Consider the following 112,172-nt stretch of genomic DNA (forward strand, 5'->3'; position numbering starts at 1 on the left):
GTGCCGGCCCCGCGTGTTCGCGGCGCCGGGTGAGATGGAAGAGCCTGTGGGCCAGGATCACAAACCCCAGCCAGGCCAGGCCGAGCAGCCAGGCGAACATGACGTCTGTCATCCAGTGATGGCCTAGGAACACCCTGCTCATCCCCATGGCCCCGGCGAAAAGGATGCCTGCCACGATCGCCGAAAAGCGGATCCACACGTGGGCAACCTGGAGCCAGAGCAGATACACCAGGACGCCGATCACCACAGTGGTATTCAAGGTGTGGCCGCTGGGAAAGGACGGCGAAGACTCATACGGTGGCACGGCATCGACGTGGTCCGGCCGGATGCGCCCGAACATCCCTTTACCCACATTGGTGGCAGTCATCGAGACGGCGGCAGCGCCGGAGACGAGGATGATGGGCCGCCAGGTCCTGCTGTGATAAGTCAGCCAGGCGGTCAGGATTGTCGCAAGGATTGGCATCCCGATGCTTCCGCCGATATTGGTAAAGCCCGTCACGGCCGCATTCAGTTCAGGAGTCCGCAGCTGCTGTGCCCAGGCGAGAGTGGGTTTATCCAGGCCGGCAACCCCGCTTTCGTCCACGACGTCCGCATATACTTCTGCCCCCAGGAGCGCCAGCATAACGATCACGGCGCCGCCGATCAGGAGGGTAAGCCACAGGGCGGCATATGGAGCCACCCAGAGCCCGAATCGATCAACCACTGTTTTCAGAACTCGGTCAATAAAGGGCTTCATGATGCCTCCCCGTCTCCTCCGCTTACAAGGCTGCCTATCATCGAAACTATCATTGAGCAATGACTTCCCCGGAGCCCCGCCATGCCGAATGGATGGGCCTTGCCCTGACTGAGGCCCGGCTGGCACTGGCCACTGAGGACGTGCCGATCGGCGCCGTCGTGATCGGACCGGATGGGACTGTACTGGGGTCGGGCCGGAACGAACGCGAGGCCCTCGGCGACCCGACTGCGCATGCCGAAATCGTGGCCATCAGGGAAGCAGCAGCCCGACTTCGAACGCGGCCGTCCCGGGATGGCGGTGCGGATAATGGCTGGCGTTTGGAGGACTGCACCCTTGTGGTGACGCTTGAGCCGTGCGCCATGTGTGCCGGCGCGATTGTGCTGGCCCGCATTCCCCGCGTGGTGTTCGGGGCCTGGGACGAAAAAGCCGGAGCTGCCGGTTCGGTGTTCGATGTCCTCCGCGAGCGCCGCCTCAATCATTGGGTGGAGGTCTACGCGGGCGTCCGGGAGCAGGAGTGTGCCGCACTGCTCCGTGGATTTTTCGCTCAGCACCGGGGCATCTGACTTTTCGCAGCCTGGCGCTTTCATCGCCCGGCTTTCATCGCTGGCTGCTCATCGTCTGCCACTGCACGGCGTTTCCATCCAGAGTCGCCAGTACCGTCCGCGCGGTGTCCTCCCAACCGGGAAGCCGCTCCCTTGCGGCCAGCGCTGCCTTCCGCCACTGTGCGCGAAGCCCTGGATCCGTCAACCAGCTCCGGAGAACCCCCGCCAGCGGCGTGGGATCGGTGTCGAGCCCGACGGCGGTGCCAGGGAAGGTCCCGCGCTCTCCTTCGCCCCAGGATTCCTCGTCATTCCCTTGGTTTGACCCGGCGTGCAGCGCCTCCACTGCTCCCGTCCCGGCCCGGACTATGACGGGGAGCCCGTGGGCGAGGGATTCAGGGACCACCAGTCCATAGGCTTCCGAACGGGACACCAGGAAGCTCAAGTCTGCCGCCTTCCATTCGGCGTCGAACTCCTCGCCGCCCAACTCCCCCGCCAGCCGGACGCGTGAACCAAGGCCAAGGCGTTCGACGGCGGCACGCACCTCGTGCCCGTACTCTTCGTCCGCCGAATCCGAGCCGATCAGTGAGGCTGTCCACGGCAGGTCCACCAGCTGGGCAAGGGCGCCCAGCAGGATCAGCTGGTCCTTGTTGGGCAGCAAGGCAGCAACGGCAATGAGATGGGGCGGGTTGGAACCCACGGCAAGCGGCGCGGGCTTCGTGCCGGGCAGGGCAGCGGTCACGCCGTCGATCCCATGCCGTTCCTTGACCAGGGCAGCCACAGAAGAACTTGTGGTCATCACTCCGGCTGCGGCCGCAAGGGCGCGGCGTTCCAAGGCGGGACCTTCCACTTCCGGCGTCTCCAGCGGCATGTGAAGCAGTACCCAGACGGGCCGCCCGTCAGCTGCTGCACGCTCCATTTCCTCCGGCGCTCCGGAGGCAACCAGTCCATCCACGATGGTCACCGCCGTAGGATCCTCTGCCGCGAGTTCCGACAGCAGCGAGCCGAACCGCCGTCGGTCCTCCTCGCTGCCGATTGGCCACTCACCGTCGACCCGGTAAGTGTCCACCTCTGCCCCGCGGGCGATCAGCCTCTCGGTGAGCGCTGCGTTGTAGACGTTGCCGCCCGAGTTGTGGAGGACGTTTCCGGGCACCACCAGCTGGATCCGTCTCCTGGGCTTGGGAGAGGCCGCGGGCTGGGACGCAGGCACGGAACTACTCCGCCTCGAAGTCCAGAGAGTAGCCGGCCCAGGCATCAGGCGTTTCGCGCAGGGTCACCTCGATACCTGCAAGTTCCCGCCCGTCCGCACCGTCCCGGATTTTGGCGGCCACGGCGTCGGCTATGTACTGTGCCAGGGCCTCGGTGGTGCTCAATTCACCGGCAAAGTCAGGGTGCTCGTCGAGGTTGCGGTAGTTGAGCCCCTCCAGAACTCCACTGAGGACGTCGCCCGCCTCACCGATGTCCAGGACAATCGCGTTTTCATTGAGCTTCCGACGGCGGAACGTCACCTCTGCGACGAACGTTGCCCCGTGTAGCCCCTGGGCAGGACCGAAAACCTCTCCCGGAAGGCTGTGGGCGATCATGAAATGATTCCGGACGGTCAGGCTGAACACGGTTACCTCTTGCTTTCGGTGGAGTTGCTTCCGGTGGAGTTGCTTCCGGTGGAGTAGTCGAGGACGTGGCACAGGGCGTCCAGGGTTCCTTCTGAAAGCCTGTCCACCACCCCGGGAAGGTCCTCGAAGTTGGACGTTCCGGTCAGGAAATGGTCAAAAACGGGATCGCTCAGCAGCGAGACGGCCAGATCCAACCGGTCCGAGGTACTGCGTCGGTGGCGGCGCGAGCGGGCCACGACTCCTACCTGGCTGGCGCGGATGGACAGGCGCCGGGCGTGGAAGTCTTCGCCCAGGGGAACGGAAACTTTTCGGTCGGCGTACCAGGACATCTCGATGATTTCGCCCTCGTCCCCTGCCAGTTTCAGGCAACGCTCCAGTCCTTCCTGGGAGGCGGAGCAGTGGAACACGATGTCGCAGTCGGCCAAGGCGTCGTCGGGATGGCTGAAATCTATGCCCAGTGCTGCGGCGAAGCCGCGCTTGGAGGGGTCGACGTCGATGAGCTGCAGCCGCTGAAGCGGAAAGTTCCGCAGGAGTGTGGCTACCATGCCTCCCACGAGTCCCGCCCCGACGACGGCGATCCGGTCTCCCAGCCTCGGCCCCGCCTCCCACAAGGCGTTGACTGCTGTTTCTACGGTGCCCGTCAGCACTGCCCGCCTCGCTGGGACATTGTCCGGGACGATGGTGAGCTCATGGGCAGGGACAACGTAGCGGTCCTGGTGCGGGTAGAGGCAAAAAACGGTCTTGCCTTCCAGCTCTGCGGGGCCCTGTTCCACCATCCCGACGGACAGGTAGCCGAATTTCACGGGGGACGGAAAATGGCCTTCCTGATGCGGAGCGGCCATCCGGTCCTCGATGGATTCCGGTACTCTCGCTGAATGCACCACCATTTCGGTGCCCTTGCTGATGCCGGAATAGAGGGACCGCACCAGCGCCTCCCCCTCTGCCGGTTGCGGAAGGTCCTCTGTCCGGAGTTCCCCCTTGCACGGGCCGACGGTCCAATAGGCGGTGGCTTTTTGCGGCGTCTCTGAAATGATCATCTTGCTTATGAATGTAGTCTCGCTGGCTCACTCGGGGAAGCACCCTGGCCCTGCGCGTGCCGCCGTTTTGGGGATGGGCGCCCTGCTCCGGTAACCTGTATGGGTTGGTGACGTGTCCGAGCGGCCGAAGGTGCAACACTCGAAATGTTGTTTGGTGTCAAAGCCAACGTGGGTTCAAATCCCACCGTCACCGCCAAATAGCGAGGCCCCTGCTTCCCTTTGTTTACAAGGAAAGCAGGGGCCTTTTGCTTTGCCTGAATTATGGGTTTGCCCACATTTTTGCCCACATTCGACAGTGAAACGGCGTCATCTAGGGCGTCCGAAACGGCGTCCAGATCCCCGTCAAAGAGATCCGCGTAAGTGTCCAGCGTCATTGCCGCAGAGCTGTGGCCCAGCATCTTCTGGACCACCTTCACGTTAGCGCCGGCCGGTACTGCATAGCTGGCTGCCGAGTGCCGCAAGTTGTGGGGAGTGATTCGAGGGACGTCCGCCCGCTTGATCGCGTAAGCAAACCAGCTCATGTTGTCCTCGTGCACCCGCGCAGCCTGCAGGTAATGCCCGTGCTCATCCGGAAATACCCCGAGCAGGATTGCTCAGTGTCCGCCTGTTGCTCACGGCGTCGTCCAGGATCGCGGCCAGTATCCCGTAGGACCGGATAACCAAAGTAGCCCCTGCCCTGATTCGTCTCGTAAGGCTCAATCCTGGACATTGGGGGCCGCGCTTCCTGGTGCCCCGCTCCAGGGCGCCCCGCAGAGCCTCGAAGGACTCTTGCGCCTCCTGGCGCGCCTTCTCGGATCCACGTTTGTCGCTATCTCGGACCACTGGCGAATTTCTTCACTGAACTCTTGTCGCCGCCATTCTGGCCAAGCGTCACCGAAGAAGGCGTACCGCTTCATTCCATCCCGGCTGGCCACAAGGGGAGTCTCGGCACGCATCCATTCCCATACGTGCCGGGCGGGGAGTTTTAAGGTCCATGTTGCGCTGCAGTCCGTTGACCGTGCCGTGAAGTGCGCCGAGGCATTGTCGGAGCGGACCACCGCAAGCAGGTCACCCTTGTCCGTGAAGATGATGTTCGGTTCCTGATGACGTCTCTACCGCGGACATTCTGCTGGTTGATTCCATCGTGCCGGAGGATCGGACAGCGCCCGGACTGTGACCTGCCGCGAAGGGCACCGTCTACATCGCCGCATCCGCCGCCGTGCAGGTCCAGGGCAGGGTACTGAAGAACGGCGTTGCCGTGGGCATCCCCGGGCCGAGAGACAAGAAGAACCCCGTCTCAGGACAGGACTCACTCGTCACCGTCACGAGCGCGCTCTCACTCAACGCCGGGTTCCCCTTGTTGGCGCCCCTGCCTGATCGCAATTAATGACCGGGCTGTCAGCTGCCCGGCCCTTCGATGGCGACGTTAGATAGTGCATCACGGATGGCTGCGACGGTGGGGTCGGTGGATGGGTGGACGAGGATTGATGCGGGCCTCCCATCTATGTGACCTTCTACTAGGTACATATCTCCGCTACGGGTGACTGTTGCTGACTCGTTCACCCAGCCGGCACCGGAACTGACACCGAACAATGCAGGTTTCACCATATCCGCTACCCCCTGTTAGGGGACCAACATTAATTGCCCCTACCTCCTGTAGCAAGGGGTGGAGGCAATTCTTCCGCCCGGATTTTTGCCGGAATAAGAAGTAGGCTTATTATTTCCTCAAGCCTCTCCTCGAAGGCACCGAAGGGAACCAAACAAAATGCCAGACCCGATCCGCTTCACCTACCAGTGTGGCGAATGCGGCAAAGACATTAAAGACCGCGAAGGATACTTGTGGATCAGCGTCACTGATGCCTACCGGGTGAAGGACGAGCGGAGGAACTGGCAGGCAAATCATCCTCCCGCTGACGACAACCAGAATCCTGGCCCCTCATTAGGTGGTGACATGAGGGATCCGGACGAGGTGCACTGGGCTCCTCTCCACAGCGCATGTGATCCCCGCAGCGGTGACGTTGTGGAGTACACGGTGGGCGTCGAGGAAGTCCGAACCTCACTAGATCTACTCAATTGGGCACTCGCCCTTTTGGATAAGGACTGGTTCGAGTACACGAACTGGAACACATTGGTCCATGAAAGGATCGACGCTGCCGTGGGTCGATCATCGGTTACGTCGACAACTCGGGGGCAGCTCGTGAGTAAAGGAGTGCTAGATCTGGATCCAGACAGTTGGGATCTGTCTTCTAAACCTCGTCCGGAAGTGGACTAAAGGCGCCGAATCGAGCCTCTTTGCGGTCCGGCGTAACCCTAGGGCGGAACATTGCGGATTAAGTGCCCCCAGCTACAAAACCACGGCTGGGGGCACAACCCAGAGCCCCTGCTATGACTCAGGCGGCGGCTCGCCACCCCCCCAACGGACTGAACGAGCCGCCTACCACCAACACCCCAACCGTGTCAGTGGTACTAAGTCCTTACCCGCAGACAGAGAGCAGTAAACGACTAGTCAGACCTCGTCGGATACTTCGCCCGGCTGCTATCCGTTCAGCAGTCACCCGGTACGCCTGGTTCGTGCGTCCGCTCTTCGAGGAACTCCTGCAGCGCGGCTGCGCGTTTCGCTTGGGCCCGTCAGCACGAGTGGCCGGCAGGGATGACGGGCTATCTTGCCTTCTTTCGGGAGACAAGGGCCGTGTACCTCCAAGCACTGACCCCCAGGCGCATGCCCCGATCCGAAATGGCGGCGCCCGAAGGCCTTCAACTCGCTACTGCTTATTGCGCTGCCACTGCACTGCATGCCAGAAAAGCAGTCCGATGATTGCCAGCGTGCCGCTCAATACCGCGTAGGGCGTGAAGTTCATCAGTACATATGTCATGGGCATTTCGGTAACCGGACCATAGACGCCATCAGGGCCGAAGGGGCCATCGGGAGGCGACGTGACATCCATATGGACCCACACGCCGCCAACTACCAGGAAACAGGCAAGCGCCCAGAGGACGACGATGAACGGATTAACGAAAACCCTTTTGGGTTCCCTCCCCTCCGTGCCGGATGAGTCCATGCCCGAGGTTGCTGTTTCCTGATCCAGCGGATTCCCATTCTGGTCCAGTTCACGGAACGAAATCTGGTTACCCTTGGCCTGCTCCACGTTTCCCCCTGCCGGTTCGCACTGCTACCCCTGCCACTACTCAGACCTTAGTCTCCTAGCCAGGCTTGTCCGGGTAAGCGGGGAATTTTCTCTAGTGGCTACCAAAAGCCGGGCATAAACTGGGAATTGGCTACGTAATGAACACGGCTTACGTGTTTGATGTGCCCCTTGGAACGGAGAGCAATTATGCTCAAGACCCTGATGTGCAAGCTGAATTTACGTCATGCCTGGCACATAGAAAGCAATGAAGATGGCGGCCGTTACAGGCGATGCAGCCGCTGCGGTAAGTTCGACACGCGGGGTGGTGGGTCTGGCGATTGGGCCGCTCCGATTGGGATGTGATGACCCCTGCGCGGCCGGGCCCGCTGCAAGTCAGTCCACGCTGACATTTTCGCCGGTCTTGTCCCGGCGTTCCTCCGTACCCCGCTCGCGGGTTTCACGTGGCGTTTCCCCGATCACTTTCTTGTAGCTCCGCGAAAAGTGCGAGGTAGTCCGAGTGAACGCAGCGTGACGTTTACCCGCTCCGCGAGTTCAGAAGACGGAGGATACTGTCGTCATCCTCGAGGCGGTCAGCGGGAGGCACACAACGAACTGCCCATGCCGTCCTGGATTTCGGGTCAGGACTCCTGACGCTGAGTGATCCACTTGAGGAGTACGGGCTGGTGGCGCCCGACGGCGATGCCGGGCACTCGTTTTCGCTTGCGGTTTATGTGCCCATACAGACAAGACCCTGGCTGCAGCGGACGCCGCCCAAGCCACTGTTGGTGAGCCGGCCATGACTTTCGTCAGTGGTGACAGGTTCGCCTCCATCGTTGACCAGCTGGTTGCCCTTGCTGTCCGTGACGGGCGAAAAGCGCATGAAGTTCCTTCGAAAGGAGTGACTAACGATCATCTCAGTGCGTACTCCACAGCCCCGGCAGGGCACCGCGTAGTTGGTTCTTGGAGAAGCAAGTACAGGGGTGCCACCCCGCGCTAAGGGGAGGTCAAAGTCGAGTACGTCTTACTCGTGTGGCACTGAGGACTCCGGAGTTCACTGGGAGTGGAAGCCAGCACCGCTGGCTTCCACCAGGATTAGTGAGAGAGCCACTTTCGCACCTGGTGCTACTCCGGGGGGAGTGCGGAAATGAGTAAAGCCGAGAAAGAGAAGCTACGTTACTGCGATTACTACTGGTGCATGTCGCTCAAGGACTTCACCGAATGGGTAGAGGCTGAAGACGGCCCCGAACCTGGATTGTCGTATTCAGACAACGGCTGATGCGAGCGAAGGACCGGAAAGCTCAGTTTTCGGTCTTGATCAGGAGCAGTTCGTAGCCCTCGGGCACTTTAGCCTCGAGTTCTTCCCGACCTTCATGAATGGAGTCAGCCTCCACCTCGATGGTGCTGGTTTCTTTGGAACGGATCACGCCAATTAGTTTCACCGCAACACTTTATACGTTCGGAGGCTCGGCGTCCGGCCTCTGGTCTCCCTTATGGCCGCGCAGGTTTTCCTGGACCTTGCCGAACAGATCCTTGATGGTGGATTCAGTATTCGTCAGCATGTCAGGCTGCAGGTAGACATTTTGCGACGGCGGCAGGCTGTAGTGGGACGGTAGTCCCCCGGCGCCGTCGACCCCCTCCAAAGCAATAGTCACCCCACCTTCCTTACGGGCGATCGCTCCGATACGGCCGAAAACCACCGTGAACTCGTCTGGTTGGAAACTGACAGTTTGGCCAATATGCATGCGGTTCAACTCCGCGGCAGGAAGGGCCCTTTCATTGCCGGTCCCGAGATAGTCCATGTTTTTCTCCTAGAGCTAGGTAGCGGCTTATGCGTGCAGTCTAGTAAAAGGGCATGGATGGGAGATAGGGCTGGAGGACTCCACGATCCACTCCCTGAATCGACGACCAGAAGGGCGCGATGATTGCGATGCCTGGCAATGACTACGATTTTTTCACCGTGTGGCGCGTCCCCGGAACCGTGGACGAAGTCCTCGCGATCCTGACCGATGCCGGATCCTTGCCGTTCTGGTGGCCCTCCGTCTACCTCAGCGTCGTTCCCGAGCCTTCCACTGGAGGCGATTCTGCAGAAGGAGACCCAGGGCAAGACGGCGACGGCGATCCCACCGGCGCCGGGCAGAGATACCATCTGCACACCAAGGGATGGCTCCCCTATACCCTCCGCTGGACAATGACCCCTGAAGGACCTGCAACCCGGGAAGGTTTTGCCCTCAGCGCCACCGGTGACCTGACAGGAACCGGCCGATGGTCCTTTAGCCAGGACGGGCCCGAAACTGTTGTCACATACCGTTGGCAGGTCAGCGCCGAAAAGCCACTGCTTCGGCGGCTGGGCTGGCTGTTAAAACCTGTCTTCAGCGCGAACCACCGGTGGGCCATGGCACGTGGCGAGGAAAGCCTGACCCTGGAATTGCGGCGCCGCCGCCACGCCGAGGCAGGTACCTTGGATGATGTTCCCCCTCCCCCGGCAGCAACTTTCCGCTTCTCGAAATCCGGCTAGAATCGAAATCACGTGTCCAGCCAATGAGCCGTGAGGAGGTTTCCGTGGCACCCGTGTCCGCCCGGATCCCCTTCCATCTGCTGCGCTCTACCACCGTCGCTGCCACCATGGTGCTGCTCGCCGCCCTTGCCCACATCCTCGGCGGCGGTTCCCTTCCCGGAGCCGGAATCATGGGGGCAATCCTGGCCATGACCGGCCTGGCCTCAACGCTGGCCACCAGGCGGCAACTCAGGCTACCGGCCATGACAGCAGTCCTTGGTACAGGGCAATTGGCCCTCCATGAGGTCTTCACCGCACTCAGCGTTCCGCCATCAGGGGCGGCTTCGGTGGTTAGGGAAAGTCATCACGCCCGAGGCCAGGCGGGCTTTGCTAATGAGGCCGGGTTCTCGTTGACGGAGGCTGCTGCCCAGAGCGCCGGGCATGCGCACCAGGTTGATTCCCCCTTAGCGGCGCTGATGCTGACAGGCCACGTGGTGGCCACCCTCGTCTGCGCCACGTTACTTGCCCGGGGCGAGGCAGCGCTGTGGTTCCTGGCAACCTGGCTCCGCCCGCTCGTTCAGTTACCGTCTCCGCTGACGCTCGACGGCGGGACGCTACCCGCCGTCGTCAGTCCCGATAGGGACTTCACTCCCCTTCCCTGGCGGAACCTCAGGCAAGACTGCCGACGCGGACCGCCCGCCGCCGTCGTACTTTCCTGACTCAACCCGGCACTGCCGACTCCCGCGCTCCTTTCCATCGCCCGCGTCAAGTGACGGGTTCCTTCCCTCACTTCAGTGCGCCCCGAATGGGCGCGCACCCCGAAAGGCATTTCCATGAACAAGTCCATCCTTCCCCGCGCCATCTCAGTGACCGGTGCCATTGCCGGAACAGCGGCCCTGATGATGGCGGGTTCCGCGGGGGCGTCTGCCCATGTGGGTATCAGCCCGGACAAGACCACCGCCAATTCGTACGCCCTCCTCACGTTCGGCATCCCGCACGGCTGCGACACCTCAGGAACCACCAAGGTGACCATCACCCTGCCTCAGGAACTCAACGACGCCCAGCCCACCGTGAATCCCAACTGGACAATTGAAAAGGTTGAAGAGGAGCTGGCCTCGCCGAAGAAAACTGCCGATGGGGCCACCATCACCAAGCGCACCAGCAAAATCGTTTACACCGCCAAGGCACCTCTGGACGCGAAACTGCGGGACGCCTTGGTGTTGTCCGTCAAGCTTCCTGACGCTGCCGGCACAACTCTCTACTTTCCGACGCTTCAGAACTGTCAGGTGGGCCAGACGGACTGGGCTGAAATCCCCAAGGACGGCCAGGACCCGCATTCACTTGAGGCACCCGCTCCCTCGGTGACCATTTCGGATGGCTCCCCGCAAGCAGCGGGATCCCATGCCAGCGAACAGCATTCCGGCACCTCCGCCGCCGCCGTTGACTCCGCCACCGATCAGGGTGCGGAAGCGAGGAGCTGGGCCGGCCTGGCCGCCGGCGTGGGAGGACTTGCCTTGGGCGGCGTAGCCTTCATACGCAGCCGGGGCACCAAGAAAGATTCTCTCCAGTCTGCAGATCCTTCGAGCTAGCAGTATCAGTTCGATGCCTGGAATTACAATCCGGGCGTCAATCCCCCGCTGTCGTCGTGGCATCGTTGACTCGCAGGGCCTCTACCGTAAAGGTGTAGCCATGAGGTCTCAGAGAATCAGCATTGTGTCTGCAGTCATGACGGCGGCGGGGGCCGCTCTACTTCTGACGGCGTGCGGTCCCAGCCAACCGCAGTCGCAGCAAACAACCCCGGCGGCTTCCCCCTCCAGCGCCTCCTCATCGGCTGTTCCGAGCGAAACGTCCACTCCCAGCAGCAGTCCCCCGGCGCCGTCGACGCTCACGGCGGGGGGAACGCCGCTGTGCCAGGCCTCGAACCTCACGGCCAGCACCGATTCATCAGGCGGAGGGGCAGCCGGCAGCATCAATATGCAGCTGATGCTCACCAATTCGGGCTCATCCCCTTGCATGCTTCGGGGTTTTCCCGGCGTCTCGCTGACGGCGGACGCGGGTGGCGAGCCGATCGGGGCGCCGGCCACAAGGGACGAGTCCACGCCGGCAGCCGACGTCGTGCTGGCGCCGGGTGCAGCGGGAACGGCGCCTTTGCGCTATTCCCAGGCCGGAAATTTCCAGGACTGCACGCTCACGCCGGCAGCCGGCTACCGGATTTATCCTCCCGAAGACAAGGCCTCCCTTTTTATCCCACAGCCCACAGATGCGTGCAGCAATGCCGCGGTCACGTTGCTCAGTGTGGGAGCCTTCCGGGCCCAGTAGCACCCTCCCCTTACCGGTATTTGAGCTGGAGTTGGCCGGTTCATCAGGCGGTTGAATCGCCAGGGGAGGCGTCAGATATGGCGTCGGCGGAAGCGTCTACCGAAGCGTCTGCCGTTTTCGGCGGACTCACAGCATCGCGGGCAAAAGCCACGCCCAACCCGATCAAGCCCAGGCCGAATGCCACATGCAGCCAATTATCGGCGCTGCTGAACGGCACCACGTTGAGGGGGGAGTCATGGGGAATGATCAGCCCGAAAATCCACAACACCAGATAAGCCACTCCCGCGCCGATGAGGAAGGTACGGGCCTGCATGGCCAGCCGCGCCATAAACAATCCAACAACTCCTGTGGCAAGGTGCACCAGGTTGTGCAGCACTGAAACCTGGAAGACACCGAAGAGCAGCGCGCCGGAATGATGCCCCCAGAACGCCATCGTGTCAGTGCCGCTGGTGATCCCGGGAACGAACCCCAAGCCTCCCATCAGGACAAATAAGATACCAGCAGCCAGAGCGGATTTCTGAAGCGCAGTCCGCTTGCTTGTGCTCCGGCCGGAAACGTGGACTGCGTTCATGGTTGCGCTCCTGCTCCTTGGCGGCTGTTCCTTCACAGGTACATGGTAAGTATACTTATGAAATCTTCCGACGCCCCGCTGAAGGAAATCGGGGCACGAGCCGAGAGGCAGGCGTGAACCGATGACTTCACTGTGGCTGGACCGCCCGGACACTTTCAAAAGCGACGAGTTTCTGCCGGGAACTTCCTATGACACGGCAATTGCAGGCGCCGGACTGACCGGCCTCGTCACCGCGCTCCTTCTGGCCCGATCCGGGAAAAACGTTGTCGTCCTGGAGGCACGCACTCCGGGCGCGGTCACCACGGGAAATACGACGGCGAAAGTAACCCTCCTGCAAGGCACTGTGCTATCCCAGCTTCGGGGCCAATACTCCCAAAAGCTCGTCGATGCCTACGTAGAAGCCAACCGCGAAGGCCAGGCCTGGCTCCTGCGGTATTTGGACTCGAACAACGTGCCTTACCAGACCAGGGACGCCTACACCTATGCAGCAACCCTTGATGGGGTCGAGAAACTGCGCGAGGAATTCACAGTCGCTCTTGCTGCCGGCCTGGACGTGGACTACACCAAGGATCCCGGCCTTCCGTATCCCGTCAGGGGTGCAGTTGCTTTGGCCGATCAGGCACAGATTCACCCCATCGACGTGTTGGATACGTTGATCGCTGATGTCCGGAGGCACGGCGGAAAAATTGTCTCGGGCGTCCGGCTGACAGGGGCCCAGGGCACGGGGCCACTCGACATCGAAACCACCCGCGGAAAGATCCGGGCCGAGGAACTGGTTCTGGCCACGGGTACGCCGGTTCTGGACCGGGGGCTCTACTTCGCCAAACTCAAGCCGGGGCGCTCCTACGCAGCGGCCCTCCGGCTGCCCGGATCGATGACACCGCCCAACGGCATGTATATCTCCGTTGAGCAGCCCACACGCTCCTTGCGCGATTACCCTCTCGATGGCGAGCGGCTTCTCCTGGTCGGCGGAAACGGCCACGCTGGTGGCCGCATGCAGTCCGCCAAGGCGCACCTGGACGGACTCGTGGAGTGGGCCCAAGGCCACTATCCGGGAGCGGAAACAACGCATACCTGGTCTGCCCAGGACTATCAGCCAGTGAACCTGATGCCCTTCTTCGGCAAGATGCCCCGGGGCAGCGGCAGGATTTTCCTTGGCACAGGCTACAACAAATGGGGTATGACGAATGCTGTTGCGGCGGCCTTGGGAATATCGGCGGATATCCTTGGCGGCCAGATTCCCTGGGCCGACACCATCCACCACAGGGTTACTTCTCCCCCCGGTGCCGCATCAGCCGCGTCCCTTAATGCCGACGTCGCTGCGACTGTTTTCAAGGACTGGAGCAAAGTCGGGCTCAAACGGCTCGACGAAACCAGCCAGGTTCCAGCCGAAGGAATGGGAGTGGTGTCCCGGCAGGGCCGCAAGCCGATCGCGACCTCCACGGTGAGCGGCAGCGCGTGCAAGCTTTCTGCGGTGTGCACGCACCTGGGTGGCATTGTGCGCTGGAACGACGCCGAAAAATCTTGGGATTGCCCGCTGCACGGTTCACGTTTTACCAACGAGGGCGACGTGCTTGAAGGTCCAGCTACGCATCCTTTGGCAAAGCTTGATTGACCTGGCATTCCTGTCAGTGCCTTAAGGCATGATGGAGAAATGGAGGGTCAGGAAGCCGAGCAGGGGAATCGGGAGAACCAGGGGATCCATGGGAACAGGCGGGCCGGAACCATGGAACGGTTCAGCCAGTCCACCCGGGAGTGGTTCCTGGGTGCCTTTTCTACGCCCACTCCCGCTCAGGAGGGCGCCTGGAACGCCATTTCCTCAGGTTCCCACGCCTTGGTGGTGGCTCCCACAGGATCCGGGAAGACTCTCGCCGCGTTCCTCTGGGCCCTGGACCGGCTCCTTGCTGCTGACAGGGTCCTGACTGAGACTCCCCCGGAGGATGCTTCTGCGGTTGAAGCCGTTGCGCCCGGCGGGGAGGGCTCGCGGGGAAAAGGCAGAAGGATCAAGGCCCTGAAGCGGAAAACACGGGTCCTGTACATTTCCCCACTCAAGGCCCTTGGCGTCGACGTCGAACGCAACCTCCGTGCGCCCCTGATCGGCATCACACAGACAGCAAAAAAGCTGGGGCTGCCTGCCCCGCTGATCACGGTGGGGGTCCGCTCAGGAGACACCACGACGGCGGACCGGCGCGCATTGCTGACCAATCCTCCTGACATCCTGATCACCACGCCGGAATCGCTCTTCCTCATGCTGACGTCCCGGGCGCGGGAAACCCTGGCTGAGGTGGACACCATCATCGTCGACGAGGTCCACGCGGTGGCCGGAACCAAACGCGGAGCCCATCTTGCTGTCTCACTGGAACGCCTTGATGCACTTCTGCCCAAGCCCGCCCAGCGGATCGGGCTCTCTGCAACCGTGGAGCCCAGGGAGCTTGTGGCACAGTTCCTGGCAGGTTCGGCACCCTGCGAGATTGTGGCGCCTCCGTCGAAAAAGAACTGGGACCTCACCGTCTCCGTTCCGGTGGAGGACATGTCGGATCTGCCCGGGGCCGCAGGGGCCTTTGATTCAGGCCCGGCTTCCGGACTCCAGCCGCAGGCCTCCATCTGGCCGCACGTCGAGGAAAAGATCGTGGACCTGGTGCTGGCCAACCAGTCCACTATCGTGTTCGCCAACTCCCGGCGGCTGGCTGAACGGCTCACCGCCCGGCTTAACGAGATCCACGCTGAGCGCCAACTGTTAGCTGCCGGCGGAGGATGGGAGGGCGCGCCCACAATTTTCGATGCCCCGGCCCCGTCCTCTTCTTCATCCCCTTCCGCAGGCCCGGCCTCCCTTGCGGCGGGCGCGCCTAATTCCGCTGCTACCCCTACTTCCACCGCCACCCCGGCCCACATGATGGCCCAGGCCGGCAGCACCTCGGGTGCCGATCCTGTCCTGGCCAGGGCCCATCACGGGTCTGTATCCAAGGACCAGCGCGCCCTCATCGAAGACGACCTCAAGTCTGGACGGCTCCGCTGCGTAGTGGCTACGTCATCCCTGGAACTCGGCATCGATATGGGCGCCGTTGATCTGGTGGTGCAGGTGGAGTCTCCGCCCTCCGTGGCCAGCGGCCTCCAGCGTGTTGGCCGTGCCGGGCACCAGGTCGGTGAAATCTCCCAGGGCGTCCTGTTCCCGAAACACCGTGCCGATCTCGTCCACACAGCCATCACCGTTGAGCGGATGCTCGGGGGCAAGATCGAACGCCTTAGTGTGCCTGCCAACCCCCTGGATATCCTGGCCCAACAGACGGTTGCTGCCACTGCCCTCGGCAGCATCGACGTCGAGGAGTGGTTTTCGACCGTCCGTCGTTCCGCTCCCTTCTCGAGCCTGCCGCGGTCAGCTTTCGAGGCCACGCTGGATCTGCTGGCCGGCCGGTATCCTTCCGACGAGTTCGCTGAGCTCCGTCCGCGGATCATCTGGGACCGAAACGCCGGCACCATCGAGGGGCGCCCCGGCGCCCAGCGCCTGGCAGTGACGTCCGGCGGCACCATTCCGGACCGGGGGCTGTTTGGCGTCTACATCATCGGAACCGAAGTGGAGGGGACGGGCTCCTCCGGTTCCTCTGCCTCTTCCGCCCCAGGAAGCCCGGCGCCAGCGGGCTCAGCGGCCAAGGGCGGCCGCCGCGTGGGTGAGCTCGATGAGGAAATGGTCTATGAGTCCCGCGTTGGCGACATCTTCGCGCTCGGTGCCACCAGCTGGAAAATCGAGGACATCACGCACGACCGTGTCCTGGTTTCACCGGCTTTTGGCCAGCCCGGAAAGCTCCCCTTCTGGAAGGGCGACTCCCTGGGCCGCCCGGTTGATCTGGGCCGCGCGCTGGGCGCGTTCGTCCGTGAGCTCTCCGCGTCCGACGTCGGGCCTGCCACTGAGCGGTGCAAAGCCAGCGGGCTTGACGACTTCGCGGCCAACAATCTTCTGCAGTACCTCGCTGAGCAGCGGCAGGCCACCGAAGTGGTGCCCAGCGACACAACGCTGGTAGTGGAGCGGTTCCACGACGAACTGGGCGACTGGAGAGTCATTCTGCACAGTCCCTTCGGTATGCCCGTCCACGCCCCCTGGGCCCTGGCCGTCGGGCAGCGGCTCCAGCAACGCTACGGGCTGGACGGATCTGCCATGGCTGCTGACGACGGAATTGTGCTCCGGGTGCCCATGATGGAAGACGAGCCTCCGGGGGCCGAACTCTTCCTGTTCGATCCGGAGGAACTGGAACAGATCGTGACGGCCGAGGTAGGCGGCAGCGCCCTCTTTGCCTCGCGGTTCAGGGAATGCTCGGCTCGTGCCCTGCTGCTCCCCCGGCAGAATCCCGGAAAGAGACAGCCGCTCTGGCAGCAACGGCAAAGATCGGCCCAGCTGCTCGATGTCGCCCGGAAATACCCGTCGTTTCCGATCGTCCTGGAGACCGTCCGTGAGTGTCTCCAGGACGTCTATGACCTCCCGGCCCTCAAGGACATCGCAGCATCGGTTGAACGCCGCGAACTCAGGATCGTCGAGACCACTACCCAGCAGCCGTCACCGTTCGCCAAGTCCCTGCTTTTTGGGTACGTTGCCCAGTTCCTTTACGAGGGTGATTCCCCGCTCGCCGAACGCCGGGCAGCGGCGCTCGCGCTGGACTCCACGCTCCTCAACGAGCTCCTGGGCCGGGTGGAACTCCGGGAACTCCTGGACCCCAAGGTCATTGAGGCGACCGAGCGGGAACTCCAGCGCCTTGCATCTGATCGGCGGGTCCGGGGAATGGAGGGTGTGGCCGACCTGCTTCGGCTCCTCGGCCCTCTCACGCCTGAGGAAGTCTCCTTCCGCCTCGACTCAGCCGGCGCGCATGCCACACCAGCCGACGCAGCCGTGCACCTTGCCGCCCTGCAGCGCGCCAACCGGGCTCTCAAAGTCAACATCGGCGGCGGCGAACGCTTCGCGGCAGTGGAAGACGCCGCCAGATTGCGGGATGCTCTCGGCGTGCCACTCCCCATGGGTGTCCCCCTGGCCTTCATCGAACCCGTGGCCGACCCGTTGGGAGACCTTGTGTCCCGCTACGCCAGAACGCATGGGCCGTTCACCTCTGCCGAAGCGGCCAACCGGCTGGGACTTGGCGTCGCCGTCGTCAATTCCGCCCTAAAGCGTCTGGCGGCGGACGGGCGCGTGGTTGAAGGGGAGTTCCGTCCCCATGTTGCACCTGAGGAGAAGCCGGACGTTCCTCCCGAGGAAGCTTTTTCCGGGGCGGCCTCGGCACCCTCACCTCCGTTGGCTTCGCCTGCTTCGGTGTCCGCTGCGCTGGCCGGCACGAGTGAGTGGTGCGACGCCGAAGTCCTCCGCAAGCTCCGCCGCAGGTCCTTGGCTGCACTCCGCGCGGAAGTGGAGCCCGTCGATGGCACAGCCTACGGCAGGTTCCTTCCCGCCTGGCAGAATGTGCTGACGCCGGGTGGCAGGCGTGGCCAGTCCGTGCTGCGCGGTCTGGACGGGATCATCACTGCAGTTGATCAGCTGTCCGGTGTGCCTATCCCCGCCTCGGCCTGGGAGCCACTGGTTCTGGCAGGCCGCGTCGCCGATTACCAGCCGGCGATGCTTGACGAGCTCATGGCTGCCGGGGAAGTCCTCTGGTCCGGGGCAGGGGCGCTGCCCGGCAACGACGGCTGGGTGAGCCTCCATGTGGCAGATTCTGCGGAGCTGACACTGAATCCGAACCCTGACTACCAACCCGGCGACGCCCAGCTCCGCCTGCTCGAACACCTCCAGAACAACGGCGGCGGCTACTTCTTCCGTCAGCTGACGGACATCGCAGGCGGAATGGATTCGGTCTTAAGCGATTCCGATGTGGTCACCGCACTCTGGGATTTGGCTTGGGCGGGCCGGGTCACCGGTGATACCTTCGCTCCGGTGCGTGCTTTGATCGCCGGTGGCCATACCGCCCACAGGCAGGTAGCCCGGGCGCCACGTGCCCGCGCTCCGAGGATGAGCCGCCTGGGCCGGGCCCATGGAACCGGGCTGCTTGGATCTCCGGGGCTGACCGGCGGTAGGTATGGGTCGCTTGGCAATGCAGCGCCCACTCCCCCTCTGGCCGCCGGGCGCTGGTCGGCGCTGCCGGCACCGGAACTTGACCCCACCATTCATGCCCGGGCCAGCGCCGAGCTCCTGCTGGACAGGTACGGAGTGGTCACGCGCGGTTCGGTCATGGCCGAAAACATCTTGGGTGGCTTCGGACTGATGTATAAAGTCCTGGCGAGGCTGGAGGAGGCGGGACGTTGCCGGCGCGGCTACTTCATCGAGCACCTTGGGGCTGCCCAGTTCGCAGTCCCGGCCACAGTGGACCGGCTCCGCTCGTTCGCCGAGGACTCTCAACTGGCCAAAGCAGAACCCATTGCCTTGGCCCTTGCAGCCACCGATCCTGCCAATCCCTACGGCGCGGCTCTTCCGTGGCCGGTACTTAGTGTTGAAGCCGGCAGCGGCCACCGCCCGGGACGGAAGTCGGGAGCCCTGGTGGTGATGGTCGACGGCGCACTGGTGTTTTACGTGGAACGCGGCGGCAAGACCCTGCTCGCCTTCAGCGAGGACACCGCGATCCTGGCCTCTGCCGCAGCGGCGTTGGTGGGAGTGGTACGCCGCGGCGCCGTGGACAAGCTAGTGATGGAGAAGGTCAACGGCCACGACATTCCAGAGACCCCGGCCGCCGTTGCGCTGACCCAGGCCGGCGCCTACACCACCCCTAAGGGACTGAGGGTCCGTGCCTGAGGGGAGGATCCGTGCCCGAGGGTGATTCAGTGTGGCGGGCGGCTGCACAATTGCACTCCGCCTTGGCTGGCCAGCAACTCCTGTCCTCTGACTTCCGGGTGCCGCGCTTCGCTACGCTCAAGCTCGACGGGTGGACGGTCAGCGAGGTGGTGCCCCGTGGCAAACATTTACTCATGAGGCTTCAGGGTCCCGCGCAGGAACGGCTCACCATCCATTCCCACCTCAAGATGGAGGGCGCCTGGCAGGTGTACCCGCCAGGCGGCCGGTGGCGCAAACCGGGGTTCACGGCCAGATGCGTTCTGCGCACGGCTGCGGCAGACGCCGTCGGGTTCTCCCTGGGAATACTGGAGGTGGTCAAAACCGCGGACGAGGACTCTGTGGTGGGTCACCTGGGACCGGACCTCCTGGGCCCTGACTGGGACACTGACGAGGCCCAGCGCCGCATACTCACCCGCCCTGAGGTACCCATCGGAGTGGCGCTCCTTGACCAGCGGAACCTCGCCGGCATCGGGAACATTTACCGCTGTGAAGTCTGCTTCCTCTCGCGCATCCACCCGGCTGCGCCCGTCTCCGCAGTAGCCGACCTTCCCGCCCTCCTTGAGGACGGCAAGCAATTGCTGGAAGCCAACATCGGGTCTGCCCGCCGCACCACCGTGATGAGACCACAGGGAAAACCCGTAGGCCGCAGTGGAGGGCGTCCCGGCTACTGGGTGTACGGCCGGGAACACCGGCCCTGCCTGCGCTGCGGGGCGCCCATCCGGTACGGCGTCCTTGGGAACAGTGCCCAAGGAAGAAGCAGCGCCATCGAGGAACGGGACATCTACTTCTGCCCAGAGTGCCAGCCGGAGCCCCCAGCCTCCTGACCATGAGTACTGTGGCACTGCGGCACCGGGATCCTGCGGGACTCAGGCAGCCTGGACGGGCATCTGCTCCTCGTCGTCCACGGCATCCAGTGCCACCGCCGGAAATTCGGGAACCATGAACTTCGGCAGGAGAAGCTGCACCAGCGGCCCGATCGCCAATGCGTAAACTACCGTGCCCACGCCGATGGAACCGCCCAGCAACCACCCGGCCGCCAGCACCACAACTTCGATCCCCGTCCTTGACAGGCGAACTGACCAGCCGGTCCTGCGGGCCAGGCCTGTCATCAGCCCGTCCCTGGGCCCTGGGCCGAGGCGTGCACCGATGTAGCAGGCGGAGGCGATCCCATTCAGGAGCACCGCACCCACCAGCAGCGCGATCTGCCCGCCAAGGTGGGAGAACTCCGGGATCAGGAGTAATCCGACGTCGGCAAATACGCCCACCAGCACTGCATTGCTGAGCGTGCCGATCCCAGGCCGCTGCCGGAGCGGAATCCACAGGAGCAGTACAAGGAAGCTCACCACCACAACCACCATGCCGATGCTCCAGCCCACCTTGCCGGCAAGGCCTTGGTGGAAAACGTCCCAAGGGTCCAAGCCGAGGGCTGCCCGGATAAACATGGCCAGGGAGAATCCGTACAAGGCAAGGCCAATAAAAAGCTGAGTCAATCGTCGTGTCATCACTGAACCATGTTCTCCACAACTGGCCTTGTAATCCATAGCCAGTCTGCGATACTGGCCTTATGGCTGGCTCCTTGAATCCCAGTGCGCTGTCGCGTCTCCTCGGTGAGTGGAACCTTGGTGCCGCGCCCGCCTATCGCGAACTGGCCGACGTCGTCCGCCTCCTGATCCTGGACGGGAGGGTGCCGCTTGACGTGGCCCTTCCGAGTGAGCGGACCCTGGCATCCACTTTGGATATCAGCAGGACTACGGTCACCGCCGCTTATGGAAGCCTGCGGGACCAGGGATTCCTCAGCAGCCGGCAAGGCAGTCGCGGCCGCACATGTATCCCGCAACGCACACTTCCGGGGGAGAATCCGGTAGGGGCCGCCGGGGCCTTAACCGCCAGCCCTGGCCTGGCGGTACCTGAGGGGCTTCTTGACCTCGCTTACGCCTCGCTGCCGGCCAGTGGCGAGGTGGTCCACCGGGCGTTCGCGGCAGCAATCACTGAATTGCCTGCGCTGCTGCCGGGGTTTGGGTATGACACCCTGGGCGTGTCGGCTCTCCGCCAGGCCATAGCAGCCCACTACAGCAGGGCAGGTGTTCCCACTGATGAAGAGCAAATCCTGGTCACATCCGGAGCCCAGCACGCCCTGAACATTGTGTTGCGCACCTTGGCAGGCCGGCAGGACCGGGTACTCGTGGAGCAGCCCACGTACCCCAACGCCCTTGACGCTATTCGTGCCGCCGGCTGCCGCCCGGTTCCCGTTCCCTTGCCTTCTGCTGGCGGTTTGGGCTGGGACCTCGATGCCCTGAGTTCCACCATGATGCAGCTGCGCCCCAAGATGGCCTACGTCGTCGCTGATTTCCACAACCCCACCGGCAGGCTCATGCCGGATTCCCAACGACGCCAACTGGTGAAGGCGGCAGCAGCGTCCGGCACCGTTCTGGTGGTGGATGAAACGCTGCGGGAACTGAATCTCGATGGCGTGGTCACCACCCCCGTGGCCAGGTTCAGCTCTGCCGTCGTTTCCATCGGATCACTCAGCAAATCCCACTGGGCCGGTTTGCGTTCAGGATGGATCCGCGCAGACAGGACCTTGATCCAGAAGTTTGCCGCCGCAAGGAGCACCCTTGACCTCGGCGGCCCGGTGGTGGAGCAGCTGGCTTCGGCGCATCTGGTCCGCGCGCTGACTGAACCCTTGTTTGGCCGGCTCTCAGCTTTGCGGAACAACCGGTCGGTGCTGCTGGAACTCCTTCAGGAGCACCTCCCGCAGTGGCAGGTGGAGCGGCCGAGTGGCGGCCTCTCCGTCTGGTGCCGGCTGCCCACCCCAGCCAGCACAGCCCTGACAGTGATCGCTCCGGACTTCGGCATCAGGCTCGCTGCCGGGCCACGGTTCGGCGTTGGTGGAGCCTTCGAGCACTACCTGCGTGTCCCCTTTACCCTCCCGCCTGCACAGCTCGAAACCGCGGTCCATGCACTGCGTTCAGCCCAGGACCGGCTCAATGCCGCCCCGCAGCTCCGGCGAACCCTGAAGGAACCCAGGCAATCGGCCATCGCCTAGGGCCGGCCCCGGACGCGCAAACTGGCCGGGACACGGATATGCCTGCTGGACACGCAAACGGACCGAGGACACCCGAATCCGGGTGTCCTCGGTCCATATCCGCGTCGCCAAACCGTATGCGCGTCCTCGTGGCCGACGCAGCTAGACGTACACCCTCTGGAGGAAGCCGCCCCACGCCGCCGCAATCTTCTCTGAGCTCGTCTTCCCACTGAAATCATGGACTGTCATCCCCACCGCGGCGCCGAACGAGTTGCGGCCGAAGAACCGGTACATGGCCTCGGATGTGCGAAGCCCCAGGAAGTGCTCATTGGAGAAGTCCACTTCGCCGGAAAGGCGCCCGACGCCGTCGAGCTCCAACTCCACGGACTGCCCCTGAACGGCGTCCCCAACTCCGAGTGATTCCTTGAGCCGAATAAATCCCTGCGACTCCTGTGAAGAGGCGGGTGCCTGGATGTCAGCGAACGCGACGGGCTTCCCATTGAAATACTTCAGGTACTGGCCGAGGGTGTGGAGGTAGAACTCGGTGTGCTTGCTCGCGCCGTCGTACTGCTGGTCCCAGTCGTCCGTGAAGATGCCGCTGTGCACATAGTGAAGCTTGGCCCGTCCGCCCTCCACCGGTTCCAGAACGTGCTCCAACTGGTTGAACCAGCCGTCCGGACCGTCCATGCGGGTGACCAGGTGGCGGGGATAGTCGTCCACTGTCCTGACGGCCGGCCACTGGTCCGTCGGGAACATCCAGGCGGGCGTGTCCTTGGTGACGGCTTCCCAGACCTGCTCCGGCGTTCCGGGCAGCTCGGTATCGACGACGATCTCGAATTCACGGTTGTTGTCAGTCATTATCCTGCTCCTTGGCTGGGGTTGTGGATGGGTTTTTCGATGGTTTGAGTGTCGGGTGGAGGGCGACGACGAGCCTGTGCTTGCGTCCCCCGGACCCTTCGGTGCCGGACCCGCCGTCGTGATATTTATCTACGAGTTGTGTCACAGCAACGCCGAGCTCCTCCGCGAAAGCGGCGCGATCTGCCGCGGTCCGGAAGGTGATCTCGCCGTCGATGGCGAACGTGGCGAGTTTCTGCCTGGCTGCAGCAGCCCCGGCAATCAGCTTCCCCATCTCCTGGACTGTGCGGCCGGCGAGCGCCAGCAGCCAGAAGGCGGAGAACCGGTCCGAGAACCGGTGAGGATCGGGAGCTACCGATGCAAGCGCCACCGGCGAAATCAGGTACGACGCCGCCGTCGCCTGAAGCACGCGCTCCGTGACGTTGCCTTTGCGCCGCTCCTCCACAAGTTGCACCAGCCCGTGCCGCTCAAGCGCCTTGAGATGGTAGTTCACCTTCTGGCGCGGGAGGCCTACCTTGGCTGCCAGTTGCGTGGCCGAGCCCGGGTCCGCCAGCTCCTGGAGGATGCGGGTGCGGATGGGGTCCAGCGACGCTTCGGCGGCGGCCGGATCCTCGATCACTTCGATGTCCAACATGCTTAAAGTATGGTTACCGACAACTTTACTTGTCAAGAACTATTTTCCTGTCGGCGCCGAGTTCGCGGGAACCAGCCGAGGTCGCCGGAAGGTTCCGGCGGCTGGGACGGCTTCCGGCGAATTCGCCATCCCAGGGCCCAAGTAGAATGGACCCGTGATGCAATCCCCCCTCCCCGTACGCGACGGCGTGAATGCGACCCGCCTGCGCCTGCCGGTCGAGGGCCCGTGGACAACGGCAATGGATTACATGATGCACCGTTGGGGGCACATTGATCCGCAGGGAATTGAGGACCGGTTCGACGCCGGGGAGATTGTGGGAGAAGGCGGAATCCCCCTTAACCGGACCACAAAACTCGAGGACCACACCTTCATCTGGTACTACAGGACGTTGCCGCCGGAAACGCGCATCCCCGTGGAACTGAACATCCTGCATCACGACGAGCACCTCCTCGTAGTGGACAAGCCGCATTTCCTCCCCACAACTCCTGGCGGCACCTACATCCAGGAATCGGCCCTCGTGCGGCTCCGCAACCAGCTCAACCTCCCCGACCTGATTCCCATGCACCGCCTGGACAGGATGACGGCCGGTCTTCTGCTCCTCTCTACCAATCCTGAGACCCGCGGAAAGTACCAAGTGCTGTTCGAGAAGCGCCAGCTGCAGAAGGAGTACGAGTGCGTGGCCGCAGCTGAGCCCGCCGCCGGGTACGCCGCCGTCGAGTACCCGGTCGTGGTGCGAAACCGCATGACCAAGTCCCGCAGCTACCTGCTGGCTGAAGTCATCGAGGGTGAACCGAATGCGGAAACCCGCATTGAAAGGATCACAACGTACGACGACGGCGGCCGGCATCGCGCGCTCTACCGCCTGGAACCGCATTCAGGCAAGACCCACCAGCTCCGGGTGCACATGGCCTCGCTGGGGCTCGGCATCCTTAACGACGCCTTCTACCCTGACCTGTTGGACAAAGCCCCGGACGATTACAACAGGCCCTTGCAGTTGTTGGCACGCGGCGTGCGGTTCGTGGACCCCATCACCAAGGAACCCGTGGAGTACCGCAGCAGGCTGCAACTCAGCCATGCTCCCGCTGTTGCCTAGCGTTCCGCCGACGTCGGTCCTCAGCTGTGCCCCGATGTCCCTCGCACACATCCCCCGCACACCCCTGAGCTAGCCAAAAACGCGCCGGAACGAATCCGCCGTCGAGGCGCTGAAGAGCACGAACTCAACGAGCTCAAGTGAGCTTGCAGGCGTCTCCCCGGCGAAATTATCCAAGGCTGCCGACGCGGCTTTCGCAACCTCCCCCGCATCCCAGCCGTAAACTCCCGCACTGATGGCGGGAAAGGCGATGGATTGAGCGCCCAGCGAATCCGCGGCGCGAAGGCTTTCCCGGAAACACGATCTCAGCAGTGCCGGATCCGTCTCGCCCACGTGCCGATTAGGGCCAACCGTGTGGATAACCCAGCGCGATGGGAGGCGGAATCCGGGGGTGACCACCGCTCCGCCCACTGGCAGCCCTCCAGGCAGCAGAGTTACCCGGATCTCACGGCATGCCTCCAATAAATCGGGACCGGCCGCACGGTGAATGGCGCCGTCGACTCCTCCTCCCCCGAGCAATGACGAGTTGGCTGCGTTGACTATGGCCTCCACGGGGCGGGTGGTGATGTCGCCTTCAAGGATCTCGATGCGCATGGCTTAAGTCTGGCACTTACGTCCAACGGAAGGCAGGCAGGCCCTGCCGGAGAGCCGCGAGCAGGCATAGAATTGCCTTCGAGGTGGCGGTCCTACGCCGCTTGGGTCTCATGAGGTGAAAGGACCCATCATGGACCTCCCAAGGGAAATTCCCGGTGATCGGATGGCGGCCAAATATGCCTCCGCTGCCGCAGGACTTGGCGTCGTCGGCGTTACGACTCTCGGGCTGATGTTCGCCATAGAAGTGCCCAAGAACGGCCCTTTCATTTTTGGCACAATGAATGATTTCACCGGTGGCCTCTTCAACCTTGTGGTCATTCCCGTCATTCTTCAAGTGCATCGCCGCCTGGACCCCTCGCTTTGGACGCAGATCGGTAAGTGGACCGTTGTGACTGCATGCGTGGCGGGCTCAGCCAGCTCCTTCCTGCTGGTTTTCGACCAGCTGGATTTCGCCACCTCAACAAGTATCTCCGTGACGGCGATTATGATTCAGGGTGCGTGGTTCTTCCTTGCCCATCGGAGGCTGCTCAGGATGAATGGGTATCCAAGCAGCCTGGCCAAGCTCGGAGTGTTCATCGGCGGAGCGATGCTGGCTGCCCTCCCGTTGTCGGCTGTCGCCTTCACGGAAGCTGCACCTGAGTGGTTGCGTTGGACTGTCGGCAGTGCAGGGATCGCCTTGGGGGCAGCCGCATGGGTTGCCTGGCCCTACTGGTATTTCCGGGCCGGCAAGCACCTGAGCCATAGCGGTGCAAAAGCTCAACTGCCCACTGCCATCCAGGAAGCGTGACGCCCGAACTCCGGACGGCACGGAACCAACCCGCGGCAAGTACGGTATTTTGTGGCCATGGACATCGGCAATGCGGACAGCTGGGGAGCCGCGATCTATTTCTGGCTCATTCCCATGGTCTTGGCCGATGCGGTATTCCCCCTCGTCCCGTCCGAGATGGTGGTGATCACCGGCGGAGCACTCTCGGCCGACGGGCGCGCCAACGTTTTCCTGGTGGGACTGGTAGCCGCCTTCTCCTCCTGGATGGGCGATGTTGTGGTCTTTCAGCTCTTCAAACGCCGGCTCAGTCATGTGCTGGACAGATGGTCGTGGGGGCGGAAGGTCCACCAGGGCATGCATGACGCCATTGCGAAGGCCGGGCGTTCCTCCACCTACGGCGCCATCATCGGCGTCAGGTTTATCCCGGGGGGCCGGCTGGCGACGTCGGCAGCCGCCGGGATTGCCGACGTCACCACGCGCTCCTTCAATCTTTGCGCCGGAATCGGCGCCGTCCTTTGGGCCGTCTGGCTCGTGGGCCTCGGCTATTTCACGGGCACCGCCACTGGTTTACCGTTTTGGGCGAGTTCACTGATCGGCGTCGCGGTTGGCCTGGTCATCGGCGCGATTGTAGGCATGATCGCCACCCGCCGCCGAGGCAGCCGCTCCCCCGTCGAGGAACCTGAAGCAGATCCCAGCCCGTCCTGACTGGCATAACCTAAATCGGCGCCCAGCGTCCTCGGTTCCGGCGAAGCACCTGCAGGGAGCCCGTCATCGCGACCCGTTCGACGGCGTCGCGCATCATCGACGCCGACAATCTCGCCTGACTGTTCTCACCGTTGTACTCCGTCGCGTCCACGAGAAAGCGGAGGTTCAGCTGCGGCACGCCACCAGCAATGTTCAGCTGGTTGGATTCGACGTGATGGTGCGTCTCCAGGGCTTCAACTGCCGCCGCCATCACCGCTTCCGGTGGGTTACCAGGCCGCAGCCCCGTGATCTTGAGTCTGGTCTGGAACGACGGCATAAACCCCACCCTAACGCTCCCTCACCTTTCGCCCCCAAAACCCCAACCCTCCCTCACCTTTCGCCCCCAAAACCCCAACCCTCCCTCACCTTTCGCCCCCAAAACCCCAACCCTCCCTCACCTTTCGCCCCCAAAACCCCAACCCTCCCTCACCTTTCGTGAGGTCGGTGGAATTGGGTGCAGGATGTGAGCGAGGGTCACCCAAAACCCGCGAAACATGAGCGAGCGTCACCCAAAAACCCGCGAAACATGAGCGAGCGTTGCTGAGAAACCTGCGAAAGGTGAGGGAGCGTCGGGGCAGGAGGAGCAGGAGGAGGGGCAGGAGGTGGAGGCAAGGGGCCTAGCCGGTGTTGCGGAGCCCTGCCGCCACACCGTTGACCGTGATGAGCATTGCCCGCTGGAGGCGCTCGTCGATCTCGGCGCCGGAAATGCCCTCTGTGGCCTCGGCCCGGATGCGGCGCAGCAGCTCCACCTGAAGGTAGCTGATGGGGTCAAGGTACTGGTCGCGGATTTCCAGGGACCGCTTCAACGTGGGCTGGGCGTCGAGCAGGACGTTTTCGCCGGTGAGGTTCTGGATCTCGGTGACCGTGAGCTCGTACTCCGCCCGGATGGTGCGGAACAGGTGGTGCAGGTCTTCAGGGACCAGGGAGGAAACGTAGTAGCCGGCGATGTCCAGATCGGTCTTGGCCAGCGTCATTTCCACGTTGGACAGGACCGAGCGGAAGAAGTGCCAGCGGTCCATCATTTCAACCAACTCGTCTGCATGGCCGGCTTCCCGCGCGGCTTTCAGCCCGGAGCCGACTCCGAACCAGCCCGGCACGATCTGCCGTGACTGGGTCCAGCCGAACACCCACGGAATGGCACGCAGGCCACCCAGCCCGGCACCGGAATCCGGGCGCTTGGACGGGCGGGAGCCGATATTCAGCGAGCCCAGCTGCTCCACCGGCGTGGATGCCAGGAAGTAGGCCGGCAGGTCAGGATCATCAATAAGCGTCCGGTACTGGTCAAATGCGGCGTCGGAAATGATCTCCATAACGTGGCCGTAGCGAACACGCTCATCATCGGACGTACGAGGGCTGCGGTGCAGAGCTGAGCCTTGCATCACCGCGGCCAGGGAAAGTTCGAGGTTCTCCCGTGCCAGTTCTGGCAGTGAGTACTTGTCCGAGATGACCTCGCCCTGCTCGGTGAACTTGATTTCGCCTTCCAGCACCCCGTTGGGCTGGGCCATGATGGCATCGTAAGTAGGCCCGCCGCCACGACCAACGGAACCTCCGCGGCCGTGGAAAAGACGCACGCGGACACCGTGCTTGGCGGCAACATCACGCAGCTTCCGCTGGGTCTTGTGGATCTCCCACTGGCTGGTCATCACGCCGGATTCCTTGTTGGAGTCCGAGTATCCCAGCATGATTTCCTGGATATCCCCGCGCAGCCGGACCAGTTCCCGGTACGACGCGTTGGAGAGCAGTTGGTCCACGATTTCGGCCGAGGCCCGGAGCTCTTCAACTGTTTCCAGAAGTGGCGCGAACCCTATCCTGGCGTACGGCGCCTCACCGAAGAGGCTAACGAGGCCGGCTTCGCGCGCAAGCACAGCCGCAGCCAGCACGTCATCGGCTCCACGGGTCATGGAAATGATGTACGTCTCGATGACATCCGGGCCGTAAGTGCGCAGGGCGCGGCGGATCTCACGGAAGACGTCGTACGTGCCGTCGGCGGCGCCGTCGAGCTTAATGGGGTGACCGGACAGCGGACGGCGGGAGGCAAGTTCAGCGCCCAGCACGTCGAAACGCTCGGGGCGGCTCAGTTCGGCGTACCGGATCCCCGGTCCCCCGAGGCGGTCCATCAGCTGACCGACGGCGTCATGGTGGTGATCGGCATGTTCGCGGATATCCAGGGTGGCGAGGTGGAGTCCGAAGGACGAGATGGCTCGGCGGACCCTCGCGAGCGCACCATCCGCGGCAAGGGATGCGGAGTGGTGCCGCAGCGAGTTTTCCAGCAGCTCGAAGTCTTCGATGAGCTCGGCTGTGGAGATGTAGTCCCTGCCGTGCTCGTGTGCTGAACCGGCCCCCACCCGCTTGACCGTGTTCAGCAGCTTCGCCTTGATGCACGTCAGCTTGAGCCGGTACGGTTCCTGCGCGTTGAGTTCCAGGACGCGCCGGTCCAGCCCGGGCAGCTTGGCGAGATCCGCCTCGATCGAGTCGAGAAGTTCCTGGTCGGCACCGGCGAGTGCTGTGGAGTTTGACAGGATGGAAATCAGCTCGTCGATCATGGTGATGCTGATCCGGACGGCGTGCTGGTTCTGGAGTTGGAGGATCTCCCGCGTCACGGAGGCCGTCACGTTGGGGTTGCCGTCGCGGTCACCGCCGATCCAGGAACCGAAACGGATGGGCGCGTTCTGAGCCGGCAGCGTCACGCCCTGTTCGGCCAGGAGCTCGGAAAGATCGGTGAGCATTTCCGGCATCGCGTCGGTGAGGATGCTGTTGAGGTAGTAGATGGCGTTCCGGGCCTCGTCGACAGGAGTGGGACGGACCTGGCGGAGCTCGTCGGTCTGCCACATCTGGTCGATAACTTCGGAGAGCTGCCGGTCCTGCCGACGGCGGGCGGACGTTCCTTCCTCCGTGGATTCGGCCAGGATGTCCGACAACCTCCGGATCTTATCCAGCACTGACCGACGGGATGCCTCGGTGGGGTGGGCCGTGAAAATGGGGCGGACGTCGAGCTCATTCACCACGGTCTGCAGGACGGCGGGACCTGCCTGGGTAGCGATGTCGGCCACGGCCTTGGCCAGCCAGCCATCCTTCTCCTGCCGAGTGCGGAGACCGCGGACCCGGTGGACCTGCTCAGCCGCGTTGGCGAGGTGGAAGTAAAAAGCGAAGGCGCGCACCAGATCTGTTGCCTGCTCAAGCGGCAAGGAGCCGAGCAGCTCGCGGACCTGGGCGACGACGTCGTGCGCGCTCCACGGGCCTGTTGCCTGGGCGCCGCCGCGGGCCGCTTCCTTCGATTCCTTTGTCAGGAGCCGGACCTGCTCAACAAGGTCCAGCAGCTCAGGGCCATGCTGGCGGACCAGGGATTCGCCCAGGAGGGTGGACACGCGCCGGACGTCCGCGCGCAGTTCGGAAGCCAGGTCGGTGCTGGCGAAATCGGTGCTGGAATTCAAGGCAGTGTCAGCCATGGAAGCTATCTTTCGGAGGTTCGGAAAGGGTTCGGACTTGGCTCGTACACTGCGCTGGATACTGTGAGCCGGGTTACTTGTTCCTAGGGGATGTTACCCGCAGCACCCTTAGTGATGGGAATTTGTCTCAGAAAATGTCAGCGCAGCGGGCAGCTTGGTGCGGGAGGATGAGGGCGTTCAAGTGCGGCTGGAACCCGACGGGTCCGGGAGGGAAATCTTTCCCGAGTACACGGTGGAGGGATCCAATCCATTCCCCGACGACGGCGCCTCGTGCTTGTGTTGTTTCATTTCCTCCCGGGCAGCACCCGGAGCGTAGGTGGGTGCGCCGGTGGACGGATCAATGACCCCCAGCGCACTGCCCAGCGTTCCAGCCGCGCCCTTGGTATTCACACCGTGTTTCAGCATTGACATGCCACCCAGGGTAAACAGCACCACCAGAGCCACGCATACCAGGACCGTGATAAACGCCTCCGCCGCCATATCCTGAGCCTACGCCTGGAAGCGGGGAATGGACCATGATGGACTGCTGTTGATGCCAACGCAGGAGCATGCAGGAGCAGACGCAGCAGCGACCGCAGAACGTGAGGAACCATGAGCACTACGCCTGATGCCCAAGTGGAGCGTTGGCAGCGCTTCCGGAAGAGCCGGAATGCGGCCCTCGCCAGCGAACACGGCTGGCTGACGCTAACGTCCTTCCAATGGCTGGAGAACCGGCCGGCCCGGGTCGAGCTTGTGCCCGGACTCTGGTCAACAGACGGTACAGGCTCAGCCAAAGGCGCGACGGCGTTCCTCACCGCTGCGGCGAAAGACCGGCTCACACTGGTGGAGACCGGGGAGCCCGTTGACGGCACAATTTCTGCCTCGTTAGCGAACGAGGAATCGCTGATGTGGGTGCAGTTCGGCGGCGGGGACGGCAAGCAGGTGGTGGTGGAACTCGTCAGGCGGGCCCACAAATATGCCATCCGGACGCGTGATTCACGCTCGCCCTTATTCACGGAGTTCGACGGCGTGCCCACCTTTGACTACGATCCCGGCTGGGTGATCCAGGGAAGGTTCGAACCCTACCCGGAGCCCGTGGACGTGCCGATCGCCACTGCTAATCCCTTAGTGGACGGCGTTCACCGCTCAGTGGGGGAAGTGGTGTTCCGGGTCCCTGGGATTCCGCACGAAATCCGCCTCCATGCTGAGGAAGAGAAACTCGGGGCCCTCACAGTCACATTCCATGACGAAACGAACGGAATCTCCACGGATGAATGGCGCAAGGTCTTCATCCCGCGCCCACGCCCCGACGGCTCCGTGGTCATCGACTTCAACCGTGCCATCAACTACCCCAGCGCCTTCACTCCGTACGGCACCTGCCCCATGCCGGTCAGGGGAAATTCGATCGACGTCGAGGTGACAGCAGGCGAGAAGCTTCCGGCGGGAAGCCTCGGCTAGCACCGCTGGGCGGACAACTAGGCGATCGCAGACACTCCGGTCACCGCCCGGCCCACAATGAGCGAATTGATCTCGAACGAGCCCTCGTAGGTGTAGATGGCTTCGGCGTCGGCGAAGATCTTGGCCATCCGGTAGTCCGTGACAATCCCGTTGCCGCCCAGAATGGAACGCCCCAAGGCAACGGTTTCCCGCATCCTCGCGCTCGTATAGGACTTAGCAAGGGCCACCTGCGCCATGTCCGCCTTGCCCTGTTCCTGGAGTTGGGCGATCCGCACCATCATGCCCAGGCTGGCGACGGCGTTGCCGAGCATTGTCACGAGTTGCTGCTGGATGAGCTGGAACTTCGCCAGCGGTCTGCCGAACTGTTCGCGGTCCAGCGCGTATTGACGGGCTACGTCGAACGCCGCCAGCTGCTGACCCACCGCCTGCCAGGCCACCATGATCCGGGAACCGCGCAGCAATTCCTTGGTGTCTTCGAAACTGCTTATGCCGGAGAAACGGTCGGCCTCGGCAACCCTGACGTTCTGGAAAACAATGTCAGCGTTCTGAACCGTGCGCAGGGCGATCTTGTTCTCGATGCGGCTCCTGGTGACGCCCGGCAGTGTTGCATCCACAATGAAGCCCCTGACGGCGTCATCGGATTCGTCCCGGGCCCAGACCAGCAGGTAATCGCAGAACGTCCCGTTGCCGATCCACCGCTTTGCGCCGTTCAGTATCCAGCTGTCGCCGCCGTCGTCGGCCTCCCCCGTCGCGGAGGAGATCCGCCGGGCCCGCGTCTCCATTCCGCCGGCCACATCGGAGCCGTGCTGCGGCTCGGTCAGGGCGAAGGCCCCCGTGGTGCGGAGGTTAGCGGCGTCATGGAGCAGCCGCGCCCTTTGCTCTTCAGAGCCGAACCCATACAGCGACTCCACAAAAAGGTCGTGATGCACCAGGAAAAACGTGGCGATCGACGTGTCAACCCGGGTCATTTCCGCAATAACAAGGCCCGCGAAAAGGTGGCTGTAGCCGCGTTGCGCAGGGGTGCTCAGCTGTAGTTCCGCAAGCTTGGGCAGGATGTGCGCCGGGAATTCAGCGTCGTTCCACCACTGGGTCGCATACGGTGCGATTTCGTCAGCCAGGAACTCCCGCAACTCGTTCAGCTTGGCCTGTTCGGCGGGGTTCAGTAACGACTCGAACTGGAAGAAGTCCGCCGTCGGCAGCGATTCCAGCGGCGGAGAGTCAGCTGACAACCGTTCGGCCGTCATTTGGGCCCCATCCGGATGGCGCCGTCGAGGCGGATGGTTTCTCCGTTGATCATGGCGTTGTCAACGAGGTGGGCAGCCAGGTTGGCGTACTCCTCCGGCCGGCCCAGGCGTGCGGGGTGCGGCACCTGCTGGCCCAGCGATTCCTGCGCTTCCCGGGGCAGCCCGGCCATCATCGGCGTTTCGAAAATTCCTGGGGCGATGGTGTTCACCCGGATCAGCGACCGCGCCAGTTCGCGGGCCAGTGGAAGGGTCATGGCTGCGACAGCACCCTTGGACGCAGCATACGCAGGCTGGCCAATTTGCCCCTCAAAGGCGGCGACCGAAGCCGTGTTGATAATGACTCCGCGTTCGGGCCCGCCCAGTTCCGTGGTCACCGGCTCAGTGGCCGCCATGGCTTCCGCAGCGAGCCTCACTACATTGAAGGTGCCCACGAGATTGATCTGGATTACGCGGTTGAAGGCCTCCAACGGGAGCACACCATCGCGGCCCAGGACTTTACCCGGTGTGGCGATGCCCGCACAGTTCACCACTATCCGCAGCGGCCCCAGCGCCGTGGCGGCGTCGACGGCGGCCTGAACGTCACGTTCGTCTGTGACGTCTGCTGCTGCAAAGACGGCAGAGCTCGACGGCGGGCTCCCGGCGTTCGTGGGCCCGGGGAACGCGCGGCCGGGGTTCGCGCGGCCGGAGAACGCCCTGCCCGCTTCGTTGAGCTCAGCGGCGTAGGCGGCACCGGAGGAGGAAGCGAGATCCAGGAGGACCACTGAAGCTCCCGCCTGGAAAAGACGCCTGGCCGTCGCTGCACCCAGCCCGGAGGCTCCCCCTGTTATTAGCGCGACAGCACCGCTGATATCCATGCATCCTCCTTGATGTGGAACCCGGCCTGCCTCGACCGTTAGTTAATGCATGTTAACTGGAATTCCCGGAGAAAGCACCTCCGCCTGTTGCCGGCAGGGCCGTTAGGCTGGAAACATGAGTGACCCCAACGCTCCACTGCCTCCGTACGCCAAGGATTCTGTTAGGGATTCACTCTGGGCTTCCCGGGCGGACGAGGCTGCCAGGTCGGTCACCCGGATGTTTGGGCATCGCGTGTGCTTACTTCCCGGAACGCATCTTGCCGCCGTGCAACGCCCCTCCGGCCGCCTGCCAAGCCCCACCAAACCCTGGCATTACTGGTGGCAGGCCCATTACCTCGATTGCCTGGTGGATACAGGCAGCCGCGAGCTGGCCCACAAACGCCCGTTCGACGGCGCTAGACGGCCGAGTGCCGCGAAGTTGGCTTCACGCCTGGTCACTGGCATCAGGCTCCGAAACCTCCTGACGTTCGTCAACAGTTACTACGACGACATGGCCTGGCTTGCGCTGGCTGCGCAGCGCCTCCAGAAGCTGGCAGAGGAATCCCGGGGAGTGGGTCGCCGCAGAAATGAAAGGGCACTGAGAGCACTCGAGCTGCAATTTGATTCCGCCTCAACACACCACTTGGGCGGGGGCACTTTCTGGAACACCACGCGCGACTTCAAGAACACTCCCGCCACAGCGCCAATAGCCCTCTTCTACGCACGGAACGGGAACACAGCCAAGGCGCAGGAACTGTTGGATTGGCTGGCTGCAAGACTGTTCGACCCCACCAAAGGACTGTATCTCGATGGGCTGCGAATACGCCCGGACGGCAGCGAGGAGCTGGTGGGTGCCGTTTACACCTACAACCAAGGCCCTGTACTGGGAGCCTTGTTAGAGCTGGGTGGCGTCCAGAACCTGAAACGAGCGGCGGCTTTGATTGAAGCAGTTGATCGCGAGCTCACCCGGCCGGGGCACCCAGGAGCAGGTAAGGACCTCCGGGTACTCCGCGGGGAGGGCACTGGCGATGGCGGACTTTTCACGGGAATCCTGGCAAGATACCTCGCGTTGGCAGCCGCCGATCGACGGCTTCCGGCATCCAGCCGCACAGTTGCCTCCCAGCTGGTCGTGGACACTGCCGGGTCGTTGTGGCAAGGCCGACGCCTGATCGCAGCCGGAGAACCATTGGCGAAGTACGGAGGGACGATGGTTTTTTCTCTAAACCCGGAAATTCCGGCGACCGTCACCTGCCCGCCGGGTGCCGCCCTCGAGCTTTCCACGCAACTGCAGGCATGGATGATTCTGGAGGCTGCCGCGACCGTCGGGGACGCGGCTAGCAGTGGGTACTTCAATTAGGGCACGCAACATTGCGGTAATCCTTGTGATACTGGTCACTTAATCCGACTGCGACTTGGAAGTAAGGTTTGGCTAACCTACAGTTTCCCCGTGAGCACCCCTGATTTTCCTTGGCTCACGGGACTCCGGTCCGCTGACTTTTCCCCAGAAAGAAGCCCCCATGAAGATCCGCACTAACGCGCTGGCAGGAATAGCACTCCTCGCCACCGCCACTCTCGGCCTGGCAGCCTGTGGCTCCGGTTCGGCCACTCCCGCGGCAACCGGAGCCGCCGATTCCGGTGAGATCACCGTCTACAACGCACAGCACGAATCGATGACCAAGGCCTGGGCCGAGGAATTCACCAAGGAGACCGGCATCAAGGTCACCCTGCGCCAGGGCAAGGACAGCGAAATGTCCAACCAGATCATCCAGGAGGGCGACAAGTCCCCCGCGGATCTCTTCATCACCGAGAACTCCCCGGCAATGACGCAGGTGGAGAACGCCGGGCTGTTCGCTGACCTGACCGACGAGGTCAAGAAGCAGGTTCCTGAGGAGTACCGTCCCTCCACCAACAAGTGGACCGGCGTCGCTGCACGCTCCACCGTGTTCGTGTACAACAAGGAAAAGCTGACTGAAGACAAGCTGCCCAAGTCCCTCGCGGACCTGGCTAATCCTGAATGGAAGGGCCGCTGGGGCGCCTCCCCGTCAGGTGCCGACTTCCAGGCCATCGTCTCCGCCTACCTTGAGCTCAAGGGCGAGGCTGAGACCGAGAAGTGGCTGACCGCCATGAAGGAAAACTTCAAGGGCTATCAGGGCAATGGTGCCGTCATGAAGGCCGTCAACGCCGGCGAGATCGAGGGTGGCGTGATTTACCACTACTACTACTTCGGCGACCAGGCGAAGACCGGCGAAAACTCCAAGAACATCGCCAGCCACTACTTCAAGAACCAGGATCCAGGCGCATTCGTCTCCATCTCCGGCGGTGGCGTACTCAATTCCTCCAAGAACAAGGCGAACGCCGAAAAGTTCCTCGCTTTCATCACCGGCAAGAAGGGCCAGGAGCTCCTCCAGACGGGCAAGGACTTCGAGTACGCGGTTGGCTCTGACGTTCCTTCCAACGAGAAGCTCACCCCGCTGGCAGAGCTGGAACCTCCCACAGTGGACGCGTCCAAGCTCAACTCCAAGAAGGTCACCGAGCTGATGACCAAGGCCGGGCTTCTCTAATAATCAATTCCCCGCAGTGATCGCATCGCCAACCGTCGCCACCAGGGCGGCCAAACCAATGGCGGGCAAGGGTAGCAGCCCTCGCCCGCCATTGGTCGTTGCATTACTGGCCATAATTTTGGCGATTTTTTCCCTGCTTCCGCTGGGCTATGTGATCTACATGACGGCGGTCACCGGCTGGGAAACAAGCATCGAGCTGGTTTTCCGGCCCAAGGTGGGTGAGCTGCTCACCAATACCCTGCTGCTGATGCTGATCGTTGTTCCGGCAACCCTGGTGGTGGGTGTGGGCAGCGCCTGGCTCGTGGAGCGCACCACGCTCGGTGGCCACAAGGTCTGGGCGGTGCTGTTGGCCGCCCCGCTCGCAATTCCGGCATTCGTTAACAGCTACTCCTGGGTATCGGCCATCCCTTCCCTGGAGGGCGTCTGGTCCGGCTCCCTGATCGCGGTACTTTCCTATTTCCCCTTGGTCTACATTCCGGCCGCTGCCACGCTAACGCGCCTTGATCCTGCGATTGAACAATCCGCCGCTGCCCTTGGGCTGGGGCCATGGCGGGTCTTTTTCCGGGTGATCCTCCCCCAGCTGCGGCTGGCCATCACGGGCGGAGGACTGCTTGTGGGGCTCCACCTGCTGGCCGAATACGGCGCCTTTGCCATGATCCGCTTCGAGACCTTTACGACGGCGATCATGCAGCAGTACGCTTCCACTTTCAACGGCACCGCCGGGAACATGCTTGCCAGCGTCCTGGTGTTCTTCTGCCTGATCCTGCTGGTGCTTGAAGTCCGGAGCCGCGGCAGCGCGCGCTACGCCAGGATCGGCTCAGGTGCCCAAGCCAAGCCGCACAGGCTCGCCCTTGGCCGGTACCACACGCCAGGTCAGCTGGCCATGACGGTGCTCACCGCGTTGTCGCTGGGCCTGCCATTGTGGTTCGTGATGCGCTGGATCGTGGCCGGCGGGGCCGAAATCTGGGACCTTGATGAACTGCTCCCCGCGCTGCTGCAAACCCTGGGACTGGGGCTGGCTGGCGCAGTGGCTGCCACCGTCGTCGCGTTTCCCATGGCGTACCTGGCCGTGCGCCACCCCGGCTGGTTCAGCAAGTCCCTCGAGCTTTCCAACTACATCACCAGCTCAATGCCCGGAATCGTGGTGGGCCTGGCGTTTGTGACGGTTGCCATCAATGTCATGCCGGACCTTTATCAAACCACCGGCTTGTTGGTGGCAGCCTATGTCCTTCTATTTATCCCGCGCGCCCTGGTAAATCTCCGGGCCGGATTGGCGCAGGCTCCCAAGGAGCTGGACGAGGCAGCCAGGGCCCTCGGGAAGTCGCCGTTCCTGGCCTTTATCAGGGTTACGCTCCGCTTGAGCGCCCCGGCCGCGGCCGGCGGAGCCGCTTTGGTCTTCCTCGCCGTCGTGACGGAACTGACAGCGACATTGCTGCTGTCCCCCAGCGGCACCACCACCCTGGCCACATCATTTTGGAACAAGAGCAGCGAGATCGACTATGCCGGCGCAGCACCCTATGCGCTGCTCATGATCCTGCTGTCCGCACCCATGACCTACCTTCTCTTCCAGCAGTCCAAGAAAGCAGCGGGACAGTGACAGAACAAGCGCCCTCACGGCTCCCCGAACCCCGCATCTCCGCCTCGGTGGAGCCGACTACCAACAGTCACCTGGTTATCGAGTCAGTCACGAAAAACTTTGGTTCCCAGGCCGTCCTCAAGGGCGTCAACCTCTCGGTAGCCAAGGGCGGAACCACCGCGATTGTTGGGCCTTCAGGCTCCGGTAAGACCACGCTCCTCCGCCTCATCGCAGGCTTCGAGCACCCCGGAACGGGGACCATCGAGCTGAACCGGAAACCTGTAGCGGGCGACGGCGTCTGGATCCCCGCGCACAAGCGCCACGTCGGGTATGTGGCCCAGGACGGCGCGCTGTTCCCGCACCTGACAGTGGGACAGAACATTGCGTTCGGACTCGAGCACCGGAAGCTGGCGGGAGGCCGGAGGGGTATCTCGGCACGGGTCGGGGAACTGCTGGACATGGTCTCCTTGGATGGCTCGATGGCGAAACGCCGGCCGCACCAGCTCTCCGGTGGGCAACAACAGCGGGTGGCCCTGGCCCGTGCCTTGGCGCGGGAGCCGGAACTGATGCTCCTCGATGAGCCCTTTTCGGCACTCGACGCCGGCCTCCGCGTGGCCACGCGGCGCGCGGTTGCCAAAGTACTCAACGAAGCCGGCGTCACCACCATACTGGTCACCCACGACCAGGCCGAGGCGCTTTCCTTCGCGGACCAGGTGGCGGTGATGCGTGGCGGCAAGCTGGCCCAGATCGGCAACCCGTTTGTGGTGTACACACGTCCCACCGACCGGGCCACGGCCGAGTTCCTGGGTGACGCCGTTATCCTGGACGCCTGGATGGAAGGGTCATTGGCCACGTGCTCCCTCGGGGGAATTCCTGTCCGGAGGCCCCCCGCCCAGGGCCTGGTCCAGCTCATGCTCCGGCCCGAACAGATCCGCATTGCCGAAGACGGGCCCATCCGCGGCGTAGTTGTGGACACCGACTATTTTGGGCCCGAGACCACAGTGCGGCTGCAGCTCGCCATTCCACCGGAACTTGCGGCAGGGGCGACGGCGGATCACCGGTACCCGGGTGGGGGCGAAATTATTACCATCCGCCACTGGAATGCCTCCATTGCCCGGCCCGGCATGGAACTCTGCCTTCGCGTGGTGGGAGAGGCTGTGGCTTTCCCCGTAGGCGGCTAGGCCTATGGGTAAGAAATCAGCTGATCGTTGAGCTCCTGTGCCTCCCGGTAGTAATCCAGCAATGTCAGGTTTGCCGCCGCGGCTGGGTCCAGGATGACGACGGCCTGAGGATGCAGTTGCAGCACCGAAGCAGGGCAATGGGCGCTCACCGGCCCTTCGACCATCGCACGGACTGCAGCGGCCTTATTGGCGCCCATTGCCACAAGGACCGCCTGACGAGCTTCCCGGATGGTCCCCAGCCCTTGGGTCAGGCATAGTCGCGGGACACTCCCCTCCGCAAAGAAGCGGGCATTGTCCTCCCGCGTCGCTCCCGCCAGGGTTTTCACCCTGGTCCGGGACTCCAGGGACGACGTTGGTTCGTTAAAGCCGATGTGGCCGTTGGCGCCGATACCCAGGATCTGGACGTCCACCCCTCCGGCGGACACAATGGCGGCATCGTAGCGCTCTGCCTCTTCCCTCAGGTTGCAGGCGTCTCCGCGAGGAGTGAAAAGGTGTTCGAGCGGCAGGTTCACATGATCCACGAATTCCCGCCGGATGGTCGAACAATAGGACTGTTCATGTCCGGCCGGCAGCCCGGCATACTCGTCGAGTGTGAAGGCCCTGACCTGGCTGAAACTGAGTTGCTCCTCGCGGTGGCGCCGGATGAGCTCCAGGTACGTCGTCCTTGGGCTGCTGCCGGTAGCCAGCCCAAGGACCGCCGGGCCGCGCCGGATGCGGGCTTCAATAACGTCGGCAGCCCGCGCACCCACCTGTTCGGCTGATTCACACAGCACTATCTGCACGATCACTTCCTTCCTGTTTAATTTGTGCGCCGCCTCGATAGACCTGCAGCACTTCCAGTTCGTCATTGGCCACAAGCAGGTCTGCCCTGTATCCCTTCACGAGGGCGCCAACGTGCTTAAGGTTCATAAGGCGGGCCGGGGTGAAGGACGCGGCGGTGACGGCATCAGTCAGCGGTATTCCCCATTCGACGCACCGCCGCACGTTTCCCAGAAGCCTGCTGGTTCCGCCTGCGATGGCCCCGGGCACCCCCTCTCCGCGGATCGGGTCCAGCCGGGCAATTCCGCCACGAACCGTCACTTCCAAGCTGCCAAGGGTGTACGGGCCATCAGCCATCCCTGCTGCTGCCATCGCATCTGTAATAAGCGCGATTGACCGCGGACCTACGAGGGCGAAGACCATACGGACGATCTCAGGGTCAAGATGAACGCCGTCGGCGATGAGCTCCAAGACCATCTGTTCGGGGTTTTGCTGGGCTGCCTGCAGCAGGACGGCAACCGGTCCGGGCAGGCGGTGCCCGAGTGGGGGCATCCTGTTGAACAGGTGGGTGGCAGACCAAGGCTGACCGCCGTCCGGAGATGTCTCCGCCAAGGCTTCCCGTGTCCGGGCTGCCGTGGCATCCGTGTGACCGAGCGAGGGGACCACCCCAAACTCCCGGCACAATGCCACCAGCTCGGCAAAGTGCGCCGTCTCCGGGGCGAGGGTAAGGGAACGGACCGTGCCGCGGCCGGCGTCGAGCCACTGCTTCAGCAGCGCAGGGTCACCGTCAATAATGGCCGCGGGGTCCTGGGCCCCGCACATGCTTTTGGTGATGAATGGCCCTTCCAGGTGCAATCCGGCCAGGGTCCCCTCCTCCACCAGTTCCCTGAGCACCAGGATCTGTTCAAGCAATACCGCCGAAGGTGCCGAAACGAGCGAGGCAAGCAGCGACGTCGTCCCGTTCGCAGCGTGTTGACCGGCCGCTTGTCTTGCTGCCAGGTGGTCTGCCGAAAAGGTGTGCCCGAAGCCGCCGTGGCAATGCACGTCGACGAGCCCGGGCAGGATCAAAGGCACTCGCGTTATTTCGACGCCGACGCCGGTGGGCAGTTCGGCCGTCGGGCCGCACCACATGATGCGGTCACCTGCGATCACCACCGTTCCGTCGTCGATCACATCGTCGTCCGGCAGGCCGGTGACGAGCCGCCCCCGCAGCCCCAGCCCGCCGCCGTCGTTCTCTCCCAAAGTCAACGAACTGTCAGCTGGCATCGGCTTTGGCCATCGAGCCGTTCTCGTCAGTTTCGTCTTCGCGTCCCATGGTGCGAAGGTTCCAGCGCCTGATGACGAACCGGAAAACCACATAATAGACGGCGGCGTAGCCCAACCCGATGGGGATCAGCCACAACGGATTCTGGGCGATGCCGAAGTTGAGGAGGTAGTCAATGGCTCCGGCGGAGAACCCAAAACCATGATGGATGCCGAGGAAATTGACCAGCATCATCGATGTCCCGGTCAGTACGGCGTGAACAAGATACAGGGGCCAGGCCACGAACATGAAAGAGAATTCCAAAGGTTCCGTAATGCCGGTGAGGAAGGCGGTGAGACCTGTGGACAGCATAACTCCGCCGACAATCTTCTTCTGGCCTGGCTTCGCTTCCTGCCAGATTGCCAATGCGGCCGCCGGCAGGGCGAACATCATGATGGGGAAGAATCCGGTCATGAAGACACCCGCAGTCGGGTCGCCAGCGAAGAACCGGTTCAAATCGCCGTGGGCACCATCGTAGTCACCGATGATGAACCAGACGATGGAGTTCAGGATGTGGTGCAGTCCCAGCGGGATGAGCAGCCGGTTGAGCGTGCCGTAAACTCCGCTTCCCACCACCGTGTTATCGGCCACGGTATTCCCGACAGCAGTCAATCCCGTATTGAACAACGGGTAGAGGAGAGCCATAACAACGCCGATCACGATGGCTGCAAAGGACGTGAGGATGGGTACCAAACGGCGGCCTGCAAAGAATCCCAGCCAGTCAGGAAGGGTGGTGCGGTGGAACCGCTGCCACAGCCACGCCGTCGTAAGGCCCATCACGATGCCTGCCAGCACTCCGTAATTGATGACCGGATCTTTGCCGCCCTCGGGCGCAGCGCCAAGCACCAGCGGGGCCATAACTTTGAACACGTTGATCAGAACCAGGAAGCCGACGACGGCGGCCAGCGCCGTGGACCCGTCACCCTTCTTGGCGAAGCCAAAAGAAATGCCGACGGCGAAGAGCAGCGGAAGGTTCTCAAACAGGGCGCCACCTGCTGCACCTATGACCTGGGCAACTGTGGTGAGGGACTCGAACCGTCCGAGGAGGTCATCCTGGCCCAGGCGCAAAAGAAGGGCCGCGGCCGGGAGGGCTGCAATGGGGAGCATGAGGCTGCGCCCGAACCGCTGCAGGTTCTGTAGGGCCTTGCCGCTGCCCTTGGCGGCTTTTCCAGGGGCGGGCGCCGGCTCGGCCAGCGCGCTGCTTCCGCTGGGAGGGGCGGTGTTTTCTGAGCTCATGGGATCCTCATTTCAATGCTGTTCGATGAAGCTTGTGCGGAAGTGGGGGATTCAGTAGAGTCATTCCAGCTGGTTATAACCAGTGGCATTCATCACTTTGAGGTGTGCAGGGCTAAGTTGTCAACCACGATCCCGTAATGGGCATCATGACTCGCCAGCCAAATCAATGTGGGAACGACAAAACCTGAACTGGACAAGGAGTGGATATGTCGAAAGCAGAAATCATCCTCGCCGCCTTGGGCGGAGCGGACAACGTGGAAGAAATCGAAGGGTGCATCACGCGGCTTCGGACCGAAGTCATTGACGCTGGCCGTGTTGACCAGGCGGCACTCAAGGCCGCCGGCGCGCACGGGGTCATGATGGCGGGTACCGTGGTGCAAGTGGTCGTCGGCCCCGAAGCCGAGAGCCTTGCTGAAGACATCCAGGACCTGATGTGAGCACCGCCGCACAGACGGACGCGCTCACTGTGGCGGCTCCCCTGCCCGGTCTTCTCATTCCGCTCAGCGAGGTGCCGGACCCTGTCTTCGCCAAGGGTCTTGTCGGCAGTGGGGCCGCCATCATGCCTGACGAGGACGCCGGCACGCTCACAGCCGTCGCCCCTCTCGACGGCATCGTTATCAAGGTCATGCCCCACGCCTACATCGTGCAACACCCCTCCGGGCCAGCCGTGCTGGTGCACGTGGGAATCGACACCGTCAAACTGCAGGGCGAAGGTTTCACTGTGCATGCGCAAAAGGGCGACCATGTCCGCACCGGCGACCCCATTATCAGGGTGGACGCCACCTTTGTGCGGTCGAAGAACCTCAGCATGTGCAGCCCCGTTGTAGTGCTGGACACCGCACCCGATGCCGCAGATGTTCCCGCGACCGGCGCCCGGGTCGAAGCCGGCGGATACCTCTTCGCTCTGCCGGGAAAGTAAGAGATGGATACCGCCGGCGAGCTGAAGCATGTATGGGTGCGCAAACAGCTACAGGAACTGGTTGCCACTGAACTGAGGCCAGGGGACGCACTGCTGGGCGAGCGCCAGCTGGAAGAGCAGTTCGGAGTCTCCCGAATTACGGTGCGCCGGGCCATCTCCGATCTCGTCCAGGACGGAGCCCTGGTTCGGGTCAAAGGCAAAGGAACGTTCGTCTCGCACGGGCTGGTGCGATCAACGTTGCATCTGGCATCGTTCAACGAGGACATGCGGGCTGCCGGTTTCGAGCCCAGCACCCGCGTCATCACTGCCGCCGCTGCAGTGCCGCCGGATCCGGCAGCCGAGCACTTGGGGTTGGCAGCAGGGCAGGAGGCCTATCAGGTCAGCCGGGTCCGGCTGGCCAACGGGGCGCCCGTCAGCGTGGACGAGTCCTGGCTGCCGCCCCGGCTGCTGCCCGGATTGCTTGAAGAGGACCTCACCGGATCCCTCTACCGGATCCTGTCAGCCTCGGGCTATCCCGTACAGCATGCGGAACAGACCGTCGAAGCCGCAGCGGCATCGGAAACAGCAGCCGCCCTGCTGGACATCGAGCCCGGCGCACCTGTCCTGCTTTTCCGGCGCCGTTCATTCACCGGACCCACCGATCCGGGCACCCCAGTTGAGTACTCCACCTCTACATACCGCTCCGACCGGTACCAGATCTCCATGCGCCTGGAGCTCGGATAGGCCTGAGCCCGCCCGCGCCTGCTTGGAACACTCCCGCCTAGGGCTGGGGTTTGTCGCTTGTGCTGGCCGGCCTCTTCTTCTGGGGAAAGGGGCTTTCATGGCGGGCGAGCATCACCACGAAGTCCTCAATCCTCTTGGCACGGGTTTCGGGCTGTTTCGCGGAGGTGGTCCGGTAGAACAGCGCATACCGGTTGACTGAGGTGAGGACATCGAACATGGACTGCGCCTCGGGGACCGCGGCGATAGCGGCCGCGAGGTCCTCTGGAATCACGGCCGAAGCCTGCCCTGGATAGGCGGCTTCCCACCGTCCATCGGCCTTGGCGGCGTCGACGGCGGCGCGTCCTGCCGCAGTCATCCTGCCTTCCGCCTCCAACCGCTCAACGTGGCCGACGTTCCGGAGCGACCAGCGGCTCTTCGACCCCCGCGGGGTCATCCTCTGAATGTAGCTCGCGTCGTCGCGCCGCTTGACCTGGCCATCGATCCAGCCGAAGCACAAGGCCTCGTCCAGGGCGGCGTCGTAATCCAGTTCAGTGACCGAGCCGCCTTTCTTATGCAAGACCAGCCAGACCCCGGGACTGGAACCATGGTGGTCCTCCAGCCACCGGCGCCATTCGGTGGCGTCCTTCACCAGGAGTTCCTCGAGTTCAACAGCCATGGCTCAATTGTGCATGCCATGATGGCCCTATCCGACATCCAGCGCCAGCCCGAGGAGGCTTCTATGTTGCGCGTGCGCCCCATCCACTTCACTTCACACCTGGATCAGTGGTCGCTATTGCTCACCGCTTTGGGGATGGTCAAAACCGTCGACGACGGCGAATGGCAGGAGTTCGACGCCGGTTCCGGCCGGCTCGCCCTGCGGTGGGCCGATCCAGGCTCGGCTCAGGACGGAATTACTGTTTTCGGCGTCGAAGTGGGCGACCTGGACGAGTTTGCCCGCCGGACTAACCAGGCAACCTTGGAAGCAGAAAGGGCCGACGGAGCAGCAGGGGCAGACACTGCGGCAGCTGAAGCTGTGGCGGCCCTGGTCGATGCTGACCACGGCCTCACATGCCGGATACGTGCCCGGGACGGCTTCAGTTTCTTCGCCGACCCCGCAGCGCACGGCGCCAACTGCGCCGACGCGGATCCGGCACTCACCGTCGTCGCGGTCTGGTTCACGGAGGACACGGCAGGAGCGGCGTCCACCTTACGGAGCATCGGCGCGCGGCCACGACCCGTTCCGGACAATGATGAGACAGCCGATTTCACGGCGAAAAACGGCGGCGTGCTGATGGTGCGGCCCGGGGCGGCTCCGGCAAGGGCAGGTCTGGGTTTCGAATACAGCGGTGACCTGGATAGCATGCGGACACAGATCGAGTCGTCAGGTTGGGACGTTTCCGCTACCGAGGAAGCATTTAGCCGGACACTCCAGGTGCCAAGCCCCGACGCGAGCACAGCTGCGCACCACCCGGCCCTCTGGATTTCGGGGCAGAGGCCCGGCATCTGAAGCTTGTGTTCTCGCAGATCCCACAGGAGTCGGCAAGGAGTTCAGGCAGGGATGCGGTAGAACTTAACCATGAACGTGCGCACCCCTGACCCGAATCCCGGCTGGCTGTCCCCTGAGGACCTCTTCGAGGCCCGTGGACGCCTCCCCATGGTTTACGTGGAAGCTGTTCCCGTCCGACTGGACCCGTTGGGATTCGTGAACGAGGTCGGCACCCTGCTGCAGGCTGACGAGGACGGAACTATGATCCGTTCTCTGGTCTCGGGCCGCGTTCTGTACCGCGAAACCATTCGGGCAGCATTGTTGCGCCATATGGAGAAGGATCTGGGCCCGCTGGCCTTTCCGCAGCTTCCCATCAGCCCCGTGCCGTTCACCGTGGCCGAATACTTCCCCGCTCCGTCCCAGACCGGCTTTACGGATGACCGTCAGCACGCCGTCGCCTTGGCCTATGTCATCCCGGTGACCGGCGAATGCGAACCCCGCCAGGACGCTCTGGAACTCACCTGGATGACCCCCGAAGAAGTGCTTAGCCCCGGAGTCCAGCTCGAATTCAGCGGTGGCCGCGGAGCCTTGATCAGGCAGGCGTTGGCCTTCGCAGGCGTGGGCAACTAGGCTCCTCCGGAGTGCCGGTTCCTTTCGACTGCCCGGAGTCTGAATTGAACCGCGAACCTTCTCCTGATCTGTGGCCGGGACTCTCGCGGTTCCGGCGCATCCCGGACAGGGGGCCGGCTCCTTTGTAGACTGTAGGGCGGACCGCAAGAGAACTTTAAGGACTCCCGATGACCCAGCCCCCAGCCGCCCAGCACTACCGCGAACGCCAGGCTGGAGCCCTGCAATCCGGGGACCACCTGATCCTGCCGGGCGGTGACAGCTCGGCTGAGCTGCAGGAAGTGGAGCTCGAAAAAGACGACTTCGGTGCCCCGGCCCTGATCATCGCAACCCTGCCGGACGGCGTCACTCTCCGCATAGCGGTGGGCTCGTCGGTCCTGGTCGCCGACTCTCCCGCAGCGTCCCTTCAGCTGGTTAAGCACCCCGACGAGGAGGACGACGACGTCACGGCGGCTCCCGCCGTCGTCGTACCTCCGCTGCCGCCCACCCTCCCGGCCACCGTCGCTGGGGCCGCTGAAACTGACGCCAGTCCCGCAGCAGACGAGGAACTGGCACTCATACCCGAACAGCAGGGCACACCCGAGACTGTCGTGCAGAGAGCCGCTGAAGCGCACCCGGACGCTGAGGGTGTCCTGTTGCTCAGCGAACGGCTGATCAAAGGCATCAACACCAAGTCCGGAAGCTGCCTGAAGGACCTCAGCGACCTTGCCCACGAACTTTTTATCCTGCTCCAGGACCCGGAAAACGCCCTTGCCGTGGCAGATTTGCTGAACGTCCTGCCGTACGACGGTAATCCGGGCCGCTGGAGTTCAGTGGAGGCGGCGCTGGCCCTATCCAGCTATATCTGCCGCCAGACCGGGCAGGAAGAGCGCGCTGAGATCTACGAGAAACTCCTGCGCGCACCTGATTCACAGGAGTCGGATCCGTTCAAGGCACGGGTCAACGCCCGGGTGCGGCAGCGCTCCCTCAACGAACCAAACCTGTACGACAAGGAAATTTTCCGCTCCATCGATAACTCGAATCGGGATGCCGAGCGGGAGTGGCGGTTCCTCAGGCTTCAGGCGCTGCTTTTCCTCCGCGCCCACGGGGGCTCCGAAACCATCGGCGGCCCCGAACTGAACCGCAGGATCAACAACGAACTCGAGGCAGTGCGGGCCTGAAACTACCTGTTATCGGTAGCGAATTACCCCTGTACCCCCACTGGCAGGCATTGTAGATTCAAGCGCATGACCAACAATCTGAGCGTTGTCATTAATGCCGATGCACCCCAGGTGTGGACCATGTTGCGGGAGCCCGCCAAGATCGCCCAGTGGCACGGCTGGGAGGCTGACGACCAAGCCGAGGAAATCAACGAGATCTACTTCAAAGACACCGTGGTCGAAAGTCCTGACCACACCTCATTGACGGTAGATGGCGGGGACATCTTTACCCTCAAGCCGGTACCCAACGGAACCCTGGTCAGCGTGACCAGGTCGGCGTTGGACCACAATTCCGAGTGGGCCGCCTGGGACGAGGACATCACCCAGGGCTGGCTGACGTTCCTGCAGCAACTGCGTTTCGCTTTGGAACGCCATCCCCACGACAAGCGGCGAACTTCTTTTTTCTCCGTTCCGGGAACCTCCGGCTCGGCCATTGCGAAACTTGGAGTTAAGGACGCTCCGGCGCCGGGCGAGGATTACTCGCTGACGTTGGGCACCGGTGAGGAAATCTCAGGGCGGGTGTGGTTCAAGAGCAATCACCAGGTGGGGCTCACCGTGCACAGCTATGCGGAACACAACGACGGCCTGTTGATCGTCGCTGACCAGCCGGTCATCGAGGATGTCAGGCCCGACGGCGGATCGCTGGTGATCATTTCCACCTACGGGCTCGGGGCGCACAAGCTTGAGTCGATTCGGGCACTGTGGGACGAATGGCGCGGTGAGAACTACCCGTCGTCGGAGCCACTGCACTAGCGGGGGTTGGCTGAGCGGGGTTGCGGGTTCTGACTGCGGGCGCTCCGCTGGGCCCTCATAACGGTTTTCGGCGTACATGCTGGCACACTTGAACCGTGCCAGCCAACCGCTCCAAAATGCCTTACGAGTCCCCGGAGTCCTCCCCCACTCCGTCTGTTCCTGCCCTAGCTGTGCCTGCTCCAGCTGTGCCAGCGCGTGCTGTGCCTGCGCGTGCTGTGCCTGCGGGTGGACGCGGCTTCGCGTTCGCGGTGGGCAAAAGGCTCAGTGATACCAGCCAACCGAGTGTGGAACAGGGAGCCGCCAACGGCGGGGAGTTCCTCGGCCGCACCGGAACCATCGCCACACCGCATGGTGACATCCAGACGCCGGCGTTCATCGCCGTCGGCACCAAAGCAACGGTCAAATCCGTGCTCCCGGAAGCGATGGCGGACCTAGGAGCGCAGGCCCTGCTTGCCAATGCGTACCACCTCTACCTTCAGCCGGGCGCGGAAATCCTGGATGAGGCCGGCGGGCTGGGCGCTTTCATGAACTGGCCCGGCCCTACCTTCACCGATTCCGGCGGCTTTCAGGTGATGAGCCTCGGATCAGGCTTCAAAAAGGTCATCGACATGAAGACGACGCCCCTGCCGGATCAGCCTTTGTCTGACGACGCCGTCGCTGCGGGCAAGGAACGGCTCGCCCATATCGATGAGGACGGCGTGTGGTTCAAGAGCCACCTCAATGGAGACCGGCACAGGTTTTCACCGGAGATCTCCATGCAGGTCCAGCACCGGATCGGCGCGGACATCATGTTTGCCTTCGACGAACTGACCACGCTGCAGAATTCCCGCGGATACCAGGAGGAGTCGTTGGAGAGGACCCGTCGCTGGGCGCTGCGGTGCATCGACGAGCATTTCCGGTTGACCGAGGAGCGCGTGGGCAAGCCGTATCAGGCCCTTTTCGGCGTGATCCAGGGCGCGCAGTACGAGGATCTGCGCCGGAAAGCCTGCCGGGACCTTGGTGCAATGCCGTTTGATGGGTTCGGTATCGGGGGTGCCCTGGAGAAGGAGAATCTGGGCACGATTGTGCGTTGGTGCAATGAGGAACTGCCGGAAAACAAACCCCGCCATCTCCTAGGCATCTCGGAACCGGACGACATCTTCACGGCCATCGAAAACGGCGCTGACACTTTCGACTGCGTCTCCCCCACCCGGGTGGCCCGCAACTCAGCCTTTTACACACCTACTGGCCGCTACAACCTGTCCGGCGCCAAGTACAAGCGCGATTTCAGCCCGCTGCAGGAGGGCTGCGACTGCTACGCCTGCGCCAATTACTCCCGCGCGTACATCCACCACCTGTACAAGGCCAAGGAGATGCTTTCGGCCACGCTAATCTCCATCCACAATGAGCGCTTCGTGGTGAAGATGGTGGACGACGCCCGCCTGGCCATCGAATCCGGCGACTTCTTCGCCTTCAAGGAGCAGACACTGGGGCAGTACTACTCCTGACGCCCCGGGCCTTCCCCCGCCATCGAAATCGCCGGAAGGTTGCGAGATCGCCGGAAGTTCCCGGCGACTGGGCAGCGGTTCCGGCGACTTCGAGTTTTCCACATAGCGACGGCCGGCCCTCCCGGTGGCCTTGATCTGCACGGAAGCTTGTTCCATGACCCAACGGGAAGCCCTTTCACTGCCTGGCACGGGCAACATCTGGCGCACCGAGCAGCTGCTGGATCTCGGTTACGGATCCCGTGCCATCAAAGCGCTCCTGGATTCCGGCTCCCTTATTCGGTTGCGCCACGGCTGTTATCTTCGCGCCAGCATCTGGAACGAGCAGTCCCCGGTCGTCCGGAGCAGGCAGCTGATCTATGCACACGCGCACGGAACGCGCACGACGTCGACCGGAAGCTTTGTTTACAGCCACACTTCTTCGGCCCGTCTGCATCGCCTGTTTCTCTGGGACGTCGATGACCTCGTCCATCTCCTGCAACAAGTTCGGCCATCGAATGAACGCCATGGCAAAGACGTCCGATGTCACACGCGTCCCTTTGCCGAGCACGAGGTGATTACCCTGGGCGGGTTACGCACCACATCTCTGGAGCGTACGGCCGCGGACTGCGCCATGATGCTGAACTATCGACAGGCGTTGATCGTAATGGATCATGCCCTTCGTCTGGGCGCAGATGCTCAAGTGCTGCAGGCTATGTCGCAGTCATTGGATGGGCGCCGTGGGATCCGGACATTCCGTCGGGTACTGGAGACAGCCGATCGTCGTTCCGAATCCCCCGGCGAAACGCTCTCGCGGGAGCTGATTCTGCGGCTCAAAATCAAACCGCCCGAGCCGCAGTTCGAGGTCGCAACCCGCATCGGCAGGCATCGCCTCGATTTCGGGTGGAAGGAGGAGAAGCTGGCCCTGGAGTTCGATGGGAAGACAAAGTATTTCGACTACAAACCCACGGCCGAGGTGCTCTTCGAGGAGCGGCGAAGGGAGAATGCGCTGGTCGAGGCAGGCTGGCGGTTCATCCGGGTCGAGTGGAAGGACCTCTTCCGGGAACAAGAGTTCAAGAACCGGGTGTTGAGCGCCTTGGCTAACCTTCCGCGCTAACCCCCGATTTCGCCGGAAACCTGTCCAGTCGCCGGGAGTTTACGGCGAACCCGGATGTTTTCGGCGAGTTCGAAACGGCAGTGCTAAGACGCCGGCGGGGACTTAGGCGGCGTAGCTCGGCTCACGCTTCTTGATGTAGCCGATCACCAAGGAGGTCACAGGAACAAAGAGGAACTCAACAAGGGTCTTGTAGAGGAAGCCCACCACCACGTAGTTCACGAACCCGGCAAAGTCGTTGATGCCGATGACAGAAGCGGCAATGCTGCAGAAGATCAAGGTGTCCACAAACTCACCGGCTACCGAGGAACTCATGATGCGGGCCCACAGCGACTTCTCGCCGGATCGTGCCTTCATCTTCACCAGAATCCAGGAGTTGATGGTCTGACCGGCGAGGAATGCCAGCAGCGAGGCAAGGACGATTTGCGGAACCGGGCCGAGGGCTCCTTCGAGGGCGGATTGCTTGCTGGTGCCGAACTCGTCGTCGAAACCGGGGAGCGCAATGATGATCCAGTAAGAGAGGGACGCGAAGACAGACAGGGCGAAGGTGGTGATAATGGCTTTGCGCGCCACCTTGAATCCGTAGACCTCACTTATGACGTCGCCAAGGATGTAGGCCAGTGGGAACAGGAAGAAGCCGCCGTCGGTGATGATCGGGCCTATGGCGACGCCTTTGGACGCTCCGATGTTGGACAGGATCAGCACCACCGCCATGAACGCGAGCAGGGTTCCGAAGTATGGCGAACCGATGGAGGCGAACTTTGGGAGGGTTCGGACGGAACCGGTCAGGGGCAGGGCGTCGGGGCCCGGGGTGGAAGGCATGGGAGTGTCCGTTCGTAGTGGTTCGCTCGGCGGAGGGTGTTTACGTCCACCGGCTGTATTAGCACTGTCAGGTAATTCTGCCACTGACCCGGCCACCCGGCGTCGTGCTTAAGCAAGTGCCGTCAAGCAGTAGCCGTCAGACAGCGTCCGGAACTGTTAGGCAGCGTCCGCCACCAGCGACGCGGCCATCAGGGTCACCGTGCGGACAACAAAATCACGACGGCGGACAAGGCGCCCGGGAACGGAACCGGCCATCAGCGCATCCAGCTGGGGAAGGACGGTCCAGCCATCACACAACGTCACTACAGTCAGCAACAGATCGGCCGCGTCAGCCCGGTCGATTCCCGGCAGGACTTGGAGCATTGTGTCGATCTTCGCTGCACAGTGGCTGGCCCGCGCTTCCCGGTTGACCACGTAGTCACCCCGCTCGAGACCCTCCCAGAACTGCAGGCGTGGCAAGATGCCGTCCTGGCTGTGACGATCGAACAGTCTGCCGGCGTAGTCCCCCAGCGCTGCCGGCCCCTCTCCCTCAAGGGGAACTTCCGTTACCACCCTGACCAGTTCGGCGGCCAGCACCGCATCGAAAAGTTCATCCTTTTTGCCGAAGTACTGGTAGATGCGTTCTTTGTTAATCCCGGCGGCAGCGGCAATCCTGTCGATCCGGGCGCCAGCAAGCCCTCTCTCGCTGAATTCGGCCGTGGCTGCCTGCAGCAACAGAGTCTTGGTCCGTTCGATATCCCATGCCATTGCTCGAGTCTACCGTTTCCAACTAGATAGTTGCAGTTTTAGGCGGAACCGTCTATCGTCAGAAGCACCGAAATGCAACTAATTAGTTGGAGATTGAATATGAAGACGAATGCAGCCAGCGCACAAAGCAGCATCACGACGACGAGGGAGGCTTATGCTGCACCCGCCACTCCATTGGCAGCCGCCCACATGCCGTCAGTTCATGTGCGTGCACTGATAACCTGGCTGGCAATTTTTCCGCTGGTCGCCGGGGGGATGGCGGTCATTGCACCATTCTCCGAAGGCTGGCATCCGGTCCTCCGGGCCTTCGCACTCACACTCGTTGTGGTCCCGCTCGCTGTGTACTTCGTAGTGCCACGGCTGTTTAAGGGCTATGGCGTGTTGCGTCGGGGTCGTACGTCCAAGTAATTCAATGGGACTTACGTCAGCGGGGCCCTCAGCGGGGGTCCGCCACCTTGCCCATAAAGAGCGGCAGTCCCGTCTCGGTGTGGACGATCTGGTAGTGGAAGGGCCGGTCAAAATGGATCTCATGGTCCGGCATGGGTGGGGCGCTCGTGGCCCGACCGTTGATCTGGGTGACTGCAGCCGCGACTGTGCCTTTTTCAGCTACGGTAATGTTTGCGGCCTGAGCGGCCTGGGTGATGACCATCCCGGGCTGAATGTTGTCGAAGTCCTTGTCCGTACTGAGAGTCTCCTGCAAGCCGAGCGATTCGAAGACCTTGCGCAGTTCAAAACTGCTCTTGTGATCCCATTTGGGCAATGAAATCTCTACCATTTCAGGCACTGCACCATCCACGGAGTCGGCAATCTCTGTAAGTTCCGCAGCACCGATGTTCAGGGAATCCCCGTTCGCGCCCGTCGCAGGCAGGACAAGCCGCATCACGAACCCTTCGGCGTAGGGAAGATCCACAGCCTGCCATCCAGGGCCTTCGGCGTAGGCCATTTCTGCGAGATTGTTCATGGTGGGCACCACGATCTCCTCGCCGTTGGCCTTAGTAAACGGTGAGTCAGCGGTTCCGTTAGCATCAAACGGCGTTTCCCAGGCGGAGGCAAAGTAGAGCGCATTCAGCAGGCTGAACGTATTCTCCGGATCATAGGCGGCGGGCGCCTTTTTGATCCGGCCACCTGTGTTCTTGTCCACCCAGGCGTCCAGCGCGGGGGCCGTAGCTGCTTCGTCACGGAATTCCACGGGGTAGACACCCGTGCCGTAATGCAACCCCAACGTCTTGACGTAGTCGGGACCTGTGGGAACGTTCTTGTCGACAAAGAGTCCGTTGGCAACATGCATGACAGGAGTCCTGGGCGGGTTTTCCTCATCGACAGACCCGGGATCGCCGTCGAACTTCTGCAACGACTGAAGCAGGGCGTTCATGCCCTCGTCCCGCCCCTCCTCCGGAAGCCCCAGGACCCGATCAAGTTCTGCCGCTGTCTCCCCTGATGCACCTGAACGCAGCATTGACAGGGCGATCAGCAGGCTACCGGGCGAAGAAATCACATTGCCGTTACCACCCTCCCCGCCGTCGTCCAAGAGGGCCGTTCCGAGTGCCAGGGCTGAGTTCCGGTACTGCAACAGCTGGGTTTCATAGTCTGCGCGTTCCACGGTGACCCGCGAGACGCCGTCGGCTTTCAACAGTTCGGGAGCCGACGACGACGAACATGCGGTAATTGCCAGCGCTGCACTCACAGCAACAACCTGCGCTCTAAGATTCTTCACTGCTGCCCCCTCAGACACCTTGGATTTCAGTCAACCAGTTCGGGCTTCAGAGAACGATGCCGGAGGGGTCACGGTTTGCTGTCGTTTTGGTATCGACGCTCCCTCACCTTTCGCAACCTAAACACCAACCCTCCCTCACCTCTCGCACCCCAAACACCAACCCTCCCTCACCTCTCGCAACCCAAACACCAACCCTCCCTCACCTCTCGCAACCCAAACACCAGGGAAGCCGAGCACGCTCGAGCGTGAAAGAGCGTTCAGATTAAAACGGCGAAACGTGAAAGAGCGTCTAGGAAAAACCGGCGAAAGGTGAAGGAGCGTCGGGTGGGGCGGGCGGGCGGAACTAGCTCCCCGAGTGCGCCTGCAGGAACGAATAGACCTCGGTCTCGTCGACGCCGGGGAAGGCGCCTGGAGGCATGGCCGCCAGCAGGTGGGAGTGGGCACGGGCAGAGGGCCAGGCGTTTCCCGCCCACTCCGAAGCCAGCGACATCGGCGGACGCTTGCAGCAACTTTCATCCGGGCAGGCCGACTTGGAGCGCTCGGTGGTGTCCCGTCCCCGGAACCATTTCACGTGGGTATACGGCACGCCGACAGACAGCGAAAACTCACCAGCGGCGGAACGCTCGGTCCGGGCGGTGCACCAGTACGTTCCGGCCGGGGTGTCCGTGTATTGGTTGTACGCGCGGAACTTGTCCGGGACGTCGAACACCACCCGTGACGTCCAGTATTTGCAGGACGGTTGGCCCTCGATGGCGCCCGTGTGATCCTGGGGGAAGGTCACGCCGTCGTTCTCGTAAGCCTTGTAGATGATGCCGCTCTGGTGCGTTTTCTGGAAATGCGTCCGGATGCCCAGGTGCTCGGTGGCGAGGTTGGTGAAACGGTGTGCGGCTGTTTCATAGGAAACGGCAAAAGCGTCCCTGATGTCCTCGACGGCGATTTCCTTGGCCTGCTTGGCCTTCTGCAGGAACTCGACGGTGGCCTGCTCGGGGAGCATAAGGGCGGCAGCAAAGTAGTTGGTGGCCACCCGCTGCATCAAAAAGTCCCCGTAATTGGAGGGTGTCTGATGGCCCAGCACGTAGTGTCCCAACGCCTGAAGTAGCACTGAACGGGGGTCGTGATCCGTCCGCTGGTTCTGGGTGAGATAAATTCGGCGGTTCTTAAGATCTGTCACGGACCGCGTGGAATGGGGCAAATCGCCCACATGGTGAAGGCTGAATCCAAGGTGTGCGGCGATGTCGGCAATGACGTGCTGGGACAGCGGGCCGCTGGTGTGCCCCACATTCGCCAGCACCTTCTGGGCCTCGGCCTCGTACTCCGGAAAATAGTTGTTCCGCTCACGCATCATCGCGCGCAGTTCAACGTTGGCGCGGCGGGCTTCTTCCGGCGTCGCGATCTGCTCATTGAGCTTGCGTTCCAGCTCCTGCTGCAGGCCGACCATGGACTCCAGCACGTCCATGGGAAGCCGCGAGCTGATACGGATTTTGGGCAGGTTGAGGGACTCGTAGATGGGGCTGCGCTGGTAGCGTTCCAGCTCGATTTCCAAAGCCGCCCGCCGGTTGGGCGGCTCCGCGCCCAGCAGCTGCTCGATGCCGACATTCAACGCCGCCGCGAGCTGCTGCAGCAGCCCGAGTTTGGGCTCGCGTTTGCCGTTCTCAATAAGGCTCAGCTGGCTCGGGGCGGTGCCGACGGCGGCACTGACGTCGTCGAGCGTCATACCTGCCGCTTTACGCAGGTGGCGCACGCGGCGCCCAAGGCTGATGACGTCCAGTTCACCCGAAGCAGAGGACGACGACGGCGGTGCGGCTTTCCGGTTCCAGCTTGGAGTAGGCATTTCTGAAGAATACGGCAAAAACTGCATTTCTTTCCAGCAATTACCCCTAGTAAGCGTCTTGTAAGTGCAGAAAAGTAAGTCTCACGGAAAGAAACACCGCACCGGAAAGGCCGGCCCGGACTGCAACGGAGCAGAACGGGCCGGTCGGGGAACCAATACCGGCGCTAACCCGGATAACCGGATAAACAAGGAGACAAAGATGACTGCAGCATTTGAGCCCACCCAGCCGTCCGGCCAGGACACGGCAAGCGAGCTGGCTGCCGCCTTGGAGCTCGAGTGGGCCGCCAACCCGCGTTGGGAAGGTGTGACCCGGGACTACAAGGCCTCCGACGTCGTCCGCCTCCGCGGCCGCGTCTCTGAAGAGCACACTCTTGCCCGCCGCGGTTCGGAGAAGCTCTGGAAGCAGCTCACCGAGGAGCACAAAACCGGCCAGTACACCAACGCCCTGGGCGCCCTCACCGGCAACCAGGCAGTGCAGCAGGTCAAAGCCGGCCTCCGCGCGATCTACCTCTCCGGCTGGCAGGTGGCCGCAGATGCCAACAACTCGGGCCACACGTACCCGGACCAGTCCCTGTACCCGGCCAACTCGGTACCCACTGTTGTCCGCCGCATCAACAACGCCCTGCTCCGCGCCGACCAAATCGAATACTCCGAGGGCATCCAGACCGTTGAGGACTGGATGGTGCCGATCGTCGCCGATGCTGAGGCCGGCTTTGGTGGCCCGCTGAACGCCTACGAACTCATGAAATCCATGATCCAGGCCGGCGCCTCAGGGGTTCACTGGGAGGACCAGCTCGCCTCGGAAAAGAAGTGCGGTCACCTCGGCGGCAAGGTCCTCATCCCGACCCAGCAGCATGTCCGCACCTTGAACGCTGCCCGCCTTGCAGCCGACGTCGCCGGGACCCCGAGCGTCGTCATCGCCCGCACCGACGCCGAGGCAGCCACGCTGATCACCTCCGACGTCGACGAGCGCGACCAGGAATTCATCCTCCGCGAGGGCGGCCAGCCGGTCCGCACCCCCGAAGGCTTCTACAAAGTCCGCAACGGCATCGAACCCTGCATCGCCCGCGCCAAGGCCTACGCCCCCTACTCCGACCTCATCTGGATGGAGACAGGCACACCGGACCTTGAGCTCGCCCGTAAGTTCGCCGAGGCCGTCAAGGCAGAGTTCCCGGACCAGATGCTCTCCTATAACTGCTCGCCATCGTTCAACTGGCGCAAGCACCTGGACGACGCCACCATCGCCAAGTTCCAGCGTGAACTCGGCGCGATGGGCTTCACGTTCCAGTTCATCACCCTGGCCGGCTTCCACGCCCTGAACTACTCGATGTTCGACCTCGCCCACGGCTACGCCCGTGAAGGCATGAGCGCCTACGTCGAGCTTCAGGAAAAGGAATTCGCCTCCGAATCCCGCGGCTACACCGCAACCAAGCACCAGCGCGAAGTCGGCACCGGCTACTTCGACGACATCGCCACTGCGCTCAACCCGAACGCATCCACCCTCGCCTTGGTCGGATCGACCGAAGAGGGGCAGTTCCACTAATCCCCAGCCGCCCCCTCCACTCGTAAGCTCGCGAGGGAACCCGGCGGCCGTGGGCCCAACTTCCGACGGCGGTTGAGTTCGACGCCGGTGCTTGCGTCCGGCCTTTGGACCGGCATCGCTCGGCGTGCTATTCCCCATGGCCGGCTTCTTACCTCGCAGAGCGAGGACGAAGCCGGCCACAGGGCCCCTTTTACGCAGGCTGACGGATGCCCGGACCGCCGTCTTTGTGCCTCGCTCAGCGACAACCGCCGTCGAACTCCCTTCTCGTCTTTAAGGAGACAGAAATGAACAGCTTTACCGACAACTTCACTATCAATGGCATTACTTTGACCGCGCAGCCTATTTGCCGGCAGAACGAGGTTCTTACTCCGGATGCTTTGGCGTTCGTCGCAAAACTGCATCGGGCCACGGCTGAGCGGCGGCAGGAGTTGCTGCAGGCTCGTCGTGACCGGCGGGGACAGATTGCCAAGGGGCAGGACCCGCGGTTTCTGAAGGAGACCGAAGAAATCAGGAATGATCCCAACTGGCGTGTCGCTCCCCCGGCTCCTGGCTTGGAGGACCGGAGGGTGGAAATCACCGGGCCGGTGGACAAGAAGATGACGATTAACGCACTGAATTCCGGCGCTAAGGTGTGGCTCGCCGACATGGAGGACTCGTCTACGCCGACGTGGCGCAATGTCATTCAGGGTCAGCTGAACCTGACGGATGCGATGGAACGCCGCATCGACTTCACGAGTACCTCCGACGGACGCAGTAAGGAGTACAAGCTCCGTCCTGCCGAGGAACTGCCCACCATCGTGGTCCGCCCCCGGGGCTGGCACCTGCCCGAAAAGCACCTGCTGATCGACGGCGTCCCCATCGCCGGCGGCATCGTGGACTTCGGGCTGTACTTCTTCCACAACGCCCGCCGCCTCCTGGCGCAGGGCAAGGGACCGTACTTCTACCTGCCGAAGATCGAAAACCGGCTCGAAGCCCGCCTGTGGAATGACATCTTCATCCTGGCGCAGGACTTCCTGGACATCCCGCAGGGAACCATCCGCGCGACGGTGCTCATTGAAACCATCACTGCGGCCTTCGAAATGGAGGAGATCCTCTACGAACTGCGCGATCATGCCGCAGGCCTGAACGCCGGTCGGTGGGACTACATCTTCTCGCTCATCAAGAATTTCCGTACCCGCGGGCCCCGTTTCGTCCTCCCGGACCGGGCCCAGGTGACCATGACGCAACCCTTCATGCGCGCCTACACGGAGCAGCTCGTTCGTGCCTGCCACAAGCGGGGCGCCATGGCGATCGGCGGAATGGCAGCGGCGGTTCCCAACCGCAAGGATGAGGTTGCCAACGCCAACGCCTTCGAAAAGGTCCGCGCCGACAAAACCCGCGAAGCCAACGACGGCTTCGACGGTTCCTGGGTAGCCCACCCGGACCTCGTTCCGATCTGCCGCGAAGTATTCGACGTCGTACTGGGCGAGCGCCGCAACCAGCTGGACCGCCTCCGCGAGGATGTGATCCCGGACGACCGCGCGCTCATCAACGTGGCAGCCACTGAAGGGACCATCACCGAAACCGGCATCAGGAACAACATCGAAGTGGGCATCCGCTATATCGAGTCCTGGCTCCGCGGTAACGGTGCCGTCGCCATCCACAACCTCATGGAGGATGCGGCCACGGCGGAAATTTCCCGTTCCCAGCTCTGGCAGTGGATCTACGCACACGCGATCACGGACCACGGCGAAATCATCACCCGCCAGTGGGTGGAGGATCTGCTCGATGAGGAGTTCGCCAAGCTTGAACGGTTCGACGGCGACCGCTTCACTGATGCCCGTGACATCTTCGAAGAAGTCACGCTCAGCGACCAGTTCCCCACGTTCCTGACCCTGCCTGCCTACGCCCGCTTCCTGACCGAAGCCCGCGAAGAAGCGAGCGAAGAGGAACTCTCCGCCGCCTGATTTTCCGTTAGCTGGGCTGCCACGCCCTTCGCAACAGGCATCCCGATGGCCGGGAGGCAGCCCAGCAACGGAAGCACCCCCGAGCGGGATTTAAGCGGACGACGGCGCCGGCCGGCTGAACGCTATTTCGGCGCCTTTCGGACCGAAAGGGTGGTGCCAAGGAAGAACGCCAATACCGATCCGAGAATCATCAGGAGCGGCACTGTCCAGGAGCCGGTAAGTCCGTGCACGTAGCCCAGAAGGGTGGGGGCCACGGCCGCGAAACAGTAGCCGGTGCCCTGGACCACAGCCGACATCCTTCCCGCCGATGCCTGATCCCGGGCCAGCCTGATGATGGCGATGAAGATGATAGTGATACCCCCGCCCTGGGCGATACCCCCGAACGAGCACCAGAGCCACCACAGTTCCGGGGCAAGCAGCAAACCCAGGGGCACGGCCAACCAGAGCAATCCCAAGGTGACCGCCACTGCCGTCGTACTGGCAATCCTGGCTGCGAGCGGGACTCCGAGTCCGCCCACAATGGCGAGGATCTGGAACAGCGAGGAGCCGGCACCTGCCGCTGACGGCGCCATCCCAAGCTCGTCCGCCAGCAGCGTCGGCAGCCACGCCGTCACCCCGTAGTAGGAGAATGCCTGCCCCGCGAAGCCAAGAGTCAGTCCCACAGTGATCCACCGCGACGCCGGGCGTCCCGTTGCCGGCAGCCTTATACCGGCGTCAGCCAGGCGGGGACGGAACGCGTCGCCCATCCCAACCGCCAGGATCCAGAACACCACCGCAGTCACCGCGAACAGCCCCGTCGCGACCAGTGCGAACCTCCACCCCAACGCTTCGGCGATGGGAGCCGTCACCACGGACGTGAGGAATGACCCAATATTGAGGGCCGCCGTGTAGATGCCCATGGCCGAACTCTGACGGCGGGGGGAAAAGTCGCGGCGGATGATCAGCGGCACGGCGATGTTGCCAATGGTGATGGCAATGCCGATGATGCCCGTGCCCGCCATCACCAGAACGCCGCTTCCTGCTGAGCGGAGGACGACGCCGGCCAGGACTCCCAACAGGGTCAAAGTGATGGCGAACTCGGCCCCAAACCTGCGCGCGGCAAATGATGCAAGGGGTGAAGCCAGCGAAAAGCACAGTACCGGGATACCCGTCAGGAGGCCGAGTTCGACGGCGGAGAACCCCAACTCCCGCTGCATAGCACCAACCACAGGTGCGACGGCGACAAACGGGCCTCGCATGTTGAGGGCAATCAGGCCAATGCAGGCCAGCAGTATCAGCCCCTGCGGAATCCTGGATAGAACAGGTACTCTCGGCAGGAGTGACGCCCTCATGGGGTCCGAGCCAGGGAACGGGTCATCGATTTCATCATTTCCATTGCTATCACGCCAGGCAGCTTGCAGTCGCTTTCGCCGGAGCAGCTTGCAGCGAGCGAGCCTAGCCGACAGCTTGAAGCGTTGCCTCGACCACGGATGGAGACAGCACGTGCTGCGTCACCATCTGGCTGGCACCGAGTACTGCAGCCTGGTCCCCCGCCATGGACGACGCGATCCGTAAGTGGCTCGTGGCCAGCGGAAGTGAACGGCGATAGACCACTTCGCGCACACCGGCCATCAGGTGGTCTCCGGTCTGTCCCAGGCTCCCGCCGATAACTATCAGCGATGGGTTGAGCAGGTTAACCACGGTAGCCAGCACGTCACCGACGTCCCTGCCGGCCTGGCGCAAAGCCTGAATGGCCTGGGGGTTTCCCTGATTCACGAGCTCGAGCACGTCGCTGCCTCTTTGAGCAGCCAGGCCCTGGGCCCTGAGCTCCCCTGCAACGGCGGGACCGGAAGCGAGGGCTTCGAGGCAACCGTAGTTTCCGCAGCGGCAAAGCACCGTATCACCCCGCGGCACGCGGACGTGGCCAAGATCGCCGGCCGTTCCGTCTGCGCCACGCTGAAGGGTTCCGCTGCTGATAATCCCCGCACCGATGCCGGTAGCCACCTTGACGAAGAGAAAGTTCTCCTGCTCCGGCCAGTAAGCGTTCCGCTCCCCCAGTGCCATGATGTTGACGTCGTTGTCCACAAGCACCGGTACCGCCAGCGAGCGCTGAACGTAACGGACGACGTCGAACCCGTCCCACCCCGGCATGATAGGCGGCTTGACCGGCTTTCCGGTGGCATGTTCCACAGGTCCGGGCAGGCCTATTCCAATGCCGGCCAGGTGCGACGTCCCTACACCGGCTTCAGCCAACAGCAGCTTGCCTTCCTCCACAACCCGGCCAAGGACGAGTTCCGGACCCTCCGAAACCTCCAGGGACAGCCGGCGTTCGGCAAGGATGGTCCCGGCGAGGTCGGTCACTGCGACGATGACGTGGGTGGCGCCGATATCGGCGGCCAGAATCGAGCGCGCGGACGGGTTGAATGCAAAGCGCGACGGCGGCCTGCCGCCGCTGGAACTGGCCTCACCCGCGGGCCCTACCAGTCCGGAAAGCATCAAAGCGTCGATACGGGACGCAATGGTGGATCGTGCCAGTCCAGTGGTCAGCGCCAGTTCAGCCCGAGTACGGGGCTTGCCGTCGCGCAGGAGCTGGAAAAGGTCCCCGGCCCGTCCAAAGCCCCCTGCTGGTTCCGTTGCAGCGGCGTCAGCAGGTTCCCGGCCTTGGGCCCGGCTGGCAGTTGATGTCATGGATCAGTGATAGCACGAATGCTTATGAGTGTCACTCTGAAGAAAGAGTGAAAAGCTATTTGCAACTTTTGCTTGACGTTCGACAGAAGTCCCTCTAGCTTGATCTGTGAGGCCGCTCACTGCCGGATGTACTTTCCCGGTTTCTGGCAGCAGCCCCACGACCCCCCGAAGACGAGGAGAGACAGTGTCATACTCGATCCAGCTCTACACGGTCCGAAAGGCCCTGGAAGAGGATCTGGCTGGAACCATCCAGCGACTGGCCGACATAGGCTTCACCAAGGTTGAGCCCTACCGTTTCGTTGCAAAAGCCGCTGAGTTGAAGCTCGCGATGGCCGAGAACAACATCACTGCCCCGTCCGGGCACGCCCCTCTGCTCAGCGACGACCAGGACGAAATTTTCTCGGCCGCCCGGGAGCTGGGCATTGGAACTGTCATTGACCCGCACGTACCCCAGGAGCGCTGGAACTCCCTCGAAGACATCAAAGAAACAGCGGAACAGCTGAATGCAGCTGCGGCCAAGGGAGCCGAGTACGGCGTCCGGGTTGGCTACCACAACCATTGGTGGGAGCTGGAGTCCGTTCTTGAGGGAAAGACCGCACTGGAACACCTTGCCGATCACCTCAACCCCGACGTTGTCCTTGAAGTGGACACCTATTGGGCAGCCGTTGGCGGCCAGAACCCTGCTGAGCTCCTGGCCCGGCTGGGCGACCGCGTGAAATTCATCCATATCAAGGACGGGCCGCTCACGTCCGACCCGTCCAGCCAGACCGCCGTCGGCGACGGCAAGATGGCCATCTGGGACGTCTTGGACGCTGCGGGCTCCCTCGAAGCCGCCGTCGTCGAGCTGGATGATTTCCAGGGCGAGATGTTCGATGCCGTCCGGGACAGCTACAACTACCTCAGCACCGGGAAGGTGTCCGCATGAGCAGCGACTTCAATACCGGGCCAGTGGGCGTTGGCGTCATCGGCGCGGGCACCATCAGCAAGGAGTACCTGGACAACCTCACCAGCTTCGCCGATGTGAAAGTGGTTGCAATCGGTGATTTGTTTGAGGCTGCGGCCGCGGCTCGGGCTGCCGAGTATGGCATCCCGCTGCATGGCGGAGTGGAGACTGTTCTTGGCAACGCCGACGTTGAGATTGTCATCAACCTGACCATTCCCGCCGCCCATGTGGAGGTGGCGACGCAGGCGGTGGCGGCAGGCAAGCATGTCTGGAGCGAGAAGCCCTTCTCGCTGGACCGTGAAACCGGCAGAGGACTGCTGAAGGTCGCCGATGCTGCAGGCCTGAGGCTTGGCTGCGCCCCTGACACTTTCCTGGGTGCCGGGCTGCAGACTGCCCGCCGGATGATCGAGCGCGGGGACATCGGCGTGCCGCTGACAGCCCTGACGCTGATGCAGTCCCCCGGACCGGAATCGTGGCACCCGAACCCCGCTTTCCTGTTCCAGGACGGCGCCGGGCCACTCTTCGACATCGGCCCCTACTACCTCACCACCCTTGTACAGACCTTCGGCAGTGTCCGCCGTGTGGCGGCCTTCGGCTCGAAGTCACGGGAAACCCGTGTCATCGGATCCGGTCCGAAGGCTGGTGAGGAGTTCGCCGTGACGGTCCCAACGCATGTGAGTTCCATCCTCGAATTCGGCGGCGGAGAATCTGCGCAGAGCATCTTCAGCTTTGATTCGCCATACCCGCGGGCCGGGTTCGTGGAGATCACGGGAACCGAGGCAACCATCGCCTTCCCCGATCCCAACAGGTTCGACGGCGATGTCAGGATCTGCCCTGCAGGCTCGGACGACTGGATCACCGTACCCTCCGTCGGTTCGACCGCCAGCCGGGGAGCCGGCGTCCTCGAAATGGCGCGGGCAATCCGGGAAGGACGGCCGCATCGCGCCCAGGGCGAGCTGGCTTTCCACGTGCTGGACACCATGGCCTCGATCGCCGAATCCATCGAGACGCGGAGCTTTATCGACGTCGAAAGTTCCGCTGCCCCTGTCCCCGCTTTGCCGGAGGACTGGGACCCCGCCGCCGCCACGCTCTAAGCGCCAGTCACCGCAAATTCTCACGAGACGCACTTTTTGTGCTGCCTCACGCCCTAAAACATCCTCAGCTCTAAAACATCAGGTACCAGCTCGACGACGAGAAGAACCGGAGCAACCATGAAAAACCCCCTGAAAGTGCTGACGGCACTTGCCGCCACTGCAACAATGGCGCTGGGACTCAGCGCCTGCGGCGGCGGCAGCCCTCAGGCCACCAGCGACACCATCACCTACTGGGCCTCAGACCAGGGCAACAGCCTGGATGACACCGCAGCCAAGCTGCAACCGTCACTGGACCGCTTCACGGAGAAGACCGGAATCAAGGTCCAGCTCGAAGTCATTGGCTGGACCGACCTCTACAACAGGATCCTCACTGCCGTCACAAGCGGCGACGGTCCGGATGTCTTGAACATCGGAAATACGTGGGCAGTGACGCTGCAGGAGACCGGCGCCTTCGAACCGGTGGAAGGTGGCCTCCTGGAGGCGGTGGGCGGCAAGGACCGCTTCCTCCAGACCAGCTGGGCGACCGGCGGCGCCGAAGGAAAGACCCCGACGTCGGTGCCGCTTTACGGCCTGGCATACAACATGTATTACAACACCAAGATGTTCAAGGAAGCGGGCATCGAAAAGGCTCCCGTCACGTGGCAGGAATTCGTCGAGACTGCCAAGAAGCTCACCAAGGACACCAACGGCGACGGCAAGCCTGACCAGTGGGGTTTCACTGCCGCAGGAGCTTCGGTTTCAGCCAACTCACACCAGGCCTTCGTTCGTGGCCTGCAAAACGGCGGGACGCTCTTCGACGCCGACGGCAAACCGACGTTTGACAGTGAACCGCAGGTAGCGGGTGTCAAGCAGTTCATCGATCTGATGGCCACTGACAAGGTGATGTCGCCGTCGGACGCTGAAATCAGCCAGGGCAGCCAGAAGATTGACAACCTCATCAACGGCAAGGCAGCCATGCTGTTTGACCAGAGCCCGGTGAAGAACTTTGAGGCCCGCGGTTTCAAGGATTGGGGCGTCGCCGCTATCCCCATGATGGAAGCCGGAGCAACCGGCGATGTCAGCACCCAGAGCCACGTTGCAGGCATCAACCTGAGTGTCTTCAAAAACAGCAAGAACAAGGAAAATGCCATCAAGCTTGCCGGCTTCCTCACCAGCGATGAAGAGCAGGTCGCGCTGAACAAGGCCTACCGTTCATTGCCCGTGGTCAACGGCGCATCCTCGGACGCCGCGTTCCAGACCGAGGAAGTCAAAGCCAAGCGGGATGCCCTGGCCAATCACGCCCTGCCCATGCCGCTCATTGCCAAAGAGGGCCAGATGGAAACCCTGACGGGGACTGCCATCAAGAACCTCTTCGCCAAGGCAGCTACCGGAACCGTTTCCGAGTCTGACATCCAAGCGGCCCTCAAGGACGCCAACAACCAGATGGCTGCGGCCCAGTAGCAGGCCCGACCGGTGCGGGGCAGCCAGCGCTGTCCCGCACCCCGGCTTAGGAGTCCTTATGTCCCACTCAGCCATCGAAAGCAGCCCGACAACTGCCACCGAAACCACCAGCACACCCGCTCCGGAGCAATCCGGGAAGGGCCCCGAGCTTCCCGTCCGAAAGCCCCGGCGGTCCTTCCTGCCGTACGGGCTGATCATGCCCGCCGTCATCCTGGAAGTCCTGATCCACATTGGGCCCATGATTCTGGGGGTCTGGATCGCCTTTATTTCCCTCAACCAGCTCAACCTCACCAACTGGCTCAACGCGCCGTTCGTAGGCCTCCAGAACTTCGTCAACGGCCTCAATCCGGAAAGCACCATCGGCCAGGCGTTCTTCAGCACCGTCGGGCGGACCATGCTCTATACGGTCACAGTGGTCGGCTTCTCCTGGATCCTCGGCATGGCAGGCGCCGTTTTCCTATCCTCGAACTTCAAAGGCAGGGCCATCCTGCGGACGTTCTTCCTGGTTCCCTACGCACTGCCGGCCTACGTGGGCACCATCGCCTGGGCGTTTATGTTCAACCAGCGCGACGGCGCCGTCAACCAGATCCTCGTGGACACCCTGCACCTCTTCGGGGATGAGCGTCCCTTCTGGCTCCTGGGCGGAAACTCGTTCGGCGCCATGATTATGGTGAACATCTGGCAATTGTGGCCCTTTGCCTTCCTGATGCTCATGGCTGCGCTGCAGAACGTTCCGAACGACGTGTATGAGGCAGCCGCAATCGACGGTGCCACCCTGTGGCAGCAGTTCCGCACGATCACCCTGCCCATGGTCCAGCCCGCCAACGGGGTTTTGCTGCTGGTGATGTCGCTGTGGACGTTCAACCAGTTCAACATTCCCTTTGTGCTGTTCGGTGCGGCGTCCCCCAAGGAAGCCACCCTCGTTTCGCCATTGATCTACCAGAACTCGTTCGGCAGCTGGAACTTCGGCCTGGGCGGAGCCATGAGTGTGCTGCTGCTCATCGCCCTGTTCATCGCTTCCATCTTCTACATCCGTATGGTGCTGCCCAAGGGAGGCGACAATGATTGAGACCCGCAACTTCCGCATCCTGAGAAATGTGGTGCTGAGCATTCTGGCCCTGTGGGTAGCCATACCGCTTTACGTGGTGGCCTCCACCTCGATGAAACCGCTCAAAGACGTCTCCGGGCTCTTCCAGTGGCTCCCGCGGGAGATTACCCTGGCCCCGTACTTCGACATCTGGACCACCGTCCCCTTGGGCAAGTACTTCCAGAACAGCCTCATCATTACGGTCAGCGCCACCGCATGCTCGGTGACTGTCGCTGTCCTGGCCGCGTACGCCGTCGCGCGTTTGCAGTTCAAGGGAAAGCGGGTGTTCAGCCTCACCGTCCTGTCCACGCAGATGTTCCCGGGAATCCTGTTCCTGCTTCCGCTGTACCTGATCTTTACGCAGATCAGGAACATCACGGGGATCCAGCTTCAGGGGTCCTATCCCGGCCTGATCATCACCTACATGACGTTCACCTTGCCCTTCGCCATCTGGATGCTGTCCGGATATTTCGCGTCGATTCCCAAGGAGCTTGAAGAAGCGTCGATGATCGACGGGACGGGCCGGATGGGCGCCCTCTTCCGGGTGGTGCTTCCCGTCGCCAAACCGGGGATCATTGCCGTGGCGGTGTATTCGTTTATCTCCGCCTGGGGCGAGGTTCTGTTTGCCTCCGTCCTGACAAACGAGGCCACCAAGACCCTTTCGCTGGGACTCAAGTCCTATGCCAGCGAATCCGATGTGTTCTGGAACCAGCTCATGGCCGCCTCCGTGGTGGTCAGCCTGCCCGTTCTCATCGGCTTCATCCTGGTTCAGAAACACCTGGTTGCGGGCCTCTCAGCCGGCGCAGTGAAATAGATAACCACTCATAATCCCTTTGAGGAGTACCAGAATGACGACGGCACAGGCTCTTACGCCGCCGCACGGCGGCACCCGCCCGGAATCGAAAACGCTGGGGGTGGCAATGATCGGCTATGCGTTTATGGGTAAGGCCCATTCGAACGCCTGGCGTAATGTGGCGAGCTACTTCGACGTCCCCGCCTTCGAGCGCAAGGTGCTGGTGGGCCGGGACGCCGAGGGAGTGGCCGCGGCTGCTGCCGCATATGGCTGGGCGGGATCGGAAACTGACTGGCGTGCCGTTCTGGATCGGGATGACATCGACATTGTGGATATCTGCGCCCCTGGTTTCATGCATGCAGAGATCGCGGTGGCGGCGCTGGAGGCGGGCAAGCATGTTCTCGTCGAAAAGCCCCTCGCCAACACTCTCGGTGAGGCCCAGGCCATGACGGAAGCAGCGCAGGCAGCCCGTGCCCAGGGCGTGCAATCGATGATCGGCTTCAATTACCGCCGCATCCCTGCCCTGGCCCTGGCGCGGGAGCTGATCGCCGAGGGCAGGCTGGGGAACATCAGGCACGTCCGTGCAGCCTACCTCCAGGACTGGCTCGCGGATCCGGACGCACCCATGACGTGGCGGCTGCGGAAGGACAGGGCAGGATCGGGGGCTTTGGGCGATATCGCCTCCCACGCCATCGACCAGGTGCTGTTCCTCCTCGGGGAGCAGGTCACCGAAGTCTCCGGCCGCACCCATACCTTCACCACTCACCGGCCGGGAGCCGCCGGTCTGGACGGCGCACTGGAAGAAGTGACGGTCGACGACGCGGCCTGGGCCACCCTGAACCTCGCCTCGGGAGCAATCGCCTCGGTGGAGGTCTCCCGGGTGGCTACTGGCCGGAAGAACTCGCTGAGGCTTGAGATCTATGGAGAGAAGGGTGCGCTGCTGTTCGACCTTGAATCCCTCAATGAACTCGGCTTCCTGGATTCCACAGTGCCCGTCCGCGAGCAGGGCTTCCGTAGAATCCTCGTGAATGAACCTGAGCATCCCTACCTTGAAGCGTGGTGGCCGCAGGGCCATGTGCTGGGGTGGGAGCATTCGTTTACGCACCAGATCCGGGATTTCCTCGTGGCGATCGGCAGCGGAACCGAGCCGTCGCCGTCGTTCGAGGAAGGCCTCGCCGTTCAACGCGTCCTGAGCGCTGTGGAGGAGAGTTCCGCAGCCAAAAGTTCAATCATCCAGCTGACCGGACCACCGACCGGCCCCACCACCCTTGAAGGAGCCTGACATGTCCCGCCCTTACACACTCTTTACCGGCCAGTGGGCCGACCTTCCGTTTGAAGAGGTCGCGAAGCAGGCATCCGGCTGGGGCTATGACGGCCTGGAAATCGCCGTTTCGGGAGACCACCTCGATGCGTGGCGCTGGGATGAGCCCGGCTACGTCGAGTCCAAACTCGCCGTGCTGGAGAAGTACAACCTGAAGGTCTGGGCCATCTCCAACCACCTCAAAGGCCAGGCAGTGTGCGATGACCCCATCGATTTCCGCCACGAGGCCATCGTTGGATCCAGAGTCTGGGGAGACGGGGAACCCGAAGGCGTCCGCACCCGCGCCGCCGAAGAAATGAAACACACCGCCCGGCTGGCCCAGGCGCTCGGAGTGAACACCGTCGTCGGGTTCACCGGTTCCTCCATCTGGCAGTACGTGGCAATGTTCCCGCCCGTCCCGGAAAAGGTCATCGAAGCCGGCTACCAGGACTTCGCCGACCGCTGGAACCCCATCCTCGACGTCTTCGACGAATGCGGCGTCAGGTTCGCCCACGAAGTCCACCCCTCCGAAATCGCCTACGACTACTGGACCACCGTCAGGACACTCGAAGCCATCGGGCACCGCGAAGCATTCGGCCTGAACTGGGACCCGTCCCACTTCATGTGGCAGGGCATCGATCCGGTCTCCTTCATCTGGGACTTCAAGGACCGGATCTACCACGTGGACTGCAAGGACACCAAGCTTCGGTTCACCGGCCGGAACACCGTCATGGGCTCGCACCTGCCCTGGGGTGACCCGCGCCGCGGCTGGGACTTCGTCTCGGCAGGCCGGGGCGACGTCCCCTGGGAATCCTCCTTCCGCGCCCTGGCCGCCATCGGCTACGACGGACCCATCTCCATCGAATGGGAGGACGCCGGCATGGACCGCCTCCACGGCGCCCCGGAGGCCCTCGCCGCCCTCAAGAAGTTCGATTTCCCGGCGTCGAGCACCTCCTTCGACGCCGCCTTCAGCACCAAAGACTGACCGTTACCAGGACTGAAACCGCGGGCTTCCGGTCTAGAGTTTTTGATATGGCGCACATCATCCGAAAAGCAAGAGAGGACGACGCCGGCCGGCTGGCAGAGCTGGCCGGCGTTACTTTTCCGCTGGCCTGCCCGCCGGGTTCTTCCCCCGCCGACATCGCCGCACACTTGGCGAACACTCTCAGCGAGGAACACTTCCGCGCCTATGCGGCCGACCCGGACATCACCATCCTGGTCATGGAAGCGGGCCGCGAACTGCGTGGCTATAGCATGCTCGTGGCACGGCCTGCCCAGGATCCGGACGTCGCCTCTGCCCTAAGCCTGCTGCCGTCCACAGAGCTCAGCAAGTGCTACCTTCATCCGGACCATCACGGACTCGGCGCTGCTGCAGAGCTGATGCATGCAACGGTGGAATCCGCGGCAGCTGCAGGCGCTCTGGGACTCTGGCTGGGGGTCAACAGCGGGAACGCCAAAGCCATCCGCTTCTACGAAAAATCCGGTTTCAGCAAGGTGGGAACCAAAACATTTAAGCTTGGCAATACCGTTGAGCACGACTTCGTGATGGAGCGTGCGCTTCCGGCTTGAGCGCCTGGGGACATGCCCTGTGACCAAATCCATAGGCCGTCATGGGAATGCGTGCAGGGACACTGGGGTTGTGGCAAGCATGAAGATTGAGATCTGGTCCGATGTGGCCTGCCCCTGGTGCTACATCGGCAAACGCCGCTTCGAAGGCGCCCTCGCCGAGTTCCCCCACCGTGATTCTGTCGAGGTGAAGTGGCGGAGCTACCAGCTGGATCCCTCCCTGCCGGAGCACTACGACGGCACCGAACTGGACTATTTGAGCACCCGCAAAGGCATGGCTGCCGCGCAGGTGTCGCAGATGTTTGACCATGTTGCCGCCCAGGCCAAAGGCGAGGGACTGGATTTCCGCTTCGACACGATCGTTGTGGCAAACAGCTTCACAGCACACCGTCTCATCCATCTCGCCGCTGCCCATGGCCTGCAGGATGCGGCAAAGGAGCGTCTGCTCAGCGGGCACTTCGAGCAAGGCAAGGACATCGGCAGCATGGAGTACCTGACCTCAGTGGCGCTGGAGTTGGGGCTCGACGCCGATGAGGTGGCCGGGCTGTTCGCCACAGACAAGTTCGCCGACGACGTCCGGCAGGACTTCGCTGAAGCCCGCGCCCTGGGTATCAGCGGCGTGCCCTTCTTCGTCATCGACCGCAAGTTCGGCCTCTCCGGTGCGCAGCCGGTGGAGACGTTCCGCCAGGCTCTGGAGCAGGGCTGGCAGGAATCCCACCCGCTGGTTATGGTCGCTGCGGGTGACAACACTGGTGCCGGCACGGCCGACGACAGTGACGGCGTCGCCTGCGGTCCCGATGGTTGCGCCATTTAGTCCTCGCCACCAGCTGAGCGGGAACCGAAAAGGCAACAACTGAAAAGGAAGGTCCCGCAGACGCGGGGCCTTCCTTTTTCACTTCGACCTCCCGGGGCCGTCACACCTTCTCGCGTGTGCGGTCAACTACCGGTTCAGGAGCAGTGAACTCCCGATGGCGGCGGGGGAAGGCCCAGAACTTGAAGTCCTTCACCTCAACACGGGGTTCCGGCTTTTCTTCAGGTTGCAGGCGCTCTTCAGGTTTCCGTGAGGCATCCTTCCTGGTGTCACGCCCGAAATCCTTGTTGTATCCGTAGCACATCACTGACCTCCTTATGATGGATGCCCTTTAATCGTCCTCGCAATTGCCGGAGAGCAAAAGGGTCCTGTTATCCGCCTGGCGCCTTCCGCCGTCGGGAGGTTTGCTGACAGATAACGGTAATGTGTCTGTATGCCTAGGATTTCGGCGCCCACAAACGCCGCCCAACGTGCCGAAACCCAACGGCGTATCCTGACCGCCTTCGGCGAGCTCCTGTTTTCGCATGGGCTGCCCGGTCTCACCATGACGGATGTCGCCCGCCATGCAGGCATCGGCCGCACCGCCGTGTACAACTACTACGCGGACATTGAAGAACTGCTGATCTCTTACGCGCTGGATGAAACAGAGCGCTTCCTGATCGGACTCCGCGAATCACTTCAGTCCTTGGACAACCCTGTGGAGCAGCTGGCTCTGTACGTACGGGCGCAGGTGGAGGACCTCAGCCGCCGCCATCTCCCGCCCGGCCCTGCAATGGGCGCCGTGCTTTCCCCGGCCTCGTTCGCCAGACTGGCAGACCACGTCGGAGAGCTGAGCCTCCTCCTTCAGGACATCCTCCGGGAGGCCATGGCCCAGGGCTACCTGCCCGCCGCCGACGTCATCCAGCTCGCGCAACTGATTCACGGCACGCTATCCTCCAGCGCAGCACGCGGGGACGGAACACCGGACGCCGTCGAACGGACCGTCCGGTTCATCCAGCTGGGTGCCGGAGCCAGGTTCGACGACGGCGGGAGCCAACCTGTCCTGGTCACCCAGCCCGCGGCTTAGGTAGCGGCCATTTCGACGCTTCCGGGTCAGCCCGCCGGCGGGACAACAGGCCACTTTGAGTCGTCCACGATGCGCCGGGTTTCACGCGGGCAGCTGAGCTTCCCGGGTGTCTGGTCAACAAGCTCCGGTGGCGTGAGTGCCTGGTAGTCGTTGGTCAGGATGAGATCCACGCTTGCATCAGTCCGGTTGTCCTGGAAGTAGTCGGAGCCTTGTAGGTTCCGCTGGACAGTAAAGGCGGCGGACTGGCCGGCTGCTCCCGAAATCACGGCGGCAACGCCGCGGTACCCCGTTTCCTGGTTCCCCACGTTCCCCACTGCGAATTTCCGGGCCAGGAGCTCGTCCGCCACGGTCCTGGCAAGTCCGGCGCGGCTGGTGCCGTTGAAGACGTTCAGGTTCACTTTCTCATGCGGCGTGTAGTCGTGGATCGCCGTCGGGCAGAGCGTGACAGGTTCCTTGCTGGGCTCCGCCGTCGCTATGGTGACCTGGCCGTTCCAGATTGCCAGGGCCACCACCACGCCGCTCGCGATCAAGGCCATGAGCAGCACTAGCACCACGCCGTGAATGATCCTCCGGCGTACTCTGATGGGCCTCAATTGGCGCTCGTCATGTTCAATTAGCGTGGCCCGCAACTCGGGGCCTGTTACCACGTGGTGCCCGTGGAAGGTAGAAGGGTCCTGCGGTTTCTTAGCCATCTATCACCAGCACGCGGGCGTGAATGGCGTTCCGTTGATGAAGTGCAGTCCGGACTGCGCGATGCAGCCCGTCTTCCAGGTAAAGCACCCCCCGGTACTGCACCACATGGGGAAAAAGGTCACCGAAAAACGTTGAATCCTCCGCCAGCAAGGCTTCAAGATCCAGAGTCCGCTTGGTGGTCACGAGCTCGTCCAGGCGGACAGGGCGCGGAGGAAGGGCAGCCCATGCTTTGGGCGTGTTGTAACCATGGTCGGGGTAAGGGCGTCCCTCGCCCACAGCTTTGAATATCACTCTGTAAGCCTATGGAAGAAGGAGCACCAACGGAACGAATGACCCCCGCCGCAAAGAGGTTGTAGCCAAACAGTGACCATTCGTCATGGGGTGCGACGTTCGCGGCCCTGAACGAATCTCGTGGAGGCCTGCTGACACAATGGGTGCATGACTGCATCCGAGACTCCTGTGGCCGCTGCCCCGCCGTCGACTCCCCCACTGGCCCTGCTGCTCGACGTCGACGGGCCGGTAGCAAGTCCCGTCACCCGCAACGTCAAAGCAGAAATTATCGCCGACCTCGTTGCCCTGGCCACTGCCGGGATCCCGGTCATTTTCAACACGGGCCGCTCGGACGCCTTCATTCGCGAACAGGTCATGAACCCCATGATCGCTGCCGGAATCCCGGCCGGGACCATCATCCATGCCATCTGCGAGAAGGGCGCCGTGTGGTTCAGCTACACCGCTGACGGCCCTGGCCCCATCCACGTGGACCGGGAGTTGGCCGTCCCTCAGGCTTACGGCGACGACGTCCGCCGTCTCGTGGCGGAGGACTACGCCAGCCATATGTTCTTTGACGAAACCAAGCGGGCCATGGTGTCGGTGGAACAGCACATCACCGTGGCGAACGCGGACTACCTGGACGAACAAAAACTCTTCGACGCGGACGCCATGGAGCTCATGGTCAGGCACGGCCTGGGAGTAGTCCGGCTGGACCACCATGAACCGGATTCGGACGACCAGGTGGACTACCGCGTGGATCCCACCATCATCTCCACCGACATCGAGTCCATCCGGCTGGGTAAGGATCTTGGGGCAAGCCGGGCTGTTGAGCTGCTGGCCGCCCAGGGCATCACCCCGCAAGCCTGGCGCACCGTGGGAGATTCCCGCACGGACTACGCCATGGCTGACTGGCTCCACCACAACGACCACCCTGTGAAGCACGTGGACGTCCGACCGGCGGATGGCGTTCCGGAGAAGCCGTACGACATCCTCACAGCGGAGGACCTCGGGTTGGACAGCACAATCATTCACGACGATGCCGGGGGTGCTTTCCTGCGCGGCTGGCGGGAGGCATTGACCACCTGAACGCATACTTGCAGGCTAACCGACGTTTGACTCGCGTTTTTTATTCTCCGTTATTATGCAGGTAGAACCCCTCGTATTAAACAGCTCGGAGAATCGCCATTACAGACGCACTGGTCCAGGATGAGATCTACTACGGCAGCCAGCCATCCGACGACGTCCGGAGCCATCCGGAAATAACGTCGCCGGCTGCTGTCGCCCGCCTCAAGAACCGCCCCGACGTCATCAGGCACAGGGGCCGCTATGCCCTCATCAACTCCAATCGGACGCCGTATCAGGCCATGGTCGAGGATCTTCTGTTCCTGCGCAATGTGCTGGCCTCGGCCGGTCTGGACTATCTGCTGGTCCGCGGCAACAATGACCGTCCCGTCATCGCACTGGATTGGAAGGACCGCAAGACACTCCGCTCCGCGCTAGTCGAAGCCTGCCTGGACGAGCCCTTCTATTCCATGACGGTGGACGTCAAGAAAAAGTCCTCGGTATTGGTCGCCGACGGCGAGTTGTCCACCAACCGTCAGGCGAGGATCTTCCGCCTCTACCGCCCCCGTGTTGAGCCTGAGGGCGGCTTCGAATTCGGCGCCTCAGCAGGCGTTCAGCTGGAATTGTGGAGCTTTGAAGGCAACCAGCTGATCTTGCCGATCGAGAACTCGCTGACCAGGCGTACCCTGCTTGCCCAGGACGCAGTCCGCGGCACCGTGGAGCGCTATGGCCACACTTGGCCGACTATCGAAAACATGTTTGCGGACCATGCGAGCGACATCAGCTTTGACATCGACATGGTTTTCTCGTGGGTGGACGGCAATTCCCCGGAGTACATTGCAGCCCGCCGCGCCCGGATGGCCGGAGCCGTGCTGGGCGAGGGCGATGACCACGAGGCCCGGTTCAGGCAGATCGACGAGCTGAAGTATGCCCTGCGGTCCGTCTACATGTTCGCGCCGTGGGTGCGGCGGATCTTTATCGCTACCGACTCGCCGGCACCTGCATGGTTGGCCGACCACCCGACAGTGACGATTGTGCGCAGCGAGGAATTCTTTGCTGACCCCTCCGTGCTGCCCACGCACAACTCCCAGGCGGTCGAGTGCCAGCTGCACCACATCGAGGGCCTCTCCGAGCACTTCCTGTATTCCAACGACGATATGTTCTTTGGCCGGGCTGTCGCGCCGGACATGTTCTTCACTCCAGGCGGAATCACCAAGTTCATCGAGGCGGAAACCCGCATTGGCCTTGGCGATAACGACGCAGAGAGAAGCGGATTCGAAAACGCCGCCAGGGTCAACCGGAAACTCCTCTGGAACCGCTTCGGCCGGATCACCACTAGGCACCTGGAACACGCTGCAGCCCCTCTGCGCCGCAGCGTGGTGGCACGGATGGAGAAGGAATTTCCTGACGAGTTCACCAAGACGGCGGCCAGCGTCTTCCGGGCAGCCGACAACATCTCGGTGACCAACTCCTTCTACCACTACTACGCGCTCTTGACCGGAAGGGCCACCACCCAGACAGCCGCGAAGGTACGCTACATCGACACCACGGTGCGGGCAGGGCTGAACTATCTACCCAAGCTGTTGGCCAAGAGGAACATGGATTTCTTCTGCCTCAACGACGGCAGCTTCCCGGAGGTCCCGGCTGATGAGCGCGCTGACCTTGTTACTGACTTCCTGGAAAACTACTTCCCCATCAAGGCGCCTTGGGAGAAGTAAGCCCCGGCTCAAGAGCCCCCCACACGGACAGGCCAAGCGGGGTATTGTCAGGGGCTGGTGACGACCTTGGGCTTGGCAATTCCCTGGGTTTTTGCCCGTTCGGGGATGACGATTCCGGCTGCTGCGAGCCGCTTCTGCGTATCCTCTGCACTGACGAATTCACCAACAGTGGGAGTCTGCCCCAGCGGAACCACGGAATGGACGATGGTGTGTTCGTAGACATGAACCAGGTTGAATGCCTGCCCGCCGTCCCGGCCACGGGAACCGCCTACCTGAACGTTCAGGTCCTGGGTGTAGCACGTCGCTGAAGCGACTGACACGGGAATTCCGGCGAAGCTGGCGGTGGTGGAATAGTGCAGGTGGCCGGCCAAAATAGTGCGAACATCCGAGCCTCGCAGAACGGCCGCCAACGACGCCTGGCTGCGCAATTCCACCAGCACGGCAAGGTCTAGCACCGACGGGACCGGGGGGTGGTGCAAGGCCAAAATGGTGCCGTCCGGCGCCGGCGTTTCCAGCTGGTCGGCAAGCCACTCGAGCTGGGCCCCGCTGAGTTCGCCGTGATGGAAGCCCGGCACTGAGGTGTCCAGGGTGATAACACGAAGCCCATTGACGTAGTAGCTGCGGTCCACCGGGGAGTCATCTGCAGGCTGGTCCAGCAGTCCGGTTCGAAAATGTTCCCGGTTGTCGTGATTTCCCATGGCCCAGATGACCCGTGCGCCCATCGCCTCGCAGGCCGGGTCAACGATGGCCCTAAGCTTGGCGTAGGCCTCCGGCTCGCCCTTATCGGCGAGGTCTCCGGTGAAAATGACGGCTTCAGGACGCACCCCCGAAGCCTGTACTTCCTGGAAGAGCTGGGCCAGGCGGGATTCGCTGTCGATCGCGCCGTAAAGGGGTTCGGGACCTCCCATCAGGTGGGGATCGCTCAGGTGGAGTAGAAAATGACGTGGCCGGGGGTGTTCGGCCTCGATGTGCTCCATTACTGCCTTCGTGGTTGGTTGGAAGCGGCGCTTCCAGTGTCCCTCTCAGTAATCTTTATCCAACCAGACTTTAGGCAAACAATGTGCAAACTCCGGCTGGCATGTTGAATAATCCTGATTTATTGGCCTCCGTGGGGATCGGACATTATTCGCTCATTAAGGGGTAGGTGTGACTTCTGGTTCCAGTGTCACCGTCGGCTCGGCAGACGCCAGAGCTGTTGGTTCCCACGACGGGACCAGCTCTGTAGGCGTGCCAGGCCCCGCTGCAGCGCTGAGTGTGGAAGAGGGACTTGGCTCAGCCGTCGCTGACGACGACGTTGATTCTGTCGGCGTCGGAGTCGGATTGGGCTCTGTCGGTGTCGGCGTTGCGGGCGTCTCCGTAGCCGTCGTCGGTGTGGGAGTAGGCGTCGGTGTGGGAGTAGGCGTCGGCGTGGCAGGCGGCGTCGGCGTGGCAGGCGGCGTCGGCGTGGCAGGCAGCGTCGGCGTGGCAGGCGGCGTCGGCGTGGGCACAGTAGGTGTGGCTGGGCTGGGTGAAGGAGCAGGTGAAGGCGAGTTCGGATCCTGACCGGATGTACCGTCGTCAATGCCGGGATCAGAATGGTCGTGTCCGCCGTCGACTTCGTGTGCTCCATCTGCCGCTACGGGAATCGCCCACTGTGGAGTTTCGGCACCGTCCGGACGCTTTTGGCCCGGTGCGTAGCTGACCATCTCCACGGATCCGAGTTCATCAACCTGCTTGGTGGGCAAGAGCTTCCAATCGGCTGGATTGGCATGCTTCCCATTGAGAATGGTCTCAAAATGGAGGTGGCAGCCCGTGGAAGAACCTGTGGTTCCAACCCGTGCAATGACTTCCCCGACCTGGACCGATTCCCCCTTTTTGACTGCGATTGCCTCAAGGTGGTTGTACGTGGTGATGAGGCCGTTGCCGTGATCGATTTCCACCCTGTTGCCACCACCCCACAGGTGCCAGCCCACGGCCCGGACCACACCGGCGTCGGCCGAATAGACTCGGGTGCCGCACGGAGCAGCATAATCCTGCCCCCAATGGAATTCACCGGCAGCTCCGGTCATGGGGCTCGTGCGGAGGCCGAATGGCGAGCTCGGAACCAGAACTTCCAGCGGAGCCATGAGGGAACCGGCAGGAGGGCGCCGCATATTCTGGATGGCAACGTTCAGTTCATGCTTGCCGTCTTTGGACGTCGTCCTGACAATGGAGCGGCTAAAGGAAACAAGGGCGGCAGGATCGGCAGTGAACCCGACGGGAGCATGAACGCCCGCACCCTCTGCGGAACCCGCGGCGCCGGGAGTGATACCCGACGCCGGTGAGCCCGGGTGCGCCGTCGACGCCACCGGATTTTGACTTCCGGGACCCTGGACGCCGAAGGCCCAACCGGCGAGGGCAACCGTGACAGTTGCACCCAGAATACGGACAGCAAGGGCGCAAGGGCCGTTGGAACGGCTGCCCGGCCCGGTTGCTGCGGCGTGATTTCCCACTCAAGACTCCCAAAAGACTCGGCCCGCCAACCCCAACCTGCGGACTTACTAACCCATGGGACCACAGGGCCTGGACCCTGTGAACCCTGATCGACCAAAATCCGCTCAAGCTTAGGGAACTTTGCGGAACTCCTGAGGTTATCTTGCGAATCCCACTGAGAATAATTGATTGAGTGAGAATAGAGCATGCGTAACATCCTCAAGGAGTGGCAGGCCGAAATCAGACGGACTCTGAACGGCAACCCGGTATCACTTCCGGAGTGGGTGCCGCGGCTGGCGGAGGGAAACGACACCGGCTACTTCACCCCGGATTCCGCTGTCTGGACCGTGCACGGCTCCATGAGCACCATTGTGGCCGGCATCCGTGCGCTGCTGATGCAAACGCTCCATCCCGGCGTGCTGGCTGGCGTCCGCGAACACTCCCACTACCGGGAGGACCCACTGGGGAGACTCGCCCACACCATCCGATGGATTATGACTGTCACCTACGGTTCAACCACAGCCGCGAGGGAAGCGTCGGACTGGGTGCTCAGGCTTCATGAGCAGGTTCGCGGCGAATACGTTGACGGACACGGCAAAGCCCGCTCCTACTACGCAAACGATCCTGAACTCCTGCGCTGGGTCCATATCGCTTTTACGGACGCTTTTCTGGAGACCCACAAAATCTGGGGCGGGCCCATCCCCGGAGGCCCTGACGCTTACGTCCGTGAGTGGGCCCAGGCGGGGCGCCTGATGGGAGCCGAGGCGCCACCCGTCAGTGAGTTCGAGATGAAAAAGCAGTTGGACAGCTGGTTCGACGCCGGGGACTTACGTTTTGATGAAAGCGTCAAGGAAACTGTCGATTTTATCCGGAACCCCCCTTTGCATCCGATGTTGAAGCCCGGATACCGTGTGCTTTTTGCCGCCGCCGTGTCCAGCCTTGAACCAAAGTACCGGGACCTCCTGAGGCTGCAGCCCGCGCGCCTGGGTCCGCTCCCCCTGCCAGTACGGCTGGCTACGCGAGTTACGCTCGGTGTCGTGCACGTCGCCTTGGGACGTCAGGCCCCCAGCGAGCAGGCAGCCTGGCGCAGGCTTCGCCGCCTGGGATATGAAGGATAAAGCCGGCTGACGTTCCACCGGCTCTGGAGCTTGATCCAGATACCTGAAAACGAAAAAGGCCCGGCACGCAACAGGCCCCGGTCCAGGACCGGGGCCAAAACGCGGAGAATGGGGGATTTGAACCCCCGAGGGCGTTAACCCAACACGCGTTCCAGGCGTGCGCCATAGGCCGCTAGGCGAATTCTCCAGTAGCTTTTGAATCAAAAGCAGATACTAGACTACCTGAACTTTTCGGCATCACCCAATTGAGGAATTTGGGTGGATTTCTGGCTTGGCTGGACTGCAGCGGCTGGCTGGCTGGAAAGTGGTCTGCGGAACCGGGACTGACTTTAACGTCAAAATGGACGCCCCCAATGCGCCCACTCCGCGGCTTCACCGTTGAGCTACTGGGTCCAACCCCCATGCCAGGCCCACTGACTCACAACCTTGAGATTGCCCAATCGGTTTACATATCCAATGTTGCGCCGTGTGCCGCGGATAAGCAAGGAATTTCTGAGCAGGTCCGCTGGCAGGAGAAAGATCCGGGCTGGGATGATGGGCATATGCCGCGATTACATGCCCTGGTTACGTACGTACCGGAGAGCCATGCCGACGCCGTTCTGGCGGCAATTGGAGATGCTGGGGCCGGAAGGATCGGGAACTATTCCCATTGTTCCTTCGCCGTCCGTGGCTTGGGGAGGTTCACTCCGCTCGATGGCGCCGAGCCTTATTTAGGTGCCGTAGGCCAGCCCGAACGCGTTGATGAGGTCCGGGTGGAATGCATCGTGGAAAGCGAAAAGCTCGACGACGTTGTGCTGGCGCTGCGTGCTGCCCATCCTTATGAGGAACCGGCCCTGATGAGTTGGCCGGTGGACGGCCACTCCCCCTGAATCCTGTTTGCGCCGTTTCGTGTTTGCTACAACCGGTGCCGCACTTCGATCGTCTTCCACTGGGGTGGGCCTTCGATTTGGCGACGTCAAAACTTCAGGTAAAGTTGCTGACGGCCCCTCATGTGGCGTCATCCTGTTGAACTCCCCCAGGACCGGAAGGTAGCAAGGGTAAATGGGCTCTGGCGGGTGCATGGGGGGTCTTTTATGTCTGTCCCGATTGGTAGGGTTTTCTCTGTGACTGTTACTACTGCCCTCTACCGTAGATACCGCCCTGACTCGTTCGCGGACGTTATCGGGCAGGAACACGTCACCGAGCCCCTGATGACGGCTTTGCGGAAGAACCGCGTCAACCACGCCTACCTCTTTTCGGGTCCGCGTGGCTGTGGAAAGACCACCTCCGCCCGCATTCTGGCCCGCTGCCTCAACTGCGCCGAAGGTCCCACCGATACGCCGTGCGGAAAGTGCTCCAGCTGCATCGAGCTTGCCCGCGGAGGTGTAGGTTCCCTCGATGTGATCGAAATCGACGCTGCCAGCCACGGTGGGGTTGACGACGCCCGTGATCTTCGCGAGCGCGCCACCTACGCCCCGGTGCGGGACCGCTACAAGATCTTCATCATCGATGAGGCCCACATGGTCACGTCGGCCGGCTTCAACGCATTGCTCAAAATCGTGGAAGAGCCGCCCGAGCACATCAAGTTCATCTTCGCCACCACGGAGCCGGACAAGGTCATCGGCACCATCCGCTCCCGCACGCACCATTACCCCTTCCGGCTGGTTCCGCCGGAGCCGCTCATGGCGTACCTTGAGTTGCTGTGCAATCAGGAGAACGTCCCGGTAGCTCCCGGGGTACTCTCACTGGTCATCCGGGCGGGCGGCGGCTCCGTTCGCGACTCACTGTCTGTCCTCGATCAGCTCATGGCAGGAGCCGGACCCAACGGCCTGGACTATGAGCTGGCGGTGGCGCTCCTGGGTTACACACACGCCTCCCTGCTCGACGACGTCGTAGATGCCATAGCAGCTTCCGATGCCGCCACAGTCTTTCGCGCGGTGGACCGGGTCATCCAGACAGGGCACGATCCCCGAAGGTTTGTGGAGGATCTGCTGGAGAGGTTCCGCGACCTCATCATCGTCAAGGCAATGCCTGAAAGCGCTCAGTCCATCCTCCGCGGCATGCCTGCTGATCAGATCGCACGCCTCCAGAACCAGGCCCACAACCTGGGCTCCGCCGAGCTTTCGCGGGCAGCGGATGTGACAAACACGGCACTCACTGAAATGACAGGCGCCACCTCCCCACGGCTGCATCTTGAGCTGCTCTGCGCCCGGATTCTGCTTCCGAGCACTGAACAAACCGAACGTGGCATCGCTGCTCGGATAGATCGTGTTGAGCGGAGGCTGAGCTTCGCCGGAAACGATCCCGCTGCCCCTGCCGCTTCTGGCTCTGTCACGGCTCAAGCGGGGCCCTCAGCTACCTCCCCTTCAACCACGGCCTCAGCTCCCGATACCACTGCGGCTGAAACCCCTGCTGTTGATGGCACTGGGGTTGATGGCGCGCGGCAACGCCCGGCATCAACACCTTCCGGACCGGCCGCAAGCCACCCTGCCGCACCTCAGATTGCCGCAATCCCGCCCGAGCCGGCCGCAAGCCAACCTTCCGCACCTCAACCTGCAGCGTCAACAGGATCCGGCGCTGAAGCCAGAGCTGCATCTCCGGTTGCCCCGTCCATGGAAGCGGCAAGCCCTCCTGCCCGCGCAGAGTCCGCATCTTCGGCAGCGGCCCGGCCGGGGGCGAGCTCGTCCGACGTCGAGGTTCTGCGCCGGGCGTGGCCGGACATTCTGCAGACGCTGACCAAAATCAAGCGCAGCACGTGGGCTTTGGTTGAACCCAATGCCCAGGTTGCCCGGTTTGACGGTCAGGTACTCACCATCGCCTTCACTACATCCGGCTTGGCAGGCGCCTTTGGCCGGGCTGACCACTCCGACAACCTCCGTCAAGCCATCCATAAGACCATCGGCATCGACTGCCAGATCGAAGCTGTCGCGGGCGGAACCAAGAGTGCAGCGAGCGCTGAGCCAAACCCAAAAGCGCCTACTAACCGGGGCGTTCCGGCAGCATCCATTGATGCTGCCTGGGGCCTCGATCCGGTACCGGCTGCGGCATCCGCTCCTCCCCCAACTCCCGCTCCGGCACCGGCTGCTGCGTCCAGTACCGCCGTGGCACATGCCGCCGTCGCCAATACCCCTGTCCCGAACGAGCCACGTGACCCAGCTGCCGCAAACAACGACGCCGCCAACGTCACTGCGCCTGATTCGGCAGGTTCCTACTCCTATCCTGACGACGACTGGGGTCCGCCCCGCGACGAAGACGCTCCGCCGCTGGACGATGAGCCCCCAATGGAGTGGGACCCTCCCGCCGAACCCGGACAGCACATACCTGCCCCGCAGCCTGCAGCCAGCGCTGAAACCAAGTCGAGGCCGGGACCACCTGCGCCCTCAAAGTCTCCGACTACCGGCCATGATCCCGCCTCTGAAGTAAAACCGCCCGCCACCAGCGACCCTTGGGCACATGCACGCGAGCAGGCTCCGGGAGTCTGGGTCATTGCGGCAGAGTCCAATGTTGGTTCCCGGAACGGATCAGCCGATTCGCCTGTGTCTGCGGCCCCCTCGTTGCCAACGCCTGCGACTCCCGCAACCATGCCGGCAGAACCGCCCGCACCCACTCCACGGTACGAGCCTGCTGCGGCGCAGGTCCCGCAGCCCGTGGGAGCCATGGCTGGCCCGGGAAGTGCCTCGGCAACCTCGCCCGCGCCTGCGCCTGCGAAGAAGCCCGCAATAACCAGCTCACCAACTCCAACCAAAAGCACACCTTCGGCCTACACAGTCTCGGCAGCCACGTCGCCGGGTGAAACAGCCGTACGGCAAAGCTTGTATCAGCGGCTGTCCAGCAGCCCGGAGGCGGAGGCTGGCCGGGCCAAAGCTCCCGCGCGCACCGCTGACACCGGCGCGGCATTCGTCCAAGACGTCCCCAGCGCTGATGATGAAACCATTGAAGAATCCGGAGTCTTTGGCCGGGCCGCCGTCGAGCGTATTCTGGGCGGAAAGCTCGTGGAGGAGCGCACCCTGGATGGCAGTCCCCTTCCACCGCGCTTCTAGTTCCCATTCTCGGGGTTTCGGCTGAGAGCCAGAACCTGCGCGCGGGGTTGCGAATCAACCAGCACGATCCATCCGAACAAGATCCATCCGAACAAACGAGGACACAGTGTACGAGGGTGCAGTTCAAGAGCTCATCGATGAGCTGGGGCGGCTGCCCGGCGTCGGTCCAAAATCGGCCCAGCGGCTGGCATTCCACATCCTCGAGGCTGATCCCCAGGACATGAAGCGACTGGTGGAGGCGATCACCACTGTCAAGGAACGTGTGAAGTTCTGCACCGTGTGCGGAAACGTCACCGAGCAGGAACTTTGCAACATCTGCCGCGATCCCCGGCGCGATCCCTCAGTGATCTGCGTTGTCGAAGAATCCAAGGATGTTCTGGCGGTCGAACGGACGCGGTCCTTCAGGGGCCGGTATCACGTGCTCGGTGGAGCCATTAACCCTATTGCCGGGATCGGCCCCGAGCAGCTCCGGATCCGCGAACTTCTTACCCGGCTCAATGACGGCGCCATTCAGGAAATCATCATCGCCACTGATCCCAACCTCGAAGGTGAAGCGACGGCAACGTATCTGGCGCGCATGCTCAAGACAATCGGCATAACTGTCACCCGGCTGGCATCGGGGCTCCCGGTGGGTGGGGACCTCGAGTACGCCGACGAGGTCACGCTGGGTCGAGCCTTTGAGGGGCGGCGAAACGCCCTCACCTAACGGCGCCGGGGACTGCCTCCGTGCCTTTGGTCAGGAAGATAAAAGCCATTCGCGACGCCGTGAAGCGCCCTGACCGGCAAGCAGCAGGGTACCGGCCATGGCCAGTTGAGTACCGATGCCGGTGAGTGCGAGAGGAACCTGACCCCCAGTTTCCCCCTGCTCATTCGCCCCGGCAGTTGCAGACCCCACGCATGGAATCTGGGTCCCCGCTCCAGCAGTCTCGAGCTCGGCTGGAAGCCAGCCAAGCGAAGCGGTGCCGGGGGATGCCTCCCCGGCAAATAAAGCGAAAATGAGCAGCGGGTGCGAGACCCCCAACCAGACGACTCGTTCGGTGTGGAAGACCTCGACAATGCCCAAGAACTCCGGTGAGCACTCGTAGGAGGCGATCCGGCCAAAATCGTCCCGCTGTACGTTAAGGACAACCCGGGTTGGTTCGTACTGCCGCACAGCCGGAAGTAAGGCGATCACGGCGGCGACGTTCCCAAGCAGCAGAAACGCAGTCGTCGACCAGGCAAGAAGCTGTCCGCCTCTCCCGGGCAGCCACCATGCCGCACCGGTCGCTATCCCCGCGAACACCACAGACTCAAAGACCATAACGCCCGCCGCGACTCCGGCAAGCTCGGCAGGTGCGTTCGAGGCTGTGGCGAGAATGAGCAGTCCTACGGTACTGGCAACGGTGAAGGCCACGCCCCGCGCAGCAGCGAAGAACCATGCATGCAGTAAGCCGGTAGAACCGGCATCATCCGCCCTTTCAGGGATCGAAAAGCCCCAAAGGAAAGCCAGCAACGAGGCTCCCAGCACGAGCAGTGCGGCAGTGAGGATGTACGCCCAGAAGTGGGCGTCAGTGGTGTAAGTCCCGCCGGTCATAAGCACAATGACGAGGAGGACTGCGCTGGCCCATGACAGCAGGAAGACAGCGAGCGCCTGCAACCAGAAACGGAGGCTCCGAACTGATTCCCAGCAGTCTTTGAGTGCCCGCCGCACGGCAACACCTGCTGCGCCTGGAGTGCCGGCTGCACCGCTGCTGCCTTCCCCGGCGCCAATCCCGTGGCCAGATTGGAAACCAGGGGCTTCCTCCCCGATCAGTTCATAGACCGGCTCGGGTTCGTCCTTGTCCTTGTCCTGGCTCACGTTCCAATCGTGAGCCTCTGCCCGCAGGCTGTCCAGCAAAGGAACGCGCCGGCTGGGCAGGAAGGGCTCAGGCGATGCGGGTTCCCCGCGCCAGCTTGTGGGCCGGAGTAAGGAGAGACCGCCAACCCAGCCAAATGAGCAACCCGGCGAGTATCAGTTGGAGCCCCAGTCCCAGGGGCCACATTGGCGTCGTCTGGCTCAGGTAAGGTTCCTGCGGCTCACCGTTGGCACAAGGGTACGTACCCTCCGGTCCGGCCACTGCATAGCGCGCGCCCTGGCTGATCGATTCAATGGCGCCGCCTGAGTAGAAGTAGCCGCCTGCCGCGCGGTCGGGGTAGGGAATGGCGTCCGCCACCACAACATAGGGATTCATTGCGAGCAGCCAGGCCACGCGCTCTGTCCGTGGCACTCTTTGCTCCTGCAAGGGTCCGCTGCAGGTATAGGCAGGAGGAGCCGGCGTGCCTTCCGGGACGAGCGGGCTGGAGTTGGAATAGTTCGGCTGGTTCGCTTGGATGGTTCCATGCGTGAGACCCGTGCCGAGGCCAAAGGAGATAACGGTGCCGAAAACCAGCGCGGCCACGGCCAGGTAGGTAGTGACAATGGAAAACAGCGGACGTGCTGTCAGCGCTGAAATCCCCACGCCCACTGCGCACACAATGCCCACTTCGACGGTGAGCATCAGCAGGGCGACAATCACATGCCCCGGGGTCAAGCCGCCCTGAACGACGCCGAAAATCAGGAACGGGGTGCTGGTGACGAGGAATGCAAGGGCAGCCAGCCAGGCGGCGAAGAACTTTCCCCAGAGTATCTGCCCCGGCGTGAGGAGGGTGATTTGAAGGATGGCAAGGGTTCCGCCGCTGCGGTCCCCGTTGATGGCATTCGCCGAGAGCGCCGGCGCCACGAGCAAGGCAAAGAGCAACACGAAGGCCAGCACTATCTCAAAAATCATGGAACCCGGGCCTGTTGGTCCCGCCACAGAACCAAAATCGCCGCCTTGGGTGCGGTACGCCTGACTGGCATTCCAGCTTGCCCACGTCAACCATGTCACCAGGGCGGTCAGGAGAAACCAGATTCCCAGCATGATGTACCAGCCGCGCGACCTCAGCCGTTGTTTGAGTTCGAGGACTATGACGTCCCGGATACCGCCGGCATAGCCAGCGGCATTCATGTCCGTTGAGGCGTTGTGCGACCCACTGATTGCCTGGCTCATCGCTGTTCCACCTCAAGGGTCATGTAGGTTTCTTCAAGGGCTCCGGATGCGGGAGCGAACGAAAGGACAGGGACGTCGGCCAGGACGAGTTCCCGCAGGAGCCGCGCGGCGTCGTCGTCGTTCATCAGCATGAGGCTGACGGCCGGCCTGCGGCTGCTTTCGATGCGGAAGGCGAGTCCAAGCTCGGTGAGCTTCCGGGAAAGTGACTCGGTGTCGACGGCGGAAATTGCATACCGTCGTCCGCGCGCCGTCGCTTCCTCCACAGTCTGCTTGTTGACGGTGCGGCCCTGGTTGACGAACACTGCGCCGTCGGCGATTTCATCCAGCTCGCTCAGGACATGCGATGAGACGACAATGGCCTTGCCTGCCTCAGCGAGTTCCCGCAGCATGATGCGCAGTTCTACCCTTGAACCAGGATCAAGGCCTGAGGCCGGTTCGTCCAGGAGAAGCACTGATGGGTCATGGATCAGAGCCCTGGCGAGACTCAACCGCTGCTGTTGCCCGCGTGACAGGACCCGTGCCGGCTGGTCGGCGAGGTCAGCCAACCTGACGAGGCCAAGCAAGTCCGCCACCCGGTCGGGGATCCCCTGCTTCGGGAGGCGGTAGAAACGGCCCATCTGGGTGAGGATCTCACGGGCTGTCAGTGACTCCCACACTCCTAGAGTGTCCGGCATCCACCCCACTCTTCGCCTGACTTCAGCGCGCTGGGTGGAGGGGTTCAGTCCGTCAACGGCAATGGTTCCGGCATCCGGGGCCAGGAGCGAGGCCAGCATCAGCAGCAGGGTGGTTTTGCCTGCACCATTGGGCCCGATCAAGGCGGTCACTTTGCCTGCCGGCGCGTGAAAGTCCATATGCTCGACGGCGTGAACCGGGCCGAAGCTCCGGCTCACCCCTCGGGCGATGATTCCGCTTGCTGGTCCTTCATCGAGCGCACCATCAGCGGGTGGCCCAACAGGGGATGACACCTCCCTGATAGGACCAGCTGCTGCCTGACTGCCGTCATTGTCCATGCCGTCTTGCACTTGTCCCCCAACAATTTTCGTGACCCCGGGACTGCCTGAAAGCTGCGGTGCTTCCAAGACACAGGTTGTCCATGATCATTCGATGCTACGCGGGAAGCCCCTCCTAAGCTCTTCCGCCGCGGCCACCATTCGGTCACAATTCAGCGGTGGACCTCCCCCGGCGATAAACTGAGCCAATAAGTTACGCCGTCGTGCCGCCATGGCCGCCTGGCCTTCAGAAACCCGATTAATCAGTGAGGGTGCGCGCATGAGTATGCCCACTACCGAAGTGAATACCGAGTCCCAGTCACAAGGACTGCCCGACAACACTGGCATCACCAAGCAGCTGATCGTGCAAAAGTTCGGCGGCTCCTCGGTTTCCGATGCGGACGGCATCAAGCGGGTAGCCAAGCGCGTGGTGGATGCGCAGGAGGCAGGCAATGAGGTTGTTGTTGTGGTCTCCGCCATGGGCGACACCACCGACGAACTGCTTGATCTTGCTTCCCAGGTGACCGATTCAGCGCCCGCCCGTGAAATGGACATGCTCCTCTCCGCGGGCGAGCGTATTTCCATGGCCCTGCTGGCAATGGCCATTAACAAGCTCGGAGCCTCCGCTCAGTCATTCACCGGCTCACAGGCCGGAATGATCACCGACGGTATTCACGGTAAAGCCCGCATCATCGACGTCGACCCGCACCGGATCCGGACCGCCCTGGACAAGGGACACATTGCCATCGTGGCAGGTTTCCAGGGCATGAGCCGCAGCACGAACGAAATCACCACGCTTGGCCGTGGCGGTTCGGACACCACCGCTGTTGCCCTGGCCGCAGCGCTGGAGGCGGACGTCTGCGAGATCTACACAGACGTCGACGGCATCTACACAGCTGATCCGCGGGTAGTCCCCTCTGCCCAAAAGATTGACCGTATCTCCAGTGAAGAGATGCTGGAGCTGGCAGCCTCCGGCGCCAAGATCCTTCACCTGCGTTGCGTGGAGTATGCCCGGCGCTTCGGCGTTCCCCTGCATGTCCGCTCGTCCTTCAGCCAGAACGAAGGCACCTGGGTCATGCCCGGTGCTGATGACAAGATCACCACTCAAGAGGGAGTTGCCTTGGAGCAGCCAATCATCTCCGGCGTTGCACACGACCGTTCCGAAGCAAAAGTCACCGTGGTTGGCGTTCCGGACATTCCCGGAAAGGCCGCGGCGATCTTCCAGGTCATCGCAGACGCGCACTCCAACATCGACATGATCGTGCAGAACGTCTCCACGCACGGCACCGGCCGCACCGATATCTCCTTCACGCTTCCCATTGTTGAAGGCGCGGATGCACTGAAGGCGCTGCATGCTGCGCATGCAGAAATCGGCTTCGAGAGCGTCGAATACAACGAGAACGTCGGCAAACTGTCGCTGATCGGGGCTGGTATGCGCTCCCACCCCGGTGTCTCGGCCACCTTCTTCAAGGCGCTGTCCGACGCCGGCATCAACATCAACATGATCTCTACTTCTGAGATCCGCATCTCGGTGGTGACCCACGCCGACCTCCTGGATGACGCGGTGCGCGCGATCCACAAGGCGTTTGATCTGGACAGCGAAGACGTAGCAACCGTGTACGGCGGCACCGGACGCTGACTCAGGCCTGCCTCTGATCCAGCCATACCCCTGCATCCAGCTCAAGGATCACAAAGAGAAAGCACCGGTTGCCTGGCAGCCGGTGCTTCTTTTTCGGGCTTCACGTACCGTCTTTACGAACGGCGTAGTGATGGCCATGGGAATCTGTTTCGACCTCGAAATGCGACAATTCCTCCTCGGAAGCCCTCTCGAACTCGTCATGCTTGTGAACAACGGGCGAATCAAAATCTCCGCGAGTGGCAGGGCCGAAGAAGAACCTGAGCCTCTCCGTCACGTTGATAAAGCCGTTCATTACGCGAGCCACAATTACCACCCCCTTCCCCGTATTCCCGGTCCAGCAGAGCTCCTGCTGTCTGGCGGTTCCAGTGAGCCAATTTTACGCCCGAAGAGCCGAAAAAGCCCCGGAGGCATAATGTTTCCGGCCTGGCCGAGGCCTAACGGAGTGACTTGTCCCCGGGGTTTTTGGGGACGACGTAGGTGCTTCCGTCCGGCCGTTTCACCGTTTCCCACTGCTGGCTTTCGGTTTCGCGGCTGGCCAGCAGTTTTTTGTTCTCTTCGGTCATTTCGTGGGAAAGGGAACTGCGATTGGCCGGGCCGAAAATCGCCCGCAGCTTTCCTGTTGCACGCATAAACCTCTGTGCCCGGTTTTCTTTTGCCGCCATCTGAAATCCTCCAGGTTTTGTCTTCTTACCGTTGCTACCGCAGGGCGCTGCCACGCCGCCCGCACCAGCCGGCCTCACGCACTCTCTCCATAAGTGTACGCTAATCATTAGTGCACTAACTTAGGAGAATCATGAAGCAGCAGCTTGCAACCGGCCAAGAGCAGATCAGCGAGGTGAAGGTCACCGACGGTCAGGCCAACGATGACGAACTCCTCCTCTTGGAGCATCAGTTGTGCTTCTCGCTCACAGTGGCAGCACGCAATGTCGTGGCCGCGTACAAGCCGGTGCTGGAGAAGCTGGGACTCACCCATCCGCAGTATCTGGTGATGCTGTGCCTGTGGGAATCCAGTCCACGGATGGTTCGGGACATCAGTGGCGCCCTAAGCCAGGAACCGGCCACCATCTCCCCTCTGCTCAAGCGCCTCGAAGCCGCAGGCCTGATCACCCGTGGCCGCGCCGTGGGAAACGAGCGCGCCCTGGCCGTCGAACTGACCGCCAAGGGAGCCGCCCTCCGTCAAAAGGCAACGGCCGTGCCTGGCACCATGATGACGCGGCTCGGCCTGACCCGGCAGCAGGTCACTCAGCTCCATGCGTCCATGATGGGCCTGATCGCCGCGTCTGCGGAGCCAGCGGCAGACGCATTTGCAGAGTAGCCAGCTGCCCCGGCCGCCGCTTCCGGGATGGCCGGCGATAGAATAAGGAAAACAGAGGGGAACGGGTAATGCGCAAGGGGCTCATCCACGGATTGCTCACGGTGTTCGCTGCCGCCGCTCTCGCAGCGTGTTCCCCGGTCGGCGGCACTGCAGGCCCCACACCAACGGGGACGGCCTCGAATGGCACCGCTTCTGCTTCAACCCAGCCTTCGACTCTGGCCACGCCTACAGTCCCACCCGACATCGAAACTACCGAACCAGCACCCTCGCCGCCCTTAGAGTCCCCGCTTGGTACCGGACCAGGGCAAGGCAACGTGGAACTTGCCATCGTGGTGACCCCTTCGGAAACCGAACCGGCCATCAATTACACGCTGGTGTGCCAGGACGGCGCGCCTGCCGAGGAAAGTAAGCACCCCCAGGCCGAGGTTGCTTGCACAGCGCTCAAGAATCACCCCGCAATACTGAATCCGCCGGCCCGCAGCACGGATCGGGCCTGCACCCAGCAATACGGCGGCCCGCAGCGCGCCACAGTCACGGGAATCGTGGATGGAACACCCGTAGACGTAGGCTTCTCCCGCACGGACGGATGCGAAATTGCTGCCTGGAATGCCGCCAAGGATGTCTTGGGCCCAACCGGCGGAGCCCTCTAGCGCCATGCGATTCCCTCAGGTCAACTGGCCGCAGCAGGAGCATGTGCTGTCGCCGGACAACTGGATGGCCCGTGAGGCAGCCCATCAGCTGCGGGTTCGCCAGTACTCCGAGCCGTATATTGCCCGCCGTTCCGCCGGGCAAAAGCACCCGGTGGAGGACTTCCTTTTCACTTACTACACCCAAAAACCCGGCCAGCTGATGCGCTGGCACCCTGGGGACGCCGTCGTACTTTCCGGGACGGAGGCGCAGACACGAGCCGGGTGGAAATACTACCGGCAGCTCGACGACGCCGAACTCGCCTCAGCGGGGCTGCCTCCAGGCAGTGTCGCGCTGGCTTCTGACCGGGCGTCATTCCTGCGGGACAGGTTCGAGGCGGTGCGGTTTGCGGGCATCATCCTGCAGGGGACAGCACTGCGGCCTGGCCAGTTCGGCTGTTTCGGACTCCACGAATGGGCCATGGTGTACCGGCAGGACAAATTTCAGCTCCGCCATGAGTACCTGCAACTGCGGCTGGGAAGTACCGGAACCGACCGCGTGGTGGAGGAAAACCGGATCCGCTGCTCACATTTTGATGCTTTCCGCTTTTATACACCCGACGCCATTCCACTGAACGATCTTTCTCCGAGCCGGGAAAACCAGCGGTCCATGGAGCAGCCAGGCTGCCTCCACGCCAACATGGACCTCTATAAATGGGCCTACAAGCTATCGCCCGCGCTTCCGAGCGAACTGGTGATGGACTGTTTCGAACTGTCCTGGCGGATCCGGGCCATGGACATGCAGGCATCGCCCTACGACCTCGAACAATGGGGCTATCCCGCCATCCGGATCGAGACTGCCGAAGGCAAAGCGCAATACGTGGAGCACCAAAGGGCCTTCTCGGCCGAAGCCCAGGCGTTGCGCGGGCGGCTCTTGGAGGCGCTGAAACCGTTACTTGAGGCTGCCGGTGCGATGTCGCCCCCAGCTCAGCCATCCGAGGCGAAACATGAGCGCCCTGCCTGAATCCGCGGAGGTGGATTTGACGGCAAAGGTGAGCGGTCTGCCGGACGGCGGGGAGAGCACTTTCCGGCTTCTCATCCGCAATGGATCCGTCTCTCCCGAGTCCACGGTGCCGGACCCCGGCGCCGCGTTGGCCGCCGTCAAACGGTTCGGTGAGGAGATCTTCTTCGCCCCCCGCCGGGCGGACATGATCTGCACGCAGCAATACGGCGGCCCCCAGGTTGCGCTTGTGACGGGTGTCCTCCATGGGCGGCGGGTCAGTAGCAGGTTCAGCCTCACTGACGGCTGTGAGATCGCCCGTTGGCGTGCAATGGAACCGCTGCTGGGCGGGCCGGCCTCCCGTCGCGGCCTCGTGTAGGTCTCCGAAGATCCACACAAAACCCCCGCCAAACAGGCCGGCAAACAGAGCGTCCCGGGCAGCGTACCCTGCCCGGGACGTTCCCTTTGCTCTTACGTTGTTCCAGTAACCTCCTAGACGCCTGGCACCGCGTCAACGGAGGATGTCGTCAGGCCACCGGCGGGAGCTGCCGCTGAGGCAGCACCCACCTTGACGCTGACCCACGTTGTGATGCCGTTGGGGCCCAGGTTCAGGCGGGCTAGGTAGGAACCTTCCTCCAGGCCAGACCAGTTCACCGTGGCCGTGGTAGGGGTGCCGTTGGGTGCAACGATCGGGTTCGGGCTCACCGTTAGGTTGCCCGCGTCCCCGGCCAAAGACACAGCCTGAACGCGGGCCGTGGCAGCACCGTTCTCTGGAGTGGAGTAAAGGTTGGCCACGATGTAGTAGGTGCCGGCGCGGGGGGCGTCCAGCTCCAGGAACTCACTGGCAGAGGCCGTCGCCACCTGGGTGGGCTCGAGGCCTCCCTTACCGTCCGGCGCGTAGACCACCATGTCCCAGTCGACGTCTTCACTCTCCGCCTGGATACCCAAGCGGGTGAATTCCGTGCCTTCCGGAACGGTCACCTTAATCACCGCATTGTGCTCATCGTTCCTGGGAGCGAAAGCACCGGGGGTCTTGGTGACGGAGGTTTCCGCCAAGGGAGCCAGGCCTTCCACTGCTACGGCAATGGGCGCATCCGAACCGGAGACCAGGTCAAGAGTTCCGCTGCCGTCTCCTGTGCTGGAGCTGAAGGAGAACGATGGAGCGATCTGAGCGTCGACCGGACGGATCGCGATGGGCGAACTGACGGTCCGAGGCCCCTTCCAGGTAAGCGTGCCGGTGCTGAACTTACCCATGGGAGCGCTGACGTTCCGGATGGTGATGGTGACTTCGCGGGTTTTGCCGGCCTTGGCGAAGTTCAGGACCTGCGGCTCAACGTGGACATCGAATCCCGGCATGTTCACTTCGGGCGTGTACTTGCCCGGGACCAAGGCAGTCAGTTGGCGCTTGACGCTGACTTCTCCCACCAGGCTGCCCAAGGCAATGGACGCCAGATTAAGGTCGCGTGCTGGGATACTGCCGGCTTCAGGCGAACCGGTATCCATGCCCTGGCCGTTGAGGAACGCGAGCCAGTCCTTGACGCCGGAGTTGTAGACCAGCCCGGGGTCGAGGACACGGGTCGAGTCGATGTGACCGGCACCGCCTGCAAACGGATCCTTGTTCGGCGAGCCGTCCGCATTGACCAGCGGGTAAGCCGTTGTCATCATGGCGGACTTGACCATGGAGGGGGTCCACTTGGGTTGCTTGCCGAGCACCAAGGCACCGAAACCGGCGATGTGGGGGGCTGCCATGGACGTACCGGACATAAAGCCGAACTGCGCGCCCGCATTGCCGATCGTGGATACGCCGGCCAGGACGTTGACGCCGGGAGCCGAGACGTCCGGCTTCAGGAGGTCTCCTCCGGAGGCCAAGCTTGGGCCGCGGGAAGAGAACCCGGCGATCTGGGGAACGGCCGGCAGCGGCTCACCGGTGAGGTCACCCTGGACGAGGCTGACGGTCAGGGCCGGGTTGGCAGCCAACTTGGACTTGAGCTCAAGGCTCTTGGGTGCGTTCACGTGGACAGTGGGCAGCGCATGGTTGTCGGCGTCCTCAGAGCTGGCGGTGAGGTTAACCAGGATCATGCCCACGCCGCCGGCCCTTTGGACTTCCAGGCTCTTGAACGTACGGTCGATCACGCCGCGGTCACAAACCACAACCTTTCCGGCGACCTTTGCTGCATCCAGGGTGTCCGGACCGCAGAGGTTGGCCGTAGTGGCTCCGGAGGCAGCGGCGTCGGCCGCCACCACAACGGGAGCATCCTTGACTTCTGCCTTCATGATGGAAGCACCACGGTACAGCGAGCCGTCGGAGACCTTCACTGTTCCCAGCAATTCGCTGGGGAATGTGGAGGCCGCCACAGTTGTGAGCCACGGGGCAGCGTGGTTCACGGTGGAAGCCGTGGGGCCTGAGTTCCCTGCCGAGGCTGAGACGAAGACTCCCGCTGCGGCGGCATTCAGGAACGCCAGGGAAACCGGGTCTGTGGTGCTGTTGGTGTTTCCTGAAATTGAGTAGTTGAGCACATCCACGCCGTCCTTGATGGCGGCTTCGATGGCATCGATGGAGGCGGAGGAGTAGCAGCCGCCGGTGGCCGGATCATCGTCTTCCCAGCAGATCTTGTACACAGAAACTTTGGCAGCAGGAGCGACGCCTGAACTCTTGCCGAAGCTCTTGCCATCGATCGTTTGTTCGACATTGGCATTACCCGCGGCAGTGGTGGCTGTATGTGTGCCATGGCTGCCGACGTCGACCGGTGAAATCAGTTCCTCGGGAGCACGGTGCTCCGGCTCCACGCCCTCCAGGAACGCGTCCGCGAAGTAGCGGGCGCCGATGACTTTTGAATTGCAGAGGCTGCCGTCAAAGTCGGCGCCGGATTCGATGCCCTTCTGGCATTCGCCCTGAAACGTGGTGCCGTCTGCCTTCAGCATGGCAATCCGGCCATCCGCAGTCCGGTAGGGCACGCCGACTTCTGCCTTCCCCTTAAGGGGCTGCACTGCTTCTCCGGCAAGGAACGGGTTGTCAGGGGCGTACCCCGAATCGATGACGCCCACCACAACCCCCTTCCCGGCATTGGCCTCGCCGCCAAACTGCTTGGCCCAAACCCCGTCAGGTCCGGTGAGCTTCAGGAAATCGGTGGTGGTGTAATCCGGAGCGTTCTGCGTGTCGGGGGCAACCTTAAGCACTTTGCTGTCTTTTGCCAGATCGGCAGCCTGCTCGGCGGTGAGCTCGGCAACGAAGGCGTTCAGGGCGGCTGTGAACTGCTTCTGAGGAGTAACCCCCTGCTGTGCCGCGACCTCCCGCTGTGACTTTCGCAGATGGGCATCGTAGGCCTTGTAATTCTGGCCCTCCGCGTCGAGTTTGCGGCCCTGCTGGGGTTTGGTGGCGGGCAAGCCCGCTGTTCCGCCTTCGTAGGCGGCCGCTGCCTTTTCGGCAAGCACCACGATGTACCGGCCATCCTGGTAAACCGTAGGGGCGTCGTTTTGGGTGGCTGCTGCACCGGGAGCTGCCGGCACCGCTGTAGCGGGGCTGACAGCGACGGTTCCGAGGAGCAGCGGAAGACCAAGGGCTAATGCCGTTGCCTTCCGAATTCCTCTACCCTTTGTACCCATTGGGGTGCTGTGTCGTGGTGATTTCACGGGTGGGTGAGACCTTTCATGAGGAATGGTCCGGCGTCGCCGGTCTCAACATGGCTGGGCGCAACAACTCGATGACAGTTCCTGTAATCAGAGTGAGACCAGCCCTGTCACAGAGTACAGACTGATAGCTGAATATGACATAGCACACACCTTTCGTAGCCCTTTTGTCATCTGAAAAGAGGGGAGGCATAAACGGTGGTGCGGGCCGGAGGAAAGAACAAGCGGGTGGCTCCCCCCAGTGAGAACCACCCGCCGATGTGGGTTGCCTGTATCGCTGGTTTCTGCCTTTGCCAGCGTCCCCGTGACTGGAGGCAGAACAGCACATAAAAATTGAGGCAACCGGCTTTCCGCCCGCGTAATAACGCCGAGTTTCAGCGCAGCGCGGCAAGGTGCCGATATGAAGAAAAATACCATCGTCGCAGGGAATTTAACCCGCGGAAAAAGAACAATTAAAGTTTTTGGCGGTCCTTTTCAGGAAATTATTCCCGCGGTGTCCTCACCACATCACTGATCCATGCCCGCGTTTTCTCGTCCATGTCACCGGCCACATTGACCTGCCGGGCGGCGCGGTTGGATTGCCGGACGGCGCGGTCCGCCTTCAGTTTCTGAAAAACCATGCGTCCAAGTCCCGCAAAAACTGCGGCCGCCATGATGGGCAATAACAGGGATCTCGGCTTATCAACCATGGCGCCATCCTAATGAGCGGGGTGGGGCAAGACCAGAGCCCGCCGTCGGCCATTGTCCAAGGCTGCCCGCGCCCCTTACCAGTTCCCTTAATCGTCCACTTATTCGCTCGGGGCAGCCCAAGTCCGGTTCACCTGAACCGCCCGAATACGGCGCGGGCCACTATCCCCGGTAGACTGGTCTAGCAAGCTCGCGGAGCGCCCTTTTCACGCTTTTTCGGTCTGTCCAGACAGGCAGTTCAGGCAACAGCGGAACGGCGTGAGACGGCACCCCTCCGCTGCGCCCTTACCCAATGCTCACGCACAGGAGTTACCGGATGCCCCGGATCGTCGTTGACGTCATGCCCAAACCCGAGATTCTGGACCCGCAGGGGAAGGCAATTGTGGGTGCACTCCCCCGGCTGGGTTTCACCAGCTTCAGCTCTGTCCGCCAGGGCAAGCGCTTTGAACTGACCGTGGACGGTGAGGTGACGGATGCCGTCCTCGCACAGGCACGCGAAGCTGCCGAAACGCTTCTGTCCAACCCGGTGATCGAGGACGTCGTCAACGTCGAGGTCGTCGAGGCCTGAGATGACTGAACTTCCCCTGATCGGCGAAGCAGCCGCGGCTCCCTCCGCCGGCTCTCCTGATACCAGCAGGCTCACCGGCGCCAAGATCGGCGTGATAACTTTCCCCGGCACCCTGGACGACCGCGACGCCGCACGCGCCGTTCGTCTCACAGGCGCCACTCCGGTTGCGCTCTGGCACGCGGACACTGGCCTCGGCGACGTCGACGCCGTCGTTATCCCCGGTGGATTCTCCTACGGGGACTACCTTCGGGCCGGCGCGATCGCGCGCTTTGCTCCGCTGATGTCCAAAATCATTGATGCTGCGAACTCGGATGCGAAGCTCCCCGTCCTCGGCATCTGCAACGGCTTCCAGATCCTCACCGAGTCACACCTGCTGCCCGGGTCGATGATCAAAAACGACCATTTGAAGTTCATGTGCCGCGACCAGGTGTTGCGCGTGGAGAACAACAACACCCACTGGACCACCGACTACGCAGCCGGCCAGGAAATCACTGTGCCGCTGAAGAACCAGGACGGCCAGTATATTGCGGACGAAAAGACGCTCGACGCCCTTGAGGCCGAAGGTCGTGTTGTATTCCGCTACGTCGGCTTCAACCCGAACGGCTCGCGGCGTGACATTGCAGGCATCTCCAACACCGCCGGCAACGTGGTGGGCCTTATGCCGCACCCGGAGCACGCAGTGGAGGTGGGTTACGGCCCCGAATCCCTCGACGGAATCGGCGGCACTGACACCGACGGCCTCGGATTCTTCACCTCCGTCCTTAACAAGATTGTGGGAGACGCCAAGTGAGCACCTCAGCTGAAACCGTCAGCAAGAAGTTCAACATCGACACCGTCGAGAACGCAGCCAAGACTCCGGACACGGAATTGCCCTGGGCCGAACTGGGCCTGAAGCAGAATGAGTTCGACGAGGTAGTAAAGGTTCTCGGCCGCCGCCCTACCGGCGCCGAGCTCGCCATGTACTCGGTGATGTGGAGCGAACACTGCTCCTATAAGTCGTCCAAGAACCACCTGCGCCAGTTCGGCGAAAAGGTCACGGACGAGATGAAGAAAGACATGCTCGTGGGCATCGGCGAGAATGCCGGCGTCACCAATCTTGGCGACGGCTGGGCCGTGACGTTCAAGATCGAGTCCCACAATTCGCCGTCGTTCGTGGAGCCCTATCAGGGTGCAGCGACCGGCATCGGCGGCATCGTCCGCGACATCATCTCCATGGGCGCCCGCCCTGTTGCCGTGATGGATCCGCTGCGTTTCGGTGCCATTGACCACCCGGACACGGCCCGCGTTATGCATGGAGCTGTGGCAGGCATCGGCGGCTACGGGAACTCCCTGGGTCTGCCCAACATCGGCGGCGAAATGGTGTTCGATTCCGTTTACCAGGGCAACCCGCTGGTCAACGCCCTGGCTGTCGGCGTCATGCGCCACGAGGACATCCGCCTGGCCAATGCCTCCGGCAAGGGGAACAAGGTGGTGCTGTTCGGTGCCCGCACCGGCGGTGACGGAATCGGCGGTGCCTCCGTGCTGGCCTCTGAGTCCTTCGACGACACCAAGCCGTCCAAGCGTCCCGCTGTGCAGGTGGGCGACCCGTTCGCGGAGAAGGTCCTGATCGAGTGCTGCCTTGAGCTGTTCAAGGGTTCACTGGTCGAAGGTATCCAGGACCTCGGCGCGGCAGGCATCTCCTGCGCAACGTCCGAACTCGCCTCCAATGGCGACGGCGGAATGGAAGTTGAACTGACCTCTGTCCTGCTGCGTGACCCCACTCTGACTCCGGGCGAAATCCTGATGTCCGAGTCGCAGGAACGCATGATGGCCGTGGTCACGCCGGAGAACATTGCTGCTTTTGAGGCAGTCATGGACAAGTGGGCCGTTGAGTACTCCTGGCTCGGCGAGGTGACCGATACCGGCCGCCTGATCATCACTTGGGAAGGTGAGGTCATTGTCGACGTGGACCCGCGCACTGTGGCCCACGACGGTCCCGTCTACGACCGTCCGTATGCCCGCCCTGAGTGGCAGGACGCCGTTCAGGCCGACTCCTTCACCGGTTCGGTACAGGATGCGGGCCGCCCGTCCGCCCCTGCTGAACTGGCCGCAGCTGTCACCGAGCTCATCTCCTCGCCCAACATGTGCGACAAGTCCTGGATCACCAACCAGTACGACCGCTACGTGGGCGGCAACACGGCAATGGCCATGCCCGACGACGCCGGTGTGGTCCGTGTGGACGAGGAAACCGGTCTTGGCGTGGCCCTGGCCACTGACGCCAACGGACGCTACACCTACCTCGACCCTTACCACGGAGCACAACTCGCGCTGGCCGAGGCGTACCGCAACGTAGCCACTGCCGGGGCTGTGCCCATGGCCGTCAGCGACTGCCTCAACTTCGGTTCTCCCGAAGATCCCGACGTCATGTGGCAGTTGGCCGAGGCCATCCGCGGCCTGTCCGACGCATGCATGGTGCTGGGCATCCCGGTCACCGGCGGAAATGTTTCGCTGTACAACCAGACGGGCAGCACTCCGATTCATCCCTCGCCGGTGGTGGCCGTTCTGGGCAAGCTCGACGACGTCGCCCGGCGCACGCCGTCGGGTTGGCGCGAGGATGGCCAGGCCATTTACCTGCTGGGCACTACCTCGGCAGAACTGGACGGCTCGGAATGGTCCAACCTGCGTGGACATCTGGGCGGTCTGCCGCCCAAGGTCGACCTCGCCGCCGAGCGCGCACTGGGTGAAATCCTGATCAACGCCTCACGGGACGGCATGATTGACTCCGCGCACGACCTCTCCGAAGGCGGCCTCGCGGCAGCCCTCGTGGAGTCCTCGCTGCGGTACGGCGTTGGTGCACGCATCGCTTTGCAGGACGTCCTGGACCGCGACGGTGTTGACCTCTTCACGGCGCTGTTCTCCGAGTCGCAGGGCCGTGCCGTTGTGGCTGTGCCCCGCTCCGAGGAGATCCGCTTTAAGGACATGTGCACCGCCCGTAACTTCGAGCACCTCCGGATTGGCGTGGTGGACGCTGCCAGCGGGAAACTGGAGATCAACGGCGTCGAGCCTTTGCCGCTTGACTCGCTCCGCGAAGCCCACGAGGCCACCCTGCCGAAGTACTTCGACTGATCCCCACCCCATCGATTGCTCCGTAACTGCCCTTTTGAACGCTCAGAAGGGCAGTTACGGAGCAATCGTTTCTTAACCGGTACGGAGGAATCGATAGAAGGGTCAGTCCTCGCTGCTCAGCTCGCGCCGCCGGGCGCTGAGCAAATCCACTTCAGGGCGGGCAGCAACAAAGCGCTCGACGGCGTCGAGCACCTCTACGATGTGAGCCCGGTCGGCCGCTACGAGCCCGGCGCCGATAACCGTCCTGCGATATTGGTCCTGGAAGCCAGCCTCGGCCACAGAGACGTCGAACCTGCGTTTGACCTCGGCGATCAACGGCCGCACGACTGCACGTTTTTCCTTCAGGCTATGAACATCGCCAAGGAGGACGTCGAATTCAATCCATCCGATCCACATGATTCACCTACTTTGCTGCCGCCAGTGCCTGTTCGCATTCTTCGATGGCCTCACGGGCCTCCTGCTGTTGCCGGGGCGTCCCCACCCGCTCGGCCCATTGCTCGGCAAGCTGGAACTCCACCAGCGCCTCGGTAGAACGTCCCGCGCGGTGAAGAATCCACCCCAGGTTGCTGTGCAGCTCAACCATCCAGCGCTTGGTCCTCTCGTCGTGAGCTGTGGAGGCATACTCCAAGGCACTTCTTGTCCAGGCCTCGGCATGCGCCGAGTCTGCTATCGCCAGCATGTGGAGGGCATCGACTGCGAGGTAGTCCTCACTCAGATGATCAGCGAGTTCAGCAGCCTGTTCGAACAAAGGCACGGCCATCGCTTCATGCCCGCTGGAGTTCAGGAGGCGGCCGCGTTCAAGGAGCACGCGGACAGCAACGGTTGGTTCGTCGCCGTCAATGGTGTCCAGCAGCGCATCCGCTTCCTCGAAGCGGCCTTGAAGTCCAATAGCCCGCCCCAGCTGCGTTGCAAGCTCGGCGAGCTCATCGGCGTCGTACTGATCCTCTGTCATCTCCGCGCGGAAGCGCGCCTCCGAGGCGGCGGCGTCATCAAAGTTCCATAGGTGGTCAAGGTTTTTCTGCTCCAGCATTCGCTGCTCCTGATCCGCTCTCGGTACTAAAAAAACGTTGGTGGATTACTCCGCAGAATTGGTAAGGCGTGCCCAGCCCAGTTGCTCCTGCTGCTTGCGGGTCAGTGATGCCACCACCAGATCGTAGGAATCCTCCACCATGTCCCGGATCATTTCATCCGGCAGGGAACCATCCAAACGGACGCCGTTCCAGTGTGTCTTATTCATATGCCAGGCGCCCGTGATCTCCGGGTGGGCTGTCCTGAGCTGTTCGGCCAGGACGGGGTCGCATTTGAGGCTAACTGACCAGTTCTCCGGGTCCATCGAGGACAACGCGAACATTTTTGCATGCTGGGTGGCTCCGCCTGAAATTGCCGCCCGGACTTTAAAAACGGAGAATTCCGGCCCGAAGGGAAAGTCTTCAAAGGCTCCGGGAAATCCCAGGCAGATCTCGCGAAGTGCAGCGACGTCCATGAACTGAGCCTACTGTTAGTCGACTGCGCCGGGTACAGAAGATGACTTCAGGCGCCAGGATTCCTGAGCCGGGCAAAGGTTCATCACCACGTCCAGTCCGGCAGCCTTCGCCCGTTCCGCAGCGGCTTCGTCGACGACCCCCAACTGCAGCCACACAGCCTTGGCGCCTACGGCAATGGCCTGGTCCACCACGTCCCCCACCCTTTGGGAGTTCACAAAACAATCCACGACGTCGACCGGCAGCTTTTCCGCCGGGATGTCACCAAGGCGCGAATAACCTACCTCGCCGTGAACGGTGTCCGCCGGAAGGTTGATGGGGATGATTTCCATGCCCATGCGATCTCTTATGAACAGGGATGTGTCGTAGGCAGCCCGCCACTCATGGGAGGTGAGGCCAACGATGGCCCATCTTCCGGGGGTTAGCATGAGGCGTTCGACTACATCCGGATCATTAACGTGCGCCATGGTCCCCAGCCTACGCTCGCAGCCCGAGCCTGCCCGGTCGCCGCACCGCATCGGCAGCGCCGCCCGGCGTGCCTCCGACGCATGTCAGCGATGGTTTTTCTTCAGCCAAGTTCCAACGGAGTCAGCGACTGAAGCCACTGACTGGGGCGGGGGTGTCTGGGAGAAATGGCGGCCACTGGGAAGCCGGCCCGGCCCCGGTCCAGCTGATTTCTTTACAGACTTGTCTTGGGCCGGCACTGCAGCAGCTGATGGTGCGGCGGCTGGTGACCCGGAGGCTGGTGACGCGGCGGCTGGCAAGGCTGAGAGGGCAGCACCCGGCAGCGCACCCTGAAGTGCCGCTGGGTTGGTGGCCGATGGCGACACAGGGACCCGCGGTGTAGCAGCAGGCCCGGCGGCGGCCGGCCCCGAGGCACCCGGCTCTGCGGAACCCGGCTCTACGGGCGCCTCACCATCAGCTACAAGCCAGTCACTCAAATCCAGCGAGGCATCCCAGAACGGGACTCCTTGTACTGCCGCCCGCTGCAGCATCGGACCACGGCTCTCTCCGTCTGCCCCTGGGTATCCTGCTTCCTCTGTGGCCGCTTCGCCGGAGGCCGAGGCCTTGTTGTTCTCCCGCTTTTCCCCGGGGCCGGCTAATGCCACGTGACGGCCCGACCGCCCGGGTTTCGCAGGGACCAATCCAGTTCCGGTCTTGGCGCCATCTGGTAAAGCGCCCGCGGACGCTACAGCACTTCCGCCGCGCATTGCTCGAGAGCCTCCGGCGGGAGCGCTGGCGTCGAGGTGTGCGGCTTCTACCAATCCAGCGGGAGCATCGTCAGGCAGTTCTGCTGCGGCGTAGGGTCGGGAATCCGGCTCCGCGAGTGATCGGCCTTGGAACGCCTGATCGGGGCTTGCAGGCGTCGCCGAGAGTGGCACGGACGCACCTCCGAGAGGAGCTGCCAGGGCAGGGGCCCACCCGCCGTCAAAATTCTGGATCGACACAAGGCCCTGACGGATACCAGGGTTTGGGCTGGTAGCCGCGACCCCGCTGACCCCCAATCCCATGCCCGCAATGACTGCCACGGAAACCACGGTGGGACGATGCTTGCGCAGGGGACGTTTGCGTGCCAGTTCGTCAACGCTGCCAGCCAGCAGGGAAGCGAGTTCGGCGCCCGGTGCCGGCAACGGCAAGTCAGCCAGGGAACGGAGGTTAAGGAGGTAGGCCCTGAGTTCGGGCGCATCGGCATGTCCGGCATCGAGCAGGAGCTCTTCCACCGTTGAGCGGGTTGCTTTCTTCGAATTCGTCATTGCGCCACATACTCCTTCACCGCGGAATGGTCACGGAGTTGGTCTAATGCACGCCTTTGAAGCTGCTTCACCGCTCCTGCGCTCTTCCCCATGATTTTTGCTACCTGATCCACCGTTAGGTCGGCAATGATACGCAGCGTCAGGACTTCCTTCTGGTCCTCGCCCAGCACGTTCAACAACTGCAGCACCTCACCCGGCGAAACCCTCGACAGGGCGTCGCTCTCCGCAGACCCTGACTCCCGGGGATCCAATTCCGGCTCGAAACTCTGCTTCAGCGGTGTTCGGCTCTGACGCCGGCGATCATCAACCATGCGGGCGTGGGCGACTGAAAATACAAAGGTCCGTAGTCCGCCGACTCCTCCACTGATGGAATCAATACGCGGGAGAACGGCCAAGAAAACATCCTGCATTGTTGCCTCCGGATCCTCTACGCCGCGGGCTGTCAGGTATCCAAGGACCTGCGAGGCGTAGCTGCGGTAGACGGCACTGAAAAGTTCGGAGTCACGTCCCCGAAGGGCGCTTAACGATTCGTCAGTCAGCGCGTCAGTCACAGACCTAGGCTTTCGTTCCGGGGAGGATGGCTACATCATTGTAGGGGCATGGTGGGCCATCTGTGACGAACTTCTGCGTACTAACTTTACTTTCGGTAACCACACTTTTGTGAAACCGGTTACCGCTAACAAAGGTTCCGAAGATTACAAAAGGGCCGGGCTGGAACATGATGGGGGACAAATTCCAGCCCGGCACCTCTTGGTGGTTAAAGCGCCGGTTCGAACATGATGGGGGACAAATTCCAACCCGGCGTTTCATAGTGGTAATCGTCACGGCCCCGGCGAGGGTTACGCGAAAACCAAAAATCTTTTGAAGACTTTTTAAGGCCCTGATTACGACGCCGGCGGGCCACCTTTTCAGGTGACCCGCCGGCGTCGTAAATCGGTTGGTGTCAGTCATTGATGAGGTCGTTGACCACGATGGTCTGATCCCGGTCGGGCCCTACACCGATAGCCGAGAACCGCGTCCCTGAGAGCTTCTCGAGGGCCAGCACGTAGTTCTTGGCGTTCTCAGGGAGGTCCTCGAGTGTGCGGGCAGTTGTGATGTCCTCAGTCCACCCCTCGAAGTACTCGAAGATGGGCTTCGCGTGGTGGAATTCCGTCTGGGTCATCGGCATCTCGTCATGGCGAACGCCGTCGACGTCGTAAGCGACGCAGACGGGAATCTGCTCGATGCCGGTGAGGACGTCCAACTTAGTGACGAAGTAGTCCGTGAAACCGTTGACGCGGGAGGCGTGGCGGGCCAGGACGGCGTCGTACCAGCCGCAGCGGCGCGGCCGTCCGGTGTTCACGCCGAACTCGCCGCCGGTCTTCTGCAGATACACGCCCATCTCATCAAAGAGCTCGGTGGGGAAAGGGCCGGCACCAACGCGGGTGGTGTAGGCCTTGATGATTCCTATGGAGCGCGAAATGCGGGTGGGACCGATGCCGGAACCGACCGAGGCGCCGCCGGCAGTGGGGTTGGAGGACGTGACGAAGGGGTAGGTGCCGTGGTCGACGTCAAGGAACGTGGCCTGGCCGCCTTCCATGAGTACTACCTTGCCTTCATCCAACGCTTTGTTCAGTACCAGTGTGCTGTCGATAACGAGCGGGCGGAGGCGTTCGGCGAATGAGAGGAAATAGTCCACGATCTCGTCCACTTCGATATCACGCCGGTTGTAGACCTTGACCAGGAGTTCGTTTTTCTGGCGCAAGGATCCCTCCACTTTCTGGCGAAGGATGGAGGCGTCAAACACGTCCTGGACGCGTATGCCGAGGCGTGCCACTTTGTCCATGTAGGCAGGACCGATTCCACGGCCCGTGGTTCCGATGGCGCGGCTGCCCAGGAAGCGCTCCGTCACCTTATCCAGCACTTGGTGATACGGCGCCACAAGATGGGCGTTCGCAGAGACGCGCAGTTTGGAGGTGTCAGCGCCGCGGGCTTGAAGCCCGTCGATCTCCTGGAACAGGGCCTCAAGGTTCACCACACAACCGTTGCCGATGACCGGGACGGCGTTTGGGCTCAGGATGCCGGCAGGAAGGAGCTTAAGCTCGTACTTCTCACCGCCCACGACGACGGTATGCCCGGCGTTGTTGCCGCCGTTCGGCTTGACCACGTAGTCAACGCGTCCGCCAAGCAGGTCAGTGGCTTTACCTTTGCCTTCGTCGCCCCATTGGGCTCCGACGATCACGATTGCTGGCATGGGATCCTCCCCCATTCGTTCGGGCCATTCCGCAGACAACCCATTCAATTAGGTCAGCCACGGTCCTGCGCCGTTCATGAGAATGCCCCGAATATCACCGCAGCGCCCTTGGCCTGTTGACCGGCGGGCAAATGCAAGAGATCCGGGGCTCTTACGACCCAAGTTTAGCCGATGTCAGCGGCAAGCAGCGTTCACGGTTTGACTGCGTGCCACTCCCGCCTTTGTGAGGGGCATTACGTGGCTTCGAAGCAGGGGACCCACATTTTGCAGGGCTTGCTAAGCTGGTAGAGAACGATCAGGGAATCGTTCCACACAACATCTTTTTCAATCCAGGCTGTACTCGGCGTGCCCGCTTACGGTCCGGCAGCGTGACCTATCCCCGCAGGAGACCCAGCAATTTATGGCAGCCTTGGCCACTGAACCTTTCCACGAGCAGCTTTTGAGCCGCCGTTATGAACCCAATGTCGCAGCCGTCAACGAACTGTGCGACGCCCTCCAGTCCGCCAAGCCAGGCACGCAGGTTCCGTATGTGGACCCGATGCACGATGTGGACGAATGCCGCATCATCAGCCTGTACTCCAACATCGGCACCGCTGACGACTCCGGATTCATCACTGCCGGGGATGACGAGGCAGCCACCCGCATGCTGGGGGTTCAGTGGAAACTTGGACTTCGACCGGAGTTTGTCATGCCGTGGAACGTATACCCGTGGCACGTTGCCGGTGAACCCAATGGCAAGTTCACCCCGGACCAGATCGCAGCTGGCCTCAAGCCGCTGTTGAAGTTCCTGGCCCTCGTCCCGCGCGCGTCGGTCATCGTGGCTCATGGCACGGAGGCAAACCGCCTCGCCGGCCTTCTCCTCAAGACCGAGGTGCCTTTGCTGTGGCGCCGCGGCCTCAAGACCTACAAAGTCCGCTCACTCAGCGGCCGGGCGTTCGCAGGCACCCCTGTGCGCCAGCAGCAGTACCTGGACGACATGCACGTCGCTTATGCAGACGCCATGGCCCGTACCGGGCTCACGAAGCCCAGCTAGCACCTGATGTAGCTTGGGCCCATGCCCAGGCGCTAATGACGTCGGGCGCCCACCTTTTTCTTAAAGGTGAGCGCCCGACGTCGTGTTTTAATCTGGTTCTTTAGCCGCGGCTCTTGGCTTCTATCGCTGCTTTCGCAGAGGGATCCGAGTCCTGGAGGAACTTCTCGATGCGCTCCGGTTCCTCAGCCTCGCCGATGGCGGCCGAAGCCCTGCCCAGCGAGTACAGCGCGCGCAGGAAGCCCTGGTTGGGTTCGTGCTCCCACGGGATGGGTCCGACGCCACGCCAGCCATTGCGGCGCAACGAGTCCAGTCCGCGGTGGTAGCCAACACGGGCGTAAGCGTAGGAATCGATGGTGCGGCCCTCGCTCCACGCTTCCTCGGCCAGCACAGCCCACAACAGCGACGACGTGGGGTGCTTTTCCACCAGATCGAGTGCTTCCTGGCCGGCCTCCAGCTGCTCGTAGACCTCAGTCTCAGCAGGCAGGAGGGTGGGCTCAGGACCCATCAGGTTCTTGCGGAATTCGTCGGACATCCTAGAACGTCTTGCCGAGGGAGCCGAGCTGCTTGGCAGCTTCCACCACGCGGGCCGACAGACCGGCTTCAGCCGAAGCGCCCCAGACGCGGGGATCGTAGAGCTTCTTGTTGCCCACTTCGCCGTCAACCTTCAGCACGCCGTCGTAGTTCCTGAACATGTGGTCCACCACTGGGCGCGTGTAGGCGTACTGGGTGTCGGTGTCGATGTTCATCTTGATGGTTCCGTAGGAGACGGCGTCAGCGATTTCCTGGTCAGAGGAGCCTGAACCGCCGTGGAAGACGAGGTCGAACGGGTTGTCCTTGCCGATCTTGGCACCAACCTGCGCCTGGATGTCCTTGAGGATCTCCGGGCGGAGCTTGACTCCACCGGGCTTGTACACGCCGTGAACGTTGCCGAAGGTCAGCGCGGTGATGTAGCGGCCGTTCTCGCCGGCACCCAGGGCATCGATGGTGGCCAGTGCGTCTTCGACCGTGGTGTACAGCTTGTCATTGATGGCGTTCTCCACACCGTCTTCCTCGCCGCCCACGGTGCCGATCTCGACCTCGAGGATCATCTTGGCGGCGGCGGTGCGCTCCAGGAGTTCGCGGGCAATCCGCAGGTTCTCCTGCAGGGTTTCTGCGGAGCCGTCCCACATGTGGGAGTTGAACAGCGGGTCCCGTCCGGCCTTGACCTCAGCCTCGGAGGCAGCCAGCAGCGGCAGGACGAAGCCGTCAAGCTTGTCCTTGGGGCAGTGGTCCGTGTGGAGCGCGATGTTGACGTTGTAATTCTTGGCCACCTCGCGGGCGAATGCTGCGAAGCCAAGCGAGCCCGCAACCATGTCCTTGGTCTGGGCGCCGGACCAGTAGGCGGCACCGCCTGTGGAGACCTGGACGATGCCGTCGGACTCAGCATCTGCGAAGCCGCGCAGGGCTGCATTCAGTGTCTGGGAGGAGGTGACGTTGACCGCCGGGAATGCGAAGCCGCCCTCTTTTGCGCGGTCGATCATGTCGGCGTAGATCTCTGGGGTTGCAATGGGCATGCTGACTCCTAAGTATTTTCGTCTGCGGGTGTGGTTGACCCTGGAGAGTGAACCTCGTCGGCTACGAACCATCCTAGTCATTTCTTGGCAAAGGGCCGTGGTCCGGGTCACTCAGCCTGGTCATACTTGGCTCCGATCACCAACGAGATGGCACTTCGCGGCAGTCCCGGCGCCTATAACTGCTGCCAAGTGTCATTTCGCGCGCCAGCCCCTGCTCTCCAACGCCGTGCGAACTTTACTGACGACGGCGGGGCGTCCGCCTGCCAGATCGAACTTAGACACACGAACTTCAATCCAGCCACATTCAGTTGTTGTGTCCGCCCGCCGTATGTCCTTCAAGTACTGATCCGATCCGTTGTGGTGAGCGCCCTCATACTGCAGGGCGACGCGCTGCTCAGGATAGGCGGCATCTGGCCACAGCTCATCAACAGTGCACAGCGCCTCGCGTGGCATTGGGAAGTCGGGACCGTGCGAACATACCAGCGAATCACCGGCAACCACGAGTTCGTCCAGGTTCAGAATCGAGGCCAGATCAAGCCAGGTCCTGGCAGGGGAGGTGAGCCGGACGCCGTCGTGCTCCACAACCTCATCCGGGAGAAGCGTGAGGAGGTGGCCCACGACGTTCGCCCTCCGTGGCATGCTGAAACCGCGCCGTCGGGCCACATGGACACGCCAGTCGTCCTCCAGCCACGAGGGCAGGGCAGCCTGCACAATCCGGGCAGCAGACCCGAACGAGAGGACCGAGGAATCATCGAGCTCTGTGTACGCCCGAAGTGCTGCTGCTCCTGCCGCTGCCGAACCGAGGTGCATCCGGATTCCCCGTGAAACAGTGGCGAGGTCTTTGGCCTCGGTACGCGTCCTGCTGACTCCGGCCTTGTCGGACGCGCGAAGCGAGAAGGAGCCCTTCATAAGATGTTCCGGGAGTGGCGCCCTGTGCATGCTCAATTGTGGCCGCTCCATGGCCCCTCCCCTGCGTTATCCACAGGGCAACGCACGGTCCGGAAACGAGATGGCACTTCGCGGCAGTTGCACGGCCGAACACTGCCGTCAACTGCCATCTCGGGGGGGGCGGGGTGGGGTGAGAGGCGGGGGGCTAGGGGTGCTGGTTGAACACGTGCCGGCGAATCCACGCATGCATCGCCACGGCTGCTGCCGATCCTGCATTGATGGAACGGGTCGAGCCGAACTGCTCAATTGACAATGTGGCCTCTGCGGCCGCGTGGACCTCAGGAGTCAGGCCCGGCCCTTCCTGACCGAAGACCAGCACACAGTTCCTGGGCAGCTCATAAGTCTCCAGCGGCACGGAGTCGGGGAAGATATCGATCCCGATGATCGCCAGGCCCTCCCCCTGCGCCCAGGCCACGAAATCATCAACAGTGGGGTGGTAGCGGACGTGCTGGTAGCGGTCGGTGACCATGGCGCCCCGGCGGTTCCACCGGCGCCGGCCGATGATGTGGACCTCCTTGGCGAGGAACGCATTGGCGGTGCGCACAACAGTGCCGATGTTGAGGTCGTGTTGCCAGTTCTCAATAGCCACATGGAATTCGTGACGTTTGGAATCCAGGTCAGCAACGATCGCTTCATGTTTCCAGTAGCGGTACTTGTCCACCACATTCCGGCGGTCACCGTCGGCGAGGAGGTCCGGATCCCAGTGGTCCCCTTCGGGCAGCTCACCTTCCCAGGGGCCGACGCCGACCTCCGGCTTGGGCTCCTGCTCCTCCTCGGACGGGGGGATGGGCAGCGTAGGGGTCTGGGGGTGGTCAGTCACGCCTCAACTCTAGCCGCGTCCGTCCCGCCCATCCGGCGTCATCCGGCACTGTGCCTGCGTTCGGACGGAATCCAACAACGCTAGCCAGCCAGCTTCCAGCGGTTGGCGCGGTAGGAGTTGCCAATCTTCTCCAGCAACTCCGGGTTGGCGCTCCAATAGCTCTCGTGGCCGCTCACACCCACCATCTGTGGGGTGCCCCACGGAGTCACCGTGAACAGGTTGACGGCCCGGATGGCATCGCCCCAGGCGTTGGTGCACGTGAACTGGACCACGACGGCCTCAGAGCGGCGGAACTCGCGGATTTCCGGCGTAGACGACACAAAATCTGCGGCGCACTTGTGGCCCACGAGATGTTGGGGCAGTTCAGCAGCGGGGATGGCTTTGAGCTTTGCCTCAATGTCCTTGACGGCTGCCTGGACCTTTGCAGGTTCCTTTCCGAACTTTCCTTCCTCTGCTTCGGCGAAGAAAGCGAAGGCCGTCGAGATGCCGTCACCATCACGCTCTTCGGTGCCTTCCGCCTTTTGCTGCATCGGGGTTCCGGAGACAGGGTCCTTGCTGATCCCGAACGTGCCGTCGCTGCTCCACGAGGCCAAGTAGGCGAAGGACGATTCTCCCGTGACAAAACGGGTGAACTGTGGATCGTCGGCCGCCGGAACGTTGGCGGGGCCCTGCCGCTGATCCCACCCGTCGGGAAGCGGTACGGACCCGGCGGGCATGTCGCCAGCGGAGTTCTCCGACGGTGCGGCGGTTCCCTCGGGCGTGCTGGTCTCGTCCGCCGCTTGGGGAGACGCGGCTTCCGAACCTGAGGCCAGGGGCACAGGATTGTCCTGTGCCTGCGGCCGGCTGAACCCCGGAATGACCCAAACGAACACGGCGACCAGCGCAACGATCACCGCGGCGGCGACGGCGCCCAAAATAATGATCAGGTTCTTGTTGTTGTGCGGCTGCGGCGGCGGCTGCTGCTGCGCGTACTGCTGGTGCTGGGGGTAGGGCTGCGTAGGATCCTGGATGCCATACTGCTGGGTCGGGAGGTTCTGGGCCGGGAGGTTCTGGGCCGGGAGGTTCTGGGCCTGGAGGTTCTGGGTCGGGAAGTTTGGCGGCGGGTAGGCCTGGGGACCTCCGGACTGTTGTCCTGGGAATGAATCTCCGGGTGGCGGCGGTGCGCCATGGCTGTTGCTCATTGCGAGCCCTTTCAGGTGCTTGCTGGCATCCTGCGGTTCCGGATGCCAGGAGATGTCCGGCTTCGGGGACCTGCCGGCACGGGTCCGGCACAACAAACCACCGCAGATATCCCCCGATCCGCGGCCGCTGGCACTGATGCCAGCTATGAGCCTAGTGGACGGAGCGGCAAGGGCTGCTCCGTCATGTTCCGGCGCCGGATGTTCCGCTACCCGAAGAATGAAAGACTGGGTCCGGAAACAGCGTCTCCCCCAACTAGTGCCGGAGGTCCCCCATGGCAGAGTCAGACAAAGTGCGTTCATCGGCGGCGGTGTACCGCAACAACCAGGAAATTGAGTGCTGGCTCACTGACATGGACGGTGTGCTGGTTCATGAAAACCAACCCATCCCCGGCGCAGCCGAACTCATCCAGCGATGGGTGGATACGTCCAAGCGTTTCCTTGTCCTCACCAACAACTCCATCTTCACTCCCCGCGACCTCGCTGCCCGTCTCCGGTCCTCAGGGCTCGAGATTCCGGAGGAGAATATCTGGACTTCAGCGCTGGCAACCGCCCAGTTCCTGAAGGACCAGGTTCACGGCTCGGATTCCGGGAACCGCGCGTACACGATCGGTGAGGCAGGGCTCACGACGGCGTTGCACGAGGCGGGCTTTATCCTCACCGACCAGAATCCGGACTTTGTGGTGCTCGGCGAAACCCGGACCTATTCCTTTGAAGCCATCACCATGGCGATCCGTCTCATCCTTGCCGGCGCAAGGTTTATTGCAACGAACCCGGATGCCACCGGCCCATCCAAAGACGGTCCGATGCCTGCCACTGGAGCGATTGCAGCCCTGATTACCAAGGCAACCGGCCGGGAACCTTACATCGTGGGAAAGCCGAACCCGATGATGTTCCGCTCTGCCATGAACCAGATCGACGCCCACTCCGAAACCACAGCCATGATCGGCGACAGGATGGATACCGACATCATTGCCGGCATGGAGGCTGGGTTGCACACAGTGCTGGTGTTGAGCGGAATCACCCAGAAGCAGGACATTGCGGCCTACCCATTCCGCCCCAACCAGATCTTGGACTCTGTGGCTGACCTGAAAAACCAAATCTGACCGGCG

Annotated in this window: 109 protein-coding genes, 2 tRNA genes, 1 other RNA gene and 1 pseudogene (1 of these 113 cut by a window edge); 59 read left to right on the plus strand and 54 right to left on the minus strand. The window is 62.6% G+C overall.

Features of this window, described 5'->3' with window-relative positions; genetic code table 11:
- A protein-coding gene (locus M1E05_RS17870) for a phosphatase PAP2 family protein (RefSeq protein ID WP_461163763.1) crosses the window boundary here: on the minus strand, nucleotides 1–736 show its 5' portion. It extends 107 nt beyond the left edge of the window; only the first 736 of its 843 coding nucleotides appear in the window; its start codon is at nucleotides 734–736; the stop codon falls past the left edge of the window.
- A gap of 59 nt (nucleotides 737–795) precedes the next feature.
- Between M1E05_RS17870 and M1E05_RS17875 the strand changes: the two genes are divergently transcribed.
- On the plus strand, nucleotides 796–1,299 hold the full coding sequence (locus M1E05_RS17875) for a nucleoside deaminase (RefSeq protein ID WP_461163764.1): 504 nt from the start codon (nucleotides 796–798) through the stop codon (nucleotides 1,297–1,299).
- 34 nt (nucleotides 1,300–1,333) lie between these two features.
- On the opposite strand, the gene M1E05_RS17880 is transcribed toward M1E05_RS17875, so the two are convergent.
- The 3 genes from M1E05_RS17880 to M1E05_RS17890 are packed head-to-tail and all read right to left on the minus strand — an operon-like array spanning nucleotide 1,334 to nucleotide 3,925.
- Nucleotides 1,334–2,485: a glycosyltransferase family 4 protein gene (locus tag M1E05_RS17880; protein ID WP_461163765.1), complete on the minus strand. Its 1,152-nt coding sequence runs from the start codon at nucleotides 2,483–2,485 to the stop codon at nucleotides 1,334–1,336.
- 4 nt (nucleotides 2,486–2,489) lie between these two features.
- Complete coding sequence (locus tag M1E05_RS17885; protein ID WP_458113230.1) at nucleotides 2,490–2,888, minus strand: 6-pyruvoyl trahydropterin synthase family protein; 399 nt, start codon at nucleotides 2,886–2,888, stop codon at nucleotides 2,490–2,492.
- 2 nt (nucleotides 2,889–2,890) lie between these two features.
- Nucleotides 2,891–3,925, minus strand: coding sequence for a zinc-dependent alcohol dehydrogenase (locus tag M1E05_RS17890; RefSeq protein WP_461163766.1), 1,035 nt, complete (start codon nucleotides 3,923–3,925; stop codon nucleotides 2,891–2,893).
- 106 nt (nucleotides 3,926–4,031) lie between these two features.
- On the opposite strand from M1E05_RS17890, the gene M1E05_RS17895 reads away from it, so the two are divergent.
- Nucleotides 4,032–4,121 (plus strand) — tRNA-Ser (locus tag M1E05_RS17895).
- A 97-nt stretch (nucleotides 4,122–4,218) separates the two neighbouring features.
- Here M1E05_RS17895 and M1E05_RS17900 read toward each other — a convergent pair.
- A pseudogene (locus tag M1E05_RS17900) lies at nucleotides 4,219–4,407 on the minus strand (tyrosine-type recombinase/integrase); the annotation flags it as partial.
- Nucleotides 4,408–5,669: 1,262 nt separating this feature from the next.
- Here M1E05_RS17900 and M1E05_RS17905 point away from each other — a divergent pair.
- The gene (locus tag M1E05_RS17905) at nucleotides 5,670–6,176 is read left to right on the plus strand and encodes a hypothetical protein (protein WP_461163767.1); all 507 of its coding nucleotides are present in this window, start codon (nucleotides 5,670–5,672) and stop codon (nucleotides 6,174–6,176) included.
- 490 nt (nucleotides 6,177–6,666) lie between these two features.
- Here M1E05_RS17905 and M1E05_RS17910 read toward each other — a convergent pair whose 3' ends face one another.
- A complete protein-coding gene (locus tag M1E05_RS17910) occupies nucleotides 6,667–7,050 on the minus strand; it encodes a hypothetical protein (protein WP_461163768.1) in 384 nt (127 codons plus the stop codon).
- Nucleotides 7,051–7,756: 706 nt separating this feature from the next.
- Nucleotides 7,757–7,909: a hypothetical protein gene (locus tag M1E05_RS17915; protein ID WP_461163769.1), complete on the minus strand. Its 153-nt coding sequence runs from the start codon at nucleotides 7,907–7,909 to the stop codon at nucleotides 7,757–7,759.
- Between the two features lie 264 nt (nucleotides 7,910–8,173).
- Here M1E05_RS17915 and M1E05_RS17920 point away from each other — a divergent pair, with 264 nt between their 5' ends.
- The gene (locus M1E05_RS17920) at nucleotides 8,174–8,305 is read left to right on the plus strand and encodes a hypothetical protein (RefSeq protein WP_281507219.1); all 132 of its coding nucleotides are present in this window, start codon (nucleotides 8,174–8,176) and stop codon (nucleotides 8,303–8,305) included.
- Nucleotides 8,306–8,327: 22 nt separating this feature from the next.
- Here M1E05_RS17920 and M1E05_RS17925 read toward each other — a convergent pair whose 3' ends face one another.
- Nucleotides 8,328–8,468 (minus strand): hypothetical protein, encoded by a 141-nt coding sequence (locus M1E05_RS17925; protein ID WP_309109113.1) that lies wholly within the window; start codon nucleotides 8,466–8,468, stop codon nucleotides 8,328–8,330.
- A gap of 9 nt (nucleotides 8,469–8,477) precedes the next feature.
- Nucleotides 8,478–8,828 (minus strand): hypothetical protein, encoded by a 351-nt coding sequence (locus M1E05_RS17930; RefSeq protein WP_458113224.1) that lies wholly within the window; start codon nucleotides 8,826–8,828, stop codon nucleotides 8,478–8,480.
- A gap of 128 nt (nucleotides 8,829–8,956) precedes the next feature.
- Here M1E05_RS17930 and M1E05_RS17935 point away from each other — a divergent pair, with 128 nt between their 5' ends.
- The 4 genes from M1E05_RS17935 to M1E05_RS17950 all read left to right on the plus strand — a co-directional run bounded on the left by M1E05_RS17935 (nucleotide 8,957) and on the right by M1E05_RS17950 (nucleotide 11,842).
- On the plus strand, nucleotides 8,957–9,544 hold the full coding sequence (locus M1E05_RS17935; protein WP_461165281.1) for an SRPBCC family protein: 588 nt from the start codon (nucleotides 8,957–8,959) through the stop codon (nucleotides 9,542–9,544).
- A 44-nt stretch (nucleotides 9,545–9,588) separates the two neighbouring features.
- Nucleotides 9,589–10,242, plus strand: coding sequence for a hypothetical protein (locus tag M1E05_RS17940; RefSeq protein WP_461163770.1), 654 nt, complete (start codon nucleotides 9,589–9,591; stop codon nucleotides 10,240–10,242).
- 114 nt (nucleotides 10,243–10,356) lie between these two features.
- Nucleotides 10,357–11,112, plus strand: coding sequence for a YcnI family copper-binding membrane protein (locus M1E05_RS17945; protein ID WP_461163771.1), 756 nt, complete (start codon nucleotides 10,357–10,359; stop codon nucleotides 11,110–11,112).
- Nucleotides 11,113–11,212: 100 nt separating this feature from the next.
- On the plus strand, nucleotides 11,213–11,842 hold the full coding sequence (locus M1E05_RS17950; protein WP_461163772.1) for a DUF4232 domain-containing protein: 630 nt from the start codon (nucleotides 11,213–11,215) through the stop codon (nucleotides 11,840–11,842).
- 43 nt (nucleotides 11,843–11,885) lie between these two features.
- On the opposite strand, the gene M1E05_RS17955 is transcribed toward M1E05_RS17950, so the two are convergent.
- Nucleotides 11,886–12,413 (minus strand): DUF4383 domain-containing protein, encoded by a 528-nt coding sequence (locus M1E05_RS17955; RefSeq protein WP_461163773.1) that lies wholly within the window; start codon nucleotides 12,411–12,413, stop codon nucleotides 11,886–11,888.
- Between the two features lie 121 nt (nucleotides 12,414–12,534).
- On the opposite strand from M1E05_RS17955, the gene M1E05_RS17960 reads away from it, so the two are divergent.
- The 3 genes from M1E05_RS17960 (at nucleotide 12,535) to M1E05_RS17970 (ending at nucleotide 20,033) form a co-directional block, all read left to right on the plus strand.
- On the plus strand, nucleotides 12,535–14,028 hold the full coding sequence (locus M1E05_RS17960; protein WP_461163774.1) for an FAD-dependent oxidoreductase: 1,494 nt from the start codon (nucleotides 12,535–12,537) through the stop codon (nucleotides 14,026–14,028).
- Between the two features lie 111 nt (nucleotides 14,029–14,139).
- A complete protein-coding gene (locus M1E05_RS17965) occupies nucleotides 14,140–19,170 on the plus strand; it encodes a DNA glycosylase AlkZ-like family protein (protein WP_461165282.1) in 5,031 nt (1,676 codons plus the stop codon).
- An 11-nt stretch (nucleotides 19,171–19,181) separates the two neighbouring features.
- Nucleotides 19,182–20,033 (plus strand): Fpg/Nei family DNA glycosylase, encoded by an 852-nt coding sequence (locus tag M1E05_RS17970; RefSeq protein WP_461163775.1) that lies wholly within the window; start codon nucleotides 19,182–19,184, stop codon nucleotides 20,031–20,033.
- Between the two features lie 42 nt (nucleotides 20,034–20,075).
- Here M1E05_RS17970 and yczE read toward each other — a convergent pair whose 3' ends face one another.
- Entirely contained in the window at nucleotides 20,076–20,714 is a 639-nt protein-coding gene (yczE, locus tag M1E05_RS17975) for a membrane protein YczE (protein ID WP_461163776.1), read from the minus strand.
- 59 nt (nucleotides 20,715–20,773) lie between these two features.
- On the opposite strand from yczE, the gene yczR reads away from it, so the two are divergent.
- The gene (gene yczR / locus M1E05_RS17980; RefSeq protein WP_461163777.1) at nucleotides 20,774–22,255 is read left to right on the plus strand and encodes a MocR-like transcription factor YczR; all 1,482 of its coding nucleotides are present in this window, start codon (nucleotides 20,774–20,776) and stop codon (nucleotides 22,253–22,255) included.
- A 141-nt stretch (nucleotides 22,256–22,396) separates the two neighbouring features.
- Here yczR and M1E05_RS17985 read toward each other — a convergent pair whose 3' ends face one another.
- Both M1E05_RS17985 and M1E05_RS17990 read right to left on the minus strand, forming a co-directional pair.
- Nucleotides 22,397–23,092: an SRPBCC family protein gene (locus M1E05_RS17985; protein WP_461163778.1), complete on the minus strand. Its 696-nt coding sequence runs from the start codon at nucleotides 23,090–23,092 to the stop codon at nucleotides 22,397–22,399.
- Complete coding sequence (locus M1E05_RS17990) at nucleotides 23,085–23,723, minus strand: helix-turn-helix domain-containing protein (protein ID WP_461163779.1); 639 nt, start codon at nucleotides 23,721–23,723, stop codon at nucleotides 23,085–23,087. The genes M1E05_RS17985 and M1E05_RS17990 overlap by 8 nt, the downstream gene beginning before the upstream one ends.
- A gap of 157 nt (nucleotides 23,724–23,880) precedes the next feature.
- Between M1E05_RS17990 and M1E05_RS17995 the strand changes: the two genes are divergently transcribed.
- Entirely contained in the window at nucleotides 23,881–24,816 is a 936-nt protein-coding gene (locus M1E05_RS17995; protein ID WP_458114413.1) for a pseudouridine synthase, read from the plus strand.
- A 69-nt stretch (nucleotides 24,817–24,885) separates the two neighbouring features.
- On the opposite strand, the gene M1E05_RS18000 is transcribed toward M1E05_RS17995, so the two are convergent.
- Nucleotides 24,886–25,407 carry an O-acetyl-ADP-ribose deacetylase gene (locus tag M1E05_RS18000; protein ID WP_461163780.1) on the minus strand — a complete coding sequence of 174 codons (522 nt, stop codon included), beginning with the start codon at nucleotides 25,405–25,407 and terminating at the stop codon, nucleotides 24,886–24,888.
- 130 nt (nucleotides 25,408–25,537) lie between these two features.
- Between M1E05_RS18000 and M1E05_RS18005 the strand changes: the two genes are divergently transcribed.
- The gene (locus M1E05_RS18005) at nucleotides 25,538–26,194 is read left to right on the plus strand and encodes a hypothetical protein (protein ID WP_461163781.1); all 657 of its coding nucleotides are present in this window, start codon (nucleotides 25,538–25,540) and stop codon (nucleotides 26,192–26,194) included.
- A 57-nt stretch (nucleotides 26,195–26,251) separates the two neighbouring features.
- On the plus strand, nucleotides 26,252–26,878 hold the full coding sequence (locus M1E05_RS18010) for a DedA family protein (protein ID WP_461163782.1): 627 nt from the start codon (nucleotides 26,252–26,254) through the stop codon (nucleotides 26,876–26,878).
- 10 nt (nucleotides 26,879–26,888) lie between these two features.
- On the opposite strand, the gene M1E05_RS18015 is transcribed toward M1E05_RS18010, so the two are convergent.
- The 3 genes from M1E05_RS18015 to M1E05_RS18025 all read right to left on the minus strand — a co-directional run bounded on the left by M1E05_RS18015 (nucleotide 26,889) and on the right by M1E05_RS18025 (nucleotide 30,843).
- On the minus strand, nucleotides 26,889–27,194 hold the full coding sequence (locus M1E05_RS18015) for a hypothetical protein (RefSeq protein WP_458113210.1): 306 nt from the start codon (nucleotides 27,192–27,194) through the stop codon (nucleotides 26,889–26,891).
- A gap of 340 nt (nucleotides 27,195–27,534) precedes the next feature.
- Nucleotides 27,535–30,363 (minus strand): phosphoenolpyruvate carboxylase, encoded by a 2,829-nt coding sequence (gene ppc / locus M1E05_RS18020; RefSeq protein WP_458113209.1) that lies wholly within the window; start codon nucleotides 30,361–30,363, stop codon nucleotides 27,535–27,537.
- A gap of 177 nt (nucleotides 30,364–30,540) precedes the next feature.
- Nucleotides 30,541–30,843, minus strand: a complete 303-nt coding sequence (locus M1E05_RS18025) for a hypothetical protein (RefSeq protein WP_458113208.1) — start codon at nucleotides 30,841–30,843, stop codon at nucleotides 30,541–30,543.
- A gap of 111 nt (nucleotides 30,844–30,954) precedes the next feature.
- On the opposite strand from M1E05_RS18025, the gene M1E05_RS18030 reads away from it, so the two are divergent.
- On the plus strand, nucleotides 30,955–31,800 hold the full coding sequence (locus M1E05_RS18030; protein ID WP_458113207.1) for a DUF1684 domain-containing protein: 846 nt from the start codon (nucleotides 30,955–30,957) through the stop codon (nucleotides 31,798–31,800).
- Between the two features lie 17 nt (nucleotides 31,801–31,817).
- On the opposite strand, the gene M1E05_RS18035 is transcribed toward M1E05_RS18030, so the two are convergent.
- Both M1E05_RS18035 and M1E05_RS18040 read right to left on the minus strand, forming a co-directional pair.
- Nucleotides 31,818–33,044 (minus strand): acyl-CoA dehydrogenase family protein, encoded by a 1,227-nt coding sequence (locus M1E05_RS18035; RefSeq protein WP_461163783.1) that lies wholly within the window; start codon nucleotides 33,042–33,044, stop codon nucleotides 31,818–31,820.
- Nucleotides 33,041–33,898 carry an SDR family NAD(P)-dependent oxidoreductase gene (locus M1E05_RS18040; RefSeq protein ID WP_461163784.1) on the minus strand — a complete coding sequence of 286 codons (858 nt, stop codon included), beginning with the start codon at nucleotides 33,896–33,898 and terminating at the stop codon, nucleotides 33,041–33,043. The genes M1E05_RS18035 and M1E05_RS18040 overlap by 4 nt, the downstream gene beginning before the upstream one ends.
- Before the next feature lie 115 nt (nucleotides 33,899–34,013).
- Here M1E05_RS18040 and M1E05_RS18045 point away from each other — a divergent pair, with 115 nt between their 5' ends.
- The 4 genes from M1E05_RS18045 (at nucleotide 34,014) to M1E05_RS18060 (ending at nucleotide 39,195) form a co-directional block, all read left to right on the plus strand.
- Nucleotides 34,014–35,234, plus strand: coding sequence for a glycoside hydrolase family 76 protein (locus M1E05_RS18045; protein ID WP_461163785.1), 1,221 nt, complete (start codon nucleotides 34,014–34,016; stop codon nucleotides 35,232–35,234).
- 160 nt (nucleotides 35,235–35,394) lie between these two features.
- A complete protein-coding gene (locus M1E05_RS18050) occupies nucleotides 35,395–36,438 on the plus strand; it encodes an iron ABC transporter substrate-binding protein (RefSeq protein ID WP_458113203.1) in 1,044 nt (347 codons plus the stop codon).
- 58 nt (nucleotides 36,439–36,496) lie between these two features.
- On the plus strand, nucleotides 36,497–38,035 hold the full coding sequence (locus M1E05_RS18055; RefSeq protein ID WP_461165283.1) for an ABC transporter permease: 1,539 nt from the start codon (nucleotides 36,497–36,499) through the stop codon (nucleotides 38,033–38,035).
- Nucleotides 38,032–39,195, plus strand: a complete 1,164-nt coding sequence (locus tag M1E05_RS18060) for an ABC transporter ATP-binding protein (RefSeq protein ID WP_458113202.1) — start codon at nucleotides 38,032–38,034, stop codon at nucleotides 39,193–39,195. The genes M1E05_RS18055 and M1E05_RS18060 overlap by 4 nt, the downstream gene beginning before the upstream one ends.
- 2 nt (nucleotides 39,196–39,197) lie before the next feature.
- Here M1E05_RS18060 and nagB read toward each other — a convergent pair whose 3' ends face one another.
- From nagB to M1E05_RS18075, 3 genes are read right to left on the minus strand one after another with little or no spacing between them, the layout of a single operon-like run.
- Nucleotides 39,198–39,977 carry a glucosamine-6-phosphate deaminase gene (gene nagB, locus M1E05_RS18065; protein ID WP_461163786.1) on the minus strand — a complete coding sequence of 260 codons (780 nt, stop codon included), beginning with the start codon at nucleotides 39,975–39,977 and terminating at the stop codon, nucleotides 39,198–39,200.
- Nucleotides 39,958–41,220 carry an N-acetylglucosamine-6-phosphate deacetylase gene (locus M1E05_RS18070; RefSeq protein ID WP_461163787.1) on the minus strand — a complete coding sequence of 421 codons (1,263 nt, stop codon included), beginning with the start codon at nucleotides 41,218–41,220 and terminating at the stop codon, nucleotides 39,958–39,960. The genes nagB and M1E05_RS18070 overlap by 20 nt, the downstream gene beginning before the upstream one ends.
- Complete coding sequence (locus tag M1E05_RS18075; protein WP_461163788.1) at nucleotides 41,210–42,493, minus strand: PTS transporter subunit EIIC; 1,284 nt, start codon at nucleotides 42,491–42,493, stop codon at nucleotides 41,210–41,212. Before M1E05_RS18075 ends, M1E05_RS18070 begins: the two co-directional genes overlap by 11 nt.
- 206 nt (nucleotides 42,494–42,699) lie before the next feature.
- On the opposite strand from M1E05_RS18075, the gene M1E05_RS18080 reads away from it, so the two are divergent.
- From M1E05_RS18080 to M1E05_RS18090, 3 genes are read left to right on the plus strand one after another with little or no spacing between them, the layout of a single operon-like run.
- Entirely contained in the window at nucleotides 42,700–42,930 is a 231-nt protein-coding gene (locus M1E05_RS18080; RefSeq protein ID WP_458113198.1) for a glucose PTS transporter subunit EIIB, read from the plus strand.
- Nucleotides 42,927–43,412: a PTS sugar transporter subunit IIA gene (locus M1E05_RS18085; RefSeq protein ID WP_461163789.1), complete on the plus strand. Its 486-nt coding sequence runs from the start codon at nucleotides 42,927–42,929 to the stop codon at nucleotides 43,410–43,412. Before M1E05_RS18080 ends, M1E05_RS18085 begins: the two co-directional genes overlap by 4 nt.
- A 36-nt stretch (nucleotides 43,413–43,448) precedes the next feature.
- A complete protein-coding gene (locus tag M1E05_RS18090; RefSeq protein WP_461163790.1) occupies nucleotides 43,449–44,135 on the plus strand; it encodes a GntR family transcriptional regulator in 687 nt (228 codons plus the stop codon).
- A gap of 37 nt (nucleotides 44,136–44,172) precedes the next feature.
- On the opposite strand, the gene M1E05_RS18095 is transcribed toward M1E05_RS18090, so the two are convergent.
- Nucleotides 44,173–44,790 (minus strand): YdeI/OmpD-associated family protein, encoded by a 618-nt coding sequence (locus M1E05_RS18095; RefSeq protein WP_458113195.1) that lies wholly within the window; start codon nucleotides 44,788–44,790, stop codon nucleotides 44,173–44,175.
- 63 nt (nucleotides 44,791–44,853) lie between these two features.
- Here M1E05_RS18095 and M1E05_RS18100 point away from each other — a divergent pair, with 63 nt between their 5' ends.
- From M1E05_RS18100 to M1E05_RS18125, 6 genes are all read left to right on the plus strand, one after another.
- Nucleotides 44,854–45,621: a VOC family protein gene (locus M1E05_RS18100; protein ID WP_461165284.1), complete on the plus strand. Its 768-nt coding sequence runs from the start codon at nucleotides 44,854–44,856 to the stop codon at nucleotides 45,619–45,621.
- Nucleotides 45,622–45,690: 69 nt separating this feature from the next.
- Nucleotides 45,691–46,230 carry an NUDIX hydrolase family protein gene (locus M1E05_RS18105; protein WP_309107612.1) on the plus strand — a complete coding sequence of 180 codons (540 nt, stop codon included), beginning with the start codon at nucleotides 45,691–45,693 and terminating at the stop codon, nucleotides 46,228–46,230.
- Between the two features lie 167 nt (nucleotides 46,231–46,397).
- Nucleotides 46,398–47,387 carry a DUF6707 family protein gene (locus tag M1E05_RS18110; RefSeq protein WP_461163791.1) on the plus strand — a complete coding sequence of 330 codons (990 nt, stop codon included), beginning with the start codon at nucleotides 46,398–46,400 and terminating at the stop codon, nucleotides 47,385–47,387.
- 66 nt (nucleotides 47,388–47,453) lie between these two features.
- Nucleotides 47,454–48,179, plus strand: coding sequence for an SRPBCC family protein (locus M1E05_RS18115; RefSeq protein ID WP_461163792.1), 726 nt, complete (start codon nucleotides 47,454–47,456; stop codon nucleotides 48,177–48,179).
- Between the two features lie 185 nt (nucleotides 48,180–48,364).
- Nucleotides 48,365–49,666 carry a tRNA guanosine(34) transglycosylase Tgt gene (gene tgt / locus M1E05_RS18120; protein ID WP_461165285.1) on the plus strand — a complete coding sequence of 434 codons (1,302 nt, stop codon included), beginning with the start codon at nucleotides 48,365–48,367 and terminating at the stop codon, nucleotides 49,664–49,666.
- 154 nt (nucleotides 49,667–49,820) lie between these two features.
- Complete coding sequence (locus M1E05_RS18125; RefSeq protein WP_461163793.1) at nucleotides 49,821–50,759, plus strand: type IV toxin-antitoxin system AbiEi family antitoxin domain-containing protein; 939 nt, start codon at nucleotides 49,821–49,823, stop codon at nucleotides 50,757–50,759.
- A 102-nt stretch (nucleotides 50,760–50,861) separates the two neighbouring features.
- On the opposite strand, the gene M1E05_RS18130 is transcribed toward M1E05_RS18125, so the two are convergent.
- Both M1E05_RS18130 and M1E05_RS18135 read right to left on the minus strand, forming a co-directional pair.
- Nucleotides 50,862–51,578: a queuosine precursor transporter gene (locus tag M1E05_RS18130; protein ID WP_461163794.1), complete on the minus strand. Its 717-nt coding sequence runs from the start codon at nucleotides 51,576–51,578 to the stop codon at nucleotides 50,862–50,864.
- A 156-nt stretch (nucleotides 51,579–51,734) separates the two neighbouring features.
- Complete coding sequence (locus M1E05_RS18135; RefSeq protein ID WP_461163795.1) at nucleotides 51,735–52,325, minus strand: TetR/AcrR family transcriptional regulator; 591 nt, start codon at nucleotides 52,323–52,325, stop codon at nucleotides 51,735–51,737.
- Between the two features lie 99 nt (nucleotides 52,326–52,424).
- On the opposite strand from M1E05_RS18135, the gene M1E05_RS18140 reads away from it, so the two are divergent.
- Nucleotides 52,425–52,733 carry a hypothetical protein gene (locus tag M1E05_RS18140; RefSeq protein ID WP_461163796.1) on the plus strand — a complete coding sequence of 103 codons (309 nt, stop codon included), beginning with the start codon at nucleotides 52,425–52,427 and terminating at the stop codon, nucleotides 52,731–52,733.
- 28 nt (nucleotides 52,734–52,761) lie between these two features.
- Here M1E05_RS18140 and M1E05_RS18145 read toward each other — a convergent pair whose 3' ends face one another.
- The gene (locus M1E05_RS18145) at nucleotides 52,762–54,039 is read right to left on the minus strand and encodes a serpin family protein (RefSeq protein WP_461163797.1); all 1,278 of its coding nucleotides are present in this window, start codon (nucleotides 54,037–54,039) and stop codon (nucleotides 52,762–52,764) included.
- A 343-nt stretch (nucleotides 54,040–54,382) separates the two neighbouring features.
- Nucleotides 54,383–55,897 (minus strand): helix-turn-helix domain-containing protein, encoded by a 1,515-nt coding sequence (locus M1E05_RS18150; protein WP_461163798.1) that lies wholly within the window; start codon nucleotides 55,895–55,897, stop codon nucleotides 54,383–54,385.
- Between the two features lie 172 nt (nucleotides 55,898–56,069).
- Between M1E05_RS18150 and aceA the strand changes: the two genes are divergently transcribed.
- Together aceA and aceB are read left to right on the plus strand one after the other, a co-directional pair.
- Nucleotides 56,070–57,413 carry an isocitrate lyase gene (aceA, locus tag M1E05_RS18155; RefSeq protein ID WP_461163799.1) on the plus strand — a complete coding sequence of 448 codons (1,344 nt, stop codon included), beginning with the start codon at nucleotides 56,070–56,072 and terminating at the stop codon, nucleotides 57,411–57,413.
- 284 nt (nucleotides 57,414–57,697) lie between these two features.
- Nucleotides 57,698–59,359: a malate synthase A gene (gene aceB / locus M1E05_RS18160; protein ID WP_461163800.1), complete on the plus strand. Its 1,662-nt coding sequence runs from the start codon at nucleotides 57,698–57,700 to the stop codon at nucleotides 59,357–59,359.
- Between the two features lie 122 nt (nucleotides 59,360–59,481).
- On the opposite strand, the gene M1E05_RS18165 is transcribed toward aceB, so the two are convergent.
- Nucleotides 59,482–60,690 carry an MFS transporter gene (locus M1E05_RS18165; RefSeq protein WP_461163801.1) on the minus strand — a complete coding sequence of 403 codons (1,209 nt, stop codon included), beginning with the start codon at nucleotides 60,688–60,690 and terminating at the stop codon, nucleotides 59,482–59,484.
- A 103-nt stretch (nucleotides 60,691–60,793) separates the two neighbouring features.
- Nucleotides 60,794–62,026, minus strand: a complete 1,233-nt coding sequence (locus tag M1E05_RS18170; RefSeq protein ID WP_458113181.1) for an ROK family transcriptional regulator — start codon at nucleotides 62,024–62,026, stop codon at nucleotides 60,794–60,796.
- Between the two features lie 184 nt (nucleotides 62,027–62,210).
- On the opposite strand from M1E05_RS18170, the gene M1E05_RS18175 reads away from it, so the two are divergent.
- From M1E05_RS18175 to M1E05_RS18215, 9 genes are all read left to right on the plus strand, one after another.
- The gene (locus M1E05_RS18175) at nucleotides 62,211–62,951 is read left to right on the plus strand and encodes a sugar phosphate isomerase/epimerase family protein (RefSeq protein ID WP_458113180.1); all 741 of its coding nucleotides are present in this window, start codon (nucleotides 62,211–62,213) and stop codon (nucleotides 62,949–62,951) included.
- Nucleotides 62,948–64,063 carry a Gfo/Idh/MocA family protein gene (locus tag M1E05_RS18180; RefSeq protein ID WP_461163802.1) on the plus strand — a complete coding sequence of 372 codons (1,116 nt, stop codon included), beginning with the start codon at nucleotides 62,948–62,950 and terminating at the stop codon, nucleotides 64,061–64,063. The genes M1E05_RS18175 and M1E05_RS18180 overlap by 4 nt, the downstream gene beginning before the upstream one ends.
- A 117-nt stretch (nucleotides 64,064–64,180) precedes the next feature.
- Nucleotides 64,181–65,503: an ABC transporter substrate-binding protein gene (locus M1E05_RS18185; RefSeq protein WP_461163803.1), complete on the plus strand. Its 1,323-nt coding sequence runs from the start codon at nucleotides 64,181–64,183 to the stop codon at nucleotides 65,501–65,503.
- Between the two features lie 58 nt (nucleotides 65,504–65,561).
- Nucleotides 65,562–66,572, plus strand: a complete 1,011-nt coding sequence (locus tag M1E05_RS18190) for a carbohydrate ABC transporter permease (RefSeq protein WP_461163804.1) — start codon at nucleotides 65,562–65,564, stop codon at nucleotides 66,570–66,572.
- Nucleotides 66,565–67,404 carry a carbohydrate ABC transporter permease gene (locus M1E05_RS18195; RefSeq protein ID WP_309107628.1) on the plus strand — a complete coding sequence of 280 codons (840 nt, stop codon included), beginning with the start codon at nucleotides 66,565–66,567 and terminating at the stop codon, nucleotides 67,402–67,404. The genes M1E05_RS18190 and M1E05_RS18195 overlap by 8 nt, the downstream gene beginning before the upstream one ends.
- 34 nt (nucleotides 67,405–67,438) lie before the next feature.
- Nucleotides 67,439–68,665, plus strand: coding sequence for a Gfo/Idh/MocA family protein (locus M1E05_RS18200; RefSeq protein WP_461163805.1), 1,227 nt, complete (start codon nucleotides 67,439–67,441; stop codon nucleotides 68,663–68,665).
- Between the two features lies 1 nt (nucleotide 68,666).
- A complete protein-coding gene (locus M1E05_RS18205; protein ID WP_461163806.1) occupies nucleotides 68,667–69,668 on the plus strand; it encodes a sugar phosphate isomerase/epimerase family protein in 1,002 nt (333 codons plus the stop codon).
- Nucleotides 69,669–69,715: 47 nt separating this feature from the next.
- A complete protein-coding gene (locus M1E05_RS18210; protein ID WP_458113173.1) occupies nucleotides 69,716–70,252 on the plus strand; it encodes a GNAT family N-acetyltransferase in 537 nt (178 codons plus the stop codon).
- A 79-nt stretch (nucleotides 70,253–70,331) separates the two neighbouring features.
- Nucleotides 70,332–71,063: a DsbA family oxidoreductase gene (locus tag M1E05_RS18215; protein WP_461165286.1), complete on the plus strand. Its 732-nt coding sequence runs from the start codon at nucleotides 70,332–70,334 to the stop codon at nucleotides 71,061–71,063.
- Nucleotides 71,064–71,163: 100 nt separating this feature from the next.
- Here M1E05_RS18215 and M1E05_RS18220 read toward each other — a convergent pair whose 3' ends face one another.
- Nucleotides 71,164–71,364: a hypothetical protein gene (locus M1E05_RS18220; protein ID WP_458114411.1), complete on the minus strand. Its 201-nt coding sequence runs from the start codon at nucleotides 71,362–71,364 to the stop codon at nucleotides 71,164–71,166.
- 129 nt (nucleotides 71,365–71,493) lie between these two features.
- Between M1E05_RS18220 and M1E05_RS18225 the strand changes: the two genes are divergently transcribed.
- The gene (locus tag M1E05_RS18225) at nucleotides 71,494–72,126 is read left to right on the plus strand and encodes a TetR/AcrR family transcriptional regulator (RefSeq protein ID WP_461163807.1); all 633 of its coding nucleotides are present in this window, start codon (nucleotides 71,494–71,496) and stop codon (nucleotides 72,124–72,126) included.
- A 26-nt stretch (nucleotides 72,127–72,152) separates the two neighbouring features.
- Here M1E05_RS18225 and M1E05_RS18230 read toward each other — a convergent pair whose 3' ends face one another.
- Nucleotides 72,153–72,818, minus strand: a complete 666-nt coding sequence (locus M1E05_RS18230; RefSeq protein WP_461163808.1) for a LytR C-terminal domain-containing protein — start codon at nucleotides 72,816–72,818, stop codon at nucleotides 72,153–72,155.
- Nucleotides 72,811–73,110, minus strand: a complete 300-nt coding sequence (locus M1E05_RS18235; RefSeq protein ID WP_458113169.1) for a type II toxin-antitoxin system VapB family antitoxin — start codon at nucleotides 73,108–73,110, stop codon at nucleotides 72,811–72,813. Before M1E05_RS18235 ends, M1E05_RS18230 begins: the two co-directional genes overlap by 8 nt.
- 147 nt (nucleotides 73,111–73,257) lie before the next feature.
- Here M1E05_RS18235 and M1E05_RS18240 point away from each other — a divergent pair, with 147 nt between their 5' ends.
- On the plus strand, nucleotides 73,258–74,175 hold the full coding sequence (locus tag M1E05_RS18240; RefSeq protein WP_458113168.1) for a hypothetical protein: 918 nt from the start codon (nucleotides 73,258–73,260) through the stop codon (nucleotides 74,173–74,175).
- A gap of 278 nt (nucleotides 74,176–74,453) precedes the next feature.
- The gene (locus M1E05_RS18245; protein ID WP_458113167.1) at nucleotides 74,454–75,869 is read left to right on the plus strand and encodes a stealth conserved region 3 domain-containing protein; all 1,416 of its coding nucleotides are present in this window, start codon (nucleotides 74,454–74,456) and stop codon (nucleotides 75,867–75,869) included.
- A 47-nt stretch (nucleotides 75,870–75,916) separates the two neighbouring features.
- Here the strand turns inward: M1E05_RS18245 and M1E05_RS18250 are convergent, their stop codons facing one another.
- Nucleotides 75,917–76,846 (minus strand): phosphodiesterase, encoded by a 930-nt coding sequence (locus M1E05_RS18250; protein WP_458113166.1) that lies wholly within the window; start codon nucleotides 76,844–76,846, stop codon nucleotides 75,917–75,919.
- A 156-nt stretch (nucleotides 76,847–77,002) separates the two neighbouring features.
- Nucleotides 77,003–78,340, minus strand: coding sequence for a M23 family metallopeptidase (locus tag M1E05_RS18255; RefSeq protein ID WP_461163809.1), 1,338 nt, complete (start codon nucleotides 78,338–78,340; stop codon nucleotides 77,003–77,005).
- A 186-nt stretch (nucleotides 78,341–78,526) separates the two neighbouring features.
- Here M1E05_RS18255 and M1E05_RS18260 point away from each other — a divergent pair, with 186 nt between their 5' ends.
- On the plus strand, nucleotides 78,527–79,438 hold the full coding sequence (locus M1E05_RS18260; RefSeq protein ID WP_461163810.1) for an oxygenase MpaB family protein: 912 nt from the start codon (nucleotides 78,527–78,529) through the stop codon (nucleotides 79,436–79,438).
- A gap of 102 nt (nucleotides 79,439–79,540) precedes the next feature.
- Here the strand turns inward: M1E05_RS18260 and M1E05_RS18265 are convergent.
- A tRNA-Ser gene (locus M1E05_RS18265) sits at nucleotides 79,541–79,625 on the minus strand.
- A gap of 355 nt (nucleotides 79,626–79,980) precedes the next feature.
- Between M1E05_RS18265 and M1E05_RS18270 the strand changes: the two genes are divergently transcribed.
- From M1E05_RS18270 to recR, 4 genes are all read left to right on the plus strand, one after another.
- A complete protein-coding gene (locus M1E05_RS18270; RefSeq protein ID WP_461163811.1) occupies nucleotides 79,981–80,307 on the plus strand; it encodes a hypothetical protein in 327 nt (108 codons plus the stop codon).
- Between the two features lie 109 nt (nucleotides 80,308–80,416).
- Nucleotides 80,417–80,513: signal recognition particle sRNA small type (gene ffs / locus M1E05_RS18275), an RNA gene on the plus strand.
- Nucleotides 80,512–83,457, plus strand: a complete 2,946-nt coding sequence (locus tag M1E05_RS18280) for a DNA polymerase III subunit gamma and tau (protein WP_461163812.1) — start codon at nucleotides 80,512–80,514, stop codon at nucleotides 83,455–83,457. The genes ffs and M1E05_RS18280 overlap by 2 nt, the downstream gene beginning before the upstream one ends.
- A gap of 106 nt (nucleotides 83,458–83,563) precedes the next feature.
- A complete protein-coding gene (recR, locus tag M1E05_RS18285; protein ID WP_458113161.1) occupies nucleotides 83,564–84,163 on the plus strand; it encodes a recombination mediator RecR in 600 nt (199 codons plus the stop codon).
- Nucleotides 84,164–84,193: 30 nt separating this feature from the next.
- On the opposite strand, the gene M1E05_RS18290 is transcribed toward recR, so the two are convergent.
- The 3 genes from M1E05_RS18290 to M1E05_RS18300 form a co-directional block, all read right to left on the minus strand.
- Entirely contained in the window at nucleotides 84,194–85,294 is a 1,101-nt protein-coding gene (locus M1E05_RS18290) for a hypothetical protein (RefSeq protein WP_461163813.1), read from the minus strand.
- 67 nt (nucleotides 85,295–85,361) lie between these two features.
- Entirely contained in the window at nucleotides 85,362–86,504 is a 1,143-nt protein-coding gene (locus M1E05_RS18295; protein ID WP_461163814.1) for an ABC transporter permease, read from the minus strand.
- Nucleotides 86,501–87,469: an ABC transporter ATP-binding protein gene (locus M1E05_RS18300; RefSeq protein WP_461163815.1), complete on the minus strand. Its 969-nt coding sequence runs from the start codon at nucleotides 87,467–87,469 to the stop codon at nucleotides 86,501–86,503. Before M1E05_RS18300 ends, M1E05_RS18295 begins: the two co-directional genes overlap by 4 nt.
- 304 nt (nucleotides 87,470–87,773) lie before the next feature.
- Here M1E05_RS18300 and M1E05_RS18305 point away from each other — a divergent pair, with 304 nt between their 5' ends.
- The gene (locus M1E05_RS18305; RefSeq protein ID WP_458113157.1) at nucleotides 87,774–89,132 is read left to right on the plus strand and encodes an aspartate kinase; all 1,359 of its coding nucleotides are present in this window, start codon (nucleotides 87,774–87,776) and stop codon (nucleotides 89,130–89,132) included.
- 100 nt (nucleotides 89,133–89,232) lie between these two features.
- Here the strand turns inward: M1E05_RS18305 and M1E05_RS18310 are convergent, their stop codons facing one another.
- Entirely contained in the window at nucleotides 89,233–89,424 is a 192-nt protein-coding gene (locus M1E05_RS18310; protein ID WP_309108214.1) for a hypothetical protein, read from the minus strand.
- Nucleotides 89,425–89,566: 142 nt separating this feature from the next.
- On the minus strand, nucleotides 89,567–89,794 hold the full coding sequence (locus M1E05_RS18315; RefSeq protein WP_309108215.1) for a hypothetical protein: 228 nt from the start codon (nucleotides 89,792–89,794) through the stop codon (nucleotides 89,567–89,569).
- A 131-nt stretch (nucleotides 89,795–89,925) separates the two neighbouring features.
- Here M1E05_RS18315 and M1E05_RS18320 point away from each other — a divergent pair, with 131 nt between their 5' ends.
- The 4 genes from M1E05_RS18320 (at nucleotide 89,926) to M1E05_RS18335 (ending at nucleotide 92,452) form a co-directional block, all read left to right on the plus strand.
- Nucleotides 89,926–90,447 (plus strand): MarR family winged helix-turn-helix transcriptional regulator, encoded by a 522-nt coding sequence (locus M1E05_RS18320; protein ID WP_461163816.1) that lies wholly within the window; start codon nucleotides 89,926–89,928, stop codon nucleotides 90,445–90,447.
- 68 nt (nucleotides 90,448–90,515) lie between these two features.
- The gene (locus M1E05_RS18325) at nucleotides 90,516–91,097 is read left to right on the plus strand and encodes an SSI family serine proteinase inhibitor (RefSeq protein WP_461163817.1); all 582 of its coding nucleotides are present in this window, start codon (nucleotides 90,516–90,518) and stop codon (nucleotides 91,095–91,097) included.
- Between the two features lie 4 nt (nucleotides 91,098–91,101).
- Nucleotides 91,102–92,097 (plus strand): 3-methyladenine DNA glycosylase, encoded by a 996-nt coding sequence (locus tag M1E05_RS18330; RefSeq protein WP_461163818.1) that lies wholly within the window; start codon nucleotides 91,102–91,104, stop codon nucleotides 92,095–92,097.
- On the plus strand, nucleotides 92,081–92,452 hold the full coding sequence (locus tag M1E05_RS18335) for a type 1 glutamine amidotransferase family protein (protein ID WP_458113153.1): 372 nt from the start codon (nucleotides 92,081–92,083) through the stop codon (nucleotides 92,450–92,452). Before M1E05_RS18330 ends, M1E05_RS18335 begins: the two co-directional genes overlap by 17 nt.
- A gap of 113 nt (nucleotides 92,453–92,565) precedes the next feature.
- On the opposite strand, the gene M1E05_RS18340 is transcribed toward M1E05_RS18335, so the two are convergent.
- A complete protein-coding gene (locus M1E05_RS18340) occupies nucleotides 92,566–95,676 on the minus strand; it encodes a S8 family serine peptidase (RefSeq protein ID WP_461163819.1) in 3,111 nt (1,036 codons plus the stop codon).
- 506 nt (nucleotides 95,677–96,182) lie between these two features.
- Nucleotides 96,183–96,389 (minus strand): hypothetical protein, encoded by a 207-nt coding sequence (locus M1E05_RS18345; protein WP_458113151.1) that lies wholly within the window; start codon nucleotides 96,387–96,389, stop codon nucleotides 96,183–96,185.
- 314 nt (nucleotides 96,390–96,703) lie between these two features.
- Between M1E05_RS18345 and purS the strand changes: the two genes are divergently transcribed.
- The 3 genes from purS to purL are packed head-to-tail and all read left to right on the plus strand — an operon-like array spanning nucleotide 96,704 to nucleotide 100,060.
- Nucleotides 96,704–96,955, plus strand: coding sequence for a phosphoribosylformylglycinamidine synthase subunit PurS (gene purS / locus M1E05_RS18350; RefSeq protein ID WP_247046177.1), 252 nt, complete (start codon nucleotides 96,704–96,706; stop codon nucleotides 96,953–96,955).
- Between the two features lies 1 nt (nucleotide 96,956).
- Entirely contained in the window at nucleotides 96,957–97,745 is a 789-nt protein-coding gene (purQ, locus tag M1E05_RS18355) for a phosphoribosylformylglycinamidine synthase subunit PurQ (protein WP_461163820.1), read from the plus strand.
- Nucleotides 97,742–100,060 carry a phosphoribosylformylglycinamidine synthase subunit PurL gene (gene purL, locus M1E05_RS18360; RefSeq protein WP_458113149.1) on the plus strand — a complete coding sequence of 773 codons (2,319 nt, stop codon included), beginning with the start codon at nucleotides 97,742–97,744 and terminating at the stop codon, nucleotides 100,058–100,060. The genes purQ and purL overlap by 4 nt, the downstream gene beginning before the upstream one ends.
- 102 nt (nucleotides 100,061–100,162) lie before the next feature.
- On the opposite strand, the gene M1E05_RS18365 is transcribed toward purL, so the two are convergent.
- The 7 genes from M1E05_RS18365 to M1E05_RS18395 form a co-directional block, all read right to left on the minus strand.
- Complete coding sequence (locus M1E05_RS18365; protein WP_458113148.1) at nucleotides 100,163–100,456, minus strand: DUF503 domain-containing protein; 294 nt, start codon at nucleotides 100,454–100,456, stop codon at nucleotides 100,163–100,165.
- Between the two features lie 7 nt (nucleotides 100,457–100,463).
- Complete coding sequence (locus M1E05_RS18370; RefSeq protein ID WP_458113147.1) at nucleotides 100,464–101,090, minus strand: tetratricopeptide repeat protein; 627 nt, start codon at nucleotides 101,088–101,090, stop codon at nucleotides 100,464–100,466.
- A 45-nt stretch (nucleotides 101,091–101,135) separates the two neighbouring features.
- Complete coding sequence (locus M1E05_RS18375; protein WP_458113146.1) at nucleotides 101,136–101,543, minus strand: MmcQ/YjbR family DNA-binding protein; 408 nt, start codon at nucleotides 101,541–101,543, stop codon at nucleotides 101,136–101,138.
- Between the two features lie 15 nt (nucleotides 101,544–101,558).
- On the minus strand, nucleotides 101,559–102,008 hold the full coding sequence (locus tag M1E05_RS18380; protein ID WP_458113145.1) for a CoA-binding protein: 450 nt from the start codon (nucleotides 102,006–102,008) through the stop codon (nucleotides 101,559–101,561).
- An 84-nt stretch (nucleotides 102,009–102,092) separates the two neighbouring features.
- On the minus strand, nucleotides 102,093–103,295 hold the full coding sequence (locus M1E05_RS18385) for a serine/threonine-protein kinase (protein ID WP_461163821.1): 1,203 nt from the start codon (nucleotides 103,293–103,295) through the stop codon (nucleotides 102,093–102,095).
- A complete protein-coding gene (locus tag M1E05_RS18390) occupies nucleotides 103,292–103,846 on the minus strand; it encodes an RNA polymerase sigma factor (RefSeq protein ID WP_458113143.1) in 555 nt (184 codons plus the stop codon). Before M1E05_RS18390 ends, M1E05_RS18385 begins: the two co-directional genes overlap by 4 nt.
- Nucleotides 103,847–104,238: 392 nt before the next feature.
- Nucleotides 104,239–105,528 (minus strand): adenylosuccinate synthase, encoded by a 1,290-nt coding sequence (locus M1E05_RS18395; RefSeq protein WP_458113142.1) that lies wholly within the window; start codon nucleotides 105,526–105,528, stop codon nucleotides 104,239–104,241.
- A 400-nt stretch (nucleotides 105,529–105,928) separates the two neighbouring features.
- On the opposite strand from M1E05_RS18395, the gene M1E05_RS18400 reads away from it, so the two are divergent.
- Nucleotides 105,929–106,561, plus strand: coding sequence for a uracil-DNA glycosylase family protein (locus tag M1E05_RS18400; RefSeq protein ID WP_461163822.1), 633 nt, complete (start codon nucleotides 105,929–105,931; stop codon nucleotides 106,559–106,561).
- Between the two features lie 100 nt (nucleotides 106,562–106,661).
- Here the strand turns inward: M1E05_RS18400 and M1E05_RS18405 are convergent, their stop codons facing one another.
- From M1E05_RS18405 to M1E05_RS18425, 5 genes are all read right to left on the minus strand, one after another.
- On the minus strand, nucleotides 106,662–107,093 hold the full coding sequence (locus tag M1E05_RS18405) for a DUF3151 domain-containing protein (RefSeq protein ID WP_461163823.1): 432 nt from the start codon (nucleotides 107,091–107,093) through the stop codon (nucleotides 106,662–106,664).
- A gap of 1 nt (nucleotide 107,094) precedes the next feature.
- Nucleotides 107,095–108,114: a class II fructose-bisphosphate aldolase gene (gene fbaA, locus M1E05_RS18410; protein ID WP_309108083.1), complete on the minus strand. Its 1,020-nt coding sequence runs from the start codon at nucleotides 108,112–108,114 to the stop codon at nucleotides 107,095–107,097.
- A gap of 192 nt (nucleotides 108,115–108,306) precedes the next feature.
- The gene (locus M1E05_RS18415; protein ID WP_461163824.1) at nucleotides 108,307–109,023 is read right to left on the minus strand and encodes a hypothetical protein; all 717 of its coding nucleotides are present in this window, start codon (nucleotides 109,021–109,023) and stop codon (nucleotides 108,307–108,309) included.
- 184 nt (nucleotides 109,024–109,207) lie between these two features.
- Entirely contained in the window at nucleotides 109,208–109,882 is a 675-nt protein-coding gene (locus tag M1E05_RS18420) for a TrmH family RNA methyltransferase (protein WP_458113138.1), read from the minus strand.
- An 80-nt stretch (nucleotides 109,883–109,962) separates the two neighbouring features.
- A complete protein-coding gene (locus M1E05_RS18425) occupies nucleotides 109,963–111,063 on the minus strand; it encodes a hypothetical protein (protein ID WP_461163825.1) in 1,101 nt (366 codons plus the stop codon).
- 272 nt (nucleotides 111,064–111,335) lie between these two features.
- Between M1E05_RS18425 and M1E05_RS18430 the strand changes: the two genes are divergently transcribed.
- Nucleotides 111,336–112,166, plus strand: a complete 831-nt coding sequence (locus M1E05_RS18430; protein WP_309108080.1) for an HAD-IIA family hydrolase — start codon at nucleotides 111,336–111,338, stop codon at nucleotides 112,164–112,166.
- Nucleotides 112,167–112,172 lie beyond the last annotated feature (6 nt).

It is taken from the genome of Arthrobacter sp. R4-81 (assembly GCF_054792365.1).

Coding starts and splice junctions, on each gene's coding strand:
- M1E05_RS17875 (WP_461163764.1), top strand. CDS start 796: ATGACTTCCCCGGAGCCCCGCCATGCCGAATGGATGGGCCTTGCCCTG.
- M1E05_RS17890 (WP_461163766.1), bottom strand. CDS start 3,925: ATGATCATTTCAGAGACGCCGCAAAAAGCCACCGCCTATTGGACCGTC.
- M1E05_RS17905 (WP_461163767.1), top strand. CDS start 5,670: ATGCCAGACCCGATCCGCTTCACCTACCAGTGTGGCGAATGCGGCAAA.
- M1E05_RS17915 (WP_461163769.1), bottom strand. CDS start 7,909: ATGCGCTTTTCGCCCGTCACGGACAGCAAGGGCAACCAGCTGGTCAAC.
- M1E05_RS17920 (WP_281507219.1), top strand. CDS start 8,174: ATGAGTAAAGCCGAGAAAGAGAAGCTACGTTACTGCGATTACTACTGG.
- M1E05_RS17930 (WP_458113224.1), bottom strand. CDS start 8,828: ATGGACTATCTCGGGACCGGCAATGAAAGGGCCCTTCCTGCCGCGGAG.
- M1E05_RS17935 (WP_461165281.1), top strand. CDS start 8,957: ATGCCTGGCAATGACTACGATTTTTTCACCGTGTGGCGCGTCCCCGGA.
- M1E05_RS17945 (WP_461163771.1), top strand. CDS start 10,357: ATGAACAAGTCCATCCTTCCCCGCGCCATCTCAGTGACCGGTGCCATT.
- M1E05_RS17950 (WP_461163772.1), top strand. CDS start 11,213: ATGAGGTCTCAGAGAATCAGCATTGTGTCTGCAGTCATGACGGCGGCG.
- M1E05_RS17955 (WP_461163773.1), bottom strand. CDS start 12,413: ATGAACGCAGTCCACGTTTCCGGCCGGAGCACAAGCAAGCGGACTGCG.
- M1E05_RS17960 (WP_461163774.1), top strand. CDS start 12,535: ATGACTTCACTGTGGCTGGACCGCCCGGACACTTTCAAAAGCGACGAG.
- M1E05_RS17965 (WP_461165282.1), top strand. CDS start 14,140: ATGGAACGGTTCAGCCAGTCCACCCGGGAGTGGTTCCTGGGTGCCTTT.
- yczR (WP_461163777.1), top strand. CDS start 20,774: ATGGCTGGCTCCTTGAATCCCAGTGCGCTGTCGCGTCTCCTCGGTGAG.
- M1E05_RS17985 (WP_461163778.1), bottom strand. CDS start 23,092: ATGACTGACAACAACCGTGAATTCGAGATCGTCGTCGATACCGAGCTG.
- M1E05_RS17990 (WP_461163779.1), bottom strand. CDS start 23,723: ATGTTGGACATCGAAGTGATCGAGGATCCGGCCGCCGCCGAAGCGTCG.
- M1E05_RS17995 (WP_458114413.1), top strand. CDS start 23,881: ATGCAATCCCCCCTCCCCGTACGCGACGGCGTGAATGCGACCCGCCTG.
- M1E05_RS18000 (WP_461163780.1), bottom strand. CDS start 25,407: ATGCGCATCGAGATCCTTGAAGGCGACATCACCACCCGCCCCGTGGAG.
- M1E05_RS18005 (WP_461163781.1), top strand. CDS start 25,538: ATGGACCTCCCAAGGGAAATTCCCGGTGATCGGATGGCGGCCAAATAT.
- M1E05_RS18010 (WP_461163782.1), top strand. CDS start 26,252: ATGGACATCGGCAATGCGGACAGCTGGGGAGCCGCGATCTATTTCTGG.
- M1E05_RS18015 (WP_458113210.1), bottom strand. CDS start 27,194: ATGCCGTCGTTCCAGACCAGACTCAAGATCACGGGGCTGCGGCCTGGT.
- ppc (WP_458113209.1), bottom strand. CDS start 30,363: ATGGCTGACACTGCCTTGAATTCCAGCACCGATTTCGCCAGCACCGAC.
- M1E05_RS18025 (WP_458113208.1), bottom strand. CDS start 30,843: ATGGCGGCGGAGGCGTTTATCACGGTCCTGGTATGCGTGGCTCTGGTG.
- M1E05_RS18030 (WP_458113207.1), top strand. CDS start 30,955: ATGAGCACTACGCCTGATGCCCAAGTGGAGCGTTGGCAGCGCTTCCGG.
- M1E05_RS18035 (WP_461163783.1), bottom strand. CDS start 33,044: ATGACGGCCGAACGGTTGTCAGCTGACTCTCCGCCGCTGGAATCGCTG.
- M1E05_RS18040 (WP_461163784.1), bottom strand. CDS start 33,898: ATGGATATCAGCGGTGCTGTCGCGCTAATAACAGGGGGAGCCTCCGGG.
- M1E05_RS18045 (WP_461163785.1), top strand. CDS start 34,014: ATGAGTGACCCCAACGCTCCACTGCCTCCGTACGCCAAGGATTCTGTT.
- M1E05_RS18050 (WP_458113203.1), top strand. CDS start 35,395: ATGAAGATCCGCACTAACGCGCTGGCAGGAATAGCACTCCTCGCCACC.
- M1E05_RS18055 (WP_461165283.1), top strand. CDS start 36,497: ATGGCGGGCAAGGGTAGCAGCCCTCGCCCGCCATTGGTCGTTGCATTA.
- M1E05_RS18070 (WP_461163787.1), bottom strand. CDS start 41,220: ATGCCAGCTGACAGTTCGTTGACTTTGGGAGAGAACGACGGCGGCGGG.
- M1E05_RS18075 (WP_461163788.1), bottom strand. CDS start 42,493: ATGAGCTCAGAAAACACCGCCCCTCCCAGCGGAAGCAGCGCGCTGGCC.
- M1E05_RS18080 (WP_458113198.1), top strand. CDS start 42,700: ATGTCGAAAGCAGAAATCATCCTCGCCGCCTTGGGCGGAGCGGACAAC.
- M1E05_RS18095 (WP_458113195.1), bottom strand. CDS start 44,790: ATGGCTGTTGAACTCGAGGAACTCCTGGTGAAGGACGCCACCGAATGG.
- M1E05_RS18100 (WP_461165284.1), top strand. CDS start 44,854: ATGTTGCGCGTGCGCCCCATCCACTTCACTTCACACCTGGATCAGTGG.
- M1E05_RS18105 (WP_309107612.1), top strand. CDS start 45,691: ATGAACGTGCGCACCCCTGACCCGAATCCCGGCTGGCTGTCCCCTGAG.
- M1E05_RS18110 (WP_461163791.1), top strand. CDS start 46,398: ATGACCCAGCCCCCAGCCGCCCAGCACTACCGCGAACGCCAGGCTGGA.
- M1E05_RS18115 (WP_461163792.1), top strand. CDS start 47,454: ATGACCAACAATCTGAGCGTTGTCATTAATGCCGATGCACCCCAGGTG.
- M1E05_RS18125 (WP_461163793.1), top strand. CDS start 49,821: ATGACCCAACGGGAAGCCCTTTCACTGCCTGGCACGGGCAACATCTGG.
- M1E05_RS18130 (WP_461163794.1), bottom strand. CDS start 51,578: ATGCCTTCCACCCCGGGCCCCGACGCCCTGCCCCTGACCGGTTCCGTC.
- M1E05_RS18135 (WP_461163795.1), bottom strand. CDS start 52,325: ATGGCATGGGATATCGAACGGACCAAGACTCTGTTGCTGCAGGCAGCC.
- M1E05_RS18140 (WP_461163796.1), top strand. CDS start 52,425: ATGAAGACGAATGCAGCCAGCGCACAAAGCAGCATCACGACGACGAGG.
- M1E05_RS18150 (WP_461163798.1), bottom strand. CDS start 55,897: ATGCAGTTTTTGCCGTATTCTTCAGAAATGCCTACTCCAAGCTGGAAC.
- aceA (WP_461163799.1), top strand. CDS start 56,070: ATGACTGCAGCATTTGAGCCCACCCAGCCGTCCGGCCAGGACACGGCA.
- aceB (WP_461163800.1), top strand. CDS start 57,698: ATGAACAGCTTTACCGACAACTTCACTATCAATGGCATTACTTTGACC.
- M1E05_RS18165 (WP_461163801.1), bottom strand. CDS start 60,690: ATGAGGGCGTCACTCCTGCCGAGAGTACCTGTTCTATCCAGGATTCCG.
- M1E05_RS18170 (WP_458113181.1), bottom strand. CDS start 62,026: ATGACATCAACTGCCAGCCGGGCCCAAGGCCGGGAACCTGCTGACGCC.
- M1E05_RS18180 (WP_461163802.1), top strand. CDS start 62,948: ATGAGCAGCGACTTCAATACCGGGCCAGTGGGCGTTGGCGTCATCGGC.
- M1E05_RS18185 (WP_461163803.1), top strand. CDS start 64,181: ATGAAAAACCCCCTGAAAGTGCTGACGGCACTTGCCGCCACTGCAACA.
- M1E05_RS18190 (WP_461163804.1), top strand. CDS start 65,562: ATGTCCCACTCAGCCATCGAAAGCAGCCCGACAACTGCCACCGAAACC.
- M1E05_RS18195 (WP_309107628.1), top strand. CDS start 66,565: ATGATTGAGACCCGCAACTTCCGCATCCTGAGAAATGTGGTGCTGAGC.
- M1E05_RS18200 (WP_461163805.1), top strand. CDS start 67,439: ATGACGACGGCACAGGCTCTTACGCCGCCGCACGGCGGCACCCGCCCG.
- M1E05_RS18205 (WP_461163806.1), top strand. CDS start 68,667: ATGTCCCGCCCTTACACACTCTTTACCGGCCAGTGGGCCGACCTTCCG.
- M1E05_RS18210 (WP_458113173.1), top strand. CDS start 69,716: ATGGCGCACATCATCCGAAAAGCAAGAGAGGACGACGCCGGCCGGCTG.
- M1E05_RS18215 (WP_461165286.1), top strand. CDS start 70,332: ATGAAGATTGAGATCTGGTCCGATGTGGCCTGCCCCTGGTGCTACATC.
- M1E05_RS18220 (WP_458114411.1), bottom strand. CDS start 71,364: ATGTGCTACGGATACAACAAGGATTTCGGGCGTGACACCAGGAAGGAT.
- M1E05_RS18225 (WP_461163807.1), top strand. CDS start 71,494: ATGCCTAGGATTTCGGCGCCCACAAACGCCGCCCAACGTGCCGAAACC.
- M1E05_RS18230 (WP_461163808.1), bottom strand. CDS start 72,818: ATGGCTAAGAAACCGCAGGACCCTTCTACCTTCCACGGGCACCACGTG.
- M1E05_RS18240 (WP_458113168.1), top strand. CDS start 73,258: ATGACTGCATCCGAGACTCCTGTGGCCGCTGCCCCGCCGTCGACTCCC.
- M1E05_RS18245 (WP_458113167.1), top strand. CDS start 74,454: ATGGTCGAGGATCTTCTGTTCCTGCGCAATGTGCTGGCCTCGGCCGGT.
- M1E05_RS18250 (WP_458113166.1), bottom strand. CDS start 76,846: ATGGAGCACATCGAGGCCGAACACCCCCGGCCACGTCATTTTCTACTC.
- M1E05_RS18260 (WP_461163810.1), top strand. CDS start 78,527: ATGCGTAACATCCTCAAGGAGTGGCAGGCCGAAATCAGACGGACTCTG.
- M1E05_RS18270 (WP_461163811.1), top strand. CDS start 79,981: ATGCCGCGATTACATGCCCTGGTTACGTACGTACCGGAGAGCCATGCC.
- M1E05_RS18280 (WP_461163812.1), top strand. CDS start 80,512: ATGTCTGTCCCGATTGGTAGGGTTTTCTCTGTGACTGTTACTACTGCC.
- M1E05_RS18295 (WP_461163814.1), bottom strand. CDS start 86,504: ATGAGCCAGGCAATCAGTGGGTCGCACAACGCCTCAACGGACATGAAT.
- M1E05_RS18305 (WP_458113157.1), top strand. CDS start 87,774: ATGAGTATGCCCACTACCGAAGTGAATACCGAGTCCCAGTCACAAGGA.
- M1E05_RS18310 (WP_309108214.1), bottom strand. CDS start 89,424: ATGAACGGCTTTATCAACGTGACGGAGAGGCTCAGGTTCTTCTTCGGC.
- M1E05_RS18315 (WP_309108215.1), bottom strand. CDS start 89,794: ATGGCGGCAAAAGAAAACCGGGCACAGAGGTTTATGCGTGCAACAGGA.
- M1E05_RS18320 (WP_461163816.1), top strand. CDS start 89,926: ATGAAGCAGCAGCTTGCAACCGGCCAAGAGCAGATCAGCGAGGTGAAG.
- M1E05_RS18325 (WP_461163817.1), top strand. CDS start 90,516: ATGCGCAAGGGGCTCATCCACGGATTGCTCACGGTGTTCGCTGCCGCC.
- M1E05_RS18330 (WP_461163818.1), top strand. CDS start 91,102: ATGCGATTCCCTCAGGTCAACTGGCCGCAGCAGGAGCATGTGCTGTCG.
- M1E05_RS18335 (WP_458113153.1), top strand. CDS start 92,081: ATGAGCGCCCTGCCTGAATCCGCGGAGGTGGATTTGACGGCAAAGGTG.
- M1E05_RS18340 (WP_461163819.1), bottom strand. CDS start 95,676: ATGGGTACAAAGGGTAGAGGAATTCGGAAGGCAACGGCATTAGCCCTT.
- M1E05_RS18345 (WP_458113151.1), bottom strand. CDS start 96,389: ATGGTTGATAAGCCGAGATCCCTGTTATTGCCCATCATGGCGGCCGCA.
- purS (WP_247046177.1), top strand. CDS start 96,704: ATGCCCCGGATCGTCGTTGACGTCATGCCCAAACCCGAGATTCTGGAC.
- purQ (WP_461163820.1), top strand. CDS start 96,957: ATGACTGAACTTCCCCTGATCGGCGAAGCAGCCGCGGCTCCCTCCGCC.
- M1E05_RS18365 (WP_458113148.1), bottom strand. CDS start 100,456: ATGTGGATCGGATGGATTGAATTCGACGTCCTCCTTGGCGATGTTCAT.
- M1E05_RS18370 (WP_458113147.1), bottom strand. CDS start 101,090: ATGCTGGAGCAGAAAAACCTTGACCACCTATGGAACTTTGATGACGCC.
- M1E05_RS18375 (WP_458113146.1), bottom strand. CDS start 101,543: ATGGACGTCGCTGCACTTCGCGAGATCTGCCTGGGATTTCCCGGAGCC.
- M1E05_RS18380 (WP_458113145.1), bottom strand. CDS start 102,008: ATGGCGCACGTTAATGATCCGGATGTAGTCGAACGCCTCATGCTAACC.
- M1E05_RS18385 (WP_461163821.1), bottom strand. CDS start 103,295: ATGACGAATTCGAAGAAAGCAACCCGCTCAACGGTGGAAGAGCTCCTG.
- M1E05_RS18395 (WP_458113142.1), bottom strand. CDS start 105,528: ATGCCAGCAATCGTGATCGTCGGAGCCCAATGGGGCGACGAAGGCAAA.
- M1E05_RS18400 (WP_461163822.1), top strand. CDS start 105,929: ATGGCAGCCTTGGCCACTGAACCTTTCCACGAGCAGCTTTTGAGCCGC.
- M1E05_RS18405 (WP_461163823.1), bottom strand. CDS start 107,093: ATGTCCGACGAATTCCGCAAGAACCTGATGGGTCCTGAGCCCACCCTC.
- fbaA (WP_309108083.1), bottom strand. CDS start 108,114: ATGCCCATTGCAACCCCAGAGATCTACGCCGACATGATCGACCGCGCA.
- M1E05_RS18415 (WP_461163824.1), bottom strand. CDS start 109,023: ATGAAGGGCTCCTTCTCGCTTCGCGCGTCCGACAAGGCCGGAGTCAGC.
- M1E05_RS18425 (WP_461163825.1), bottom strand. CDS start 111,063: ATGAGCAACAGCCATGGCGCACCGCCGCCACCCGGAGATTCATTCCCA.
- M1E05_RS18430 (WP_309108080.1), top strand. CDS start 111,336: ATGGCAGAGTCAGACAAAGTGCGTTCATCGGCGGCGGTGTACCGCAAC.